The following is a 112,879-nucleotide window of genomic DNA, read 5'->3' on the forward strand; positions in this document are numbered from 1 at the left end:
GATTACCTGCGCATCCTGGTCGCCGACACCGGCCGCGGCATGGCCCCGGAGACGCTGGCGCGGGCGATGGAACCGTTCTTCACCACCAAGGAAGCCGGGCGCGGCAGCGGCCTGGGCCTGAGCATGGTCTACGGCTTCGCCAAACAGAGCGGCGGCGACCTGCGCATCGACAGCGCGTTGGGCTACGGCACCCGGGTGGAACTGTTCCTGCCGGCCGCGCGCGCGCCCGCGGCCGCGCCGGCGCCGCCGGGCGGCGCGCACGCGCCGGGCCGCGGCGAGACCGTGCTGGTGGTCGAGGACGACGCGGCGGTGCGGGCGATCGCGCTGGCGTTCCTGCGCGCCTCGGGCTATCGCGCCGCCGCGGTGGCCAGCGCCGGCGAAGCCCTGCGCTATCTGGCCGGCGACGGCGAAGCGGCGGCGATGTTCAGCGACGTCATGCTCGGCGAGGGCATGAACGGCAAGGACCTGGCGGCCGCGGCGCGGCGTTTGCGGCCGGGCCTGCCGGTGGTGCTGACCTCGGGTTACGAGACCGAAACCGCGAACGCCGGCGAAGCGTTCGACTTGCTGCGCAAGCCGTACCGGCGCGAGCAGGTGGCCGCGGCGATCGCGCGCGCGATCGGGCCGCGGCGCGAGGGCGGCTGATGCATGCCGCTACGAAGGCGCGTGATTGTGGGGCGGCCTTCAGTCCGACGCCTTCGGCTCCGGCGCGACTCGGCCGCATTGCGATCTGATCGAAAAGCGTTGGGGCTGAAGCCCCTGCAGAAAACCGAACCCACGGTCCTGTCGCGTCAGTGCACCCGGCCGCCGACAGCGAGCAACTCGCTGAGCGCGGCGCGGTCGCGCAGAACGATTTCGCGGCCCGCCACTTCGATCAGCCCGCGTGCTTGCAGGCGCGACAACGAGCGCGTCACCGTTTCCAACGTCAGCGACAGGAAATTGCCGAGTTCGGCGCGGGTCATGCGCAACTGCAGGCGTTCGCCGCTGAAGCCGAGCGCGTGCAGGCGCGCGGCCAGGTCGAACAGGAAGGTCACCACGCGCTGGTCGGCGCCGAGCGTGCCCAGCGCCAGCATCCAGGTCCAGTCGCGGCGGATCTCGCCCGCGAGCAACGCGGTGATGCGCTCCTGGAACTGCGGCAGCTCGTGGCGCAAGCGCGCGAACGGCACTTCCCACAGCTCGCCGGTGTCCAGCGCGACCGCGTCGCAGGCGTAGGCGCTCATGTCCAGCGCGTCCAGGCCGAGCAGGTCGCCGCGCAGGCGGAAGCCGGTGATCTTCTCGCGTCCGTCTTCGCTGACCAGCGCGGTCTTGAAGCAGCCGGCGTGGACCAGATACAGCGCCGTGCGCGGCTGCCCGGCGCGGAACACATGCTGCTTGGCGCGCACCCGCCGGCGTTGCAGCGGCCAGCCGCGGCGCAGCAGCTCGCGTTGCAGCCACGACTCCAGGCCGTCGTCTCCGGCTTGCGCCGCGTCGGCGCAGGCGGCAGCGGAGTCGGGTTCGGCATAAGCGGCGTGTTCGAGCAACATGGCGGCGGTTCCGGTTCGGCGTTTTGGCTGGGCACAGGCTAGACGCGCGGCTGCGCGCGCCGATTCGGCGGCGGTAACCAGCGGTAACGGTTTGTAACGCGCCCGCGGCGCCGCCGATGCGCGCGCACGGACTTGATCCCGATCAAGAAAGCCGCGCGCCGCGCGGGCAAAGTGGAACGCCTGCGGGTGCGGCCCGCGTCCGCCGGAAGCCCCGTGACCCGCCTGACCCGATTCACCGATGCGCATGCCGTCGACCTGTGGGACCGGCGCTTCCGCTGGCGCAGCGGCGAGCGCCTGCGCGACCGCACGGTCGACGCGACCTGGCAGCGGGTCGCCGCGGCGCTCGGCGGCGGCGGCGGCGACGCCGGCTATTGGCGCAGCCGTTATGCCGCCGCGTTCGGCGCCTGGCAGATCCTGCCCGACCCGCGCCTGCTGCGCCGCGCCGGCACCGAGCGCGCGGTGCCGCCGCTGCGCGCGCCGCGCGCGGCGCTCAACGCCGGCGCGTTCGTGCTCGAACCCGGCGGCGCGCGCGCGCGTTTCGATTTCGAACGGTTCGCCGCGGTCGCGGCGCTGGCGGTGCGCCTGCTCGACGACGCGGCCGAAGCGTTCGGCGCGGACGCCACGGCGCCGTTGCGCCTGGAAGTGGGCCTGATCGGGCTCGCCGACGCGTTCGCGCTGATGGGCGTGGATTATCTCGGCGAACGCGCGCCGCCGCTGGCGCAGTCGGTCGCGCGGTCGTTGGCCCTGGGCGCCCTGCAAGGCGCGGCGCGCCTGGCACGCGAGCGCGGCGAGCGCGGCGACGGCGCGCCGCTGGCGCGGCTGTGGGCCTCGCGCGAGGCGCCGGCGGTGTTGCTGGATGCGGCTGCGAACAACCGCCGCCATGCGCGCCTGACCCGGTTGCGGCCGCAGCCGTCGCTGGCGCGGTTGGCGAACGGCGCCAGCGACGGGATCGAGCCGGCGTGCGCGCGGGTCGGCGCGGGCGAGGGCGCCACGACGCACGCCTTGCGTACGGCGCGGGCCGCCATCGCCGCAGCGATGCAGCCGTGGATCGACGCGCCGCTGCGAACGCGGCCGTAGCGGCGGTCGCCCCCTGTAGGAGCGGCGCGAGCCGCGACCGCGAAACCGCGACTACGACGAAACCGACGCGATCCCGCGTCTGCTCAACGGCGAGCCGCGGCTCGCGCCGTAAGCGCGGTTTCGCGGTCGCGGCTCGCGCCGCTCCTACAAGGGGGAGCAGGCGTAGCGTCCTCAGTGCCCGAAGAACACCGGCAACTGCGCCGATTGCAGCAACTCCCGGGTGACGCCGCCGAGCACCCATTCGCGCAGCCGCGAATGCCCGTAACCGCCGGCGACCAGCAACTGCACGCCGCTGCGTTCGGCGTAGTCCAGCAGCGCGACGGCGACGTCGCGGTCGCCGCCGCGCAGGCTGACCAGATCGGTCGGAATGCTGTGGCGGACCAGGTGCGCGACCATGCGCCGTGCCGAATCCAGCGCCGGATCGTCGTCGCCCTGACCGATCACCACCAGTTCCACCAGCCCGGCTTCGGCCAGCAGCGGCAGCGCGTCGTGCACCGCGCGGGTGGTCTGGCGCGTGGGCTGCCAGGCGATCATCGCGCGCCGCAGCGGCAGGGTCGGGCCACTGTTCGGCGGCACCACCAGCAGCGGCCGGCCGGATTCGAGCAGCAGCGCGGTGAACCACGCATGCAGCGCGGCGACGCCGTGGGCGCGGCCGCCGATGCCGGCGAGCACGCAGACATCGGCGTCGAAGGCTTCGCGCGCGACCGTATGCGGCGCATCGGCGTACAGCGCTTCGACCACGCGCGCGTCCCAACTCACGGTTTCGTCGTCGAGGCGGTTCTTCAAGTCGGCCAGGCGCTGCTGCCCGTGCTCGCGCAATTCCTCGTAGACCGCACCGCAGGTCGGATCCGGAACCAGATCCCAGGCGTGGCCGATCGGCACCGGCAGATCGACGCTTTCCAGCACCGCCAGACGCGCGCTGTGGCGCGCGGCCAGCTTCACCGCCAGACGCAGCGCATCGGCATCGCCGGCGTCGCCGGTCATCGCAATCATCAGGTCCTTGTACATCGGCGTTCTCCGCGGCCGCGGCCGGCCCTTGCCCGCAGTACAGCCGGCTGCGCGCGCGAGGGATTGACCCGGATCAAGCCGCGGCGGTGACCGGCAGCAGCGTTCGCCGCGCGCGGGCGGCATCGGAGGCGGGCGGAGCGGTCGCCGTGCATGGCGACGCGGGTCGTGGCGCCGGCCAAAGCGACCGCCGCGCGCATGGCGGCGGCCGGATCGGTGGGCGGCTTGACCTGGATCAACACGCCGCCGGCCCTGTTGGCTTGCAATGCTCGCAGATTCCCCGGGAGCCGGCCGTGAAAACTCCGCCAGCGCAGCTCGATGAACGCGGCCTCCGCGGCGCCGCCAGGCCGCGCTGGAGCGCGGCGCTGCTGCGCCGCATCGCGCTGACTATCGCCGCCAAGCTGGCGTTGCTGACCGCGCTGTATCTGCTGTTCTTCTCGCCCTCGCACCGCCCGCCGGTCGACGCCGGCGCGGTCGACCGGCTCCTCCTGCACTCAAGGTGATCCCATGCCGGACCTGTACGTCGTCGATCTGTCGCGCCTGCAATTCGCGCTGACTGCGCTCTACCACTTCCTGTTCGTGCCGTTGACCATCGGCCTGGCGCTGATCCTGGCGATCATGGAAAGCGTCTACGTGATGAGCGGGCGCGTCATCTGGAAACAGATGACCCGGTTCTGGGGCGTGCTGTTCGGCATCAACTTCGCCATGGGCGTGGCGACCGGCATCACCATGGAATTCCAGTTCGGCACCAACTGGGCCTATTACTCGCACTACGTCGGCGACATCTTCGGCGCGCCGCTGGCGATCGAAGGGCTGATGGCGTTCTTCCTGGAGAGCACCTTCGTCGGCTTGTTCTTCTTCGGCTGGGACCGGCTCAGCAAGCTGCAGCACCTCACTGTGACCTGGCTGACCGCGCTCGGCGCGAACCTGTCGGCGCTGTGGATCCTGATCGCCAACGGCTGGATGCAGAACCCGGTCGGCGCCGAATTCAACTTCCACACCATGCGCATGGAGATCACCGACTTCGCCGCGGTGGTGTTCAACCCGGTCGCGCAGGCCAAGTTCGTCCACACCGTCAGCGCCGGCTACGTCACCGGCGCGATGTTCGTGCTGTCGATCAGCGCCTGGTACCTGCTGCGCGGGCGCAACGTCGAGATCGCCAAGCGTTCGATGGTGGTGGCGGCGAGCTTCGGTCTCGCCTCGGCGCTGTCGGTGGCGGTGCTCGGCGACGAGAGCGGCTACACCGCCTCGGAAAACCAGAAGATGAAGGTCGCCGCGATCGAAGCCGAGTGGCGCACCCATCCGGCGCCGGCCGCGTTCACCCTGTTCGGCCTGCCGAACATGCAAACGCGCGAGACCGAATACGCCGTGCGCATTCCCTGGGCGATGGGCCTGATCGCCACGCGTTCGCTCGACAAGGAGGTGCCCGGCATCCACGACCTGGTCGAGGAGAATCGCGAACGCATCCGCCGCGGCATCGTCGCCTATCAGGCGCTGCGCGAACTGCGCGCCGACCGCGACAACCCCGACAAGCAAGCTGCGTTCCTGGCCGTGCGCGAGGACCTGGGCTTCGGCCTGCTGACCTTGCGCTACACCCTGGATCCGGCCACCGCCAGCGAAGCGGTCATCGACCGCGCCGCGTGGAGCACGGTGCCGAACGTGCCGGTGCTGTTCTGGTCGTTCCGGATCATGGTCGGCTTGGGCTTCTTCTTCATCGTCCTGTTCGCCGCGGCGTTCTATCTGGCCGCGCGCAACCAGCTGGAAAAACGCTGGTTCCTGCGGCTGGCGCTGTGCAGCCTGCCGCTGCCGTGGGTCGCGGCGGAACTGGGCTGGATCGTCGCCGAATACGGCCGCCAGCCCTGGGCCATCGACGGCGTGCTGCCGACCTTCCTCGGCGTGTCGGCGACCAATTCGACGCAAGTGATCGTTAGCCTGATCGGCTTCGTCGTGCTCTACACCGGGCTGGCCGTGGTCGACGCGGTGCTGATGCTGCGCGCGATCCGCTCCGGGCCCGACCGGCTGAAGTTCTGGCCCGCCACCCGCCAAGCCCACGCCGCGCACACCGTCTGAGGCCCCGTCATGATCGATTACGAACTGTTGCGCGAACTGTGGTGGCTGTTGCTCGGTGTGTTGCTGATCGGCTTCGCCGTCACCGACGGCTACGACCTGGGCCTGGGCGCGATCCTGCGCCTGATCGGCCGCGACGATGTCGAGCGGCGCATGGCGCTGGAAGCGATCGAGCCGAACTGGGAAGGCAACCAGGTCTGGTTCATCCTCGGCGGCGGCGCGGTGTTCGCGGCCTGGCCGCTGCTGTACGCGGCCTCGTTCTCGGCGTTCTACTTCGCCATGTTCCTGCTGCTGGTGGCGCTGATCCTGCGTCCGGTCGGCTTCGCGTTCCGCAACCGCCTGCCGCATGCGCGCTGGCGCGGCGCCTGGGACTGGGCGCTGACCATCGCCGGCGCGGTGCCGTCGCTGGTGTTCGGCGTGGCCTTCGGCAATCTGTTCCTCGGCGTGCCGTTCCACTTCACCGACGAACTGCTGCCGGTGTTCGACGGCAGCTTCCTCGGCCTGTTCCATCCGTTCGCGCTGCTGGCCGGCGCGGTCAGCCTGTCGATGCTGGTCATGCACGGCGCCAGCTATGCCGCGATGCGGGTCGAGGACCCGGTCGGCGCGCGCGCGCGGCGCATCGCCCGCATCGCCGCGTTGGCGGCCGCGGCTGCGTTCGCCGCGGGCGGCGTGTGGCTGCGCACGCTGCCGGGTTCGGCCATCGTAGGCGCCTGGAGCACTGGCGCGCCGTCGGATCCGCTGGCCAAGCAGGCGATCGCGGTCGACGGCGGCTGGTTGGCGAACTATGCCCTGCAGCCGTGGCTGATCGCGCTGCCGGCGCTGGCGTTCGCGGCCTTGCTGGCGGTGGCGCTGCTGGGTTCGCGCAAGTGGAGCTTCATCGCCAGCGGCACGGCGGTGGCCTGCATCATCCTCACCGCGGGCGCGTCGCTGTTTCCGTTCCTGCTGCCCTCGGCCACCGATCCCGCGCACGGCCTGACCGTGTGGGACGCCTCGTCGAGCCAGCGCACGCTGGGCATCATGCTGGTCGCCGCGGCGATCTTCCTGCCGCTGATCCTGGCCTACAGCGCGTGGGCGTTCCGGGTCATGCGCGGCACCGTCACCCGCGCCCACGTGCAGGCGCAGGGCGAACACGAAGGAGGTTACTGATGTGGTACTTCGCCTGGATCCTGGGGCTGGCGCTGGCGTGCAGCTTCGGCGTGCTCAACGCTATGTGGTTCGAGATGCGCGAGGACGAAGAACAAGCGCGCGGCGAAGCGCAGCGGGGACGCTGATGGACGCGGCAGCGTCCGGCGGCTGGGCGCGCGCGCTGTCGCTGCTGCTGGCGGCGGCGCTGTCGCTGGCCTTGCTGTTGCTGCCGGCGATGCGCGGCGCCGGGCTGAGCCCCGGCGCGCACGGCCTGTTGACGCCGCTGGTGATGGCGATCTGCGCCGGCTTCGTCCACGGCGTCGGCTTCCGACCGCGCCGCGGCTGGGCGCGGGCGCTGCTGCATCCGCTGTTGTTGTGGCCGCTGATGCTGGGATTGGCGGCGCTGTGGACGCGCAGCCTGCTGTGACCGCCGCGGCCGGCGCTCAGCGCTGCGCGGTGGCGAGCTTGACGGCGAGCCCGGCGAACACGGTCGCAGCGACGCGGTTCATCCAGCGCTGCGCGCGTTCGGAACGGACCAGATGCCGGCCGATCGCGCCCGCGCTCAGCGCGAGCGCGCCGAACACCAACGCGGTGGCGACGATGAAGGTCGCGCCCAGCGCCAGCATCTGCAAGGTCACCGGGCCGGCCTGCTGGTCGACGAACTGCGGCAGGAAGGCGAGGAAGAAGATCGACACCTTGGGGTTGGCGACGTTCATGACGATGCCGCGCAGGTACAGCTTGCCGGCGCCGCCGCGCGCGCCTTCGCCGTCCCCGACCCGCATCGCCGGCGCGCGCAGCGACTGCCAGGCCAGATACAGCAGATAGGCAGCGCCGGCGTACTTGAGCAGCTCGTAGGCCACGCGCGAGCGTTCGAACAGCGCGGCGACGCCCAGCGCCACTGCGGCGGTATGGACCAGTAGGCCGGTGCACAACCCCAGCACCACCCACAGGCCAGCGCGCTTGCCGCGCAGCGCGGACTGGGTCAGCACGAACACGTTGTCCGGGCCCGGCACGACGGCGAGGAACAGCGCGGTGGCGAAGAAAGCGGTGAGGGTCTGCGGGTCCACGATGGGCTCCGGTGCGGGGATAGCCCATTGGAGGCGAGCGCGCCGCCGCGCGCAAGCGGCGCCTCGCCGCCGTACCGGTTCAGACCATGACCCGCCCGCCGGCCACGTCGAGCACCGTGCCGGTGATCCAGGCCGAGGCGTCGCTGAGCAGGAACAGCGAGGCCATCGCCACGTCGGCCGGTTCGCCGAGGCGGCCGAGCGGGAACGCCGCCAGCATCTGCGCCTGCCGTTGCGGCGGCAGGTTCGCGCGGGTGCGTTCGGTCAGCACCGCCGACGGCGACAGGCAGTTGGCGCGCAGGCCGCGCGGCCCGAGTTCGTGGGCGAGCTGTCGGGTCAGCGCGATCACCCCGGCCTTGGCCGCGGCGTAACCCGCCGGTGCGCCGGCGACGACGCGCGCGCCGGCCGAGGCCATCGTCAACAGCGCGCCGCTGCCGCGCGCGAGCATGCCGGGCAGAAAACACTTCACCGTGAAAAACGTCGCGGTGAGGTTGTGGTCGAGGCTGGAGCGCCACTCGCGTTCGTCGATCTCGTGCACCGGCATCGGCCGGCCGCTGCCGCCGCCGGCGAAGGCGAGGACGAAATCGGGCGCGCCGAACCGCGCCAGCACGGCGTCGCGCATCGCTTCGACCTGGGCCAGTTCGGCGCAGTCGGCGGCGAAGGTATCGGCCTCGCCGCCGGCCTCGCGCAGCGCCGCGGCGCTCGCCGCGAGCGCGTCCGGGTCGCGGCCGTTGAGCGCCACGCGCACGCCGTTGCGCGCCAGCGCCAGCGCGGTGGCGGCGCCGAGCCCGCGCGAGCCGCCGGTGACCAATGCGGTCTTGCCGCGCAGATCGGCGAAGGCGGGAATCGCGGCGGACGGCGCGGGATGCTCAGACGCGGCATTCATGGGTGCGCACTTCCAGGTTGTGGCGGTCGGGATCGAAGAAGTACAGCGACTCGGCCACGCCCATCGCGCCGGCCTGCGGCCCGCTGCGTCCGTCGCGCTGGAACGGCCCGGCGCCGTAAGCGATGCGTTGCGCGAACAGGCGCTCGCGCACGCGCTCGAACCCGCTGCGATCCAGGCGGAAGGCGAGATGGACGCTGTCGCGCGGCGGCTCCTGCAGCAAAGCCAGGGTGGTGCCGGCATCGACCCGCAGCACCCGCAACACCGCGCCGGCGTGCTCGTCGTGCAGGCCGAGGATGTCGCGATAGAAGCGCGCCGATGCTTCGGCGTCGGCGACGCGCAGAATCATGTGGTCCAGGTGCATCGCAACGCTCCGGAGGGGGACGGCGAGGGCGGGATGCGGCGGCGCGACGCTTGTTGCGCGGCCGGCGCGGATGGCAGTCTAGGCGCCGCCGCGGCCGCGGCCCACCGACGCGCGGGCATGGCCGCCATTCGCGAACGCATCGCGCAAACCGGAACGACGACGATGGATTGGGACGACCTCAAGATCGCCTTGGCGATCGCGCGCCACGGCAGCCTCAGCGCGGCGGCGCGCGCGCTCGGCAGCACCCAGCCCACGGTCGGCCGGCGCCTGGACGCGCTCGAGCAGGGCCTGGGCGCGAAACTGTTCGAACGCGAAGCCGGCGGCATGCGCGCCAACGCGCTCGGCCGCAGCCTGCTGGAAGGCCTGGAGCAGATGGACGCCGGCGCGCTGGCGGTGCAGCGGCGCATCGCCGCGCGCGATACCGGGCTCGACGGCGCGTTGACGGTGACCAGCCTGGATTGGCTCGGCGACGAAGTGGTCGCGCCGATGCTGGCGCGCTTCGGCGCCTTGCATCCGGGCGTGGATCTGGAACTGGTCAACGACGTGCGGGTGTTCAATCTGGCCCGGCGCGAAGCCGATCTGGCGTTCCGCTTCGGCCCGTTCGCGCAGGAGAATCTGATCGAGCGCCGGATCGGCGAAGTCGCTTACGCGTTGTACGCGAGCCAGGCCTATCTCGACCGCCACGGCCGGCCCGATCCGGCCGACGGCTGCGACGGCCACGCCCTGGTGCTGATGGATCGCGCCGCCGGCGCGGTCGCGCACGAAGCCTGGCTGCCGCCGCTGGCGCCGCGCGCGCGGGTGGCGCTGCGCGCCAACGGCCTGCGCGCGCATCTGTCCGCGGTGCGCGAAGGCGCGGCGATGGCGGTGCTGCCGTGCTGGCTCGGCGAACGCGAGCCGGACCTGCGGCGCCTGGATCTGGCCCCGCAGCCGGTGGTGCGCGCGGTGCGGGTCGGCTTCCATTCGGACATGCGGCAAACCCCGCGCCTGCGCGCGCTGGTGGATTTCGCCGTCGCCGAATTCGAACGCGAGGCCGACCGCCTGTGCCCACCCGCCCTGCGTCCGCAGACGCGCCCCCTGTAGGAGCGGCGCAAGCCGCGACAACGCACCTGCGGTGCCACCGCGAGCACACAACGAAAACGAGGCGTTAACGTAATCTCGACCACGCTGAAGCGCGCCTGCACGCGCCTGCGCATCGTCACCGCGAAACAACTTCGCCTGCGCGAGGATCGATCCACGAGCTCGGGTTCCCCGATGCGCCACATGCCGCAGGAGGTTTCGCATGCTGCACTATGCCGTCGTATTCTTCGTCATCGCCCTGATCGCCGCCGTGCTGGGCTTCACCGGCATCGCCGGCGCCGCCAGCAACATCGCCTGGATCCTGTTCGTGGTGTTCGTGGTGCTGGCGGTGATCTCGTTGCTGCGCGGCCGCCGTCCGGTGGCGTAAACCGCAGCGTAAGCCGGGCATTCGCCCTTCGCGGCGCGCCGCTCAAGCGCCGCATGCAGCCGGGCCGGTTCGCCGGCCCGGCTTCGTTTTGCGGCGCTCAGCCGCGCAGTCCCATCGCGGCGCACGCCAAGGCCGCCAACGAACTCAGGCTGCGCACGTGGTTCCAGCGCATCCAACGCGAGAGATAGCCGGCCCAACGCGCCGCGGCGTCGGCGCCGTCCGTATCGACCCGGGCCAAAGCATCGTTCATCGGCACATTGCGCACGACGGTGACGGCGAAAGTCCCGGCGCAGTACAGCAGGCTCGCCGCCGCCGCCCATAGCGCCGGCCGCAACGGCCACGCCGCGAACGCCAGTGCGGCGGTCAACAGCGACAGCGGCGCAAGGCCCACGAATACCGGCAGAAACAGGCGGTTCAGCACGACCCGGTTGATCGCCTGCATCGCCGCGACCGCCTGCGCCGGCGGTCGCTGCGCCAGCGCGTCCATCACGCAGATCGAGAACGCGTAGAAGAAGCCGGCCATCAGGCCGAGCAGCAGGGTCTCGACGAAGGCCAGGGCGTGCACCACGGCGGCGAGGTCCATGACGCGCTCCGCAAACGCCGCGACGGCGCGGCGCGGGCGATGGTAGCGCCGCGCTCGGCGCCGCCGGCTACCGTCCGGCGGGCGATGACAAAGCTCAGCGGCGCGTCGTCTTGGGTCTCGCGCGCGTGGCCGGCGCCAAGGCCGCGCGGAAGTGCGGGGCCTGGGCGCGCAGGTACGTCCACAGCCGTTCGGCCACCGGCCCGTGCGCGCGGTCGGCGCGGCGCGCGGCGACCACGCGCTCGCTGCGCCCCGGCAGGTAGCGGCCGGCGATCGACAGCAGCCGCCCGTCGCGCAATTCCTCCTCGACCAGAAACCCCGGCATATGGCCCCAGGCCAGGCCGTGCGCGATCAGATCCTTCTTCATCAACTGATCGGCCACCGTGCATTGCGGCGCGCCGTCGATGGTGAAGTAGTCCACCGGCGGCGAATGCCGCGCGCTGTCGCGCATGACGCATTGGGTGAGGCCGCGCAACTGGTCGGGGCGAATCGTGCGGTCGATGGGGAAGGGCAGGAAGCCGGGCGCGACCACCGGCACCATCGTCGCTTCGCCGAGCGCGATCGCGTCCACGCGCGCGTCGCCGGCGTCGATGCGGTGCACGATCAGGTCGGCGCTGCCGTCGAGCAAACGCTCGCGCGGCCCGCTGACCGATTCGAAGTGCAGGTGCAGGCGCGTATTCGAACACTGCGCGAAGAAGCGGCCGAGCACCGCCAGCGCCTGCGGGCGCGGGCACAGGTCGCCGAGCACGATATGCAGCTCGCTTTCCTCGCCCATCGCGAGGTGCTCGGCATGCGCGCGCAGTTGTTGCAGTTCGCCGAGCAGGCCTTGCGCGCGGCGCTGGAACGAGCGTCCGGCCGCGGTCGGCGCGACCCGGTAGCCGCTGCGGTCGAGCAGTTCCAGGCCGAGCTGGCGTTCCAGCCGCGCGACCGCGGCGAACACCGCCGGGTGCGAACGGTGCAGCGCCGCCGCGGCGGCCTGGAAGCCGCCGGCCCGGACCACCGCGTCGAAGCATTGCAGGTCGTGCAGGGTGAATCCGGACATGTCCGCTTTATCTACAAGGATATTGCGATCTTTGTAATATCAATCCGGGCGCCCGGCAACCAGGATGCACGGCATGCGGCGGCATCGTCCCGCGATGCCCGAGCCGCGATACCGATCTTTCCAGGAGTCCGTCCGTGTCCACTTCCGCCAGCGTTTCCTCGCACATCCTCACCGGCGACGGCGTCCGCATCGCCTACCGCTTCGACGGCGATCCCGGCCTGCCGGTGCTGCTGCTGTCGAACTCGATCGCCACCGACCTGCATATGTGGGACGCGCAGATCCCGGCGTTGAGCCGGCGCTTTCGCGTGCTGCGCTACGACGCGCGCGGCCACGGCGCGTCCGATGCGCCGGCCGGCGCCTATTCGCTCGACCGGCTCGGCCGCGACGTGCTGGAACTGCTCGACGCGCTGCGCCTGGACAGGGTGCACTTCCTCGGCCTGTCGCTCGGCGGCTTCGTCGGCCAGTGGCTGGCGGTGCGCGCGCCCGAGCGCATCGACCGGCTGGTGCTGAGCAACACCTCGGCCCATCTCGGCCCGGCGGCGGTATTCGACGAGCGCATCCGCGAGGCCGAGGCGGCGACCGACATGCGCGCCATCGCCGAGCAGTTTCTGCGCAACTGGTTTCCCGAGGCGATGCTGGAAGCGCGCGACCCGCGGGTGGAACCGTTCCGCAGCGCGCTGCTGAAGCAAAGCGCGACCGGCCTGGCCGGCAGCTTCGCCGCGGTGCGCGACGCGGACCTGCGCCGCACGCTCGGCCTGATCGCCGCGCCGACCTTGGTCATCGCCGGCGAGTTCGATCCGGTGGCCTTGCCCGAACACGGCCGCGCCATCGCCGCGGTGGTGCCCTGCGCGCGCCTGATTACGCTGCCGGTGGTGCATATGGCCAACGTAGAAAGCGCCGATGCGTTCGAGCAGGCCGTAGTCGATTTCCTGACCGCGGCTTGAACCTCGGTTTGCGCGACCGCCGGCGCGGTCGCGTCGCCGGCTTTGGAGTATCGTCGGTCGGTCCTTCCGCCCGCAGCGCGCTCATGACCGACCAACGCGAACGCCGCAAGGCCGATGCCAGACTGGTAAGCCCGGTGGGTCTGCGCGCCGGCCTCAACCGCGCTCAGCTCGACGCCTTGGCGACGCTGGAACAACTCGGCTGGGAGCTGCGTTTCGTGCGCCGGCCGATGTTCCTGGATCCGATCCCGGTGGTGTTCCAGCGCGACGGCGAGCGTTTCGTGGTGGTCGAGGCCGACGGCTCGTTGAACGAGAATCCGGGCTTCCGCATCCGCCGCTGAGCGCGGCGCTGAACGCCGGCCCAGCGCCGCGGCGCGCTTACGCAAAAGATACCCGCGCTTCGCGCGCGGCTTACGATTGAAATTCTTTAATCCTTCCGCCAGCACCACGACAGCCCGGCGGACTGAGGATCACAGGCACGCGTCCGGCAGCCGCGATCGTCGCTGACATCCCGTCAGCCTCCTCAGAAGGAGTCCGAAGCATGTTCGCCTTGTCCTGTCATCGTCCGTCCCATCGCCGTCGCCTCGCCGCCGCGGCGCTGGCGCTCGTCTTGCCGGTTGCGGCCCTGTCCGCGAATGCGTTCGAACGCCACGGCGGCGCGTTCGAGCCGCAGCGCGCGCCGCACGGCTACCAGCGCATGGAGCCGCCGCGCGGCGTCGAGCTGCGCCCGCACCAGTTCGACCGCGGCTACTTCGCCCACAACTTCCAGGCCCGGCGCGGCTACCGCATCGGCCCCTGGCGCGCGCCGCCGGGCTTCGTCTACCGGCGCTGGAGCTACGGCGAATTCCTGCCGCGCGCGTACTGGGGGCCGGAGTTCGTGCTCGCCGATTTCTGGCTGTTCGGCCTGGACATCCCGCCGGTCGGCTACGAATGGGTGCGCTACGGGCCCGACGCGCTGCTGATCGATCTGCGCAGCGGCGAAGTGGTGCAGACCGTGTACGACAACTTCCTGTGAGCGCGCGCCGGAGCCGCGGCTCCGGCGCGGCCGCCTCGCGATCCCTCCCTGTCCGATTTCCCGCAACGGAGCCGCTCCGATGAATCCCCGTCTCGCTGTGTTCGCGGCGGTCGCCGCATTCGCGTTGTCCGTCCTGCCGGCGTTCGCCGCCCCGCCCAAACCGGCGCCGCAACCCGCTGCCTTGCCGAGCTACGAATCGCTCGACAGCAACGGCGACGGCGTGGTGACCTTGCCCGAGGTGACGGTGCGCGCGCCGGAACTGGCCAAGCGCATCGTCCATTGCGATGCCGACCGCGACCGCCGGCTCAGCCGCGAGGAATACGCGGCCTGCAAACCGGCGCCGCCGCCGCCGCACGCCGGCTGAGCCGGCGCGCTGCGCACCGGCGCACCGTTCGCCGCCGCGCGCGGACGCTTGCATGCGCGATGCATGTTTTCGCCGTATTCCTGCGGCCGCGGCGCGGTGGTAGCCTGCCGGCTCGGCGCGTAGCTGCGCCGGTTATCGGCAGGCCCGCGCAGCGGCGGGCATTCGGGAGTCGCGCATCAAAGTCCTCGTCCTCGGCAGCGGCGTGATCGGAACCACCGCGGCCTATTACCTCGCCAAGGCCGGCCATCAAGTCGACGTGATCGATCGCCGCGGCGCGCCGGCGATGGAGACCAGTTACGCCAACGCCGGCGAAGTCTCGCCGGGTTACTCGGCGCCGTGGGCGGGGCCGGGCGTGCCGTTGAAGGCGATCAAATGGCTGGCGATGCGGCACCGCCCGCTGGTGATCCGGCCCGGCCTGGATCCGGCGCTGTGGCGCTGGTGCCTGGCGATGCTGCGCAACTGCACCCAGGCGCGTTACCGCATCAACAAGGGGCGGATGGTGCGGCTGGCCGAGTACAGCCGCGACTGTCTGCGCGAACTGCGCGAGGCGACCGGCATCGAGTACGACGCGCGCCAGCGCGGCACGCTGCAATTGTTCCGCAGCCAGCATCAGCTCGACGACACCGGCAAGGACATCGAGATCCTGCGCGAGTCCGGCGTGGAGTATCAGCTGCTCGACCGCGACGGCTGCGTCGGGCACGAGCCGGCGCTGGCGCGGGTGCGCGACAAGTTCGCCGGCGGTCTGCGCCTGCCCGGCGACGAGACCGGCGATTGCTTCAAGTTCAGCCAGAATCTCGCGCAGATGGCGCAGGCGCTCGGCGCGCGTTTCCATTTCGGCGTCGAACTCGCCGGTTTGGAGGCGCAAGGCGGGCAGTGGCGGCGCGCGCGCACCAATGCCGGGACGTTCGAGGCCGATGCTTGCCTGCTTGCCTTGGGCAGCTATTCGCCGCGCTGGCTGGCGCCGCTGGGACTGCGCATCCCGGTGTATCCGGTGAAGGGTTATTCGCTGACCTTGCCGATCGTCGATGCGGCCCGCGCGCCGGAGTCGACGGTGATGGACGAGACCCACAAGGTCGCGCTGACCCGGCTCGGCGACCGCATCCGCGTCGGCGGCACCGCCGAGCTGGCGGGCTACGACCTGCGTCTGCACGATGCGCGGCGACGCACGCTCGAGCATGTGGTCGGCGATCTGTTCCCCGGCGGCGGCGACGCCGCGCGCGCCGAGTTCTGGTGCGGCCTGCGGCCGATGACGCCGGACGGCACGCCGCTGCTCGGCGCCACCGCGGTGCGCGGCCTGTATCTGGCGACCGGGCACGGCACCTTGGGCTGGACGATGGCGGCGGGCACCGGCCGGGTGCTGGCCGATCTGATCGACGGGCGTACGCCGCAGATCGATATGGAAGGCTTGGGGACCGAGCGCTACGCGCGCTGAGGCGCGCGCGGCCGGGCTCGGAGGCGTCGCGGAGAAGTCGTGGCCGCGCGGTCGCGCAACCCACCTGTCGTCATGCCCGCGAAGGCGGGCATCCAGGGCTTCACCGCGACGCTTCCTCCCGCTCGGCGGTCGCATTGCGCAACCCACCTACCGTCATGCCCGCGAAGGCGGGCATCCAGGGCTACACCGCGACGATTCTTCCCGCCGGTCATTCCGGCGTACGCCGCAACCCATTCGATTTTTGCCTGCATCCGCGAAGGCGAAATACAAAGACATCGCAACAGCGTCGCAATGAAGCCCTGGATGCCCGCCTTCGCGGGCATGACGGCAAGCAGGTTGCGCGGCGAAACTCCCGGCCGTCGTTGCGGCGACCGGCGCAGTCCACGCGCCGTCGCGCTACGCGCTCACTTCAACATCGGCCCCAACTTGCTCCAGACATGATCGCGCAGCTTCGGCTGCGCCGCCGCGGTCGGATGCAGATTGTCGTTCTGGAAATTGTTGCGGTCGGCCGCCACGGGTTCGAGCAGGAACGGCAGCAGCTGGGTCGAATACTTCTGCGCCAGCTCGCGGTAGTTGCGCTCGAAACCCTCGGTGTACTCGCGGCCGAGGTTCGGCGGCATGCGCATGCCGATCAGCAGCACCTGCGCCTTGGCCGCCTGCGCGGCCTGGATCATGCGTTCCAGGTTGGCCCGGCTCTGCGCCAGCGGCAGGCCGCGCAGGCCGTCGTTGGCGCCCAGTTCGATCGCCACCACCGCGGGCCGGTTGCGCTGCAGCTCGCCGGCGATGCGCGCGGCGCCGCCGGCGGTGGTCTCGCCGCTGATGCTGGCGTTGACCACGCCCCAGCCCGGTTTGGTCTGGGCGATGCGCTGCGCGGTCAGCGCGACCCAGCCCTGCGGCGCGGCCAGGCCGTAGCCGGCCGACAGCGAGTCGCCCATGAACAGCACCGTGCGCTGGGCCTTGGCCGCGGGCGCGGCGGCGGGCGCCGGCTTGGCCGCGGGCGCGGGCTGCGCCGCTAGCGGCGCGGCGGCGGCGAGCAGGGCCGCTGCCAGCAGCGCGCCCGCCAGCAGCGGGCGGGCCAGCAGTGGGCGAGCCAGAAGCGGGACGGCGGCCGGTCGGACCGGACTTATGGCCCATTGAAGCCGGCGCCCCGGCCCCGCATATGGTTGTTTCGCACGGCGCGAACTCTTAAAGATCATTTAATAACGTCTCCCGAAGATGCGGCGAGGCAAGCAGAAGGACGATCATGGCAGTTTCCGACCTGAGCGCAGCGATCATGGCCGACGATATCGGCGAAAACGATGAACGAGCGCAGACCGACCGCAACGGCGCCGCGGCGCCCGCGCGTCCGATCACCCTCGACGTGCGCGACCTCGGCAAGCGGGTGACGCTGCCGTCGGGCGAACTCACCATCCTCGATGGGGTCGGTTTCGCGATCGCCAAGGGCGACACGGTCGCGATCGTCGGCGCGTCGGGCTCCGGCAAGAGCACGCTGCTGTCGCTGCTGGCCGGGCTGGATTCGCCCAGCGCCGGCACGGTGACGCTCGACGGCGAAACCATTTCCGCGCTCGATGAGGACGGCCGCGCGCGCGTGCGCGGCGAGAAGGTCGGCTTCGTGTTCCAGAGCTTCCAACTGCTGCCGTCGCTGACCGCGCTGGAGAACGTGATGCTGCCGCTGGAACTGCGCGGCGACCGCGACGCGCAGGCGCCGGCGCGCGCGATCCTCGACAAGGTCGGCCTCGGCCAGCGCCTGGACCATTACCCGCGTCAGCTGTCCGGCGGCGAGCAGCAGCGCGTGGCGCTGGCGCGCGCGTTCGTGACCCGGCCGTCGCTGCTGTTCGCCGACGAGCCGACCGGCAATCTCGACACCCACACCGGGCAGGCGATCATCGAACTGTTGTTCCAGCTCAATGCCGATGCGGGCACGACCTTGATCCTGGTGACCCACGACGATCACCTCGCCGAACGTTGCCACCGCCGCATCCGCCTGGACAGCGGCCGACTGGTGCGCAGCTGAGATGGGCCGCACGATCGCGATGGCGTGGCGGCAGCTGCGCCGCGACCTGAAAGCCGGCGATGTGCGCATCCTGCTGGCCGCGCTGGTGCTGGCGGTGCTGGCGGTGACCGCGGTCGGCTTCGTCACCGACCGCGCCGAACGCGCGCTGGCGATCGAGGCCAATCGCCTGCTCGGCGGCGACGCCGTGGTTCGCGCCGACCAGCCGATCGCCGGCAAGTTGCGCGAAGCCGCCAACGCGCCGGAACTTCGCCGCGCCGAAGCCACCGAACTGCAAACCATGATCCGGGTCGGCGAGCGCCTGCAGCTCGGCGACCTGCGCGCGCTCGGCGCGGGCTTCCCGCTGCGCGGCGCGTTCCGCATCGCCGAGCGCGCCGGCGGCGCCGAGCGCGACGCGCCCGGCGTGCCCGCGCCGGGTACGGTGTGGATGAGCCAGGCCGGCGCCGACACCCTCGGCGCGAAGATCGGCCAGGAGATCGCCCTCGGCGACGCGCGCCTGCGCCTGGCCGCGCTGGTGACGCAGGAACCCGACGCGTCGCTGGATTACTTCAACATCGCGCCGAAGGTGTTCCTCAACCTCGCCGACCTGGCGGGCACCGGTTTGATCCAGCCCGGCAGCCGCATCCGCTATCGCCTGGTCGTGGCCGGCCCGGCCGCGGCGGTGGAGCGCTTCGTCGCCGCGGCCAAGCCCGCGCTCGGCCGCGGCCAGCGCCTGGAAACCATCGCCGACGCGCGCCCGGAAGTACGCTCCGCGCTCGACCGCGCCGGCCGCTTCCTCGGCCTCGCCGCGCTGGTGTCGGTGGTGCTGGCGGCGGTCGCGGTGGCGATGGCCGCGCGCCGCCACAGCGAGCGCCATCTGTCCGGCACCGCGGTGATGCGCTGCCTCGGCGCCAGCCAGCGCACCCTGGTCGGCATCCATGTCGGCGAGATGGTGCTGCTGGGCCTGCTCGCCAGCGCGATCGGCGTGGCGCTCGCGTTCGCCCTGCAATGGGCGATCGGCGGTTGGCTGGAGCAATCGCTGAAGATGTCGATTCCGCCGGCCGGATGGCTGCCGGCGCTGCAAGGTTTCGGCGTCGGCCTGGTCGTGCTGCTCGCGTTCGGCGCGCCGCCGGTGCTGGCGCTGCGCCGGGTGCCGGCGCTGCGCGTGCTGCGCCGCGACCTCGACGCCAGCGAACCCAGCGCTTGGCTGGTCGCGATCGCCGGGCTCGGCGGGCTGGCCGCCTTGCTGTGGTGGAAAGCCGGTTCGCTGATGCTCGGCGCGTACATGCTGGTCGGCATCCTGCTGACCTTCGCGGTGCTGGCCTTGCTCGCGCTGGGCCTGATCGTGCTGGTGCGGCGCCTGCGCTCGCGCCTGCGCGGCGCGCTGCGCTACGGGCTGGCCAACGTCAGCCGGCGCGCCGGAGCCAGCATCGCCCAGGTGTCGGCGCTGGGTTTGGGCCTGATGGCGCTGCTGCTGCTCACCTTCGTGCGCACCGATCTGCTCGACCGTTGGCAACTGGCCTTGGCGGCCGACGCGCCGAACCGCTTCATCATCAACGTGCAGCAGGACCAGATGGCCGATGTGCGCCGCTTCATCGGCGAACAGGGCATCGGCGCGCCGACCTTGTTCCCGATGATTCGCGCGCGGCTGGTCAGCCACAACGGCCAGCCGGTCACCGGCGACAGCTACGCCGCGCGTGGCGACCGCGCCAAGCAGCTGGCCGAGCGCGAGTTCAATCTGTCGGTGAGCGATGCGCTGCGCGACGACAACAAGATCGTCGACGGCAAGTTCTGGGCGCCGCACAAGCTGGCGCAGCCGGAGGTGTCGGTCGAGGAAGGCTTCGCCGAAACCCTGGGCTGGAAGGTCGGCGACCGGATCGGTTTCGACATCGCCGGGCAGCCGTATCAGGCGAAAATCACCAGCCTGCGCAAGGTCGATTGGGAAAGCTTCAAGCCGAACTTCTTCGTGATCGGCTCGCCCGGCTCGATGGACGGCTACGCGGCCAGCTACATCACCGCGATCAGCGTGCCGGCGGCCAATACGCGCTTCACTTCGCAATTGGTCGAGCGGTTCCCGAACCTGTCGGTGATCGACGTCGAGCAGGTGCTCAAGCAGGTGCGCAGCACCGCCGACCAGGTCTCGACCGTGGTCGAGGTGGTGTTCTACTTCTCGCTGTTCGCCGGCGTGCTGGTGTTGATGGCGGCGGTCAGCGCGAGCCAGGACGAGCGCCTGCTCGAAGGCGGGGTGATGCGCGTGCTCGGCGGCAGCCGCTGGCAGCTGCGGCTGGCGCAGGCTTCGGAGTTCGCGGCGATCGGGCTATTGTCGGGGTTGGTCGCGGCGATCGCGGCCTCGGTGCTGGCCGGCGTGGTCGCGGTGCAGGTGTTCGATCTGCCGTGGTCGTTCGACTGGCGCATGGCCGCGGCCGGCGGCGCGGCGGGCATGCTCGCGGCGTTGGCGGCGGGGATGTTCGCGACGCGGCGGGTGTTGGATGCGCCGCCTTCGGTGACGTTGCGCGAACTGCAGAACTGAGGCCGCGTTGCCCTCATCCGCCCCTTCGGGGCACCTTCTCCCGCTAGCGGGAGAAGGGACAGCGAGCGACGCTTGCGCTTTGAAGCCCCTCTCCCGCTTGCGGGGTGAGGGGCCGCGCTTGCGAGCCACTGGCTCGCGCGGCGCCGAACGCCCGAACGCCATGCGTTCGGGCCGGGGTGGGGTTGGGGTGAGGGCCGCCGCTAAACGCTCAACTGCGGCTCCGCCTCGAACCTGCGCGCATACCCGCGCTCCTCGGCCACGCGTTCGATTTCGCCGTCGGCCAGTTCCGGCGCCGCATACACCGCATACGCGATCTCGCCTTCGCGCAATCCCACGTGATGCAGCCGATAACGCGCAGTGCCGCTGCCGGTGTTCGGCGGATAGTGGCGCGGCGGCGCGCCGCCTTCCAGATCGAGTTCGCTGTTGTCGACAGTGCCGCCGACGAAGAGGGCTCGCATCGCGAAACGCTCCTGTGATGGACCAGGTTTCATCCTCGCGGCGCGCGCGTTGGCTGCGGATGAAGCGGATGTTGCCGCGATGCGAAACGGCCGGCCCGGATCATTCGCCCGGCGAGAGATGCCCGGAGAACACCCGATGCTTCGGATGCAAGCGCAGCCACGCGGTCTGCGCGAGCAGCAATACGCCGATGCCGGCCGCGGTCCACGCCGCCACCGTCGCGCCCGGCAGGGCCGATGCGGATTGTTTCGCGTACACCCCGGCCAAACCCCACAGCGCCGCCAATACGAATCCGGCGCTGCCGCGCAGGCGCGCGTTCAACGCCAGCAACACCAGCGCCGCGGCCGCGAACAGGCCCAGGCTCCAGTCCAGCATCGCCTGGGTCGGCAGCAGCCGGTAGGCCACGATCACCTGCGCGGTGTTCAGGAACGCCGCCAGCGCCAGCCAGCCGGCGTGCAGCGACAGCGCGAACGTGGCCCAGCCGCGCTGGCCCGGCAGCGGCGTGGGGTCGCGCGCCAGCGCCACGGCGGCCCAGGCCAGGCAGGCCAAGGCCAGCCAGATCGTCGCCAGCGCCAGCCAGAACCACTGCTGCGAGAACAGCGGCATCCACAACGCGGTCAGGGTGAAGCCGGCCGCGGCCGCGGGACGCACCCGCTGCAAGGTGTCGTCCTCGCGCCGGCGCGACCCCAGTTGCCACACGGCGAAGGCCAGATCGAGCAGGAAAATCAGGCCCCAGATCGCGAAGGCGTAGCCGGCGGCGACCAGCAAAGTGGGGTAGCGGTCGGAGATTTCGCCGTTGTCGGGGCCGAAATAGCCTTGCTGCGAAAACCAGGCCACCGCCGGCATCAGTGCGGCCGCGATCAGCACGGGCAGGCGCACGGGCGCTCCTTGCGTCGATTGCGATGCCACACCCTAACCCGCGCCCGCGTAAAATCGGCGCGATGAACCTTTCCGCCCTTCCGGCTAGTGCCCGCCATGCGCGTTGACCGATCCGACGACGCGCTCGAGACCCTGTTCCAACCCATCGCCGACGGCGTGTTGGCCTGGCCCGGCGAGGCCTTGTTCCTGCGCGCGCGCGACGGCCTCGGCCTGCGCCAGGCGCCGCGGCCGGGGCTGGTGTGCGAGCAGGACTTCAAGCCCGCCGCCGACGCGCTGGAGCGCGGCGGCCTGGACGTGGTCGATCTGGAAGCGCTGGATCCGCAGCGCCGTTTCCCGCTGGTGCTGGTGCTGCCGCCGCGCCAGCGCGAGGAGGCGCGCGCGCTGTTCGCCCAGGCCGTGGCGCGCTGCGCGCCGGGCGGGCGGGTGCTGGCCTGCCTGCGCAACGACGAAGGCGCGCGTTCGGGCGAAGACGACCTGGCCAAGCTCGCCGGCAAGGTCGGTCACCTGTCCAAGCGCAAATGCCGCGCGTTCTGGACCGCGCCGCTGCAAGGCCCGGCCGACCCCGCGCTGGCGCGCGCCTGGGCCGCGCTGGACGCGCCGCGCGAGATCCTCGGCGGCCGTTTCCGCAGCCGCCCCGGCGTGTTCGCCTGGGACCGCATCGACCCGGCCTCGGCCCTGCTCGCCGCGCACCTGCCGGCCGATCTGTCCGGCCGCGCCGCCGACCTCGGCGCCGGTTACGGCTATCTCGCCGCCGAACTGCTGGCGCGCTGCCCGCGCATCGCCGCGCTCGACCTGTACGAAGCCCAGGCGCGCGCGGTCGCGCTGGCCCGCCACAACCTCGACGGCGCGCGGGTGCCGGTGGAAAGCTTCTGGCACGACGTCACCGCCGGACTGCCGCGCCGCTACGACGTCATCGTCAGCAACCCGCCGTTCCACGCCCAGGGCCGCGAGGAGCGCCCCGACATCGGCCGCCGCTTCATCGAAGTGGCGGCGCAGTCGCTCGAGCGCGGCGGCCGTTTCTGGATGGTCGCCAACCGCCACCTGCCGTACGAACACGCGCTCGGCGAACACTTCGGCGAAGTCCGCACCGTCGCCCAGGACGGCGGCTTCAAGGTGGTCGAAGCGCGCGGCGCGCGGGGCCGGGCATGAAGCTGGTCAAGCTGATCGCCAATCTCGGCTACGGCAGCCGCAAGGACGCCGCGGCGATGTTCCGCCAGGGCCGCGTCACCGATGCCGACGGCGAAGTGCTGTACGCCGACGATCAGGTCGATCACGCTGCGATCCGCATCGACGGCGAACCGCTCGACCCGCCGGCCGGCCTCGCGCTGATGCTGCACAAGCCGGTCGGCTACACCTGTTCGACCAAGGACCCCGGCCGCGTCGTCTACGACCTGCTGCCGCCGCGGTTCCGCCTGCGCTCGCCGTTGCTGTCGCCGGTCGGCCGGCTCGACCGCGACACCAGCGGCCTGCTGCTGATGACCGACGACGGCGCCTTGCTGCACCGGATCGTTTCGCCGAAAGCCAAGCTCGGCAAGGTCTATGAAGCTACCCTGGCCTCGGACCTGCGCGGCGACGAGGCGGCGGTGTTCGCCAGCGGCGAGCTGATGCTGGAAGCGGAAAAAACCCCGCTGGCGCCGGCCGCGATGGAAACGCTGGCGCCGCGGCAGGCGCGGCTGACCCTTACCGAAGGCCGCTACCACCAGGTGCGGCGGATGTTCGCCGCGGTCGGCAACCACGTCGACGCGCTGCACCGCGCGCGCATCGGCGGCCTGTCGCTGCAAGACCTGCCGAGCGGGCAATGGCGCACGCTCGATTCCACCGATCTCGAGACTCTGTTCCGTGGCTGACACCGCCGTAGCTTTGGATTTCGTCCCCGACGCCGTGTTGTTCGACATGGACGGGCTGATGCTCGACAGCGAGCAGGCGATGCTGGAAACCTGGCGCGAGGCGGCGATCGCCGAAAACCTCGCGGCCGAAGACGCGGTGTGGCTGGCGATGGTCGGCATGCACGACCGCGCCAGCCTCGCTCACCTCAGCGGCCACTTCGGCGACGACGCCGCGGTCCGTTTGCGCGACACCAGCTACCGCCTCTACGACGCGCGCGTCGCCGCCGGCCTGCCGCGCAAGAGCGGTTTGCTGGAATTGCTCGACCTGCTCGAAGCGCACGGCGTGCCCAAGGCCGTCGCGACCTCGACCCAGCGCCCGCGCGCGCTGGCCAAGCTGGCCGCGAGTGGGCTGATCGGCCGCTTCGACGCCATCGTCGCCGGCAGCGACGTCGAACATCCCAAGCCGGCGCCGGACATCTACCTGCTGGCCGCGCGCGAACTCGGCGTCGACGTGCGCCGCTGCGTGGTGCTGGAGGATTCCGAACCCGGCGTGCGCGCGGCGCTGGCGGCCGGGGCGACGCCGATCCAGGTGCCGGACCTGGTCGCGCCGGGCGCGGAGCTGCGCGCGTTCGGCCATCGCATCGTGGCGTCGCTGGAGCAGGCGCGCGGGTTGTTGGAGCGGGTGCTGGCGCGCGGCGCGGCGCAGGCCGGTTGAGCCTGCGCCGTGGGTGCGTTCAGCCGCTGAAATTCCAGTCCGACAGCTTGCGCCAACCGTCGGCGCCGAGCTTCTCCAGCGTCGCCAGATTGCGTTCGACGATCGCGTCGGGGTCCGGAAACGCCGCCACCGCGCGCTCCACGCTGCTTTCGCGCAGCAGGTGCAGGGTGGGGTAGGGCGAGCGATTGGTGCAGTTGCCGACGTCGTCTTCCGCGGTGCCGGCGAACTGGTACTGCGGATGGAAGCTGGCGATCTGGATTTCGCCCTCCAGGTCCAGCAGCGCCACCGCTTCGTCGGCGAGGTCGAGGAAGTCGTTGAATTCGAGAAAATCGTTCAACGCCTGCGGATGGATCAGCAAGGTGGTGTCGATCTTGTCGGCGTCGGTCTGCTCCAGCAGCACCAGTTCCGACGACAGTTCTTCCAGCAACTGCTCCGGCGTGCTCGCGTAGCTGAGCACGAAGCGTACCTGGCCCTTGGCCAGCACCGCCTTGGCGAACGGGCACAGGTTCAGCCCGATCACCGCGCGCTCCAGCCAGCGGCGGGTTTCGGCGACAGGGTCGGGTCCGTACTCGTTCACGGCAGCGGCCTGGCTCAGGTAATCAGTCGCGGAAGTTGTCGTACTGCAACGGACGCTCGAAATCGCCGGCGCGCAGCAGCGCGATCGCGGCCTGCAAGTCGTCGCGCTTCTTGCCGGTCACGCGCAGCTTGTCGCCGTTGATCTGGGTCTCGACCTTGAGCTTGGCGTCCTTGATCGCCGCGGCGATCTTCTTGGCCAGCTTCTGCTCGATGCCCTGCTGCACGGTGATCTTCTGCCGCGCGCCGGCCAAGTTGGTCTCGATGTCGCCGAACTCCAGGCAGCGCGCGTCGATCTGCCGCGCCGACAGGCGTTGGCGCAGGATCTGGGTCATCTGCTCGAGCTGGAACTCGCTCGGCGCCGACTGGCTGATCTGCTTGTCGTCGAGCACGAACTTGGCGTCCACGCCCTTGAAATCGAAGCGGGTCGACAGCTCGCGGTTGGCCTGGTCGACCGCGTTGGTGAGTTCGTGGGTATCGACTTCGGAAACCACGTCGAAAGAAGGCATGGCGCACTCGCACAGTGGGGGGAAACGCCGCACAGGGTAGCGCAAGCGCGGCGGCGATACGCAGTGTTGCAGCCGCGGGCGGCCCGGGATTGACGCCGGCGCGACGCGGCGCGCCTAGAATGGACCTCCCAGCGTCCGCCGCCTGCCGCCGCGCCCACGACCGCGGTGCGCAGGCCGATCAGGCCCTTCATGCCGCGCCAGCCGATCGGGCCGGCGCGGGCCGATCCGCCGATCAGGCCGCCGCTGCGTCCCGTCCACGCCACCTGGAATCCCCCCATGCTCAAGACCGCAGCCTACGCCGCGCAGAACGCGCATTCGTCCCTGGCCCCGTTCTCGATCGACCGCCGCGAACCCGGCCCGGACGACGTTCTGATCGACATCCTGTATTGCGGCGTTTGCCACTCCGACATCCATCAGGCCCGCGACGAATGGGGCGGCTCGATCTTCCCGATGGTGCCGGGCCACGAAATCGTCGGCCGGGTCGCCCAGGTCGGCGCCAACGTCAAGACCTTCAAGGCCGGCGACGCCGTCGGCGTCGGCTGCTTCGTCGACTCCTGCCGCGAATGCGCGCAGTGCAAGGCCGGCGAGGAGCAGTACTGCGACCAGGGCATGACCGGCACCTACAACTCGACCGAACGCGGCAACGGCGCGCCGACCTACGGCGGCTACTCGACCCGCATCACCGTCGACCAGGCCTATGTGCTGCGCATTCCCGAGTCGATCCCGCTCGACCGCGCCGCGCCGCTGCTGTGCGCCGGCATCACCACCTATTCGCCGCTGCGCCATTACGGCGTCAAGGCCGGCGACGAACTGGCCGTGGTCGGCCTCGGCGGCCTCGGCCACATGGCGGTCAAGCTGGCGGTGGCGATGGGCGCGCGGGTGACGGTGCTGAGCACGTCCGAATCCAAGCGCGAGGCCGCGCTGGCGCTCGGCGCGCACGCCTTCGCCGCGACCCGCGAGAAGGAAACCTTCAAGCGCCTGGCGCGCAGCTTCGACTTCATCATCGACACGGTCTCGGGCGAGCACGACTACAACGCCTACCTGAGCCTGCTCAAGGTCGACGGCACGATGGTGCTGCTGGGCGTGCCGGAAAAGCCCGCGGCGGTCGCCGCCGGTTCGCTGATCATGCAGCGGCGCAAGCTCGGCGGTTCGCTGATCGGCGGCATCCGCGAGACCCAGGAAATGCTCGACTTCTGCGCCGAGCACGGGGTCGCGTCGGACATCGAGCTGATCGGGATCGAGTCGATCAACGAGGCTTACGAGCGGATGCTCAAGGGCGATGTGCGCTATCGGTTCGTGATCGATATCGCCAGCCTCGACAAGATGGTCTGAGCGTAGCTGTTCGCAGGCCCCTGGCGTTTTCGCGGAAGCGGGGACGCCAGGGGCTCGCCGCGGTTGTACGCTGAAGTCTCTGGATTCCCGCTTTCGCGGGAATGACGGTTGGGACAGGAACTTCGAATTCCCATTGCCGTCATTTCCGCGAACACGGGAATCCAGGGCTCCGCCGCTAGGAGAGATTCGAGACGCCTCTCCCAGCCGCCATTCCCGCGGACGCGGGAATCCAGGGCTCCATCGTGGGAGAGGGACTTCGAATTCCCGTTGTCGTCATTTCAGCGAACACGGGAATCCAGGGCTCCGACGCTAGGAGAGATTCGAGACGCCTCTCCCAGCCGTCATTCCCGCGGACGCGGGAATCCAGGGCTCCATCGCGATTCGCCCCTGAAGTCTGCGCATCGCAACCTGCACAGCGAGCGGCACCCGCGGGCCGCTAGACTGCCCGCATGCCGCTGCTGCTCATCCCGCTCGCCGTACTGGCCCTCGCCCTGCTGTGGGCGCTGCTGATCCCGATCGGCCTGATCCAGCGTTACCGCTACGGCAAGGCGCGGCGGCGTGCGCTGGGCTGGGCGGTGAGCCTCGGCGCGGCGCTGTCGCTGCTGTCGCTGCTGCTGTTCTTCGCCGGCGCCTGGGTGTCGGGCCACTGGGTCGTCGATGCGCCGCTGTACGCCGGCGCCGGCTTGCTCATCGGTCTGCCGCTGGGCGCGCTCGGTCTGGCCGCGACCCGCTTCGAAGACGAGCCCAAAGGCCTGTACTACACCCCGAGCCGCTGGTTCGCGCTCGGACTGACCGCGCTGATCGCCGCGCGCCTGGGCTACGGACTGTGGCAGGGACTGCACGTCTGGAGCGTGCAGGCGCACGGCAGTTGGCTGCCGCAACAGGGCGGGTTATTCGCGGTCGGCGGCCTGCTGCTGGGTTACTACGTGGTCTACACCCTCGGCGTGCGCCGGCGCCTGCGGCGTCACCGCCGGCTGCGCGAACGCGCGGCGCAATCTGCTGACATCGGCTGACAGCAGCCCGATGACGCGCAGCGGCGGCCGGGTCATGATGCCGGTCCCCGATGCCGCGACCGCCATGATTACGTCGTTCTCCCACGTTTACGCCGTCCGCCCGCGCGCCCTGCGCGGCGCGCGCGCCGGCGCGGTCGCCCGCACCGGAGCGGCGCCGTGACCGCCGCGCACCCGCACGCGCGCCGCGCGGCCTTCACCATGCTCGCCGCGGTGTTGATGTTCTCGCTGATGGACGCGCTGCTGAAGCTGCTGTCCGAGCACTACCCGCCGTTCCAGGTGGCGGCCCTGCGCGGCGCCTCGTCGCTGCCGTTCGTGCTCGGCTGGGCCTTCGCCAGCGGCGGCGGGCCCAGCCTGCTGCGCGTGCGCTGGCCGCTGCACCTGCTGCGCGGCGCGCTCGGCATCGGGATGATGGCGTCGTTCGTCTACGGCGTGAACCGGCTGCCGCTGTCGACCACCTACTCGGTATTCTTCATCGCCCCGTTGCTGATCACCGCGCTGTCGGGACCGTTTCTGGGCGAACAGGTCGGGCCGCGGCGCTGGGTCGCGATCGGCATCGGCCTGCTCGGCGTGCTGGTGCTGCTGCGGCCGACCGGCGAGGGCATGTTGAGCCTGGCCGCGCTGGCCGTGCTCGCCGCCGCGCTCGGCTACGCGGTCACCGCGATCACCGTGCGCGTCATCGCGCGCACCGACACCACCCAGGCGATGATGGTCTGGCTGATGGTGCTGATGACCCTCGGCGCCGGCGCGCTGGCGTGGCCGGGCTGGGTGCCGCTGCGCGGCGAACACGTCTGGCTGATCCTCGGCCTCGGCGTGGCCGGTTCGCTCGGCCAGTACGCGGTCACCGAGGCCTTCCGGCTCGGCGAGGCTTCGCTGATCGCGCCGCTGGAATACACCGCGCTGATCTGGGGCGTGCTGCTCGACCTGGCCCTGTGGGGCGTGCTGCCCGACTCGGTCACCTGGGCCGGCGCGGCGATCATCGTCGCCAGCGGCCTGTACCTGCTGCGCCGCGAGCGGGTGCACGTCGAAGCTGAACATCCCTAGCGCAGCGCCTTCGACAAAAGGCGATTAGCGGGGCCGACTACGCGCAGCGTCCCCGCCCGAACACCCTCGTCTGAACTTCTTTGGAAGTCTTAGGATTTCCTTAGCTGAATTCCCTTAGCGGAATCCTGCGTTTCTCGCCGCAGCGCGCCATGACGGCCGCCGCGACCGGCGTTAATGTCGAGACGCAGTTCGCAGTTTTCGCCAGGGGAGCCCGCCATGACCGCACTCGTCCACGCCCCGGGGGCCCCGTGCTGGTTCGAACTGGCGACCGACGACCAGCCGGCGATCGAGGCCTTCTACCGCGATCTGTTCGGCTGGACGCTGGAGCGCACGCCGATGCCCGACGGCAGCCTCTACACCATCTTCCAGCTCGACGGCCGCGACGTCGCCGGCACCTACACCCTGGTGCCGGGCATGGCCGGCGGCGCCGACGGCATCAGCGCGCCGCACTGGGGCGTGTACTTCCGCACCGACGACTGCGACAAGGCCGCCGCGCGCGCGGTCGCGCTCGGCGGGCGCATGATCGCCGCGCCGTTCGAACTGATGGAGCACGTGCGCATGGCGGTGTGCGCGGATCCCGAAGGCGTGGTGTTCTCGCTGGCGCAGCAGCGCGCCCATCCCGGCGCCGACGCGCTCGGCGTCGACAACGCGGTGTGCTGGGCGGAGCTGGCGACCCGCGACATCGACCGCGCCGAACGCTATTACCAGCAATTGTTCGGCTGGCGCCTGCGCGGCCATCCCAGCGCGCGCAACGGCTACCGCGTGTTCGCCGACGGCGAGCGCCTGCTCGGCGGCCTGTTGCAGATGCGGCCGGAATGGCGGCACTTGCCGCCGCACTGGTCGATCTATCTGCAGGTCTCGGACGTGGAAGCCTGCGTGCAGCGCGCGCTGGACCTCGGCGGGCGGCTGGAGTCGGCGCCGTTCGAGGCCAACAGCGGCGTGCGCATCGCGCGTCTGGTCGATCCGCGCGGCGCGGCGTTCTACGTGATCCAGTTCCGCGGCGACGGGCCGGCCTGAGCGAACCATGCGCGCAAAAAAGAACGGGCTCCCGAAGGAGCCCGTCCGGTACTGCGCTTGCGTACTGCGTTGACGCTACAACGTACTGCGGCGACTGCCGTCGATCACTACGGCGCATCGCTTGCTGCCACTGCGGTGTTGCGTACTGCGGTACTGCTACTGCGCGGTTGCGCGGCTTCCGGCTATCAGAAGCGCGCGCCGATGCCGACGCCGACGGTGACCGGGTTCAGCTCGGCCTCGCCGACCTTCAGGCCGTTGAGCTTCACGTCCGACTTGCTGCCCTGCATGTAGCGCACGTCGGCGCGGGCGAACCAGGTCGGGTTGATGTTGAGGTCGACGCCGGCGGTGGCGATGCCGCCCTTGGCGTTGTCCACGCCCAGGCGCTGGCCGTTCTCGAGCTTCTCGCCGCTGTAGTTGGCCTGGTAGTAGCCCAGGCCCACGAACGGACGCACGATGCTGTCGGCGTTGCGGAAGTGGTACTGGCCGCTCAGCGCGACGGGCTGCGAATCGACGCTGCCGAGCTTGCCGGCGCTGGAGTTGATGCGGTGGCCGAACTTGTCGGCCGAACCCCACAACTCGACGGCGAAGTTGTCGTTGATGAAGTAGCTGGCGCTGAGGGTCGGAGCGCCGTCGCCGTCCAGATTGGCGCGGGTGCCGGCGATCTGCGGATTCTTGGTCGGCTGGGTCAGGGCGTAGCCGCCGACGATGGCGAAGCGCTTGCCGCTGGCGCTGTCGGTGGACGCATCCTGAGCGAAGGCGGCCGGGGCGAAGGCCAGGGCGCCGAGCATGGCAAGGGTCAAGTGACGGAAGCGGATCATGGAGTGGACTCCTGTGTTGTTGTGTGTGTTGCGTAGTGCCTTGGGGGAGGCGGGGCGCAAGTTAGCAACGCATGCATGAATCGAACTTGCTGCGCGGATGCGCGTGAAGGAACTTTTCACGTCGCGAGCGTGCTAGAGGCCTGTTTTCAAGGCAAAAATGAACGAAATGAACGGATGCGCAGCGATGCGGAATGCATCGACCGGTGCGCGAAGCGAACGCGCGGAGCGGCGCCGCCGATGCGCGGCGAAACCCTTGCGCAGCAAGCGAATGCCTTTAAAAAGCCGATTTCGCGCTGCATGGCCAAAACATGAACGTCGCGCGCGGCGGCTCGCGCAGGCGATGCGCGACGGCGCGCGAATGCGCACGCGCGCTGGCGCGAACCCGCGGCGATTGTTTGAACGGATCGGAAACGCGGCGTTTTCGGGCGCGTGCGGCGCATTGCCGCAGCGCCGGTTCGTCACTGTATTCGCGCTCGTCGAGCGCGCATGCGGGCGAACGTTCGTCGAGCGGCGCCACGCGTTTCGCCTTGTCCGACGCCTGCCCAGGCGCCAGGATCGGCACGGTCAACCGCCATGACGAAGGTCATGCCGCCGAAAGGCACGCGCCGCAGCCGTCGCGGCGCAGGCACGCTGCGCCCATCCCGCCGTTCCACTCCACCGTCCAGGACACGACGATGCCGTCTCTCACGCTTTTCCGCCTAGCCGCGGCCATCGCCACCCTCGTCGCCTGCGGCGCCGCCGGCGCCGAGGTCAGGATCGACGGACGTTGCGAGATCGACAGCCCGTACCAGCTGACCCTCAACGAGCGCAGCCTGATCCTGACCCGCCAGGACGGCGAGCCCAAGGCCTTGGTGATGCGCCAGGGCCGCTTGTTCGTCGACGACCGCTGGGTCGAACTCGGCGCGCAGGACTCGCAGCGGCTGGCCGAATTCGAACGCGGCACCCGCGCGGCCATGCCCGAGACCCAGGCCATCGCCCGCGAGGCGGCCGACATCGCCCTGGTCGCGCTCGGCGAAGTCGCGGCCAAGCTCGGCAACCACCCCGACCGCACCCAGGCCAAGGTCGCGCAGGCGCGCAAGCAGCTCGACGCCAGCCTGCGCGACGCGATCGGCCCGACCCGCTTCAGCGGCAAGCGGCTCGGCGACGGCATCGGCAAGGCGGTCGGCGAAGCGGTGCCGCTGGTGATCGGCGACGTCGGCGGCGCGGTCAGCGCTGCGCTCAGCGGCGACGTCAAGCGCTTCGAACAACTCGACAACCTCGACGCCCAGATCGAAGCCGCGGTGCAGCCGCGCGCCGACGCGCTGGAACGCCGCGGCGAGCGCCTGTGCCAGCGCATGCTCGATCTCGACGCGCTGGAGAACGCACTGTCCTACCGCTTCGACGGGCGCGCGCTGGACCTGCTCAAGGTCGAGCTCAAGCCCAAGGACGACACGCCGGGCGCAGGCAAGCGCTGAGCCGGCGGCGGCGGCGGCCGCTGCGGCCGGCAAATCCATGCGCGGCCAAGGCCGCGGCGCTCAGTACTGGGGCGTACGCAGTCGCCGCCGGCGCAGCGGCTGTGCCGCGTAGGCCTTTAGTACTGCACCGGCGGCAACGCGGTTGGCGCAACCGCCCGCACAAGACACAATAGGGTTTTCGCGCATTTGCGGAGCCCCACGAACATGGCTGATCTGAAGGAAGCACGCGTCCCCGACATCGGCGACTACGACGGCGTGCCCGTCATCGAACTGTTGGTCGCGGTCGGCGACACGGTGACCCAGGACCAGGGCCTGGTCACGCTGGAGTCGGACAAGGCCACGATGGAAGTGCCCGCGCCGTTCGCCGGCATCGTGCGCGAGCTCAAGGTCAAGATCGGCGACGAACTGGCCGAAGGCAGCGTGGTGGCCTTGATCGAACCAACCGAAGGGGAAGAAAAGCAGGCGCCCGCGCCGGCCCCCGAAGCGGCCAAACCCGCCGCCCCCGCCAAGGCCGAAGCCCCGGCCCCCGCCAAGAGCGAACCGGCTCCGGCCGCGAAGGCCGAGGCGCCCAAGCCCGAAGCCCCGGCCCCGCTCGCCGGCGCCGCCGCCGGCACCGATCCCGAAGCGCTGCCGCCGCGGACCCCGCCGGTGGCCTTCACCGCCGAAGAACTGATGCCCGACAAGGTGCCCTACGCCAGTCCGGCGGTGCGCCTGTTCGCGCGCGAGCTCGGCGTCGACCTGCTGCGCGTCAGCGGCAGCGCGCGCGGCGGCCGGATCAGCAAGGAAGACGTGCAGTCCTTCGTCAAGGGCGTCATGCAGGGCGGCGGCGGCGCGCCGGCCGCGGCCGGCGCCGCGCCGGCGCTCGGCGGCGGCCTCAACCTGCTGCCGTGGCCGAAGGTCGACTTCAGCAAGTTCGGCGAAACCGAAACCAAGCCGCTGACCCGGATCCAGAAGCTCTCCGGCGCCAACCTCGCGCGCAACTGGGCGATGATCCCGCACGTCACCCAGCACGACGACGCCGACATCACCGACCTGGAAGCGCTGCGCGTCGCGCTCAACAAGGAAAACGAGAAGGCCGGCATCAAGCTGACCATGCTCGCGTTCCTGATGAAGGCTTCGGTCAACGCGCTGCAGAAGTTCCCGAACTTCAACGCTTCGCTCGACGCCAGCGGCGAGAACCTCACGCTGAAGAAGTACTTCCACATCGGCTTCGCCGCCGACACCCCGAACGGCCTGGTCGTGCCGGTGGTGCGCGACGTCGACAAGAAGGGCGTGCTGCAGATCGCCCGCGAAACCGGCGAACTCGCGGCCAAGGCGCGCGACGGCAAGCTCGGCCCGGCCGACATGAGCGGCGGCTGCTTCTCGATCAGCTCGCTCGGCGGCATCGGCGGCACCGCGTTCACTCCGATCGTCAACGCGCCGGAAGTCGCGATCCTGGGCGTGTCCAAGTCGGCGACCAAGCCGGTCTGGGACGGCAAGCAGTTCGCGCCGCGCCTGATCCTGCCGTTGTCGCTGTCCTACGACCACCGCGTCATCGACGGCGCGGCCGCGGCGCGTTTCACCGCGTATCTGGCGCAGTTGCTCGCCGATATGCGCCGCTCGCTGCTGTAACGGCCGGGGCGGCCGCCGCGCGCGGCCGTCCGGCGCGCCGCATCGCGCGGCCGCCGCCCGGTTCGCTTTCGCCGTCCGCCACCAGGAATTCTCTTGCCGATGAGCCGTCACCCGCGTTCCGCCCGCGTCTCCCACCGTTTGGCCTGGCTCGGTCTGGCCGCCGTCCTGGCCGCGCCGCTGGCGCAGGCCGCCGACGGCTGCGTCGCGCCGCTCGGCCGCGGCTGGCCGCCGGCGACGGAAAACCACGGCTCGGCCGTGGAACAACTGCTGGCCGGCAAGGCCGAGCCGCGCCTGAGCCTGACCGTGCTGCCGACCCGCGCCACCGAGAACGGCCTGCTGCTGATCCCGGGCGCCGGCGCCGATGCCGACTGGACCCTGCGCCATGCCGTGCCCAATGAGCGTGTGCAGGTGTGGAGCCGCTCGCGCGGCGGCGGCGCGCTGGAACTGCGCGTCGATCAGGAAATCGACAGCGAAGACGCGCCGATGCCGGCCGCGCTGGCGCAGCGCCTGGTCGCGGCCTGGAAGCGCGCGCTGGAGCAGGCGGTGCCGGCCGACAAGCCGGCCGAGTACCGCGACGCCGACCAGTTGCTGTTCGTGGTCGACGGCGTGCGCGTCAGCGGCGCGCGCCCGGACTGCGGCGTCGGCGAAACCCTGATGGAGCAGGCCACGCTGCTGACCGAAGCGGCCGGCGCCAGCGCCAACAAGCGCGAGCGCCGCTGGCGCGACTTGAACGAGTCGCTCGACGAGCTCGACAAGCAACTGCAGGCCCCGCCCGCACCCTGATCGAGCCGGCGCGCGCGGCGAGTTCGCGCGCATCGGCGGTTTTCCGGCGTCCGCCGCGGCGGACGCCACGCATGGCCCGGCCGTGCGCCCCCACCGCGCGCGCCCCACGCGCGCGCCAGCGAAGCTTTTCAAGAGGATTGCCGCGTCATGGCCAACAGCATCGAAGTGAAGGTTCCCGACATCGGCGACTACGACGACGTACCGGTCATCGAGTTGCTGGTCGCGGTCGGCGACACGGTCAAGAAGGACCAGGGCCTGGTCACGCTCGAATCGGACAAGGCGACGATGGAAGTGCCGTCTTCGGCCGACGGCGTGGTCAAGTCGATCAGCGTCAAGGTCGGCGACAAGGTTTCGCAGGGCGCGGTGATCGCGATCCTGGAAGCCGAAGGCGCCGGCGAAGCCGCCCAGCCTGCGGCCGAAGCGCCCAAGCCTGCCGCTGCCGCCGCCGAGCCGGCCAAGCCGGCCGCGGCCGAAGCGCCGAAGCCTGCAGCCGCGGCCCCCGCGCCGGCCGCCGCCGCCGCGAGCGGCCGCAAGGCCGACATCGAATGCCGCATGCTCGTGCTCGGCTCCGGCCCCGGCGGCTACACCGCCGCGTTCCGCGCCGCCGACCTCGGCCTCGACACCGTGCTGGTCGAACGCTACGCCAGCCTCGGCGGCGTCTGCCTCAACGTCGGCTGCATCCCGTCCAAGGCGCTGCTGCACGCGGCCGCGGTCATCGACGAAGCGCAGCACGCCAGCGACTACGGCGTCAGCTTCGGCAAGCCGACGATCGACCTAGACGCGCTGCGCAAGTACAAGGAAAAGGTCGTCGGCCAGCTGACCAAGGGCCTGGCCGGCATGGCCAAGCAGCGCAAGGTGCGCACGGTGACCGGCACCGGCCGCTTCGTCTCGCCGAACGAACTGGAAGTGCGCGGCGAAGCCGGCACCCAGCTGATCCGCTTCGAGCAATGCATCATCGCCGCCGGCTCGCAAGCGGTGAAGCTCGGCAACTTCCCGTGGGACGACAAGCGCGTCATGGACTCGACCGACGCGCTCGAACTGGCCGACGTGCCGAAGAAATTGCTGGTCGTCGGCGGCGGCATCATCGGCCTGGAAATGGCCACCGTGTACCGCGCGCTCGGCAGCGAAGTCACCGTGGTCGAGTTCCTCGACCAGCTGATGCCGGGCGCCGATCCGGACCTGGTCAAGCCGCTCGCCGACCGCCTCAAGAAGCAGGGCGTGAGCGTGCACCTGAAGACCAAGGCCGCGGCCACCGAGGCCTTGAAGGAAGGCATCAAGGTCGGTTTCGAAAGCGCCGAGGCCGGCAAGACGCCGGCGCTGGAATCGGGCGTGTACGACCGCGTGCTGGTCGCGGTGGGCCGCGCGCCCAACGGCGCCAAGATCGGCGCCGACCAGGCCGGCGTGCAAGTGACCGAGCGCGGTTTCATCCCGGTCGACCGGCAGATGCGCACCAACGTGCCGCACATCTTCGCCATCGGCGATCTGGTCGGCAATCCGATGCTCGCGCACAAGGCCACCCACGAAGCCAAGCTCGCCGCCGAAGTGGCCGCGGGCGAGAAGAAGGAATGGGTCGCGCGGGTGATCCCGTCGGTGGCCTACACCGATCCGGAAATCGCCTGGGTCGGCGTGACCGAGGCCGAAGCCAAGGCCAAGGGCCTGAAGGTCGGCGTCGGCAAGTTCCCGTGGGCCGCCAGCGGCCGCGCGATCGGCATCGGCCGCACCGAGGGCTTCACCAAGCTGATCTTCGACGAAGCCACCCACCGCATCGTCGGCGGCGGCATCGTCGGCGTGCACGCCGGCGACCTGATTTCGGAAGTGGCGCTGGCGATCGAGATGGGCTGCGAGGTCGCCGACATCGGCCACACCATCCACCCGCATCCGACCCTGAGCGAGTCGGTTGCGATGGCCGCCGAAGTGTTCGACGGCACCATCACCGATCTGTACATCCCGAAGAAGAAGTAAGCGGCGCGACCGAGCCTTCGGCTCCGGCGCTTGCGCTGCGGATCGTCGCGATCCGCAGCGCAAGCGCTGGATTCGAAGGCTCTTTCGCTTTCCGGCCGCTCCAGGCGCGGGCGCCTGGAGCGCGTTCGGTCAGAACGAGAAGGTCACGCCGGCCATCGGCCCCTTGAAGCGCTGGTCCAGGCCGACGTCGACGTTGTTGCGGCTGCGCTTGGCGTCGATCTTGAACCAGTCGTAGCCGACGAACACGCCGACGTTCTCGGTGAAGCGGTACTCGGCCAGCGCGTTGGCGCGGCTGATGTCGCCCTTGTAGTCGCCGAAATCGCCCCAGTCGGCGTCCAGGTACTGGCCCTGCACGACGAAGCGCCAATGCTCGTTCGGCGACAGGGTCAGGCGGCTGCCGACGACCGGCGCATAACCGTCTTCGCTGCGGCCGTTGCTGTATTCGGCGGTGCCGGCCTGCGCGCGCAGCTTGCCTTCGATCTTGGCGTACTCCACGCCGATCTGCAGGCCCCAGCTGACCGTGTCGGTTTCCACCACCGCGTAGTCGTACATCGCGCTGGCCAGTTCGAACTTGGTCTTGGCGCGGGCGAAGCTGCCGGCGGGAATGGTGGTGTCGTCGAACGACACGTCCTGCGACAGGCGCGCGGTCTTGCTCTTGTCGTAGCCCCAATAGTTGAACAGCAGGCGATGACGGTCGCCGAACTTGAACAGGCCTTCCAGGCGCGGCACGGTTTCCTTGCTGCCGAAATCGTAGTCCTGGCTGAACTCGTAGGGATTGCCGCGGAACGTGGTGCCGGCGCTGAAGGTGCCGCTGGTGTCGACCGACATGGCGCCCAGGCGGATGGTGAAGCGGTCGTCCTCGGCGTGCGCGGGCAGGGCGTACGCGGCGCTGGCGGCGACCAACGCCAGCGTCAACAGCGAAATTCTGTTCGTCACAAGATCACTCCGTATGCAGGGGGAAATGCAGCACGTTCATGTACTGGTGCGTGCATGAATGCCGTCGTTCAGGTGGAGTGATCGTGAAAAAAACCGCGATGACCGATCAGGCAAAGCCGTAAGTGGCGAAGTGTGATGGCGGTCGCTCAAAAGGCGAAGCCCCGGCGGGTCGTGCCGGGGCTTCGGGGTGCCCGCCGCTGCTTTGCCATTGACGAGGAGAGAGTGGCGGCGGGCGTTCGCAGATACTGACCGGTGTGCTGCGCAAAGGTTCCGCAGTTCGTCAAAGAATTCGATCAAGTCGCCAGATGGACGTCGTCGCGGCTCGCCGCGGCCGCGGCGCGGCGGCGTTCGATGCGCTTCCACACCTTCTCGTGCAGATGGAACGCCACCGTGTTGCAGGCCGGCTCGACCAGGGCCAGCGCGCCGCCGACCCACACGCTGCCGGTCATCAGATAGCCGACCAGGAAGGCGACGGTGAAGTGGACGCCGGCGAAGCTGAGGGTCTTTTCCATGAGGTGGGCCTCAAATGAGAATGATTCTCAACATACGCCTTTGCGGGCCAAATGCAAATCGAACGATGCGACCGTTTTCATAGTTTCGGTCTATCATGACCGGCGTCGGATCGCCCGGGCTTACCTCCCAGGTAATTCAACGCAGTAGCGCTTGGCCGCATAGTCGGCGCCGTGAACGCGCAGACTTCCGCCGCCGCCGCCGCGCAACACCTCGCCTATGGCAAGGCCGTGACTGCCGCCGGTTGCCGCAAAGTCGCCCTCGTTCTATACTTTTGCGGCTCTACCGGGCGCTTTGCGCCAACCCCAGACCGACGAGACCCGCGTGCACGATCCATTGTCCGCAGGCCGCCGGCTGGCGTCGCGCGCGATTGCTTGGCAAGCCGGCGCGACGGCGCTGGTCGCGCTGGCCTTCCTCTCCCTCGGCGCCTCATCCGCGTTGGCGGCTGCGGTCGGCGGTGGCGCGGTGGTGGCCGGCAATCTCGCGGCCTCCAGGATGGCGTTGGGGGGCGGCGTGCAACCGGCCGGGTCGGCGATCGGGCGGTTGCTGCTCGGAGTCATATTCAAGTGGGTGGCGGTATTGGCGGTGCTCGGCCTGGGAATGGCCGTGTGGCGCTTGCCTCCCCTTCCAATGCTGGTGGGTCTGTCGGCGGCGACGCTGGCGTTCGTACTGGCCAATCTTTTGAAACGATAGGTGTCTTTCGTGAGTGAACAGACCGGTTCGGGCGGCCTGAACGAATACATCCAGCACCACCTCCAGCAGAACACCATCTCGCTGGGCAGTGGCGCTTTTCACATCGATACCTGGGTCGTTTCTCTGATCCTGGGCTTGATCTTCATTACCTGGTTCGGCTTCTTCGCGCGCAAGGCCACCTCCGGCGTGCCGTCGAAGGGCCAGGCCTTCGTCGAACTGATCCTGGAGTTCATCGACGGCCAGGTGAAGGACAGCTTCCACGGCGACCGCAGCTCGCTGACGCCGCTGGCGCTGACGATCTTCGTCTGGGTCGTGCTGATGAACGGCATGGACCTGCTGCCGCTCGACCTGCCGGGCTGGGTGGTCAAGACCACCGCCGGCGCCGAAGTCGCGCACCACACCTACTTCCGCTGGGTTCCCACCGCGGACCTGAACACGACGCTGGCGCTGTCGACCACCGTGTTCTTCCTGATCCTCTATCACTCGGTCAAGGCCAAGGGCGGCCTGGGCTTCGGCAAAGAACTGCTGACCTCGCCGTTCCACGCTCACGGCACCGGCGCCAAGATCGCGCTCGCTCCGGCCAACCTGGGCCTCAACGTCATCGAGTACCTGGTCAAGCCGGTCAGCCTGGCGATGCGACTGTTCGGCAACATGTACGGCGGCGAGCTGGTGTTCATGCTCATCGCCGGCCTGCTCGGCGGCGGTCTGCTGATGTTCGTGCCGGGCGTGATCTTCAACGCCGCCTGGGCGCTGTTCCACATCCTGATCGTGTTGTTGCAGGCCTTCATCTTCATGATCCTCACCGTCGTCTACATCGCCGGCGCGTACGAGAGTCATTGACCCGAGTTCCACCTTTAAGTTCTTTGCGCGTTTCACCCTTTCCTTTAGCCAAACCAACGTTTCAGTAGGAGAAAACCCATGGAATTCATCGCCAATGTGCAGGGCCTGACCGCTATCGCGATCGGCATCATGGTCGGCCTCGGCGCGATCGGCGCTTGCCTCGGCATCGCGCTGATGGGCTCGAAGTTCCTTGAGTCGGCCGCCCGTCAGCCGGAACTGGTGCCGATGCTGCAGGGCCGTATGTTCCTGCTGGCCGGTCTGATCGACGCCGCGTTCATCATCGCGCTGGCCGTCGGCTTGCTGTTCGCGTTCGGCAACCCGCTGCTGGGCGCCGTGAACGCCGCCGCCGCTGCCGCGCCGGCCGCTGCCGCCGCGCACTAAGTTGCTCGAAACGAGCCGTCCGCGCGAGCGGGCGGCTCTCCCGGGCGTCAGCGCCCGCAGCGTCCCATCGGAGCTGTCATGAATATCAACATGACCTTCTTCGGCCAGATGATCACGTTCGCGATCCTCATCTGGTTCACGATGAAGTTCATTTGGCCGCCCCTGAACAAGGCGATCGAAGAACGGCAACAAAAGATTGCCCAGGGCCTGGCGAATGCCGAAGGCGCTGAGGTGCTCATCCAGCAGGCGCGCGCGCAGGCCGATGAGATCGTGCGCGAAGCCCGCGTCAAGGCCAACGAAGTGGTCGAGCAGGCGCATTCGCGCGCCAATCAGATCGTCGACCAGGCCAAGACCGACGCGATGGTGGAAGCCACGCGCCTGAAGGCGCTGGCCGATGCCGAAATCGCCGCCGCTGCCGACCGCGCCCGCGAGGATCTGCGCAAGCAGGTGTCCGCGCTGGCCGTGACCGGCGCCGAGAAGCTGCTCAAGCGCGAAATCGACGCCAACGCCCACAAGGCGCTGCTCGACGAGCTGGCCGCGGAAATCTGACCGGAACGCCCCACGCGATGAGCCAGAACCTCACCCTCGCCCGTCCGTACGCCCGCGCCGCGTTTGCGCTGGCGCGCGAAGCCGGCCGCGCCGCCGAATGGTCGCAAGCGCTCGCCTTCTCGGCGCGCGTCGCCGCCGATCCGCAGGCGCAGTCGCTGCTCGGCCACCCGCGCCTGACCGGCGCCGATGCGGTCGCGCTGGTCGCGATCGACGGCGCGGACGAGTCCGTGCAGCGGTTCCTGACCGTGCTCGCGGACAACCGTCGCCTCGCCCTGCTGCCGGAAATCGCCGGCCTGTTCGAGGAACTGCGCGCCGACGCCGACCGCGTGGTCAAGGCCAAGGTCACCTCCGCCAGCGATCTGCCGGCGGCCGAACTCGAGTCGATCAAGGCCGCGCTGGTCAAGCGCTTCGGCCGCCAGGTCGAAATCGAAACCTCGGTCGACGAGTCGCTGATCGGCGGCGCGGTGATCGACGCCGGCGAAGTGGTTATCGACGGCTCGCTCAAGGGCAAGCTGGCGCGCCTGCAGACGGCGCTGACCGGTTGAAGCCGGGATTCGGCATTCGGGATTAAGGATTCGCAAGCCCAGGCTTGAAGCGAATTCCGAATCCCGAATCACCCATCCCGTTAAAAGAAAGCACCCGCGCGTCGCTACGTCGCGATGCAGGACCAAGGAAACGACAATGGCAAGCACCCAGCTCAACCCGTCCGAAATCAGCGAACTGATCAAGACCCGCATCGAGAAGGTCAAGCTGGCCGCCGAAGCGCGCAACGAAGGCACCGTCACCTCGGTGTCCGACGGCATCGTGCGCATCCACGGCCTGGCCGACGTGATGCAGGGCGAAATGATCGAACTGCCGAACAACACCTTCGCCCTGGCGCTGAACCTGGAGCGCGACTCGGTCGGCGCCGTGGTCCTGGGCGATTACGAGCACCTGCGCGAAGGCGACGTGGCCAAGACCACCGCCCGCATCCTGGAAGTGCCGATCGGCCGCGAGCTGCTGGGCCGCGTGGTCAACGCGCTGGGCGAGCCGATCGACGGCAAGGGCCCGATCGGCGCGACCATGACCGCTCCGGTGGAGCGCGTCGCCCCGGGCGTGCTGTGGCGCAAGTCGGTCGACCAGCCGGTGCAGACCGGCTACAAGTCGGTCGACTCGATGATCCCGATCGGCCGCGGCCAGCGCGAGCTGATCATCGGCGACCGCCAGACCGGCAAGACCGCGATGGCGATCGACGCCATCATCAACCAGAAGGGCACCGGCATTAAGTGCATCTACGTCGCGATCGGCCAGAAGGCCTCCTCGATCGCCAACGTGGTGCGCAAGCTGGAGGAGAACGGCGCGCTGGCCCACACCATCGTGGTCGCCGCGACCGCGTCCGAATCGGCCGCGATGCAGTACATCAGCGCCTACTCGGGCTGCACCATGGGCGAGTTCTTCCTCGACCGCGGCGAAGACGCGCTGATCGTGTACGACGACCTGTCCAAGCAGGCCGTGGCCTACCGCCAGATCTCGCTGCTGCTGCGCCGTCCGCCGGGCCGCGAAGCCTACCCGGGCGACGTGTTCTACCTGCACAGCCGCCTGCTCGAGCGCGCCGCGCGCGTGAACGCCGACTACGTCGAGAAGTTCACCAACGGCGAAGTGAAGGGCAAGACCGGTTCGCTGACCGCGCTGCCGATCATCGAAACCCAGGCCGGCGACGTGTCCGCGTTCGTTCCGACCAACGTGATCTCGATCACCGACGGCCAGATCTTCCTGGAAACCGACCTGTTCAACGCCGGCATCCGTCCGGCGGTCAACGCCGGCATCTCGGTGTCGCGCGTCGGCGGCTCGGCCCAGACCAAGATCATCAAGAAGCTGTCCGGCGGCATCCGCATCGCCCTGGCCCAGTACCGCGAGCTGGCGGCGTTCGCCCAGTTCGCCTCGGACCTCGACGAAGCCACCCGCAAGCAGCTCGAGCGCGGCCAGCGCGTGACCGAGCTGATGAAGCAGAAGCAGTACGCGCCGATGTCGATCGCGCTGCAGGCGCTGTCGATCTACGCGGTGGACAAGGGCTACATGGACGACGTGCCGGTGGCCAAGATCGGCGCCTTCGAAGACGCGCTGCACGGACATTTCGTCAACACCCAGGGCGCCCTGGTCGAGAAGATCAATTCGACCGGCGGCTGGGACGACGAGATCGAAGGCGCCTTCAAGAAGGGCATCGAAGAGTTCAAGCAGACCGGGACCTGGTAAGGGCTGCAAGAGCGGGATTAGGGAATCGGGGTTGGGGAACTGCGGGGTCGACGCGACCTTCGGGTCCCCCGCGAATCCCCAGTTCCCCAACCCCGCTTCTCAACCCCTAACCCCCTAAAGCGAACAAAGCGAGCGAGAGATGGCAGGCGGACGCGAAATCAAAACCAAGATCAAGAGCGTGCAGAACACCCGCAAGGTGACCCGCGCGCTGGAAATGGTCTCGGCTTCCAAGATCCGCAAGGCGCAGGATCGGATGAAGACCTCGCGCCCGTACGCGCGCGTGATCAAGCAGGTGATCGGACATCTGGCCCAGGCCAATTCCGACTACCAGCATCCGTACATGGTCGAGCGCAAGGACGTTAAGCGCGTCGGCTACGTGATCGTGTCGTCCGACCGCGGTCTGGCCGGCGGCCTCAACAACAACCTGTTCCGCAAGCTGCTCGGCGAGTTCCGCAAGTGGCAGGAGCAGGGCGTCGAGGTCGACGTGGTCACCATCGGCCAGAAGGCCTCAGTGTTCTTCCGCCGGATCAAGGTCAACATGCTCGCCTCGGTCACCCACCTGGGCGACCAGCCGCATGTGGAGCAGCTGATCGGCGTGATCAAGGTCGTGCTCGACGCGTACAGCGCCGGCTCGGTCGACCGCGTGTTCGTCTGCTACAACGACTTCGTCAACACCATGACCCAGCGCGCGGCGTTCGATCAGCTGCTGCCGCTGCCGGCGCCGGAAACCCAGGTCGCCAAGCACGACTGGGACTACATCTACGAACCCGATGCGCAGACCGTGCTCGATCACGTGCTGACCCGCTACATCGAGTCGCTGGTGTACCAGGCGGTGCTGGAGAACGTGGCGTCCGAGCATGCCGCGCGCATGGTCGCGATGAAGTCGGCGAGCGACAACGCGACCAAGCTGATCGGCACCCTGAACCTGGTCTACAACAAGGCCCGTCAGGCGGCGATCACCCAGGAAATCTCCGAAATCGTCGGCGGCGCCGCCGCGGTCTAACCCATCCGGTGGGCGCGGCCGAAGGCCTGCGACCACCCGCAGCATTTGAAAGTTACTGAGGAATCCAAGATGAGCAGCCAGGGCAGCCAGGGCAAGATCGTTCAGATCATCGGCGCGGTCGTCGACATCGAGTTTTCGCGCGACGCCGTGCCGCGCGTGTACGACGCGTTGAAGGTCGAGAACACCGCCATCACCCTCGAAGTGCAGCAGCAGCTCGGCGACGGCATCGTCCGCGCGATCGCGCTGGGCTCCACCGACGGCCTCAAGCGCAACCTGATCGCGACCAACACCGGCCGCGCCGTGGCCGTGCCGGTCGGCACCGCGACCCTGGGCCGCATCATGAACGTGCTCGGCGAGCCGATCGACGAGCGCGGTCCGGTCGAGAGCGACGTGCATTGGGAAATCCACCGCGCCGCCCCCGATTACGCCGACCAGTCCTCGGGCAACGAGCTGCTGGAAACCGGCATCAAGGTCATCGACCTGATGTGCCCGTTCGCGAAGGGCGGCAAGGTCGGCCTGTTCGGCGGCGCCGGCGTCGGCAAGACCGTGAACATGCTCGAGCTGATCAACAACATCGCGACCGAGCACGCAGGCTTGTCGGTGTTCGCCGGCGTGGGCGAGCGTACCCGCGAGGGCAACGACTTCTACCACGAGATGTCCGACGCCAACGTCATCGTGCAGGACGACCTGTCGAAGTCGAAGGTGGCGATGGTGTACGGCCAGATGAACGAGCCGCCGGGCAACCGTCTGCGCGTGGCGCTGACCGGCCTGACCATGGCCGAGTACTTCCGCGACGAGAAGGACGCCAACGGCAAGGGCCGCGACGTGCTGTTCTTCGTCGACAACATCTACCGCTACACCCTGGCCGGCACCGAAGTGTCGGCGCTGCTGGGCCGCATGCCGTCGGCGGTGGGCTACCAGCCGACCCTGGCCGAGGAAATGGGCGTGCTGCAGGAGCGCATCACCTCGACCAAGACCGGTTCGATCACCTCGATCCAGGCCGTGTACGTGCCCGCGGACGACCTGACCGATCCGTCGCCGGCGACCACCTTCGCCCACCTCGACGCCACCGTCGTGTTGAGCCGCAACATCGCCGCGCTGGGCATCTACCCGGCGGTCGATCCGCTCGACTCGACCTCGCGCCAGCTCGACCCGAACGTGGTCGGCGCCGAGCACTACGACACCGCGCGCCGCGTCCAGGCCACCTTGCAGAAGTACAAGGAGCTCAAGGACATCATCGCGATCCTGGGCATGGACGAGCTGTCGGAAGAAGACAAGACCGCCGTGGCCCGCGCGCGCAAGATCGAGCGCTTCTTCTCGCAGCCGTTCCACGTCGCCGAAGTGTTCACCGGCGCGCCGGGCAAGTACGTGTCGCTGAAGGACACCATCCGCGGCTTCAAGGGCATCTGCGACGGCGATTACGACCACCTGCCGGAGCAGGCGTTCTACATGGTCGGCGGCATCGAAGAAGCGGCCGAGAAGGCCAAGAAGATGGGCGTGGGCTGAGTGGAGCAGAAGCGGGACTAGGGATTGGGGGTTGGGGAACTGGAGTCTTTCGGTTCCGGTCGATCCCGCTCCTACGTAGCAACAGTTCCCCAATCCCGCTTCCAAGCCCCGCTTTTCCTTCCCCGCTTCACTAACCCGAACGAGAACGACATGGCCTCCACCTTCCGTTGCGACATCGTCAGCGCCGAAGAAGAGATCTTCCACGGCGAAGCGACGCTGCTGGTCGCTACCGGCGAGATCGGCGAACTCGGCATCGCGCCGCGCCATGCGCCGCTGATCACCCGGCTCAAGCCGGGCAAGGTCGTGGTGACCCTGCCCAGCGGCGAACAGCTCGACTTCGCGGTCTCCGGCGGCATTCTCGAAGTGCAGCCGCAGGTCGTGACCGTGCTGGCCGACACCGCGATCCGCGCCCAGGACATCGACGAAGCCGCGGTGCGCGCGGCCAAGGAAGAAGCCGAGCGCGCGCTGGCCAACCGCGGCCCGCAGATGGACATCGCCGAAGCCCAGGCCAAGCTGGCCGAAGCGATGGCCCAGCTGCAGGCGCTGGAGCGTCTGCGCAAGAACATGAAGCACTGATCCGGCGTCCGCGCCGCGATGCGAAAACGCCGGCCTCGCGCCGGCGTTTTTCGTTGCTGGGGCAGGAGGGGCCGGCGCGCGCCGCCGAAGCCGCGGCTCAGCGCCGATAGATCCAATAGCGCGAGGCGGTGAAGCTCAACACCGCCAGCGCCAGCTCGATCACCGGCTTGGCCAGCCATGTCCATTGCAGCCCGGCATGCGCGTTGACCGCGCTGATCGCGGCCGTGCTGAGCACGGTGGTGGCGATCCACATGGTCAGGAAGCGCGCGAACTGGCGCCGGCCCAGGGTCGACTCGGCGTCGCCGAAGGTGAAGCGCCCGTTGAGCCAGAAGCCGAGCAGCGCGCCGCTGACCCGGCCGGCCAGGTTGGCCGCTTCGACCGGCATGCCCAGGTGGCTCAGGCCGACCATCACGCCCCAGTCGACGACGTACTGGATGCCGCCGACGATCAGGAAATTGCGGCCCTGCCGGGTCAGGCTCATACGCGCTCCCGGCGGCGGCGCGAGGCGGGCGGAACGGCGGGCGGGGCGGTGGCGGGCATGCGCGCATTCTAGCCAGACGAGGCCGTGCGGAGGCTGTACCATCGCGCCATTCCGGACAGCATCGGAGCGCTATTTTGCGCAGCGCCGTATTGATTCCCTGCTACAACGAAGCACACACGGTGGCCAAGGTCGTCGCCGACTTCCGTCGCGCCCTGCCCGAGGCCGAGATCTGGGTGTTCGACAACGCCAGCACCGACGGCACCGCCGAGCTGGCGCGCGAAGCCGGCGCGCGGGTGCGGCGGGTGCCGGCCAAGGGCAAGGGCAACGTGGTGCGTGCGATGTTCCGCGAGGTCGAGGCCGACGTGTACCTGATGGTCGACGGCGACGACACCTATCCGGCCGAACACGCGCGCGCGCTGCTCGAGGACGTGATCGAAGGCCATGCCGACATGGTCGTCGGCACCCGCCTGGAGCAGCACGACAGCGGCTCGTTCCGCCGTTTTCATGGTTTCGGCAACAAGCTGGTGCGCTGGAGCATCGGCCGCTTGTTCGGCCAGCCGGTGCGCGACGTGCTGTCGGGCTATCGCGCGTTCTCGCGCCGCTTCGTCAAGTCCATGCCGGTGCTGTCGCGCGGTTTCGAGATCGAGACCGAAATGACCGTGTTCGCGATGGCCAACGCCTTCGTGCTGACCGAGCGCACCGTGCCTTACGGCGTGCGCCCGGAGGGCAGCGAGTCCAAGCTCAACACCTTCCGCGACGGTTTCCGCGTGCTGCGCACGATCGGCTTCCTGTACAAGGACCTGCGCCCGCTGCTGTTCTTCGGCACCGCCGCGCTGCTGGCCGGTCTGGCCAGCCTCGGTTTCGGCGCGGTGGTGATCCACGAATTCGGCGGCACCGGCGCCGTCACCCATCCCTCGACCGCGGTGCTGGCGGCGGCGTTGGCGCTGACCGCGTTCATCCTGCTCGCGACCGGCCTGATCCTGGACACGGTCAACCGGCGTTCGAACGAAATCCTGCGCTTGATCACCGATCAGGTCGTGCATCGCGGCGACTAGCGCTCAGGCGCGCGGTTCAGCTCGCCGCTTCGTCGGTTTCGAACGGCCACGCCGGCAGCGCTTCGCGGCGTTCCAGCCATTGCGCCGGAATGCCCTGCGCGCCGACGAAGCAGGCGACCACGCCGCCGACGATCGCGCCGAGCGTGTCGCGGTCGCCGCCGGCGGCGACCGCCAGCCACAGCGCGGCCGGGTAATCCTCCAGCGCTTGCGCGCAACACCACAGCGCGTAGGGCACGGTGTCCTGGGCCGAGATCAGCGTGCCGTTGCCGAGCAGCGCGACGACATGGTCGAGCGAAGACGTCCGTTCCAGCGCCTGCGCGCGCACCAGCTTCGAGCGCACTTCGCTGGCCGGCAGGGATTCGATCGTCGCGGCGAGGAACCGGGCGTGCGACGGCCGCACACCGGCCGCGCGGAAGCGGCAAGCATGGGCCGCGGCCAGAGTCACGGCGACCGCGCCGGCGATTCCTTCCGGATGCAGATGGGTGACCTTGGCCGAGCGGGTCGCCTGTTCGATGGCGGCATCGAGATCGTCGCAGAAGTAAGCGCCGACCGGCGCGGCGCGCATCGCGGCGCCATTGCCGTAGGAACCGGCGCCGCCGAAGGACGAGCCGGCGACTTCGCGCCAGTGCTCGCCCGCGGCGATGCGGGCGAGGACCCGGTGCATCGACGGTCCGTAGGCACGGTCGTAGTCGTAGTGTCGGGCCAGCGACCGCGCCAGCGCATCGCACTCGATGCCGGCGTCGGCGGCGAGCGCTTGCAGCACCGACAGCGACATCTGAGTGTCGTCGGTGTAAGGCCACGGGCCCGGCGGCGCGAGTCGCTGCGACAGCCACGGATCGGAGCGTTCGGCCGGTTGGAAGAAGCACTGGCCGAACGCGTCGCCGACCGACAGGCCGTCCAGCGCTTCGCGGGCGCGCTGCAGCGCGAAGTTGCGGCTCATGGCGAGGGCTTGTCGCAAATCGGCGCGAACGGCGCGCGCGCCAGCGGACACAGCTCGAGGTCGCCCATGTTGTTGTCGAGCAAGCGGCACGCGCCGGAGACGCTGAGCCCGTACAGCGCGATGCGGCCGTTGGCGGGTTCGTCGGGCGTCGCCGGGCGCAGCAGCCACAGCGGGCCGGGCGGATGCGCGACGGTGCGTTCGACCCGTTGCTGCAGGCGAGTGCAGCGCATCGGGTCCATGAAGTTGTTGCGCACCGCCATCGCCGGCACGTCGCGCGGCAGGAACGCCACCGCGTAGGCGACCGGGTGCTCGGTGCTGGTCAGCACCACGCTGCCGGACGGCAGCGGCGGGAACTTCACCGCGATCATCGGCGTGCGGTACGGGTCGCGGCCCCAGTTCGGGTGCTTGGTCGGCACCACCACCAGCACCATCGCGGCCAGCATCGCCAGCACCGGGCGCTTGTGCGCGAACAGCATCGACACCACGCCGAGGATCAACAGCGAGCAGATCACTTCCAGCGGCAGCAGGTAACGGTAGATGCCGTAGACCGCGGCCCAGGCGAAGTAGCTGGCGAGCACGAACACCAGCATCGGCCAGCGCAGCGCGACTGCGTTGGCGAGAGCCCGATCGCCCGAAGCGGCCGCGCCGCTGTCCGCGGCCTGCGCGCGCGCCCCCGGCCGCAGCAGCCACGCCCACGCCGCCAGCGCGCACAGGCCCAGCAGCAGGCGCGGATCGGCCAGCAGCGGCTCGGAATAGTCGCGGCTGCGGCGCAACAGGCGCAGCGGCGGGTCGAAAACGTCGATCAGGCTGCGCGGCACGTAGCGCGCGTCGCGCCACGAGTCGGCGATCGAATCCGGCGACAGGAACCACTGGTTGAAATACGGGAACAGCGGGTTGGCGTGCAGCTTCCACACATACCAGCCCCACGGCCCCCAGCACACCGCGACCGCGACGCCGCCGCCGAGCGCCAGCGCGGCGATGCGCGCCGGCAGCTGGCGCACGGGCCCGGCGACCAGGGCCGCGGCGATGAAGCCCAGGCAATAGGTCACCCCGGTCAGCTTGAACCCGGCCGCGGCGCCGGCCAGCAGGCCGACCGGCAGCCAGGTCGCGAACGGCCCGCGCCGGCCCTGCGACTGCGCCCACCACAGCAGCGCGCCGAGCACGAACATGCCGACGATGTGGTCGTTGAAGATCGCCGCCGTGCCCGGGTACATGGCCGCGCCGGTCATGATCACGAAGCCGGCGATCCAGGTGCGCGCGCGGCTGCGCTGGGCCGGCATCAGCGTATCGAGCAGGCGCAGGGCGAAATACAGCGCCAGCAGGCTCGGAATGGCCAGCCACAGGGTAATCGGCAGGCCGCCGACGCCGGCGCGCACCATCAGCGCGAACGGGAGGTCGACGGTGGGGTTGTGCCAGGTCTGCAGCTGGGCCGGGGCGATGTCCTGGGTCAGCCGTCCGTCCAGCCACGCCAGCGGCGTGTACAGGTGATAGTTGCGCAGGTCCCAGTTCGCGTCCTGGCGCAGTGCGATCACCGCCACGGCGATGAAGAATAGCGATACCAGGGCGGCGGTACGCCAGGGAGCGCGCTCAGCGGTCATGCAGGGTCCTTGCACGGGCAGTTGCTAAGATTCCGGTCCGACGGGGGGCCCACGTCAAGCACCGAACAGGTCAGGAAGGTTTCGTACATGGCTCATGAGTCGATGAACCAGTTGCACATCGTGATTCTCGCCGCCGGCGAGGGCAAGCGGATGAAGTCGGCGACCGCCAAGGTCCTGCAGAAGATCGCCGGGCGGCCGATGCTGGCCCACGTGATCGAGACCGCGCGCGCGCTGCGCCCGGCCGGCATCCATCTGGTCTACGGCCATGGCGGCGAGCAGGTCCGCGCGGCCTTCGCCGGCCAGGACGACCTGCGCTGGGCCGAGCAGGAACAACGCCTGGGCACCGGCCATGCCGTGCAGCAGGCGATGCCGGGGGTGCCGCAGGATGCGCGGGTGCTGATCCTGTACGGCGACGTGCCGCTGATCGCGGCCGACACCTTGCAGCGCCTGCTCGACGCGCCCGGGCGGCTGGCGGTGCTCGTCGCCGATCTCGACGACCCCACCGGCTACGGCCGCATCGTGCGCGATCCCGAAGGCCGGGTCGGCCGCATCGTCGAGCACAAGGACGCCGACGAGGACCAGCGCGAGATCCGCACCGTCAACACCGGCATCCTGGTCGCCGACGGCGAGCCGCTGCGGCGCTGGCTCGACCGGCTCGGCAACGACAACGCCCAGGGCGAGTACTACCTCACCGATGTGTTCGCCTCGGCCGCGGCCGAGTACAACCCGGCCGAGATGGTGCACGTGGACGACCCGATCGAGGTCGAGGGCGCCAACGATCCCTGGCAGCTGGCCCAGCTCGAGCGCGCGTTCCAGCGCCGCGCCGCGCGCGCGCTGTGCGTGCAGGGCGCGCGCCTGGCCGATCCCGCGCGCTACGACCAGCGCGGCGCGGTGACGGTGGGGCGCGATGTCGAGATCGACGTCGACGTGATCCTGGAAGGCACGGTTGAGCTCGGCGACGGCGTGCGCATCGGCCCGTTCTGCCGGCTCAAGGACGTGCGCCTGGGCGCGGGCACCGAAGTGCGCGCGCATTGCGATCTCGACGGCGTGACGGTCGAGGGCGCCGCGCAGATCGGCCCGTACTCGCGGTTGCGGCCCGGCACCGTGCTCGCCGACGGCGCGCACGTGGGCAACTTCGTCGAAACCAAGAACGCGCACCTGGGCGTGGGCAGCAAGGCCAATCACCTGGCCTACCTCGGCGACGCGGTGATCGGCGCGGCGGTCAACGTCGGCGCGGGCACCATCACCTGCAACTACGACGGCGTCAACAAGTCGGTCACCATCATCGAGGACGGCGCCTTCATCGGTTCGAACTCGTCGCTGGTGGCGCCGGTCACGATCGGCAAGGACGCGACCATCGCGGCCGGTTCGGTCATCACCCGGCCGGCGCCGGCCGGCGAGCTGACCGTGGCGCGCTCGCGCCAGTCGACGGTGGAAGGCTGGAAGCGGCCGGTGAAGAAGAAGCCGCAGTAAGCCGGCGTCCGCTCACGAATCCGGGAAGCCGTCGGGCTTCCCGGATTCGCGCACGCAGCGCCTTGCGCATCGCAGGCGCGCGACCGCGAATGCGGCCGCCGCGTCGAACGCGATCAGCGCGCGATCACGGCGCGTATTGCACCGACTCGGTCGTGCCGATCTGCGACTTGACGATCTGGGTGTAGTACTGCGCGGCCGTGGTGGTGTTGAGGAAGGCGTTCGGCGCCCAGATCATCACGCCCTGGTAGCCGCCGTTGGCGACGTTCTTGGCGATCGTTCCGGCCTGCGAGGCCGAGCTGAATTCCGGCGAGATGCCGAGGAACAGATTGCTCTTGGCCATGCCGTAGCCGACGTACGGGGTCAGGTAGCTGACGCTGCCGCCGTAGGTCATTTCATAGCCTTCGGTCAGCTGGTTGGCAGCGTTGTATGGTGCCTTGAAGTAGGCCGAGTCCGACCACAGCGCCTTGCTCAGGGTCTTGCCGGTGAAATAGGTGTTGGCGCGGATCGCCTTGAGCACCGCGTAGAACGAGCTGGCGCTGCCCGAACAGGTGGAATACTCGTCGTCGACGCTGATGCCGTCGAGACCGTACTTGACCACGTCGGCGACCATCGCATTGGCGAGCTTGGTCGCGGTCGCGGACGTCATGTTGCACGACCAGCCCGCGTTCTGGTGGTTGCCCAGGTACGAGATCTGGACCTTGATGCCCTTGTTCTGCAACTGCCGGACCGCGTCGATGTTGTTCTTCAGGATCGCGGTCATCTCCGCGTTGTAGTACAGCACCGGCGTGTTCGGCGTGCTGCCGTTGATGTTGGCGGCGAACAGCACCAGGTCGGAGAAGAACGGCTTGCCGCTGCTGGCGACCACGTAATGGCCGATGTCCTTCACGTCCTGCGGCGAAGGGTTGTTCAGGAACACGACGTTGCGCGCTGCGCATGCGCCGAAACTCGCAAGAAAAGCCATTAGACCGAAAGCCAGAAGCGTAGGTTGGCGAAGCATTGGCGGATCTCCTCTCGCATTGATTGGAAAATTCTGCGACGGCACGTTCGATTTGACGGATGCGAACGCGGTCGATCGCGCGCGTCCTGGCTAGAAACGAACTCGGAGGCGATACACCCTACGGTCCTCGCGAGGGTTTGGTGCGCGGTGCGGTGCGATGCGGTTCGCCGCGCAAGCGTGGGTCAAGCGGCGCGCGAAGAACATGCGCCCGTTCGCGAATCGCGCGAGTGTGACGTGGGCGGAGTTATCGCGTACGCGGCGGCGAAGTCCGCGGGCCGCGCGCGCGCCGGCTTAGTCGGGCAGCACCATCGACACGCACAGGCCGCCGTCTTCGCGGTTCAGCAGGGCGATGCGCCCGCCGTGCGCTTCGGCGATCTCGCGCGCCAGCGCCAGGCCCAGGCCGGTGCCGTTGCGCTTGGTCGAATAGAACGGCAGCAGCGCGTTGGCCAGCACCGCGTCGTTCATGCCGGTGCCGCGGTCGAGCACGTCGATGCGCCAGGCGTCGGGCGCGCGCCGCAGTTGCAGGCGCACTTCCTCGGGCGGCGAACCGGACTCGTGCGCGTTCTTGAGCAGGTTGATGAGGCTCTGCTCCAGCTGCGCCGCGTCGACCCGGCCGATCGCGTCGGCGGCCACGCCGTCGTAGGCGAACTCGACCTGGCTGCGCAACTGCTGGATGAAGCGCGACCACTCCACCGGCTGCAGGCGCGGCGCCGGCAGCTTGGCGAAGCGCGCGTAGTCGCGGATGAAGCCTTCCAGGTGGCGCGCGCGTTCCTCGATGGTGTTCAGCGCGATCGGCAGGCGTTCGTGCTGGCCGCGGCGCAGCAGTTCGGCGCCGGAGTGGGCGAGCGATGCGATCGGCGCCAGCGAGTTGTTGAGCTCGTGGCTGATGACCCGGATGACTTTCTTCCAGGTCTGCACTTCCTGCCGGCGCAGCTCGGCGGTGAGCTGGCGCAGCAGCACCAGTTCGTGGGCGCGGCCGTTGAGGCGGAAGATGCGCCGCGAGAGGTGGTAGATCTCCTCGTTCTCGACGTCGCCGACGCTGAACATGCCGTCGCCGCCGCGTTCGAAGGCTTCGCGCATCGGCGTCGGCGCGAGCTGCATGATCTCGGCGAAATCCTGGCCTTCCAGGCGCCGGCCTTCGCCGAGCAGCTTGCGCGCGGCCAGATTGCCGAGCACCACGTGCCGCGCCGGATCCACCAGCAGCATCGCCACCGGCGTGTTCTGCACCATCGTGTCGAGCAGCAGTTCGCGCTGGACCAGGTTCAGGCGCTGCTCGCGCAGGGTGTCTCCGAGCTTGTTGTGGCTGGCGACCAGTTCGCCGAGGTCGCCCTTGCCGTTCCAGTTGAAGCTGAAGGAGTAATCGCCGTCGCGATAGCTCGCCACCGAACCGGCGAGCGCGCGGAACAGCGAGTTCATCGGCGCGAACAGGCGCGACACGTGATACAGCAGCAACGGCGCCAGCGCCGCGACCACGATCGGCAGCGCCAGCCAGCGCGGGCGCAGATAGTCCGCGAGCCACAAGGTCGCGGCCGCGCCCGCGGCCAGGTAGGCCAGGGCGACCGCGCCGAAGGTCAGACTCAAGGGCAGGCGGCGCATGCTCGCGTCCTCAGTCGCGTTTGATGCCGAGCCGGTCCAGGCGCCGGTACAGCGCCTGTCGCGACAGTCCCAGTTCGCTGGCGGCCTGCGCCAGCACGCCGCCGGCGCGCTCGATCGCCGCTTCGATCGCGGCGCGGTCGGGCTCGTCGCCGCCGGATGGCGCGGCCGCCGCGGCCGCGGCCGCCGCCGCGGGCGGCGCCGGCAGGCCGAGGTCGGCCGCGGCGATGGTGTCGCCGCGCGCCAGCAGCGCGGCGCGCTGCAAGGTGTTGCGCAGTTCGCGCACGTTGCCGGGCCAGGCGTGCGCGAGCAACGCGCGCTCGGCGTCCTCGCCCAGGCGCTTGCCGGCGCCGAGCGCGCTGTCGGCGAGGAAATGGCGCGCCAGCGGCAGCACGTCGTCGCGGCGCTCGCCCAGCGGCGGCAGCTGGATCTGGATGGTGTTGAGGCGGTAGTACAAGTCTTCGCGGAAGCGCCCGTCGCGGATCATCGCCGACAGATCGGCGTTGGTCGCGCTGATGACCCGCACCTTGACCTGACGCTCGCGGTTCGAGCCCAGCCGTTCGAAGCGCCCGGTTTCCAGCACCCGCAGCAGCTTCATCTGCCCGGCCGGCGGCAGGTTGCCGATTTCGTCGAGGAACAAGGTGCCGCCGTCGGCGGCTTCGAACTTGCCTTCGCGCATCTTGTTGGCGCCGGTGTAGGCGCCCGCATCGGCGCCGAACAGTTCGGCTTCGATCAGCTCGGTCGGCAACGCGCCGCAGTTCAAGGTCACGAACGGGCCGGCCGCGACCGCGGAGTTGGCCTGGACGATTTCGGCGATCTTTTCCTTGCCGGCGCCGTTCGGGCCGACGATCAGCACCGGCACGTCGGCGCGGGCGACGTGGCAGGCCAGCTCCACCACCCGGGTCATCGGTTCGGACGCGAACACCAGCCCGCGCAGGTCGTAGCGCGCGTCGAGCTCGCGGCGCGCGCGCCGGCGCTGCTCGTGCAGGCGGTTGACCTCGCGCGCGCTGTCGCCGAGTTCGAGCAGGTTCTCCACGCTGGCGAGCAGCTTCTGGTCGTCCCAGGGCTTGGCCAGGTAATCGGCGGCGCCGGACTTGGCCAGGTCGACCGCGGTGTCCAGGTGGGTCCAGGCGGTCAGCAGGATGATCGGCAGGTCGGGGTGGCGCGCGCGGATCGCGCGGAACAGCGCCACGCCTTCCTGGCCCGAGGTGGTGTCGGCGGTGAAGTTCATGTCCTGCAGCACCAGGCCCACGTCTTCGCGCGACAGCGTCTCCAGGCCCTGCTCGGGAGACTGCGCGGTCAGCACGCGGATCTCGCGCAGGCCGAACAGCAGATCGAGCGCGGTGGCGACCGCGGGGTTGTCGTCGATGACCAGAACGGTGCGCATGGAAGGCCGGCAGCGGGGGGAGATGCGGAAAGCGCGGGACGGTTCGCGGTTTCCAGGTGCCGAGTATGCCAGCGCGGGTTGCGGCGGGCGTAGGGCGGGAGTCGGGGGCGGCGCGGCCGGGCGGGGAGGGCGAAGGTCGAGGCGGGGTCCGGCTTTTGCCGGAACGACGGCGGGCGGGGTGTGGCGTCGGGGGCGACGGCGGGGTCGCGTCGCTTCGGTCGGAAGCGGCGCGCGCTCGGCGGAACGCGCGCCGCGCCGGTTCACTTCGCCGCTGCGCCGCCGCCGGCCGCGACCGAGGCGATCCACTCGTCGACCCGCGCTTCCAGCTCGCTCAGCGGCAACGCGCCGCCGCCGAGCACGCGGTCGTGGAAGGCGCGCACGTCGAACTTGGCGCCGAGCTGGTCCTGCGCCCGCGCGCGCAGCTCGCGGATCTTGAGCTGGCCGACCTTGTAGGCCAGGGCCTGGCCCGGCCAGGCGATGTAGCGGTCGGCTTCGGCCTGGATGTTGGGCTCCTCCATGTCGGAGTGGTCGCGCATCCACTGCACCATCTGATCGCGGCTCCAGCGCTTGTAGTGCACGCCGGTGTCCAGGACCAGGCGGTTGGCGCGGATCAGTTCCTGCGAGAGCCGGCCGAAATCGCTGTACGGATCCTGATAGAACCCCACTTCCTTGCCGAGTTCTTCCGAGTACAGGCCCCAGCCCTCGATGAAGGCGAGCTGGCCGAGCAGGGTGCGGAACTTCGGCAGCGCCGGCAGTTCGCGGGCGATGGTCATCTGCAAGTGATGGCCGGGCACGCCTTCGTGGTAGGCCACCGCTTCGACCGTGGTCAGCAGGCGCTTTTCCGGCTCGCCGGTGTTGACCGTAATCAGGCCCGGGCGCTTGCCGTCGGGCGTGCCGGCCATGTACTGCGCCGCCGAGGCTTCCTTCTCGCGCCAGGTTTCCACCGCCTGCACCTGCACCTTGGCCTTGGGCAGGGTGCCGAACAACTGCGGCAGCTTGGTTTCCATCTGCGCAAGGTACTTGCGGTATTCCTCGAGCAGTTGCTCGCGCGAGCTGGCGTGGCGCTTGGGATCGGCGGCGACCGCGTCGCGCATCGCCTTCAGGCTGGCATAGCCCAGGCGCTGGGCGATCTCGCTTTGCGCCTTTTCGATCCGCGCCACTTCGCTGAGGCCGAGCTGGTGGATCCGCTCCGGCGACTCGGTCGTGGTGGTGTACTGCTCGATCGCGTAACGGTACAGCGCCTCGCCGTTCGGCAGCGACCACACGCCGTATTCCTTGCGGCCGTGCGGCGCGTAGTCCTTGCGCACGAAGTCGGCGAGCTTGCGCAGCGCCGGGCGCACTTCGCCGTCGACCGCGGCGACGATCTCGCGGCGCAGGCGCTCGCGTTCGGCGGCCGGCACCGAATCGGGGAATTTCTTCAGCGAGGCGGCGAAGACGTTGTCCGCGCCGGCTGCGGCGGCGAGGTTGTCGCACTGCGAGGCGACCTTCTCCAACAGATAGGACGGCTGCATCAGCCCGTCCTTCATGCCCTGGCGGGCGACGCCTTCGACCTGATCGAGCAGCTTGGGCAGGCTGTGCAGGCGCTTGAGGTAGTCGTCGTACTGGCGCGTGTCGTTGAACGGGAACGCGCTGACCAGGGCGGTGAGGTTGAGGTGCACGCCGACGAACTGGTCCAGCGGCATCTCCTGGGTCTTGAGTTCGTAGCCGCGCAGCGAGGTCTTGAGCCACTGCACCATCAGCCGCTGGTTGAGCCGGTCGGCTTCGGGAAAACCGCGGGTGTCGACCGCCTCGAACCGCGTCAGCATGGCCTGCTGGGCCTTGCGCATGCGCTCGGCGCCGGCCAGCGAGTAGTCCGACCAAGCGTCGTTGTAGCGATAGTCGCCGAAGAAGCTGGCCTGCTCGGGCAGCAGCCGCATCAACTCCTCCCATTGCTGGTCGAGCTGGGCGTTGAACGCGGCGACGCGCTTGGCGACGTCGGCCGACGGCGCTTGCGGCGCGGCGGGCGCCGCGGCGGCGAGCGCGGGCAGCGCCGGCGTCGCGGCCAGCGCGGCCGCGAGCAGGGCGACGCGCAGCGCCGGACGCAGGGTGCGCAGGGGGAAGCTCGATTTCTTCATGGACGACTCCGTGGCGGTGAGGCGGGGCGCGCGCCGGGCGCGGCGTCCCGGGCCGTCCGGCGCGGGCGCCGGACGGAGCGGTGGCAACGTGGGATGCGGATCGTCGCGAGCATGCCGCAAGCCCGCGTGCGACACCGCTGACGAATGCAAGGCTGGGCGGATGACTCGGGTCAGCCGCGTTCGCCGGCGGGTCGTAACCCCTGATACGGCGAACGCGGTTGCGGTTGCATTGTGCGTCCGTGCCGCGCGCTGCGTGCTTATGTCGCGCGCTGAGCGCTGCGTGCTTATATCGCGCGCTGCGCGCTTATGCCGCGCGCGTGGCCAGCGCCGGCGGCACCATCGCCGCGCGCCGGGCCGGGCCGTACACCGCCACCTGCCCGAGCAGCCACAGGCTCAGCGCGCCCAGCGGCAGGTACAACGCCGGCAGCCGCGGCAACTCGTAGTACTTCATCAGCAACAGGTTGATCGCGAACGCCATGACCATGCCCAGGACGATGCCGATCGCGGTCAGCAGGAAGTTCTCGGTCTGGAAATAGCGCAGGATCTGCCCGCGGGTGGCGCCGAGCGCGCGGCGCACGCCGATCTGCTTGGTGCGCTGCTGCACCCAGAAGCTGGCCAGGCCGACGATGCCGAGCGCGGTGACGATCAGCAACGCGATGCACACCGCGCCGAGCAGCCACACCATCGCGCGGTCGGTGCGGTTGAACTCCTCGGCCATCGCTTCGACGGTCTTGTTGTCCTTGCTCAGGATGCGCTGCGGACCGAGCTTGGACAGCGTCTCGCCGGCGGCCTTCAGCACTTCGTCGCGCCGCGCCGGATCGGTGACCCGCAGCAGGTAGATGCCGTTGTTGTAGTCGGCGCGGGTCGGGTAGATCACCGAATAATCCGCCGAGGCCGGGCCGTTGAACTCGTTCGGCCGCAACAGGTGCTCGACCACGCCGATCACCCGCCGGCCATCGCTGTCGCCGGTATAGAACGGACGGCCGAGCGGATCCTGGCCCGGGAACAGCTTGTCGGCCAGGGCCTTGCTGATGATCGCCACCGGGACCGGCGCCGCGCCGGGCTTGAGCCGCTCCGACAGCGGCACGATTTCGTCCTCGCGGAAGTTGCGCCCGGCGATCAGCTTCAGGCCCAGGCTTTCCAGCAACTGGGTCTCGCCGTAGTTGACGCCGACGCTGGCGGTTTCCAACTGCTGGTTCGGCTTCGGGCCGACGCCGGAATTCCACGCCGAATCGCCGTAGCGCACCTGGTTGGAGATCGTGGCCGAGCGCACGCCCGGCAGCGCACGCAGCGCGGCCAGGTCGCTGCGGGTCAGCGCATCGGCGTCCTTGTTGGTGCTGATGTCGCTGATGCGCAGCGCCACCAGTTCGTTTTCGACCATGCCGCTGGGCCGTTGCAGGCGCGCGACCCGGTTCTGGATCAGGAACAGCGCGTTGCAGATGATCGCGCAGGTCAGCGCGACTTCGAACACGATCAATGCGGCGGCGGTCTTGTGGCGGCGCAAGGTGGTCAGGATCGGACGGATGTCCATGGTGGCCTCACTGGCTCTTGAGCTGGATGGCGGGCGTCACCTGGCAGGCGCGCCAGGCCGGCAACAGGCCGGCCAGCACGCTGGCGGCGACGGCCAGGGCGAAGGTGGTGGCGAGCATGGCCGGGTCCAGCCGCGCCAGCGCGGCGTAGCCGACCGACTGCTGGCGCACCGCCCACAGGCCGAACTGCGCCAGCAGCAGGCCGAGCAAACCGCCGGCCAGGCCGATGCTGCCGGCTTCGACCAGGCACTGGGCGAAGATCGCGCGCTTGGTCGCGCCGAGCGCGCGGCGCACGCCGATCTCGCCGGAGCGGCGCAGGAACTTGGCCAGCAACAGGCCGACGGTGTTGAGCAGGCACACGGCGAGGAAGCCGAACGCCAGCCACATCTGCAGGCGCACGTCGGCCGGCACCACCCGCTTGTAGTCCAGCCATTCCATCACGCTGTCGAGCTTGGGCGAGGTCGGGCGCACATAGACCCCGGCGCTGCGCTGCTGGGCGACGTAGTTGTCCAGATACTGGCGGTATGCGGCGGCTTTCTGCGGCGTGTTCAACTCCACCCAGTACTGCATCCAGATGCACTTGGCGTTCGCGTCGCGGGTGCCCTCGGGCAGGCTGCTGCTGTCGTCCCAGCAGCTGATGCTGCCCTGCGGGCTCATGCGCATGTCGCGCGAGCTGCTGAACGGCACGAACAGCTGCTCGGGTTCGCCGAAGCCGCGGTCCACGGTGAGGTCGTAGAAATTCGGCTGCGGATGCCAGTCCTCGATCACGCCGATGACCCGCAGCTCGTAGTTGTCGGCCCAGATCGTCTTGCCGACGCTGTCGGCGCCGCCGAACAGACGCTCGTTGAGCTTCTTGCCGAGCACCGCCACGCGCGCGCGGCCGGCGTCTTCCTTGGCGGTCCACGGCGCGCCGTACTGGAACGGCACCTGGAACATCGGGAAGAAATCGGCCGAGGTGAAGCGCGAGTTCTGGCGGAACGCCGGCAGGTTGTCGCGGCGCGGCTCGACCGCGACGTTGCCGCTGGTCATCAGCGCCTGGCGGTCGGCGCGGGCGTCGCGCAGCAGCGCTTCGGCGTCGAAGCGCGACATGTTGTCCGGCGGTTCGTCGCCGGGGACGTAGCCGGTCATCGAACGCGGATCCAGGCGCGGCTGGAACAGGGTCTGGCTCTTGCCCGGCAAAGGATCGCCGGACAGCACGTAGAACACGGTCAGGGTGGTCATCGCCGCGCCGATGCCGAGCGCGATGGCGAGCACCATCAGCGCGGTCAGCACCCGGTTGCGCTTGAAGCTGCGCATGGCGAGCTGCAGGTAATAGGCGAACTGGCTGTTGCCGGACATGGGCGCGGCCTCAGGCGACGGTGGCGTCGGCCGCGGCGGTCGCGATGCCGGCGGAGGGGCGGATCAGGCTCGCTTCGGCGCGCAGGTCGGTGGCCATGCCGTCGACGATGTGCACGTTGCGCTGCGCGCGCGCGGCCAGTTCCGGATCGTGGGTGACCATGACGATGGTGGTGCCCTGGCCGTTGATCTCCTCCAGCAGCTCCATGACCCCGCGCGCCATCTGCGAATCCAGGTTGCCGGTCGGTTCGTCGGCCAGCAGCAGGCGCGGCGAACCGGCCAGCGCGCGCGCGATCGCCGCGCGCTGCTGCTGGCCGCCGGACAGTTCGGTCGGGTAGTGGCGCATGCGCGAGCCCAGGCCCACTTGCGTCAGCGCCTGTTCGATGCGCTGGCGGCGCTCGGCCGCGGGCATGCGCCGGTAGCGCAGCGGCACGTCGCAGTTGTCGAACAGGTTGAGGTCGGGAATCAGGTTGAAGCTCTGGAAGATGAAGCCGATCTTCTGGTTGCGCAGGCGCGAGCGCGCGTCGTCGGACAGGTCGCGCACGTCTTCGCCGTCGAGCTTGTATTCGCCGCCGGTGAAGGTCTCCAGCAGGCCGGCGATGTTGAGGAAGGTGGTCTTGCCCGAGCCCGAGGGGCCGGTCACGGCGACGAACTCGCCGTCGCGCACGTGCAGATCCAGCGAACGCAGCGCGTGCGTCTCGACGAGTTCGGTGCGGTAGACCTTGGTGACCTGGCGCATCAGCAGCATGGCGGTGTCCTTGGAGCGGGGATTGGGGATTCGGGATTGGAGATTGGAGATTCGCAGCGCGGGTCGGCCGGAGCGGCGCGTCTATCCGGACGTCATCCCCGCGCAGGCGGGGATCCAGGGCTTCATCGCGACATGACGCTGAAGTCTCTGGATCCCCGCCTGCGCGGGGATGACGTCCGTGTGGGTGCGCGGCATCGCGATGCGCCTCAACGCACCGAGAACAGCGGCAGCGCGATCGCGCTGGCGAAGCGCAGGCGCGAGGAACGCTTCGGCGCGTGGCTGGCGGCGTTGGCGCTGCCGGCGCGCTCGCCGGCGTCGGCGAAGTCGATCAGCTGGTGCAGGCGCAGCGGCACCGCGTCGGTCAGTTCCTGGGCGTTCCAGTGCGGGGCGAAGTCGTAGGCGTTGGCGGCGTTGAAGGCGTTCATGGGTTCATTCTCCGGAGATGCGGACGGTTTCGGCGTTGGCGAACTGGTCGGCGCCGGAGACCACGATGCGGTCTCCCGGCTGCAAACCCTCGAGGATTTCGACTTGACTCAGGCTGCTCGCGCCGGCGCGGATGACGCGGCGGGTGGCGACGCCGGCGGACACGACGTAGGCGCTGTGGCCGCCGTCCTGTTCCAGGAACGGGCCGCGCTCGACGATCAGCGCGTTGCGGCGGGTGTCGAGCACGATGCGCGCGCTCAGGCGCTGGTTCTGGCGCAGCGCCGGCGGCTGCTTGCCGTCGAAACGCAGGCGGCTGGCGACTTCGCCGGACACCACTTCCGGCGACACCGCCGAGATCTTGGCCGCGTAGCTCTGGCCGTCGTTGCCGGCGATCTGCGCCGGCATGCCGATGGCGAGGTCGCGGGCGAAGCTTTCCGGCACCTTGATCTCGACCTCGAACACGCCCAGGTCGACCACGCTGAGCACCGGGTCGTTGATCGCGACGTTGGCGCGCTGCGCCACCTGCACCTGACCGACCTGGCCGTCGAACGGCGCGCGCAGGGTCAGCGCGTCGACCTGGCGCTGGGCCTCGGCGACGATCGCGGCCTGGCGCTGCGCCAGCAGGCGCTTGTTGCGCGCGTCCAGGCTGGCGCTGCGGTCCTGGCGGCCGATGCCTTCGCGCGCATGGCTCAGGCCGATATCGGCCTTCTTCAATTCGTCCTCGGCCTTGGCCACGTCGACCTTGGCCACCGCGCCGCCGGCGAAGGCGCGGTTGTAGCGCTCCAGGTCGCGCTCGGCGGCGGTGCGGTCGATCCGGGCCTGGTCGAGTTCCTTGCGCGCGGTGGAGCGCGCCAGTTCGCCGTCGAGCTCGGCGCGGCTGGCTTCGGCTTCCAGGCCGGCGAGGGTGGACTGTTCCTGGGCCAGCTTGCTGCGCAGCTCGGGGCTGTCGATCTCGGCCAGCACCTGGCCCTTGCGCACCGCGTCGCCGGCGACGACCTTGAGGTCGACCGAACCGCCGGCGATGGCGTACAGCACCGGGCTGTTGGCGGCGATCACGCGGCCGTCGGCGGCGATGTCGCGGACCAGGTCGCCGCGCTTCACTTCGGCGATGCGCAGGCGCTCGGCCGACACCGAAGAACCGCTCGCGGCCCAGCCCGAGGCGACCCAGGCGCCGGCGCCGAGCACCGCCGCGCCGACGGCCACGGCCAGCGCCCACTGCCGGCGGCGGCGGTTGTGGCCCGCGGCGGGGGCGACGCGGTGGTCCTGGGCGGAGGTGTCGCGGATGCTCATCGGGCTGCTCGGTTGGGTCTCTGCCCAAATACCAAGCACATCCCGTGCCAACTTTAACTGATTGATTTTAAAAGGTGGACAGGCCTGTCAGGGCGTCCGTCCGTCCGGACGCGGTGTCCGCGCGGACGCCGTCACGGCCGTCCCGGCCGCGCCGCCCTTAGAATGCGGTCACATTTTCTCGGACGCTCCCCGCATGTGTGGAATCGTAGGCGCGATCGCCGATCGCGATGTGGTGCCGGTCCTGATCGAAGGCTTGAAACGATTGGAGTACCGCGGTTACGACTCGGCCGGCATCGCCGTGTTCGACGGACAGTCGCTGCGCCGGGTGCGGCGCACCGGGCGCGTGGCGGAGATGGAATCGGCGGCGCAGTCGGAACGCTTCAGCGCCCAGGTCGGCATCGGCCACACCCGCTGGGCCACGCACGGCGGCGTGACCGAAGCCAATGCGCATCCGCACATCAGCTTCGGCGAACTGGCGGTGGTGCACAACGGCATCATCGAGAACCACGACGAGCAGCGCGAGCGTCTGCGCGCAGCCGGGTACGCGTTCGAATCGCAGACCGACACCGAAGTCATCGCCCACCTGATCCATTCGTATCTCCAGCAGGGCCACGACCTGCTGGCCGCGGTGCAGGCGGCGGTGCGCGAGCTGGTCGGCGCGTACGCGATCGCGGTGGTGAGCCTGAAGGAGCCCGGCCGCTTGATCGCCGCGCGCATGGGCTGCCCGCTGCTGGTCGGCCTCGGCGAGGGCGAGAACTTCGTCGCCAGCGACGTGTCGGCGATCGTGCAGGCCACGCGCCGGGTGATCTTCCTGGAAGAAGGCGACACCGCCGAAGTCACCCGCGCCGCGGTGCGGGTGTTCGACGCGCACGGCGCGGCGATCGAGCGCGAGGTGCATCTGTCGGACGTGTCGCTGGCGTCGCTGGAACTCGGCCCGTACCGGCACTTCATGCAGAAGGAAATCCACGAGCAGCCGCGCGCGATCGCCGACACGATCGAGGCGGTGATGGACAACAACGGCTTCAGCGCCGAATTGTTCGGCGCCGATGCGGCAGCGGTGCTGGCCGACGTCGAAGGCGTGCAGATCCTGGCCTGCGGCACCAGCTATTACGCCGGCCTGACCGCGCGCTACTGGATCGAAGCCATCGCCGGGCTGCCGTGCCAGGTCGAGATCGCCAGCGAATACCGCTACCGCGCGGCGGTGGCGAACCCGAAGCAGCTGATCGTGACGATTTCGCAGTCGGGCGAAACCCTCGACACGATGGAGGCGCTGAAGTACGCCAAGTCGCTCGGCCACGACAAGATCCTGTCGATCTGCAACGTGCCCGAGAGCGCGATCCCGCGCGCGAGCAAGCTGGTGTACTACACCCGCGCCGGCGCCGAGATCGGCGTGGCCTCGACCAAGGCCTTCACGACGCAATTGGTGGCGCTGTTCACCCTGACCGCGACCCTGGCGAAGCTGCGCGGCGCGCTGAGCGCGGAGCAAGAGGCCGAGTACGTCGACGCGCTGCGCCACCTGCCGGGCAGCGTGCAGCACGCGCTGAACCTGGAGCCGCAAGTGGCCGGCTGGGCCGAGCGCTTCGCGCCGAAGCACCACGCGCTGTTCCTGGGCCGCGGCGTGCATTACCCGATCGCGCTGGAAGGCGCGCTCAAGCTCAAGGAAATCTCCTACATCCACGCCGAAGCGTATCCGGCCGGCGAGCTCAAGCACGGCCCGCTGGCGCTGGTCGACGCGGCGATGCCGGTGGTGGTGATCGCGCCGAACGACAAGCTGCTGGAGAAGGTGAAGTCGAACATCCAGGAAGTGCGCGCGCGCGGCGGCGAGATGTTCGTGTTCGCCGACCTGGACAGCCATTTCGGCGAATCCGAGCAGGTGCACGTGATCCGCACGCCGCGCCACGTCGGCGTGCTGTCGCCGGTGGTGCATGCGATTCCGGTGCAGCTGCTGGCGTATCACGCGGCGTTGGCGCGCGGGACGGATGTCGACAAGCCGCGCAATCTGGCCAAGGCGGTAACGGTGGAGTAAGCGGCGGCGCGAGCCGATCGGGACGCGCCGAATGAGCCGGTTCGGCTGCATTCGGCGTGTTGCGTAGGGACGACGGGCAACCAGGGGCGGCAAGGACGATGCAGGCAAGCACACGCAAGCGCGGCGGCGCGATTCTGGCCGCAGCGTCGCTGTTGGTCGCCGCGGGATTGGCGGCCGGGTGGATGTGGGGCCGCGAACGGCCCGGCGCGCAGGCCGACCGGCAGGGCGCGCCGGCGCAAGCGCCCGATGCGTCCGCGCCCGGCGCCGCGCCGACGGCCTCGTCTTCGCCGCGGCCGTTGCCCGCGGGCCGCTTCCAGGACATCCGCGGCGCGCTGGAAGTCCGCGCGCGCGCCGGCGATGCGCAAGCCGCCTACCGCTTGGGCGAAGTGCTGGGCCGCTGCCCGGGCTATGAGCCGATGCCCGGCGGCGCGTTCACCGACCTGCTCGCGCGCACGATCGCCAAGAGCGGCACTACGATGCTGCGCATCGGCGACCGCAAGTTGGACGATCCGGACGTTTTGGACATGATGCTCTACGCCAAGGATCGGGCCGACGCGATCTGCGGCGGCGTCGGCGATCTGGCCGGTTCGGTGCGCAAGGGCGAGGCGCGCGAGTGGATGGAACTCGCGGCCGAGCGCGGGCACACCCAGGCGATGGTCGACTACGGAAACTTCGCCTTCGAGGACCTGCCCTCCGACGGCGACTTGCTCGACCATGCCGAGGAAGTGGCGCAGCGGCGCGAGCGCGCACGCGGCTATCTGCGCCGCGCGTTCGAAGCCGGCGATGCCGACGCGATGCTGGCGCTGGCCGCCGCGCACGGCAACAAACCGTACCTGGGGCGCGACACCACCCAGTCGCTGGCTTACTTCAAGGCCTATCGGCGCACCGCTGCGGCGCGCAAGCTGCCGCGCGGGGTGATCAATATGATCGAACAGCAACTGACCCAGAACGCGAGCGCGCAGGAACTGCGCGATTCCGAGCAGCGCTCCGCGCAGATCCTGCAGGCGTTCCAGCAGCGCAGGGCGCCGCGATGAAACGCCTGATCGGGTGGGGCGCGCTGTTGTTGCTGCTGGCAGGATCGGCGTTGTGGGTTTTCCGCGGCCGCAGCGCTTCCGCCCCGGCCGCGTCCGCCGCGCAGGTCGCCTACAGCGGCCCGGACCCGGCCCGGCGCGGCGCGGCCGCGAGCGCGCAGGATCCGGCGACGACGCTGCGCCAGCGCTTGGCGACGCCGCTGGACGCAGAGCCGCTCGACCGCGATTGGGCGCGACGCATCCATGCCGACATCCTCGCGCGCGATCCCTCGCAGCGATGGTGGCTGCTGCCGTTCGCCGAGGTCTACGCCGAACTGCGCGCTGCGGCGGAAAAAGGCGATGCGCGGGCGCAGTACGCGCTCGGCCGCCGCTCCGCGGATTGCCTGGCCACGATGCGCGACGACACGCCCGCGAATCTGCTGAGCCGGTTGGATCAGGAGACGGAATTCGCCAAGGACGGCCCCTATGCGCAACGGCGCATGGCCAATATCCGCCAGCAGACCCGCGACGCCCTGGCGCGCTTCGATGCCTGTTCCGGGCTTGATCGCCCCTGGGCGGACGAGTCCCTGGCGTGGCTCGAACGCGCCGGCCGCGGCGGCGCCGAAGGCGCCAGGCTCGGCTACGTCAGCGCCTGGGCCAGGCAGCTCGGCGGCGATCGCGACGCCTTGATCGCCGGGATCGAGCGCGTCGCGGCGCAACGCGCGTTGGCGCGCGAGTGGCTGGAGCAGGGCCGCGCCGCGGGCGACGACAGCGCGCTGGATCTCTACATCGACGCCTATTCCGGCGCCAACGGTCTGTATCCGCGCGACCGGGTGCAGGAGTTGGCGTATCGCTATGCGCGCGATCTGGTCCAAGGCCGGCGCAATTCGCAGTTCGATTCGCTGTGGGCCAAGGGGCCGATGCGCTACGGCCAGGACCTGAGCGCGCAGCAGTGGGATGCGGCGGAAGCGCAGGGGCGCGAGATCTTCAAGGCCTATTACGAAGCGCGTCCGGTGTGGCGCAACGGCAAGCCGCCGTCTTTGCCGCCGCCGCCGTCGCTGCCGCCGACATCGACGCCGCCGCAGGTCGAGGGATGACCGGAGCGGCGTTCTCGCCTGCGGCGCTTTGCGTTGCAAACGAGAATCGTTCTCACATATAGTGCGTGCGTCCCGTCGCACGCAGCAGTCCCCATGTCCGCTCGATCCTGCCTCGCCCTGTCCCTGGCGGCGATGCTCGCGCCTGCCCAGGCGCAGAACGTCCCGCAACCTCAGGCTACGGATCGGGCCGCCGCTTCGGGTTCCGACGCGGGCGCTGCCGCGGCACCCGCGCCGACCTCGGTCACCGACCTCGACTCGGTCCAGGTCATCGGCCGCGCCCAGCGCCTGTACAAGGCCGACCAGGCCGCGGTCGGCACCCGCACCGGCACGCCGCTGGAACGCGTGCCGCAATCGGTGCAGGTGCTGCCGCGCGAACTCATCGACGACCAGGCCGCGCGCCAGGTCACCGACCTGTACCGCAGCATCAGCGGCATCAGCTACTTCAGCTACGCCGGCGTCACCCTGCGCGGATTCCGCCAGGAAAACGTGCTGTACGACGGCCTGCGCGGCGATCCGTACTCGGGCTTCTCGGTGCCGCAGCTGTTCAACATCGAACGCATCGAAGTGCTCAAGGGCCCGGCCGGCGCGTTGTACGGCGGCGGCGATCCGGGCGGCGTCATCAACTACGTCAGTAAGAAACCCAAGCGCGAGAGCGAACGCAGCATCGAACTGCAGGCCGGCAATTACGGCTTCCGCGCCGCTTCGGTCGAACTGACCGGCCCGCTCGCGAACAACGAGCGTATCCGCTACCGCGTCGGCGCCTACGCCGACGACGAGAATCCCTTTCGCCGCAACACCGATGCGCAGAGCGTCATCGGCGATTTCGGCCTCGCCTTCGACATCGGCGACACCGGCGAACTGAGCCTGCAATACACCGATGTCACCCAGAACCTCGGCGGCAACCGCCTGCGCGGCGTGCCGGTCGACGACAACGGCCGCTTCCTGACCTCGACCCGCTGGAACCACAACGAGCCGACCGACTACCTGGACATGCGCGCCAAGGTCGCCTCGGCGCGTTTCTCCGCTAAGCCCAGCGACAGCCTCGACATCGACGTGTCCGCGCGCTGGTTCGAGAACCAGGAAGCGCAGCAGTACCACGAGCCGATGGGCCTGATCGACCGCGACCGCGACGGCGTGCGCGAATGGATGACCCGCCAGTTCCGGGACCAGTTGCGCGACAACCGGGCGGTCGCGGTCAACGCCAATCTGGTCAAGCGTTTCGAATTCGCCGGCATGCCGCATCAAGTGCTGTTCGGCGCCGACGCCTATCGCGCCGACAGCGACTTCAAGGGCCGCACCGCCAATTCCGACACGGCGCGCGGGCCGGTGCCGGGCATCGACCTGTTCCGTCCGGTCTACGGCCTGACCTCGGCCGCGAGCTATCGTCTGGAGCGCTTCGCCTGGAGCGGCACCAGCACGCGCGGCAACCGCTACGGCGCTTACCTTCAGGACGAGATCGGCCTGTCCGAGCGCTGGTTCCTGCTCGCGGGCCTGCGCTGGGACGGTTTCAAGGACGAGAACCGGCTCAACGGCAGCAGCGTGGACGGCGACGACCTGAGCTGGCGCCTCGGCGCGACCTTCGCCGCGACCCGCGCCACCAATCTCTACGCCAGCCTCGCCAGCGGCTTCCTGCCGCAGAGCACCAACAACCAGAATCCCAACGCCGGCGGGCCGTTCGATCCCGAGCGCAGCCGGCAGTGGGAGATCGGCGCCAAGTCGAGCCTGTTCGACGGGCGGGCGACGTTGAACGCGGCGCTGTACCGGATCGAGCGGCGCAACATCCTGCAGGCCGACGGCCGCGTGGTGAACGGCGTCAGCCAGCTCGCGCCGTTGGGCCTGGTGCGCAGCGAAGGCCTGGAGATCGACCTGCTCGCCGACCTGACCTCGCGCTGGGTGCTCAACGTCGCCTACGCCTACAACGACGCGCGCGTGCTCGAAGCCGGCCGCAACGGCATCGTCAATTCCAGCGGCGGGCGCTTCGCCAACGCGCCGCGCAACAAGCTCGGGGTGTGGACGCGCTACGACATTCCAGCGTTGCGTTCGGCGCTCGGCTTCGGCCTGGACTACGTCGACGAACGCGTCAGCCTCGACGGCCAGCGGGTCAAACCCTACACCGTGTTCGACGCCAGCTGGCAGACCCAGTGGCGCGACTGGAAATTCCAGGCCAACCTCAAGAACCTGTTCGACAAGGTCTACGCCGCCAGCGGCTTCATCGAGCGCAACGGCCATTTCCCCGGCGAACCGCGGCGTTTGTACCTGCAGGCGCAGTACAGCTTCTGACCGCCGCGCTGTGAACGCCGCCACGCCAGCCGCCCAGGCCAGCCAGAAATCCGCGACGCGGCGGCTGTGGTTCGACCTCCACAGCTGGCTCGGGCTCAAGCTCAGCATTTTCATGAGCTTCGTCTTGCTCACCGGCACGTTGGCGGTGCTGGCGCACGAAATCGACTGGCTGCTCAATCCGCCGATGCGGGTCCAGCCCGACCCCGCGCGCCGCGCGAGCTGGGGCGAGATGGTCGACGCGGTGCGGCGCGCGCATCCGTACTGGACTGTGGAAACGCTGCAAGCGCCGCAGGCTTCGCGCTTCGCCGCGCAGGCCACGGTACGCACCGAACGAGGGCGGCCGCGCTTCGTCTGGGTCGACCCGTACCGCGGCGTGGTCACCGGCGACACCGGCTGGTTCAATGCGCACCGTTTGCTGCGCAACACCCATCGCCATCTGATGATGCCGACCGCGATCGGCGTGCCGATCGTCGCTGCGCTGTCGGTGCCGCTGCTGTTGTCGGGGCTGAGCAGCCTGTACATCTACAAGCGCTGGTGGCGCGGCTTCGCCGCATGGCCGCGGCGCGAGCGGCCGCGGCGGTTCTGGGGCGACCTGCACCGTTTGCTCGGCGTGTGGAGCCTGGCTTTCGTGCTGCTGATCGGCGCGACCGGCCTGTGGTATCTGGTCGAATCGCTCGGCGGCGACGCGCGCGTGGTCAAGCCGCCGGCGGCGAAACACGCGCAGGCGCTCGCGGCCGATGGCGCGACCGTCGACCGCGCGGTGGCCGAAGCCAAAAAACGCTGGCCGCAGTTCGAAGTCGAAGGCGTCGCGCCCGGCGGCAAAGACGGCACCTTGCTGCTGACCGGGCAGGCCGACGCGGTGCTGGTGCGTCCGCGCGCCAACGCCATGGCGTTCGACGCCGCCGACGGCCGCTGGCTCGGCGCGCGCGACGGCCAGGACTTGAACCTGCACCAGCGCATTTCCGAAATGGCCGATCCGCTGCATTTCGGCGACTTCGGCGGGTTCTGGCTCAAACTGGTGTGGTTCGGGTTCGGCGCCATGCTCAGCGCGTTGAGCTTGTCCGGGGTGTATCTCTATGGCCTGCGCATCGCCGACGGCTGGCGATCGGCGCAGCGCAAGCGCGAGCGCGGCGCATGAGCGTCTGGCGCGCGATCTGGCTCGGCATGGGCCGCTGGAAATGGCTGTGGCTGGCGCTGCTGCTGGTCTGGATGGCGCTGATGCCGGCCGAGATCGCGCGCTGAGCGCGGCGTTCACGCGCGCGCGACGATCTTTTCACTTCGCCGTGGCGGCCGGCTTACCGCGTCGCGCCTAGGCTGCCTGCATCGTTTGGATAGAGGCAGCGACGTGCATATCGTGCTTGGCGGAACCGGACATGTCGGCTCGTACCTGGCCCGCGAACTGATCGCGCGCGGCGAGCCGGTGACGGTGGTGACGCACAACCCGGAGCATCGCGACGAATGGCTCGCGCGCGGCGCGCAAGTCGCGCTGATCGACGTGCACGACACCGCCGGCCTGCGCAAGCTGTTCCGTCGGGGCCGGCGCCTGTTCCTGTTGAATCCGCCGGCGGCGCCGTCCACCGATACCGATGCCGCGGAAAAGGCCAGCCTGTACTCGATCCTGGCCGCGCTGGAGGATTCGGGCCTGGAGAAGATCGTCGCCGAATCCACGTACGGCGCGCAGCCGCTCGAACGCGCCGGCGATCTGGGCATCCTGTACGAGATGGAGCGCGGGCTGCGCAAGCTGGGGATCGCGTACAGCGTGATCCGCGCCGCCTACTACATGAGCAACTGGGACGCGTCGCTGGACGACGCGCGCGAGCGCGGCATCGTGCGCAGCTTCCTGCCGGCCGAGTTCCGCCTGCCGATGGTGGCGCCGCACGATCTCGGCGTGGCCGCGGCCGAGCTGATGACCGCGCCGGCCGACGAACAGGTGTTGCGTTACGTCGAAGGCCCGCGCCGCTATTCGCCCGCCGATGTGGCCGCGTGCTTCGCCAGCGCGCTGGGGCGCGCGGTGACGGTGGAAGAAGTGCCGCGCGACCGCTGGGTCGAAGGTTTCCGCGAACTCGGATTCTCGCAGCCGGCGGCCGAGTCGTATGCGGCGATGACGGCGGCGACGGTCGACGGGCTGGAACTGGCCGACGATCCGGTGCGCGGCGCGACCACCCTGCGCGAGTACATCGACGCGCTCGCCGGCGCGGCCTGAGCGCGGCCGCAGGCCGGCGGGCGGGTCCGGACCGGCTTGCGCCGGCGCCGGCCCGCCCGCCGATGTTTCATTTTTGAAATGTCCTGAGCGCCGCGGCGGCGGCGTTTGATTCGGGGTGATCGGCGCGTCTCGCGCAATCGATCCAGACCACATGGAACCGGACGCGGCGCAGACAGCGCCGCGATGGCGAAGCTTTGCGCCGATAGGGAGAGATACATGCCGCTGGGACGCCTGCTCAACCTCAACCAGATCGTCGCCGGCATCCGCCCGGCGCCGGCCGCACCCGCGCCCGCGGCGGCGCCGACGCCGGCGCCGGCGCCGCTCGCCGCGGCCGGCCTGCGCATCCGGGTGCCCGGCGGCGTCATCGCCGCGCCGCCGGCCGTGCACGCGGCCACGCCGGTCGCCGCGCCGGCCGTGCACGAGGCCACTGCGCCCGCGCTCGCGCCGGCCTTCATTCCCGGCGCGGCGCTGCGGGTGAATCCGGCGGTGCTGCGCGCGCAGCCGGCGATCATCGCCCAGTTGGAAGGCCGCACCCTGCGCCCGCGCCTGGACGCGCTGCGGCCGGGCCTGCTGCCGAACGCCGGCGGCGGCTTCACCCGCGCCGAGTCGGCGTACCCGATCAGCCCGAACGCCGCACCCGACGACCGCTGCATTTTCGAAGACGCCAAGAATCCGCAGCAGCGTTACTGGCTGCCGCGCTTCCGCCTGCGCAGCGGCAACGGCCGTTACGAGATCGGCGTGGCCGAAAACCAGGGCGCCGACGGCCTGTACGCGGTGAGCCTGGCGCTGGAGACCTACGCCGCGCCGGAAATCGCCGAAGCCGCGCGCACGATGGTCATGATGGGGATCAACCGCAGCGCGGTGATCGCTTATCGCGCGCCGGGCACTTCGATCGAACAGCGTCTGCCGGTCGCCGAACTGCTCGACGATCCGCGCGGCGGCTGCGTGGCGATGCTGCACCTGAGCCTGCCCGAACGCGACAACCTGCTGCGCGCCTTCATGTCGGCCGACACCCAATGCCGGCTGATCGTGTCGCGCGGCTACGCGGTGGCGGTGCCGCGCGCGCCCGCGGCGCCGGCGGACGCGCCGAAGCGCCAGCTGATGATGGTCAAGGGCCAGATGCAGCTGCTGCGCGCGCCGGTCGCGGAGATGATGCTCAAGCCAGACCTCGCCGCTGCGGCCGTGGTCGCATCGCCGTCGGACGTGTCCGCCGCGAGGATCGCGCCGCCGCGCGGCATCGCCGCGGCGAAACTGCGGCCGGACGTTGGCGCTTCGATCATCGCCGGCGACGAGGTGTGGCAGCGCAAGCCGCTGCAACCGCGCCCGCGTCCGTTCCCGTTCCCGCAACCGCGCCCGCAGCCCGAGCCGCAGCCGCAGCCCGAACCGGAACAACGCTACGACCTGTCCAACCAATTGCAGGACTGCAGCATCGCGCTGCTGTTCGAACCGGCGCTGCACCCGTACATCTACCCGGCCGGCAGCGCCAGCGGCCCGCGCGCGCCGCGCTGGGCCGTGCACTCGCTGCGCTATCCGGCCGACAGCGGCCGCGTCCACGCCTATTTCCAGGACCAGAACGACCCGTCGCGGATCTACTACCTGCCCGATTCGTTCAAGCTCGCCCGCCGCGGCGACGCGCCGCACGCGCCGGCGCTGGTGTTCCGCGTCGACCAGGGCGACCAGGCCGAGCAGGCGATGGTCGATCTGACCTGCGAAGTGCGCCCGGTCACCGACGGCGAACGCCTGCTGGCCGCGCGCGCCGCGCTCGCCGACAAGGTGCCGCGCAGCGCCGCCAACCCCAATGCCGAGTTCGAGCTGCGCCTGCTGCGCGCCAGTTCGACCCTGCAGATGGCGCTGCTGCGCAACGGCGCGGTGCGTTCGGAAACGGTGCCGGCGATCATCGACTGGGACAACGGCTTCACCGTCAACGAGCGCTTCAAGTTCGACGACTTCCAGGACGTGTTCGGCGTGCTGATGGCCGCCGGCGGCGGCTCCAACCTGCTGCAAGGCAGCGTGGTGGTGGCCAGCGGCGTCAACGAGAACGTCACCGTGCCGGTCAAGCTCAACTTCGCCGACATGGAAGGCGAGCTGTTCCGCTCGATCGAGACGCCCGACAACGCCACCGGCGCGGTCGAGGTCGAGCTGCTCAACGCCATCGAGAGCACCTTGCGCATCACCCGGCTGCCGGTGTGGGTGACCCGCGGCGAAGGCCTGGTGGAGGCGCGCACCGATCGTCTCGACCTGAGCCAGCCGGTCGACATCGCGCCCGGCGCCAGCGTCCGCTTCGGCGTGCTGCCGGCCAGCGTGCCGACCGGGCCGCTGCCGGCCGACGCGATCTTCAACACCGCCTCGGTGCGCGCGATTCCCGACGGCGAAGCCATCCTCAAGTACTGCCTGGACGACAGCATCGACCAGGAAACCGTGCGCACGGTGACGGTGATGACGGTGCCCGACGTGCTCGCCAACACCGGGGGCGCGGGCGGCGAAATCGCCAGCATCCTGGTCGAATTCCGCGGCAACCGCCGGGTGATGCTCAACGCGGCCGCGGCCAGCGCCGACGTCGAGGTGCCGGTGCCGTTGATGGACATCCTGCTGCGCAAGGACAGCGAAGGCCGCTACGAATACCGCAAGACCGTGGTGTACAAGTCCGGGCAGAAGGAGCCGACCACGCCGTGGACCGCCGACGACACCGGCGTGCTGGTCGTGGGGCTGGGCTGACATGTCGCTCTCCGCCCGCCCCGACTGGCGTTCGCCGCTGCCGATCGCGCAGCGCCGCGCGTACGCCGCCTACGATCAGCCCGGCCGCTTCCTGCTGCCGCCGCAGGCGCTGGCCGCGCACGCCGCCGACGGCGAATCGCCGCTGCGCCTGGACATCGTCCAGCAGAACCGCGGCGATGCGCTAGCGCGCTATTCGATCCTGTCGCTGGCCTTCGCCGCCGACTTCGGCCTCGACGCCGCGCGCCAGGCCGCGTTCGAACTCGGCCAGCGCGTGCAACTGGCGCCGCTGCCGGTCGAAGGCGGTTGGCTGCGGCTCAACGCGGTGCAGGCGCTGGACTTGCCGCCGGCGCTGGGCGAACTGCTGTCGCTCGACGCCGCCAGCCTCGGCGCGCTGAATCTGGCGGTGCGCCTGGACAGCGCCGGTACCGACCTGTTCGTGGCCGCGTTGCAGCGCGGCCTGCTCGCCGTCGGCGCCAGCGCGTGGCTGCGCGTGCGCGGCGTGGCCGAGCGGGTGCCGCTGACGCTGAGCTTCGATCCCGCCGCCGTGCTCGCCGCGGTGCGCGCGCTGGCCGGCGGCGGCAACGCCATCGACGCGGCGCTGCTGCGCCAGCGCCTGATCGACGCGCCGCATCTGCTCGGCCTCGGCCTGCCCGAGCGTTCGGGCGATATCCCCAAGGAAACTCTCGCCGACGCGGTGCTCGACCGCATCGCCGCGCGCTTCGCCGCGCCGGCGCCGTCGCCGGCCGACGCGCCCGTCGGCGTGCGGCTGGTGTTCGACCCAGCGGCGATGGCCGCCGGACGCGTGCAATGGAATCTGGCCGACGCGCTGCTGGCGCCGCGCTTGCTGGTGCTGGAAGCCGATCCGCTCGGCCCGCTGCGCACGCTCGCCGCCGGCGAGCTGCACGACCGGGTGGTGCGCCGCTTCGACGCGCGCGCGCTGGCCAGCGGCTGGCGCAGCCTCACGGTGCGCGCGAACCTGCCCGATCGCCGGGTCGGCGTGGCGACGGCGCAAGTGGAACTGCAAGTGCCGGCCAAGCCGCCGGCGCGCATGTTCACGCTCAAGGCGAGCGCGCTGCTGGCGACGTCGGACAAGCCGGTGTCGCTGGATTTGCGCCTGTCGCCGAGCGAGCCGCTGGCGTATCAGTGGCAGGCCAATGCGGTGTTGCAGAACGAAGGCCGGGTGGAAACCGTCAAGGGACCGCTGCGCAGCGGCGACCGCGAGCATCTGCTGGTCGGCGCCGACGACTTCGGCCTGCGCTGGCTGCCGGTGGAAGCCGAGCCGGCGTTCCTGCAGCAGGCCGATATCGAGGTCGAATGCTACGGCCTGCGCAAGGGCAAGCCGTGGAGCGCGCGCGCCACGCTCGATGCGGCGCGACCGGATCTGGCGTTCGCCGTGCCGTTCGACGTCGACGACGCGGCGATCCGCGCGGTCGCGCGCGCGCGCGGCGACGGCGCGCAGCGGACGATGGCGCCGCTGCCGGCCGACAGCCTGCGCCTGGACGCCTTCAGCTTCGACGGCAGCGGTTCGCGCGAACTGGCGCTGGACTGCGAATTCGACGACGACGCGCGCCAATGCGCGATCGAGATCGCGCCGGAAGACGGCATCGACGACCCGCAGCGGCGCAAGCGCATGAGCTTCACCCGCGCGCGGCCGCAGCAAAGCTGGGGCTGGCTGGCGCTATCGCCGTTCCGTAGCGGCTACCGCTGGCGCTGGAACGCGCAGGCGCCGTGGTCGCCGGTGCTGCAACCCGACGCGCCGCTGCGCCTGCGCAGCAGTCAGGCCGCGCTGGCGGCCGCGACCAACTGATTCGAACGGGACAAGGACGGAGAAGCGACGCATGAATGCGGACAAGGACGACAGCGCCGCCGGCGACGGCGGCTACGAAGAAATAAACGGCGTGCTGGTCGCGCAGGACGCGGACGGCAACTGGCGCTATCGCCCGCGCGCGCCGGGCCTGGCCCGCGGCCACGACGGCCGCGCCCAGTTCACCCTGATCGGGGCCGGTGCGGTGACGATGCTGGCGCTGACCGCCAGCTGGGGCGTGCCGGCGGCGACGCTGGACGCGCTGCGCGCCGAACTGGCTGCGCGCGCGCAGCTGCCGGCGGCGCAGTTGAGCCTGTCGCCGGAAGCGGTCGAAGTGGGGACGGTGCGGCTGATGCTCGGCGACGGCGCCGGCCGGTTCGAGGAACTGGCCAAGGCGCAGTCGTCCGGCGCGCCGCCGTACCACACCGCGTTCAATGTGATGCTGAGCGCGGAGCAGGCGGCGAAGGTGCGCAAGGCATTGAGCGGCGAACGCGGCTGGCTGGAGCTGCGTTACGAAGCCAGCGACGCGCCGCGCGCGCGCCGCGCGAGCAGCGCGCACACGCAGGAGACCCTGCGCGTGGACGCGGCGCTGCGCGACGCGCAAGGCGAAGCCGGCCTGAGCGCCGAGTTGGGTTACAGCGAGCGGGTCGAGACCGACGACGGCCCGCACGAGCCGCGTACGCGATCGTACTCGGCCGATGCCGCGGACTGGGGATTGCCGACGCAGTAAACGATCCGCCGCGCGGTGCGGCGGACGCAGCGGTTGGATCGGTAGGCGACTGCGCATCGGCTGAGCGAACGCCGACGCAGCCGCGACCGGGTCCGAACGGCGCGAACGTGCGCCGGCGGCGATGGCCGCGACACAGACGAACGTCACCCGCGCGCGGCCGGCGCTGTCCGGCCCGCCACGGATCCGCTCGTGCGTTAGTTGCGGCGCGCGCTTCGAAGGCGCGCGCCGACGGGATTCTTCGCGCCCGAAAAGTCGCGAGAAACACCGGAATTTCACGTGTTTTTCTGTGTCCGGTGAGAACTGTGATCGGCGTTGGATGATTCGAGCCGGCATCGCATCGCAGCCGCGAGCGAGTACGGAACAGCAAACAAAACGCGGCGCAACGGAAGGCGCGCCAGGAACGCAACGTTTCGGGACAGCCAACGTCCCAGGACCATTGGATAAGGAGCAAGTCCATGCTTAAGATCGACAACGTCGACACTTTGTTCGACCACGTGGTGTACGGCGACGACGCCAACGATTTCACCTACTACATCATGCCAAACGCGCCGACCTTCGCGAAGATGGCCAGCGGCGGCCTGGCCATGCGCTTCGTCGAATACGGCCAGATCCGCGAGGACGGCGGCAAGAAGTTCGGCGGCTTCATCGCCTTCGACACCGAGCTGTCGGTGCCGGCGGACGTGCAGAAGAAGATCAGCGACGAGCTGCAGAAGAAGCTGGCCGAGAAGTACAAGGGCAAGACCGTGCCCAAGGTCGCGATCGCGCCGGTGGTGTGGACCGACGGCACCGTCGAACTGCTGCTGACCGAAGGCGGCGCGCTGGTCGAGAAGATCCGCGGCGCCGGCAAGCCCTCGATCTACGGCAAGAACATCGCCTCGTTCATGGTCGAGCTGTCCGAGCTCGGCACGGCGATCTTCAAGGAAACCCTCAGCACCGGCTCGGCCTCGGCGGTGCAGGTGGTCTACAAGATGAACTGCTACATGCGCCTGCCGGAAATGAAGGCCTGGGGCACCTGGAACGCTTCGGAGTTCTACAGCTTCTTCCAGGACATCAACACCGAGGACAACTTCTGGAGCGAGGACAGCTACACCGAGGTCGTCAACTCCAGCCGCTACAAGAACGACGTCACCAAGACCCACTTCGACTTCGTCCAGGCGCCGAACCTCAGCGCCGAGGACAACGCCAAGCTCGAGTCCGACATCCGCGCGATCATCAACAAGCAGCTGGAAGCCGCGGTCCAGCGCAACATGCTCAAGGAGATCGCCGAAGTCGATCCCAACACCAAGGAGCTGCGCGAAGGTTCGGGCATCGAGGACATCCGCCGCACCATCAACAAGTCGCAGATCGCCAACGTGCGGGTGGAGTGGAGCGAGGCCAAGGCGGTCATCGTCAACCGCAACCCGCAGGGCATGCTGCCGACGATCACCTCGCTCAAGGACGACAAGAACAAGCCGCTGAAGTGGGAGGACTACTACTCCAAGATCAACCTGGACGAGTTCCTCAAGACCGTGCAGGTGGTGATGCGGGTCAACGCCGACTTCGCCAACCTGCCGATCCACAGCGTCGAGGTCAAGATCCGCTATCCGTACGGGCCGAACAAGAAGGTCCAGGAGTTCGTGTTCACCAAGCCCGACGACGTGGCCAAGTTCGAGGCCTTCGTGCACGAGGGCAAGCGCGACTTCACCTACCAGGTGACGGTGAACTACAAGGGCGCGACGTTCAAGCAGGTGTCGGAGGAGATCAAGACCGACGACACCAACCTGACCATCAACGTCGACGACCTCGGCGTGCTGGCGCTCGACATCGGCCCCGGCGACCTCGACTTCGCCCAGGTGCCGCGCACCCAGATCACGGTGCGCTACAAGCACGGCAAGCAGCCGGTCGAAGCCAAGTTCAACATGACCAAGGACACGCCGACCTTCCAGTTGCGCAAGATCATCGGCAAGCCGCGCACCGAAGATATCGACCTGGAGTTCCTGTACACCCTGGCCGACGGCCGCCAGATCAAGAAGACCGACAAGCAACAGGCCAAGGAGCTGTACGTCGACGATCCGTTCTCCTCGACCAAGACCGTCAGCTTCCGCGCCGCCGGCAACCTGTCGGAGGAGATCGCCTCGATCACGGTCGACGCCAGCTACACCGACACGGCCAACAAGTACAACCAGAAGACCATCGTCACCCTGTCCAGCGAGATGACCTCGTTCGACTGGACCTTCCCGGTGGTCGACGAGACCCTCGGCGAGGTCAAGTACTCGGTGACCACGCTGTTCGCCGACGGCACCAGCAAGGAAGAAGCCGAGAAGGTCGCCGCGCGTTCGACCGTGCTGGTCGGCAAGAAGCTCGATCAGCTCGAAGTCTCGGTGGTGCCGGACCTGTTGAACTGGGACGAGCTGAAGCTGGTCAGCGTGTCGCTGGCGCACGGGACCAAGCGCATCGACCTGCGCTTCAAGCCGGGCGACGAGGAAAAGAGCTGGAAGCTGCCGCTGACCAACGGCGAGGCGCCGGACTACAAGGCCACCGTCACTTATTTCCTGACCGACGGCAGCCGCAAGGTGGTCGGGCCGGAGACCAAGGACGACATGACCTTGTTCCTGGAACTGCCGGCCGCCTGAGCCGGACGCGCTCCGGTGCGCGGCGATCGTTCGCCGCGCACCGCACTCTCTTGTCCCGCTCGCCTATTTCGTTTGATTCGGAAGGAGTCCGATCATGCTTCTCCTCGACAGCCGCAGCCGCGAGATCAACGGCATCTCGGTCTTCCCCGACCACGCCGATCCCGAGCAGTGGTACTACATGCCGCTGAACCCGCACCTGACCACCGTGCGCGACAACGCGCTGGGCCTGGACGTGCCGCAATTCCTGTTGCTGGGCTTCCGCGGCGACGCGGGCACCGGCGGCTTCCTCAATTTCGACTGCAACCTCGGCGCCAGCCAGAAGCAGATCGACGACCTCGCGCGCGAGATCGCCAACGCCGAGAACCTGCGCAACAAGCCGCGCATCGCGCCGGTGCCGCTGGAAGACGGCGGGGTCAAACTGATGATGCTCGGCAAGGCCAGCGGCGACACCGCGGCCACGCCCGGCGGCGGCCCGCAGTTCGTGCTCAAGATCGACCACAACGCCAAGCCGGCGCTGTACGGCAGCAACCAGGCGGCTTTCTCGGTGCGTTTGGACCAGGACGGCTACACCGTGATGGAGCAATGCCTCAACGGCGAGATCCTGCCGGTGGCGGTGGTCTATTCGCTGGATTTCCTCGGCCTGCGCCCGGCCTACAACATCCGCCTCAGCATCGACTGGGACCGGGTGCAGAAGCACATGGACGAGAGCTTCTCCGGCGGCAACATCTTCTTCTCCACCGAAATCGGCAAGGCCGTGGACGAGCTGGTCGACAGCCGCGCGATCGTGCTGGAGTCGGACACCTTCGTCGCCGAGAGCGAGGACACCAAGGGCATCATCGACCGCCGCGACGCCGCCCTGGCGCAGGTGCGCAACATGGTCACCGACGCGTTCTTCCAGCCCAGCCTGCCGCCGTGGTCGCCGGAAAAGAAGTCCGACTTCGAGAACGGCCTCGACGCGCTCGGCAAGTTCGCCTCGCGTTCGGCGGCGATGGCCGCCGGCGGGCCGATCGGCGCGCTGCTGCCGAGCTTTTCCTACAAGCGCATGGACTACAAGCGCGTCGACAAGAAGAAGCTCAACGTCAATTTCTCCGAGCGCGTGGCGATCAAGCGCTCGATCTATCCGCAGGGCCACCTGGCGGCGCTGTTCAAGACCATCCGCGAAGGCGGCGTGTCGCGCGACCGGCTGGTCAAGCAGGTCGGCCTGGACAACGATTTCTTCAAGAAGCGCCGGGTCAAGGTGATCTCGCGCGCCGACCTGGCCGCCGACGACATCGGCAGCATCAATGTGCGGGTGCGCTACGGCGACAAGGCGCAGAACGCGCTGCTCGGCGCGAACCTCGGCGAGGCCAGCTTCGAGTGGCTGAGCCAGCTCGACAAGGGCCAGATGAAGCGCGACGTGCAGGTCGAGTACGAAGTCAGCTTCAAGGGCGTGGACGCGGCCGAGCGGCCGACCAAGCTCAAGTCCAAGCCGCAGGCTTTCGATGTGGAGAACATCGAAATCATCCCGCGCGACCTGTACGCGATCAACACCGTGCCGGTGCTGGCCGAGAACTTCCCGTGGGAGCGCTACAGCTCGGTCGACGTGTTCCTGCGCTATCGCGACCCGGCCAACAAGATCAACCAGAACGATCTGGTGCGGCTGACCAAGGACGCGCCGTCGGGCGTGTGGAAGATGTTCATGATGGACCCGGCCAAGACCGGCTACGAGGTCCGCATCGTCTACCACGGCATGAGCGGCGGCGACACCGTGCGCGACTGGTCGCCGCTGGACGAGCCGCAAGTGAGCGTGCGCAACCCGTTCCCGACCCGGCGCGTGGTCCAGGTGGTGCCGAACTTCAACTGGAACGACGTGCAGGAAGTGTTCGTCGACCTGCGCTACTCGGACAAGGCCAACAACGTCCAGGAGGAGATGCAGATGTCGTTCCAGGAAGGCGCGGCCTCGCAGGTGTTCGCGGTGGATCTGCGCAATCCGGAAGTCAAGGGCGTCTATTACAGCGTCAGCATCCTGTACAAGGACGGGCGCGACGTCGAGGAGATTCCCGAGTCGGTCACCAACAGCAATCGAATCATGCTGAAGGCCGGCATGAAAGGAAGGCGCATCGTCACCGTCAAGCCGCCTCTGGATTTCGCCAAGCGCAAGATGCGCCGGGTCAAGGTTTCCTTGCGCTTCGAAGACTTCGCCGGCGGCCTGTCGTTCGCCGAGGACTTCGACTTCGACAACGCCCAGGCCAGCGGCGAGTTCGAGTACGACTACCTGGACCCGGCGCGCATGCGCTACGAGTACAAGGCCAGCTATCTGCTCGAGAACGGCACCAACAAGAGCGTCAACTGGGCGCCGAACGATACGACCGATCTGGTGTTGAAGATGCCCTGATCGGGGCGCGCAACAAGGAACGCAACGGCCGGTCGCCGCGCCCCGACAAGCACGTCATCCCCGCGAAAGCGGGGATCCAGAGACTTCAGAGCCATGCCTCGATGAAGCCCTGGATTCCCGCATTCGCGGGAATGACGAGCCGCAAGGGCGCGAACCCCGCCACCGCAAGAACAAGGACCGGCCGCGCCCCGCGCGCCCACCGCAGAGCCATCGGAGTTCGTCATGCTCAGCCTGGAAAAACCCATCACCATCGACGGCATCACCGTCTTCCGCGACCACGCCGACAAGAGCCAGTTCTGGTATCTGCCGGGCCCGGTCGACCTGGCCAAGCGCCAGGCCGACGGACGCAAGGAATTCAACTTCCTCAAGTACCGCGTCGCCGACGCGTCGGCCGCGGACAAGGGCGGCGGTTTCGTCACCTTCGTGACCACCTTGCAGCTGCCCTCGTCGATGGAGTCGAAGATCATCGGCCGGCTCAACGCCGAACCCGGCGTGGTGTTGCCGGTGCGCCTGACCTGCGCGACGTTCGAGGAAGGCACGGTGCAGTGCATCGCGCTCAACGCCCAGGGCGGCGGCGGCACCTCGGCGCAGCCGGCCGCGCCGGGCACGTTCAACGCGGTCGAGCACATCCTCGGCGCCACGGTGCCGTCGATGGACGCGGCCAACCGCGCGGCTTTCAGCCTGAGCCTGTCGGCGGAAGGCGCGACGATCCTGGAGCAGGCGCTCAGCGACGGCATGACCCCGATCGGGGTGATCTACGACTTCAAGTACCTGGCCATGCGCCCGGCGCTGCGGGTCACCATCACCGCCGACTTCGAACGCATCTTCAACCACTTCAGCGCGAGCCTGGAAGGGCAGTACGCGTGGTTCAAGGCCGGCATCGACGCGGCGTTCGAATCGCTGGTGCAGAACGGCGTGATCGACATCCAGGTCGAGGCCTTCACCGATGCCGAGGACCGGCGCGACCAGGAGAAGTGGGCGCTGGATTTCTTCAAGGAAGACCTGTTGTCGAAGTGGTTCGAACCGACCTTGGTGCCGGGCAAGCTGGCGACCGATCCGGCCAACGCCGGCGGTGGGCAGAGCGGCGGGCAGGGCGGCGGTACTGGCGGCAGCAGCGGCGGTTCCAGCGGCGGCAGCTCGGGCGGCAGCAGCGGCGGTTCGAGTGGCGGCAGCTCGGGCGGCAGCAGCGGCGGTTCGAGCGGCGGCAGTTCGGGCGGCAGCAGCGGCGGTTCGAGTGGCGGCAGTTCGGGCGGCAGCAGCGGCGGTTCGAGTGGCGGCAGCTCGGGCGGCAGCAGCGGCGGTTCCAGTGGCGGCAGCTCGGGCGGCAGCAGCGGCGGTTCCAGTGGCGGCAGCTCGGGCGGCAGCAGCGGCGGTTCCAGTGGCGGCAGTTCGGGCGGCAGCAGCGGTGGATCGAGCGGCGGCAGTTCGGGCGGCAGCAGCGGCGGTTCCAGCGGCGGCAGTTCGGGCAGCAGCGGCGGCGGTTTCTCCGGCGGCACGAGCGGCGGCACGAGCGGTGGCAGCAGCGGCAGTAGTGGCGGCAGCAGCGGCGGAACTTCGGGCGGAACGTCCGGCGGCACCACGCCGCCCGCGCCGCAAATCCAGCCCGCCGCGCTCACGGTCGATTCGACCGAGCCTTCGCCGTTGCCGGCCGGCCTCACGGTCACCCACACGCCGGCCGCGAGCGGCCTGCAGGAAACCATCACCGTCAGCGGCGCCGGCGCGGTGGTCAAAGTCGACGATCAAGTCGTCGCCGCCGACGCGCAGGGCCGGGTCAACATCACCGTCGCCGCGGATTCGTCCAAGCGCATCGACGTGGAATGGCCGGCCAGCACGCAAGACCAGACCTTCGGCCTGTTCTTCGATTTCGACAAACCCGCCGAAGCCGGCTGGGCGACCAATCCGCCGTCGACGCAGTACCGCGCCTATGTCGACAACACCACCACCGACCCGCGCTATCGCGACGCCTCGGGCACGCTGCGTATCGAAGGCGACGGCAACTGGAGCGGCAGCGAGCGCGGCGCGGAGCGCCTGATGGCGTGGATCCGCAGCCTGCCGGCGCCGCGCAACCTCAACTTCCAGGCCTATGCCAGCCACGAGCACGTCAGCGGCGCCAGCGAAACCGAACGAGAGCGCTACAACAAACGCTTGTCGCAGCGGCGCCTGGACGTCGCGCTCGCGGTCGCACGCCGCGCCGGCGTGCCGATCACCGTTTCGACCCAGGCCGCCAACGGCGACGTGCCCGCGAGCAGCCGGCCCGGTACGCATTCGGCGATGGGCGGCGATCCCGACAACCGCGTCGTCCACGTCACCGGCCGCGCCGCCGGCACCACGCCGAACCGCTGGCACGGGCGCCTGCGTCGTCCCGCGTCGGTGACGCCGCCGGTGGTGCCGCCGGTCGTTCCGCCCGTGGTTCCGCCGGTGACGCCGCCGGTGACACCGCCCGTCACGCCTCCGGTGACGCCGCCGACCCTGCCGACGCCGCCGACCGCGGTCAGCCTCTCGCTGAAGCTCAAGTTCGTGCGCCAGGAAGAACGCAAGAAGCTGACCCTGCGCTACAACCGCGCCGAAGCGGTGCGCCGCACCTACGCGCCGCAGGGCTTCTTCGGCCTGATGCTCGGCGACCTGCGCGACAAGTCGAAGTACTTCAAGGAAATCGATCTCGACGATCCGTTCTTCCGCCAGTTCGCGGTCGAGGCCAGCATGCCGATCGCGTTCGAGCCGATCGACCTGAAGTCGGCGCAGATCGCGCTGGACTACGGCGACAAGAAGAAGCCGCGCGACCACAAGCACGCCGACTTCGTGTTCGCGCCCGGCGAGAGCGGGGTCAAGCGCTTCGAAGTGTTCATGAACGAGACCCGCGACATCGATTACGAAGCCGCGTACCAGTACCACTTCGATCCGCAGTCCGATTGGGCGGCCGACCGCACCTCGTACACGATCCCGGCCGAGCGCACCGAAGACCGCACGCTGTTCGTCAATCCGTACGAACACGTGGAGTTCCGCCAGATCACCGCGACCCCGGGCGATATCGACTGGGACGTGGTCGAGTCGATCGACGTCAAGCTGCAGGCGCGCGGCTACGCCACGCCCGAGCCGAAGACCACGCTGACGCTCACCGCGAGCTCCGGCCCGAAGACCTGGCGGCTGCGCGGCGCCAAGCCGGCGCCGGCCAATCGCGGCGTGACCTACCAGATCGTGCAGCGGCGCAAAGGCGCGGCGCAGCCCGATCCGGCCGCGCCGCCGGTCGAAGTCGACGTGCCCGAGCTGGTGATCCACGACAGCTTCGAGGACGCGCTGCAACTGGAGTTCATCCCGGTGTTCGACCCGGCCATGGTCAAGCGCGTCTACATCGACGTGAAGTACGAGGACGGCGCGTACAAGCGCAACGAACGCATCGAGATGGCCGGCACCCAGGCCGATCCGGTCAAGCTGCGCATCGCCTTGAAGAACGGCGACAAGCGCAAGTTCCGCCGGCGCTTCACCTTCGTCGGCATGCAGGGCCAGTTCGACCAGCGCGCCTGGGTCGAGGACAGCGAAGAACTGGTCGCGGTGCAATAAGGGGAGACGGAGCATGGATGCGAACATCGCCATGGACGGCCGAGCCACGGACGGCTGCGAGGCCAGGAGGTCGGGAATGAGCGACGCCTTGCCGCATCCGACGAGCGGCGCGGATCTGCCCGCGCCGGTCGCCGCGACTCTGCAACGCCTGCGCGCGGTCCTGCCCGCGCAGGCCGACGCGGCCGGCGCGTTGCTGACGCGCGCGCTGGCGCCGCTGGCCGCATCGCGCTGGCCGGACGTGGCCTGGAGTTTCAGCTCGCTGACCAACACCGGCCTGCCGGTGGAGTTCGCCTGGACCTCGCGCGAAGCCGCGGTGCGCTGGACCGCCGAAGTCGCCGAGCCCGAAGCCGGCGACGCCAGCCGCCTGCAACGCGCGGCGGCGCTGCTGGATTGGCAAGACGATTTGCAGCCGTGGCTGCAGCACCAACGCGGCGCGCGCTTGAAGTTCGGCGCCTGGGCTTCGGCGCGGCACGGAGACGAGTTCGCCGCCAAGCTCTACGCCGACCTGCCCGCGGGGCGGTTGCCGCCGCACTGGCGCGGCCGCCATCGTCTGTTCGATTCGAACCTGCTGTTCTGGCGCATGTGCGGGGTCAATCCCGACGGCAGCGTCGAGTGCTACGCGCGCGCCGACGAGCTCGATCTGGCCGCGCTGCGCGCGTTCGCGCGCGCAGCGCTCGGCGACGAGACGGCCTTGCTGCAACGTTTGCTGCAGGTGCTGCCGGCCGACGACCTGCCGCGTCCGTCCGGCATCAGCCTGGCCTTGTCGGCGCAAGGGCAGGTGCGCGCGCTGACCTGGTTCACCTTCGCCAAGGCGATGTTCCGCGACGATGCCGAAGTCGAGCGCCGCTTGCGCGATCAGGGCCAAGGCCTGTCCGCACAGGTCTACGCCGCGCTCGCCGCCGGCCCGGCCGACGGCCGCTGGCGTCACGGCATGATCGGCGTCGGCGCCGACATCGCCGGCAACGCCTGGGTGCAATGCGGCGTGCGGCCGACGTGAACGCCGCGCTGCGCCCGCATTTTTCCGCCGACCACGACGCCATCGACGCGTCGCCGCACTTCATCCTTAGCGAAGTCTCGCTCGGCGGCCAGCGCTTGCCCGACCGCAACGGCTTCGTCACCGCGCTCGGCGTGCGCGCACTGCGCCGGCGCGGCCTGCCGGTGCCGGCGGCATTGCTCGACGCGCTCGAGCGCTGCCGCTCCGCGCGCGGCGGTTACCGTTTCTGGCCCTTGGACGCGCGTCCGCACTGGGCGCCGGACCTGCCCGACGATGCCGACGACACCGCGATCATGCTGCTGGAGCTGCTGCACGCGGGCCGGGTGGATCGCGCCGAAGCGCGCCGCGTCGCCTGCCTGACCATCGCCCGCCGCCGGGTCGCGACGTTTCCGCTGCTGCGCCCGCCGTGGCTGCGCCCCGGCGTGTTCGCGACCTGGAGCCGCGACGGCGTGCGCCGCGATCTGGTCGACTGCACCGCCACCACCAACATGCTCGCGCTGTTCGCGACGCTGGAACTGTCGCACCTGCCCGGCGTGCGCGAAGCCGGCGACATGCTCGCCGCCGCCGTGCGCTGGGCCGGCGACGACGCGCTGCGCGCGGCGAGCCTGTCGCCGTTCTATCCCGATCCGGTCGAGTTCGTGCTCGCGCTCGACCACGCCGCCGAGTGCGGCGCGCGCGGGCTGGCGGCGTTGCATCGCCAAGCCGCGGCGACGCCGTGGGGACGCGATGCGGCGCTGCGCAGCGCGCAGCGCGACCACGCGGTCTGCGGCAGCCCCTACGGCGTCGCCGTCTGGCGTTCCCCCGAACTCGCCCGCTTGCGCGCGAAAGCCGCGACGTAGCCCCCCTGTAGGAGCGGCGCGAGCCGCGACCGCGACACCTCGCTCACGACGAACGTTTCGACGCGATCGGCGCCCCCGCAGTCGCGGCTCGCGCCCCTCCGACAGGGTCTTCGGAAACGACGAAGCCCGGCCGGAGCCGGGCTTCGTGTTCTTCGCTCACACGGCAGTCGCCCGCCGATGAACCCTTACGGCTTCGGCGCGTAACGCAAAGTCAGGAACCACTCGCGGCCCGGCTGGTTGTAGTACGACACGGTCTCGTACTCGCGGTCGAACACATTGGCCACGCGCGCCTGCAGGCTCAGCGCATCGTTGAACGCATACTCCGCGCGCAGGTCCAGGGTGCCGTAGCCGCCGACCCGGGTCAGGTTGGCGACATCGTCGTAACGCGAGCCGTAACCCACCGCCGTGGCGCCGACGCGGAACTTGCCGAAGGCGCGGTCCAGGTCGATGCGCGCGCTGTGCTTGGCGCGGCGCGGCAGGTCGTTGCCGCGGTTGAAGCCGACCCGGTTCTCGGTGTCGAGCCAGCTCGCGCTCGCCGCCAGCGTCCACTCGGCGAAGGTGGTGTCGATGCCGATCTCGGCGCCGCGCATGCGCGCGCGTTCGATGTTGTTGGGCAGGTTGATCGCCGAGTCGAAGGTGATCAGCTGGTCCACGCGGGTGTCGAAGCCGTCGATGCGCGCGTTGAAGTTCTCGCCGCGGTAGGCCAGGCCCAGTTCCCAGGTCTTGGACTCCTCCGGCTTGAGGTTGTGGTTGCCGAAGAACGGGTAGTACAGCTCGTTGAAGGTCGGCGCCTTGAACGCGGTGCCGTAGCCGACGGTGACGCGCCAGTTCTCGGCGAAGTTCAGGCCCCACGCGGCGCCGCCGGTGGTGTGGCCGCCGAACTGTTCGTTGTCGTCGCGGCGCACGCTGGCTTCGAACGACTGGTTGCCGAAACGGCCCTGGTACTGGACGAAGCCGGCCTTGTTGTCGCGCGCGCGCTCGTCGTAGATCGTGTCGCTGCGGACTTCGTCGCGCAGCCAATCGAAGCCGGCGGTCAACACGTGGCCTTCGAAAAGGCTGAAATCGGCCTGCAACGTCGCACTGTCGCGGTTGGTGCTGAAATACCCCATCGGCACCGCACCCAGGAAATTGTCCGAACTGTCGACATTGCGCCCGCCGGTCAGCTGCACATGCACGCGCTCGCTCGGCCGCCAGTCGATCTTGCCGCCGACCACCTGCTGCACGGTCTCGGAGTAATTGACGAAGCTGCCGTCGTAATCGTTCTGGCCCTCGGCGCGCAGCGCCTGGCCTTCGACGCTCCACTGCTCGTTGATCTCGACGCCGCCGCGCAGCGACAGCGCGTGGCTCTCGTAGCCGTCGCGGTCGGGTTCGTCGGTGAAGCAGCCGGCGAACACCGGGAAGCCGGCGCCGCGGCAGGCGTTGATGCCCTGGGTCTTGCGGAAGCTGTAGTCGGCGCCGAACCAGCCGCGGCCGCTGCGGCCGCCGAAACCGGTACCGAATTCGACCGTGCCGTTGCTGCCGCCGCCGGCATGCACGCGTGGGGCGAAGCCCTGGCGCTCGCGGCGGGTGAACACCTGGATCACGCCGCCGATGGCGTCGGCGCCGTACAGGCTCGAACGCGGGCCGCGCACGATCTCGATGCGGTCGATCAGCTCCAGCGGCAGGTCCTGCAGCGAGGCCAGGCCCGAAGTCGGCGAGCCGATGCGGATGCCGTCGACCAGCACCAGCACGTGGTCGGATTCGCTGCCGCGCAGGAACAGCGTGGTCAGCTTGCCGGCGCCGCCCTGGTTGGCGAGGGTGATGCCGGCGCGGCCGCGCAGCAGGTCGTTGAGGTCGCGCGCCTGGCTGCGCTCGATCTCGCTGCGGTCGAGCACTTCGACCGGGGTCAGCAGGTCGTTGACGCTGACCGCGGTGCGGTTGGCGGTGACCACGACCTGGTCGAGATCGGTGGCCTCGCCGGCGGGCGCGGCGACGGCGGCGGCCGGCAGCGCGAGCGCTGCGGCGATGGCGAGGGACAGCAACTGGTAACGACGCATTGAAGCACTCCTGCGCGCGCGATCCTGCGCGCACGACGAACGGCGAAGGGCGGCGGCGGGGGAGGGCGAACGCAGGCGAGCCGGCGCGAAGGCGCGGCGACCGCCGCGATGCCCTCCGCATCGCAACCTGTGGGAGCTTCGGGGCCGGTCTCCGGACTTGCGGGCCGAACCGGCGGACCGGTTCCGGCGCGGCGCCTTCCCATGCCGATGGCGCGAGGCCGGTGGCACAGTGGCGTTTGCCGCGCTTTGGCGCGCTTACCGTTGCGGGGGCAGTGCCGGACTGGCCGTGGCGGGATCGTCGATCCGCGCCTTCAGGCGTCACCGGCTTCCCGTTTCAACCCGGCGGCCTGGCCGCGGGGTCACCTCGAAGCGGGCGCAGTGTACGCGAACTGGGTCCGGGCTGCCCGAAAGCCCCGGTCGCCCCTGTGGGAGCGGCGCGAGCCGCGATTGCGGGGTGTCCGCAGGCGGCGTCAATGGCGTCGTAGTTGAAGTGTCGCGGTCGCGGCTCGCGCCGCTCCTACAGGCGGCGCAGCCACGCGGCGGCGGGAATCAATCCCGCGCGCTGTCCTCGTCGCGACCGCCCTGGCGATCGTCGTCGCCGTCGTGGTCGCGGTCTTCCTCGCTGCGTTCTTCCCCGTGCGGATCTTCCGCGCGCGGCTCGTCGCGCCCGCCACCGAACCCGCCGAACCCACCACCGGCGTCTTCGTGGCGGTCTTCGTTATGCACGGTAGTGCGCACCGGCGCGGCCGCCGGCTTGTTGCGCGGCGCCGGCAACAGCGCGGTCGCGGCCTCGGCGGCGAGGATCAGTTCCTGCCGGCGCTCGTCCGGAATCTCCTGCCAGTGGCAGTCCAGCAGCGCGCCCTCGATCGCATAGAGCAGGTTCAAGGTCGGCTTGAAGCCGGCGCGCTTGACCCGCATGAACGCCTCGACCGTGCCGATCGCGGCGATGTCCTGGTGCGTGCGCAGCCCCACCTGGCGCAGCCACGCCGCGCTCTTGGGGCCGATGTTGCGCAGCTTCGCTCCGCTCATGCCAGCGACTCCACATAGACCTGCGCCAAGGCTTCCAGACCGGCCTGATCGTCGGCGTCGAAACGGTCCGGCACCGGGCTGTCCAGGTCGAACACGCCGATCAGTTCGGCGCCGCGGGTCAGCGGCACCACCACTTCCGAACGCGAGGCCGCGTCGCAGGCGATATGGCCCGGGAATTCGTGCACGTCGGCCACGCGCTGGGTCTGGCGGCTGCTCGCGGCCGCGCCGCATACGCCCTTGTCGAGCGGAATGCGCACGCAGGCCGGCAGGCCCTGGAACGGGCCGACCACCAGTTCGGTGCCGTCGAAGAAATAGAACCCGACCCAGTTGAGCTGCGGCAAGGCCTGGTTGACCAGCGCCGACAGATTGGCGGCGTTGGCGACGCGGTCGCGCTCGCCGTCCAGCAGGCCGCGCGCCTGCTCGACCAATTGGGCGTATTGCTCGGACTTTTGGCCCGAAAGTGTGGAGGCAGTAAACATCTTCGGAGTGTAACAGCGGCATCCGCTGCGACTACCATGCCGGTTGGGCCTCGCCGGGAAAGCGCGAGATCAGTCACAGGCGCCGGCCCGCCCCGATCCGCGCGCCGTCGCGCCGCGCCGGCTGCGGCGGCGCCCCCAGTCGCGAGAATCCGCATGAACCCACCGCGCCGGCTTTCCGGCCTGTTCGTCACCGGCACCGACACCGGCATCGGCAAGTCCGTCGCCAGCGCCGCCCTGTTGCACGCCCTGCGCGCCGGCGGCGCGCGCGCGGTCGGCATGAAGCCGGTCGCCAGCGGCTGCGAGCCCGGCCCGGACGGCTGGCGCAACGAGGACGCCTTGCTGCTGCAGGCCGCCAGCCAGCCGCGGCCGCGCTACGAAGACGTAAATCCGTACGCCCTGCCGCAGCCGCTGGCGCCGGAAATCGCCGCGGCCGAGGCCGGCGTCGAAATCGCGCTGGAACCGATCCTGGCCGCGCACGCGCGTCTGGCCGCGCAGGCCGACACGGTCGTGGTCGAAGGCGTCGGCGGCTGGGCCGCGCCGGTCAGCGCCCGGCTCGACCAGATCGACCTGGTGCGCGCGCTGAAACTGCCGGTGGTGCTGGTGGTCGGACTGCGCCTGGGCGCGATCAACCACGCGCGGCTCAGCGCGCGCGCGATCCAGGCCGACGGCGCCGAACTGATCGGCTGGATCGCCAACGGCATCGACCCGCAGATGGCGCGCGCCGACGAAAACTTCGAGATCCTGCGCCGGCGCCTGCCGGTGCCGTGCTGGGGCCGGCTGCCGCACGCCGCGCAGCCCGATCCCGAGACGTTGGCGGCGGCCCTGCAGCCGATCTACTGAAGCCGCGCATCTCCCTGTAGGAGCGACGCAAGTCGCGACCGCGGGGCATCCGCTCGCGCCGTCGCTGCCGGCGTAGTTGCGCCGCCAGGGTCGTACCGTTCCGCAGGAATGCTTCGAAACCGCGTCGCAGCGGTTGTTGGTACCGATTCGCGCCGCCGCTGCCGGCGCAGTCGCATTGGCGCGGTCGCGGCTCGCGCCGCTCCTACAGGATGAGTGTTCCGAACCCTCACGGACCCAAGACCGCACAAACGAAAAAACCCGGCAGCTCGCGCTGCCGGGTTTTTTCCTGGATCGGACCGCCGGGAGAGAGTCGGCGGCCGCGATGCCTTACTTGGCGGCCGGAGCAGCGGCCTTGGCCGCGGCCTTGGTGGCCTTCTCGACGTTGGCCTGGGTGGCCTTCGCGGCGTTCTCGACCTGCGACTTGGCCAGCTCGGCGATCGCTTCGTTGGTCTTCACGGTGCGGCCGAAGGCTTCCTGGCCGGTGCTGACGGCGCGCTCGACGTTCTCGCGGGCAACCTGCACGCCCTTCGGGAACAGGGTCTTGAGGGCGTCGAAATCGCGGGCCTCGGCGGCTTCGCCGAAGAACGCGAAGGTGGCGTTGACGCGGTCCTCGATCGCGGCGATCTGCAGGCCGAACACGGCTTCGGCGTTGTCGAGGGCCAGGCGGTTGACCTGAGCGGCCGTGTCCGCGAACTGGCGCGTGGCGGCGGCGAACTGTTCGTTGAACTGCTGGTACATGGCTGAGCTCCTTGGATAAGGGTCCAGCCGATGAGCGACTGGATTGTGCGGTGCAGCATAGGCGGCTGTTTGTTGCGATGCAACATGATGCCGACGAGCGGTGCTGAACCGTTCAGAAAGCCTGTCCGCTCAGTCAGTTACGGGGCTGCAAGCTGAATAGGCAAAGCGCCCTGCGCGCGTACGCGGTGCGGGCGCGCGCAGTCGCGGCCCCGCGAGGCTGCGGGGCGCAGATGTCGGAACGGTGGCGCGGACATGACGCAGCCCGGAACCGGGGTCTGTGGCCGATCGCGTCGCAGGAGCCGGCGCGCGGCGCCGGCGCGGACTTACTCGCCGCGGTAGCGGCTGCCGGCGGTGCAGGTCTCGTGCACGACGATTTCGCTCAGCAGCGGCAGCGCCGGCTTGAGCTGCTCCCAGATCCACACCGCCAGACGTTCGCTGGTCGGGTTGTCGAGGCCGTCGATGTCGTTGAGATAGTGGTGATCGAGCCGGTCGTAGATCGGCTGGAACGCCTTCTTGACGTCGGCGTAGTCCATCAGCCAGCCGCTGTGCTCGCCGATGTCGCCGCGCAGATGCACTTCGACGCGGAACGAATGGCCGTGCAGGCGCGCGCACTTATGCCCTTCCGGCACGTTCGGCAGGCGGTGCGCGGCTTCCAGGGTGAAGACCTTGAAGATATCGATGGCGGGCATGGCGGCGTGCGGGTGCGGAGCCGGCGGCGCCGGCGCGTGGAGGCGATGATCGCGCAGCGCGGGCGCCGGTGCGAACGGCGGGGCGCGGCCTGCGGAGCGCGGATACGAAAAAGCCCGCTGCGCTGGCGGGCCCGGGCGGTGTTGCGGCGCGTTGTCTTGCTTATGGTGGCTATGGGTGGACTCGAACCACCGACCCCAGCATTATGAGTGCTGTGCTCTAACCGGCTGAGCTACATAGCCACGGTGAGCCGCGCATTCTTCATGTCCGGGCCGGTCTTGTCAATCCTTTCGCCCGGTTTTGCCCGGCTTGTCCTCTGGCCGGGCGCGTGGCAGAGTCGGACACAGTGCAATTCTGGAGTCCGCATCGTGATCGATCCGGACGGCTACAGACCCAATGTCGGCATCGTGCTGATGCATACCGACGGCCGCCTGTTCTGGGCGCGCCGGGTGCATCGCGACGGCTGGCAGTTCCCGCAGGGCGGGATGAACTCCGACGAGACGCCGCTCGAGGCCATGTACCGCGAGCTGCACGAGGAGACCGGCCTGCATCCCCATCACGTCGAAGTGCTCGGCGCCACTCCGGGCTGGCTGCGCTATCGCCTGCCGCGGCGGGCGGTGCGGCGCAACGACCGGCTGGTGTGCATCGGCCAGAAGCAGGTCTGGTTCCTGCTGCGGCTGACCGGCGAGGAGTCGGACCTGCGCCTGGACGCGACCGAGAAGCCCGAGTTCGACCACTGGCGCTGGGTCGACTTCTGGTACCCGCTGGAGCATGTGGTGATGTTCAAGCGCGGCGTCTACGCCAGCGCCCTGCGCCATCTGGCCCCGTTCGCCCGCCATGTCGCCGGCGCCCAGGCGGTGCCGCTGCCGTGCCCGGTCGCCGATCCGCGCTGCGAGGGCGGCCTCGGCGGGCGCCAGCATCAGCGGCCGCGGGCCCGTTCTGGCGGCCATTCGGCTTGCGGCGGCGGTTCCGAGCCCGGGGCCTGAGCCGGCGGCCAAGCCGGCCGCTCCGGCCGGCGGCGACGCCGTTAACGGATTGGGTCGCCGTTAATTGACAATCATTCGCATCCGTGGCGGAATGGTTCCCGCAGCCAGCCGGCTGCCAACCGAAGACCAGCGCCGTGTACGTCTGCATCTGCAACGGAGTCACCGACCGCGATATCCGCCAGGCCGCCGAAGCCGGTTGCCGCAGCGTGCCCGAGCTGACCATGCGCACCGGCGCCGGCGCCAATTGCGGCAGCTGCCTGGACCTGGCCGGCTCGCTGCTGGAACAGGCGCGCAACGTGCGCGAACTGCCGCTGTCGGTGCTGCAACACGCCGCCTGACCCCGCCGGCTTCCGCCGCGCCCCGCGTCATCCCGAACGGCCGCCTCGAGCGGCCGTTTTCGCATCCGCCTGCGAGCGGTTCCCGACTCCCGTTGCGCACGATTCGCGTTTCGTCATGGCCTGCGCGAAAGGGCTAGAGTGCCGCCCATCGCAACGCAGGAGACCGGCCGTGAAGGGCGATCCGAAAGTCATCGAGTACCTCAACAAAGCGCTCTACAACGAGCTGACCGCGATCAACCAGTACTTCCTGCACGCCAAGATGCTGAAGAACTGGGGCCTGAAGGAACTGGCCGATCACGAGTACCACGAGTCGATCGACGAGATGAAGCACGCCGACAAGCTGTCGGACCGCATCCTCTTTCTCGACGGCCTGCCGAATTTCCAGGCCCTGGGCAAGCTGCGCATCGGCGAGAATCCGCGCGAGTTGCTCGAGTGCGATCTGGCGCTGGAACTCGAAGCGATCCCGCTGCTGCGCGAAGCGATCAAGTACTGCGAGACCGTCAGCGACTACGTCAGCCGCAAGCTGTTCGCCGACATCCTGGATTCGGAAGAAGAACACGTCGACTGGATCGAAACCCAGCTGGCGCTGATCGAGCGCCTGGGCGAGCAGAACTACCTGCTGACCAAGATCGAAGACGAGTAAGCGCGGGAGCCTCGCGCTCCTTCGCCGCGGCGCGATCCACGAGCCAGCCGACGCCAGCCAGACGGATCGATACGCCGCACCGCCGCTTACGCGGCGACCTTCTCCAGCCAGCTTCGGCGATGCATCGCATCGCCGCGCCAGCCAGACGAAACCCGAGCCGCCGGCCCAGTGCCGGCGGTTTTTTTATGCCCGTTCGCAGCGCGGCGGCGTTGGCTCCCTGTAGGAGCGGCGCGAGCCGCGACCGCGGGGTTTCCGTTCGCGGCGAAACTTTCGGCGCAGTTGCGTTGCCGCGGTCGCGGCTCGCGCCGCTCCTACAGGGGGCCATTGCGACAAAAAAGCCGCCGGATTTCGCCGGCGGCTTGGATAAAAGAATTCGCGCGCCGCTCACCCCGCCTGCAACGGCCTGGGCTCGCGCTTGCGCCGCCGGAACAACAGCCGCCACAGCCACCACAGCATCAGCGCCAGGACCACGGTGATCGTCGCCACGATGCCCAGGCTCAGCCAGGGGTGGGCGAAGGCCAGCGCCAGCACGCCGAGCACGGCGGCGTCTTCGGTCACCGAGGCGGTCCAGTTGCTGACCGGTTCGGGCGAGGTGTTGAGCAGGGCGCGCGAGCCGGACTTGAGCAGGTGGCTGGTCAGGGCGACGCCGGCGCCGGCGGCGAGCGCGCCGGCGCCGAGCTGGCCGTCCGGCGACATCGTCGCCGCGGCCAGGAACGCGCCGACCGGCACCCGCAGCAGGGTGTGCAGCAGGTCCCAGCCCGAGTCCACGCCGGGGATCTTGTCGGCGAAGAACTCGCCGACCGTCAACAGGCCGCAGACCCCGAGCACCCACGGCGACTGGGTCGCCTGCAGGGCCGGGGGCAGGTCCAGCCAGCCGAGCATGCCGGCCAGGCCGACCCCGAACACGGTCAGATAGACCCGCACGCCCGACAGCCAGGCCAGAACTACGCCAACTGCGAACAGGTGCGCTTCGGACATCGCGGCGTTCCCGTTAAGATTGAAGGTTGAGTATAGGTAAAGCGGCGGCTTCGGGCCGTCGAAGTCCCCGTATGAGCAAAACTCCGCCGCCGCGCTTCGTCATCGTCCAGCAGCAGCCGGACAAGCGACCTTATATCTGGTCGGCGGTCGGCGTGGCGTGGGCGGCATCGCTGGCGCTGGCCTGGTGGTGGTCGCAGTCGCTGGCCGCGCCGCAGCTGCCCGAGCTCAAGTCCGAGCTGGCCCAGACCCAGCGCGAGCTGCGCCAGCGCCAGGGCGAGCTGGACAAGCTGGCCCAGCGCGAGGCCAACCTGCAGCGCTCCGACCAGATCAGCCGCGCCGCCAACAAGCAAGTGCAAAGCTCGCTGGCCCAGCGCGAGGAGGAAATCTCCGACCTGCGCGCCGACGTGGCCTTCTACGAACGCCTGGTCGGCGCCACCGCGCCGGCCAAGGGGCTGAACGTGCACTCGGTGGAGTTCCACCCCGAGGCCGGCGGCACCTGGCGGTACCAGATCGTCCTGACCCAAAACCTGAACCGCGGTGCGGTGAGCAGCGGGGGGCTGCAGTTCCAGGTCGAGGGGGTGCGCGGCGGCAAGCTCGCCAGCATCGGTTGGGACGAGTTGCACCAAAAGTCCAAGGCGCCCGCCCAGGACTACTCCTTCCGCTACTTCCAGACCCTCGACGGCAGCGTGATGCTGCCGGCCGGGTTCACTCCGCAACGCATCCGCGTTTCGTTGCGCGGAGAGAACGCCTCGATCGAGCAGCGCTTCGCCTGGAAGAGCGGCGTCACCGTAACGACTGGGGAAACCTGAAAGATGTTCAAGACCAACAGCAAACCGGCCCCGCTGCGCGAAGGCCAGGTCGACACCATGATCGGATCGCAGGTGGTGATCCGCGGCGACCTGCAATTCAGCGGCGGCCTGTATATCGAGGGCCGCATCATCGGCAAGCTGATCGCCGCCGACGGCCAGCCGGCCAGCCTGACCCTGGCCGAGAACGGCAGCATCGAGGGCGAGGTGCGCGCGCCGGTGGTGGTCATCAACGGCACCCTGCACGGCGACGTGTACGCCAGCGAGCGGGTCGAGCTGGCGTCCAAGGCCCGGGTCGAGGGCAACGTGCACTACAAGGTGGTCGAGATGACCGCCGGTTCGCAGCTGACCGGCCGCCTGATCCACGCCGACGCCACCGCCGCGCTGCCGCCGCCTGAAGCCGCGATTACCGCCGGCGCCCTGGTGGATTGAGCGCGGCCGCCGCCGCCCTCACGCTGGGGCGGATGAGCGAGGAAACCCGTCAAACCCGTCCCGCGCCCGCCGCCTCCGCGGCGGGCGCCGCGCACCCGTCGCAGCGCTGGCGTCTGCCGGCGATGGGGCTGCTGGCCGCGGCCCTGGCGTTCGGCGCCTGGGGGCTGTGGCGTTCGTTCAGCGGCCAGGGCCAGGACGCCCCGCCGCCGGCCCCGGCCGCGGCGCAGAGCCCGCGCCAGATGCAGGTCGAGCTGGAGCAACTGCGCCAGCGCGTGGCGACCCTCGGCCGCTCCGACGCGATCAGCCGTCAGGCCAACCGCGACCTGCAAAGCGCGCTGGCCGAGCGCGACGAGGAAATCTCCGGCCTGCGCGCCGACGTGGCCTTCTACGAGCGCCTGGTCGGCGCCACCGGCCAGCGCCGCGGCCTGACCGTACATGCGCTGAAGATGCAGCCGCAGAACGGCGCGCCCTCGGCCTGGCACTTCACCACGACCCTGACCCAGAACCTCAACCGCGGCGCGGTCAGCGCCGGCCGGCTGAGCCTGGCCCTGGAAGGCACCCGCAACGGCAAGCTCGAGAAGCTGGCCTGGAGCGACCTGCGCCAGCAGGCCGACGCGCCGGGCACCGGGTATTCGTTCAAGTATTTCGAGCAGGTCGAAGGCGACGTGTTCGTCCCGGCCGGGCTGACCCCGGTGCGGGTGACGGTGCGGCTGACCCCGCAATCCGGCGCCGCGGTCGAGCAGTCCTTCAGCTGGGCCGACGCGACCCGCGACGCGGTCGCGGCGCCGGCGGCGGCCGAGGCCGGCCGTCCGGGCACCTGATCGGCGCGGGCCCGCGTCCGCGCGGAGGCGGCGACCGGCCCTGGATCGCGCCGTCGCCCGGGCCGCACCCCATCCACCGCCGGATCGCGCCTTGGCGCGATCCGCTGTGTTCGCCTGGCGCGCTTGAATGCGCGGCATGCGGCCTTATCCTTAGCGCATGGAAATCGCCACGCTCAACGCCGCGCCGGGCTATCAGTCGCTGGAGCGCCCGCTGCAATTCACCTCCTCGGCCGCGCGCAAGGTGCGCGAGCTGATCGCCGAGGAAGGCAACGACGCGCTCAAGCTGCGCGTCTACATCCAGGGCGGCGGCTGCTCGGGCTTCCAGTACGGGTTCGAATTCGACGAACAGCAGGGCGAGGACGATCTGGCGGTGCAGACCGACGGCGTCGTCCTGCTGGTCGATCCGCTGAGCCTGCAATACCTGATGGGCGCGGAAGTCGACTACACCGAGAGCCTGCACGGTTCGCAGTTCGTGATCCGCAATCCGAACGCGAAGACCACCTGCGGCTGCGGTTCCTCGTTCGGCGTTTGAACACTCCGCGAGTGAGCACCGCCGAAGCCGCGCTGACCCAGGCCGCGCGTCCGTTCGCCTTCGTCGAGGCCGATGCCGCGTGGCGCGCCGCGCTGGATCGCGCCGACCACCTGCGCGAGCAGCCCGAAACCTTGATCGAACTGTGGCCGCGGGCGCGGGTGATCGTGCTCGACGCCAGCGGCAACGCCCTGGCCGACGACGACGGCGCCTTGCGCGCGCCGTTCGGGAGCGAACTCAGCGAAGGCCCCGGCGGCCCGGGCGCGGCGATCTTCCTCGGCCTGGACGGCGAGGGCGGCGCCTGGTTCGCGGTCGACGCCGAACTGATCGCCTTCGACGCGCCGCGCCGGGTCGACCTGCGCGCCGCTGCGGCGCAGTGGTCGCTGCTGCACGCCAGCGTGTTCGCGCAGGCGCGCGCGCTGCAGTTCTGGCGCAGCCGCAACCGGTTTTGCGGCGTCTGCGGCGGCACGGTCGGATTCGAGCGCGCCGGCTGGGCCGGACGCTGCGGGCAATGCGGCGTCGAACACTATCCGCGCACCGATCCGGCGGTGATCGTCGCCGTCAGCGACGGCGAGCGCTTGCTGCTCGGCCGCCAGGCGGCGTGGCCGCCGCGCCGGTTCTCGGTGATCGCCGGCTTCGTCGAGCCCGGCGAATCGCTGGAGCAGACCGTCGCGCGCGAAGTGCTGGAAGAAACCGGCGTGCGCGTGCGCAGCTGCCGTTACCTGGGTTCGCAGCCGTGGCCGTTCCCCGGCGCGCTGATGCTCGGCTTCGCCGCCGAAGCCGGCGCCGACGAGCCGCAGAGCAGCGCCGAACTCGAAGAAGTGCGTTGGTTCACCCTCGACGAGATCCGCGCGGCGATCGCCCGCGGCGAAGGCGGCGCGGACGACGGCGAGGGCTATCTGCTGTCGCCGAGCATTTCGATTTCGCGCTGGCTGATCGAGCAGTGGCGGTTGGCCGCCGAACAACGCGCGCGGCGTTGACCGAGTTGAGTCGCGCTGCATCGCAGCTCGAGCATCGGGCCTGAAGGTCCGCCCGCGGGAGCCGGTGGAAGGCCTGCCGCAAGAACGCCTTAAAGTCTTCCGCGCCGGCCGGTCGTAGAACCTCGCGCAACAGCGGCTTCGCGGCGCGCGGCTGTCGCGGCGGGGCGACAGGTCCGAGGCTTTTGTGCCCGCCGCAGCGCTATGCCGCAACGCGACCGCGCCTGCACGCGGTCGCGTTAGAATCCGGGCCAGATTCGCCACGCCAGGAGCGTCGCCCCGATGTCCGTCACCTTGATCGCCGCCGTCGTCGCTCTGGTGCTCGGCCATCTCGCCCAATCCCTGGCCGCGGGCGTGCGCCACTTCGGTTGGTTCGACGATTGGCTGCGCTGGATCGACAGCCGCTTTCCCGAAGGCAGCTTCTGGCGCAGCCGCTGGGGCCTGCTGATCGCGCTGGTGCCGCCGCTGCTGGCGGTGAGCCTGTTCCAGCTGGCACTGGCCGAACCGCTGATCGGGCTCGGCGGCCTGGTGTTCGCGATCTTCATCCTGTTCTACGCCTGGGGCCCGCGCGATCTGGATCTGGATGTCGAAGCGCTGGCCTCCGCGCGCGACGCCGGCGCCCGCCGCGAGGCCGCCGCGCGGCTGTGGCCGGACGGCGCGACGCCGGCGCTGGACGGCGGCTCGCTGGTCGAGGCGGTGTTCCGCAGCGCGTTGCGGCGCTGGTTCGGCGTGCTGTTCTGGTTCCTGCTGCTCGGCCCGGTCGGCGCGCTCGGTTATCGCCTGACGGCGTTGGCGGCCGAAGGCGAGGCCTCGCGCCGCTTGTCCGGCGAAACCCTGGCCGGCGCGCGCACCCTGCTGGCGCTGCTGGATTGGCCGGTGGCGCAGTTGCTGACCCTGGCGATGGCCCTGGTCGGCAATTTCGACACCGTGCTCGGCGCCTGGCGCGAAGCCGGCGGCGCCCGCTTCAGCCTGGACAACCGCTTCCTCGGCGCGGTCGCGCGCGCCAGCGTCAAGTGCGAGCTGGCCGAGGAGGCCGCCGACTACGTCAACGAGTCCGGCGTGCCCGGCCAAAGCGTGGCCGTGCTGACCGGCGAAGTGCCCGAGCTGCGCGACGCGATGAGCCTGGTCTGGCGCAGCCTGCTGGTGTGGCTGGCGGTGCTGGCGCTGTTCGTGATCGCCGGTTTCGTGGCCTGAACCGCCGCGCCGGCGCCCGCCGCCGGTCCGCCGCCCGCTTCCGTCCGTCCGGGCCTGCCGCGCTTTAGCCGCGATTTCGCCGCATTTCACGCGCGTTCCGCACGCTGCCGCACGGCCGCGGGTAGGGGGGCGCGCGCCGCCGCGCGTTTGTACATTCGGGTTCGGCGTAAAGCGCGAGCCGCGCGAGTCCGAGCCGTCGGCCACCCCGGCGTCTCGAGACGGTCCTGCCGAGGGGGCTGGACGGTCCGCGCGCCGCGGCGAAAGCCGGACCCGGGCGGCGTCTTCGGGCGCCGGCCGCGACAGCAGCCGGATCGGCGACAGCGACGATGGAACGCGCTTTACGAGTGCACGGGAGCCCGGCGCGAAGATCGGGCCCCGTGTGCCGCGTAGGCTCGCGATGTGCGTCTTGCGCCGGTCATCACGCTTGTGGAGGAGTCGGATTTGGCGAATCGCTTCACCTCGGTGCTTCAGGTCGGTTTGAATCAGGTCGGTTTGAATCAGCCCGGCTTGAATCAAGTCGGCATGAACCAGGCCGGCATGGGCCCGATCGGATTGGCGCCGGCAGCCGCGCAGGATCGGTCGGGCTTCGACTCCGGCTTCGTTAGCCCCTCCGCGGAGGCTGGGCTAGTATCGAAGCGGATAACCGGGACGTGGGCGAAGGTGGACGTGGGCGAGGAGTCATCGGCGGCGAACCAGCCCGCGACGGCGCAGCAGGAAGATCCGGGCTTCGTTGCGTTCCTGCGCGACAACCGCGAGGCGCTGATCGCGTTCCTGCGCAAGTCGGCGGCGTCGCACGAGGACGCGCAGGACATCGCCCAGGAAACGATGATGCGCATGCTGCGCTATCGCGACCAGCCTGCCGACGCCTTGAAGATCCTGATGTACCGCATCGCGATCAACGCGCTGAACGATCGCGGACGCCGGCAGAAGACCCGCCATGCGCCCGAGCACGTGAGTCTGGACGAGGACTACCACGCGCTGCCGTCGCAGGAACCCAGCCACGACCAACGCGTGGCGACCGAACAGGAACTGGCGCTGGTGCGCACGGCGATCATGCAGTTGCCGGTGCGCAGCCGGCAGATCTACCTGCTCAACCGCATCAACGGAATGAGTTACACGCAGATCGCGAAACACTGCGGCATTTCTGTAAAGGCGGTGGAGAAGAATATCGGCCGCGCGCTCGCGCTGTTGCGCGCGCGCATGAAGGAAAGCGGCTACGAGACCTTGCAAGAGCCATGAACACGACACTGCCCACATCGACGAATGCCAACGCGCCCGCCGCCGCGACCGGTCCGGACGACGGCCGCGCGGAAGCCTGGGTGGCGCGCCTGGAATCGCCCGAATGCACGGCGCAGGACCGCGCCGAGTTCGAGCGCTGGCTCGACGCCTCGCCGGCCCACGTGACCGACTACGTCGCCGCCGAGCGCGCCCATCAGGCCGCCGCGCAACTGGCCGGCGACGAGATGCTGCAGGCCGCCGCGCGCATCGCCTGGCGCCAGAGCGGACGCGAACGCGCGCGTTCGCGCTGGCGGGCGCCGACCGCGATGGCCGCTTCGTTCCTGCTCGCCGCCGCGATCGGCGTGGGCTGGATGCGCGCGCCGGCGCCGGTCGACGACCTGCGCTACGCCACCCAGCTCGGCGAGCAGCGTTCGCTCAAGCTCGGCGACGGCACCCAGGTGATGCTCGACACCGATACCCGGATCGTCGCGCGCTTCAGCGACGAGCGCCGCGAGATCGAAGTCGAGCACGGCCGCGTCCAGTTCCAGGTCGCCGCCGATCCGGCGCGGCCGTTCTCGGTCAAGGCCGGCACCGGCACCATCCGCGACATCGGCACCACGTTCCAGGTGGCCAAGAACGGCAGCGAGGTCAACGTCGGCCTGATCGAAGGCGAGGTGATGGTGTCGAACGGGCTGGCCCAGGCCGGCAGCACCCTGCGCCCGGGCCAGCAGCTCAGCTACGACCACAGCGGCCGGATGACGCCGCCGGAACCGCTCGACGTCGGCGCCGCCGAGTCGTGGCCGAGCGGCGACCTGGTGTTCAAGAACCGCCGCCTGGACGCCTTGCTGACCGAGATGAACCGCTATTCGGCGACCAAGCTGCGTCTGGCCGATCCGGACCTGGGCAAGATCACCGTCAGCGGCGTGTTCCACATCGGCGACCAGGCCGCCTTGCTGGAAGCCCTGGAACAGGGCTGGTCGTTGAAGGCCGAGCGCGCTGCGGACGACGAAATTGTGCTGCATCGCAATCCGGGTTGAGCCCCCTGGCCGCCGCGGCGGTGATATGGTTGGGCAGCGCCAACGACAGGGGGCGCTCCGGTTCAGCTGTAGCCCGATCGATGCGGTTGGTGGATGGCCAAGATTGCCCATGCGTTCATCGTTTCCATCGCGCTGACGTTTCCGCCTTTGGCTTTGGCCTTGCCGGCCTCGCAAGGCGATATTCCAGCCGATGGCTACACCATTTCTCCAGGCGCGTTGGACGACGCGCTGATCGCGTTCGCCACCCGTAACCGTTTGCAGCTGATCTATTCGCCGGCCCTGGTGGCGCGGCGGCGCACCGCCGGTCTGCGCGGCGAGCCGCCGGTGCGCGAGAGCCTGGCCCGCTTGCTGGACGGCACGGGCCTCACCGCGGTAGCCGTAAAAGCCAATGTCTACTTGCTGCAGCCGGCGCCGCGTCCGCGTCCGCAGCGGGTGCCGATCGCCGTGCCGGCCCCGGCCGCGGCGTCGCGCGGGCCGACCACGACCGAGTTGGACACCGTCCACGTCACCGGCTCGCGCATCGGCCGGGCCGCGTTCGAAAGCTCGCTGCCGCTGACCCTGATCACCAACGAACAGATCCGCGCCAGCGGCCACCAGACCCTGTTCGACGTGCTGCGGCTGATGCCGGGCATGAGCGGCCATCACCCGCGCAACGTCGCGACCGAGAACGGCGCCAGCCAGGTGCCGTCGGCGGCCGCGGCCTCGGCCAGCCTGTACTCGCTCGGCCCGCGCGCGACCCTGTTCCTGGTCGACGGCCGGCGCATGGCCAACTACGGTTTGGTCTCGACCGACTACGGCGCGCTGACCGACCTCAACGGCATTCCGTTGAGCATGGTCGACCACATCGAGATCGCCCACGGCGGCGCATCGGCGATCTACGGCGCCGACGCGATGGCCGGCGTGGTCAACATCATCCTCAAGAAGGATTACCGCGGCGCCGAAGTCGGCGCCAGCTACGGCGTGTCGCAGCGCGGCGACGCCGAGCAGCAGCGCCAATACGCGAGCTTCGGCGAGCAGACGCCCGGCGGCGGCAGCGTGTTCGTCAGCGTCGACCGCTTCACCCGCAACCCGCTGATCGGCAGCCAGCGCGCGTGGGCGACGATGGACCAGCGCCGCAACGGCGGCGCCGACGGGCGCTACAAGGCCGGTTATGGCCTGGGCTACGCCTATTGGATATTCGAGGCCACCAAGAACTGCGAAGACCGCGACGAGCAGACCAACCCGCGCTTCGACATCGATTGCCGGCTCGACCTGCCGCGTTACGTGAGCCTGCAGCCGGGCATCGACAGCAGCGCGCTGTACACCTACTTCCGCCAGCCGTTCGGCGAGAACAAGGAGTTCTACGCCGACCTGCGCGCGACCCGGGTCAAGCTGGACGTGCAGACCGCGCCGTTCAACGCGGCGCTGGCGTTGCCGGCCGAACACCCCGACGGGATCGTCGGCACGCGCTTGAATTATTGGTTCACCGACGTCGGCCCGATCCGCAGCCGCACCGTCACCACCACCCGCGATTTCACCGTCGGCGTCAAAGGCGAGCACGACCGCTGGGACTGGGACCTGAGCCTGGCGCAGCGCCGCAACAAGGTCGACAACCGCATCCGCGGCCTGATCAGCCTGCCGGTGGTGGAAGCCGAGGTTAAGACCCAGACCCTGCATTTCAACAAGTCCGAGACCAATACGCCCGACGTGCTGCAGCGGATTTCGCCGGCCACCACGCTCGGCGGCGAGATGGTGCTCGATACGCTGTCCGGCAGCCTCGAAGGGCCGCTGCTGGAATTGCCCGGCGGCGAGGCCAGCCTGGCCGTCGGCTTCGAAGCGCGGCGCGAAGTGCTGACCAACCGGCCCGACGACGCGTTCCTCAAGGGCGATGTGGCCCTGGCGCAGGAGTTCGACCTGCGCCGCGCCAGCCGCAACACCTCGGCGGTGTATGCCGAAGTCAACGTGCCGCTGCACGAAAACCTGTGGGTGGACGCGGCCTGGCGGGTGGACCGCAGCTCCGGCTACGGCAATCAGGTCTCGCCGATGTTCGGCCTGCGCTGGCAGCCGTTGAAGTCGCTGATCCTGCGCGCGTCGGCCAGCGAGGGCTACCGCGCGCCGACCTTGGCCGAGCTGCGCCGGCCGCTCTCGTTCGGCCAGACCCGCGACTACGTCGCCGCCAAGGACGTGGCGCTGCCGTGCGCGGTGCCGGTGTGGACCGAGCCGGACCAGACCGGCGAGGAGTACTGCTGGGTCGACGTGACCTCGAAGGTCAATACGCAACTGCGCCCGGAAACCTCGACCAGCCGCAACTTCGGCGCGGTGTGGTCGCCGAGCGAGAGCTTCACCCTGAGCCTGGACCGTTACCGCATCCATCGCAGCCACGAGATCCTGCCGGTCGAACCGATCGAATATCCCAAGCTGTTCCAGCAGTCGTTCGTCGGCGACGAATACGGCTATCTGGTCGGCGCGCAGCGCTATCTGAGCAACTACGGCAGCACCCGGGTCAGCGGTTGGGAACTCAGCGCCGACTACCGCCATCCGACCCGCAACTGGGGCGAGTTCGGCTTCCGCCTGACCGGCCATTACATGGACCGGCTGATGCGCCGCGTGCATCCGCAGGCGCCCGAGCTGGACTACGCCGGCTTCGGCGCGCCCGACACCACCGTGCTCGGCAGCGTGCGCTGGAGCTATCGCGACTGGATCACCACGCTCAACGTCCACTACATGGGTTCGGTCGAGGTGGCGCGCGATCGCCCGGGCTCGTCCTGCGCGACGTTTCTCGACGCGCCGCTGCGCTGCCGCACGCCGAGCGCGACCTTGCTCGATCTGGACCTGGCCTACGGCGGCTTCGACAAATGGCTGATCGGGCTCAACATCAGCAACCTCAACGACCGCCGCCCGGTCAACTACGACTACAACAGCGGCGGCTACAGCCTGGTCGACGACGACCCGGTCGGGCGCTATTACCTGTTGAGCGCGATGTACCGCTTCTGAGCGTTTCGCGTTCGCGCCGCGCGCGTGCGCTGCGTGGGCGGGTCAGCCCGGCGCCAGCCATGAGAACGGCGGCCACGGCAGATTGCGCAGCACCCAGAACCCGCCGATCAGCGGCAGCCAGAACCTGGCGCTGAGCAGCGTCGCCAGCGCGCGCCGCGGCAGCGGCAATCGGTAGCCCAGGCTGTGCAGCACCAGCAGCGGCAAGGTCAGCGCCAGCACCGGCAGCAAAGGATTCATCGCCGCGGCCTGGGCGAGATCGCCGTGGACCAGCGCGTGCAGCGCGCGGGTCATGCCGCAGCCCGGGCAGTACAGCCCGGTCAGGTGATAGAACACGCAGCCCGGCAGCGGGCTGCCGGCGGCGTTGGGGTCCACGCGTTGCAGCACCCACGCGCCGGCCGCCGCGGCCGCGCCGGCGGCGGCGACGGTCGCGGCGAGCGCGTAATGGCGGGCGGGCGCTTGCACGGCGCGGGCGGGCTCAGCGGCCCTGCGCGTGCTGGAGCTGCTGCAGGAATTCCTGCGACATGAACGACATGCCGTTGATGAAGAACGACAGGATCGTCCACAACACGCCGACCGCGACCAGCGCGGTGCCGATCCAGCACCACAGCTTGGCCTGCTCGGACGCGCGGCGCGCGCCGGCGTCGTCGCCGGCGGCGAACTTGCTGCTGACCTGGCTGCCGAACACGATCGCCACCACGCCCGGCGCGGCGCCGATCAGGCAGCAGAAGCAGGCGCCCAGCACGGTGACGATGATCGACCAGACCAGATAGTTCGGATACGGCGGCGTGGCGGCGACGGGCTGGTTCATAGCGACTCTCCCCTGAGTCTTCGATCCGCGCCGGAGCGGCGGCGGTTGCCGGCATCCTAACAGCGCCGGCGCCGCCCGGGCACGCCGAATGCGCCGGAGCGGCGCAGCACGGCGCCGGCCTTACGCGCGGTCGCCGCGCAGCGCCCGCACCTGCGCTTCCAGGATTTCCGCGGTCAGTCCGTGCGGATCGCGCGGCGGATCGGCGACCACCTCGACCTCGGCGCGGAACCGGCGCGGCACGCGCATGCGGCGCAGGCGCGAATCGCGCTTGCTCCACATGCTGCTCCACATGCCGCGCAGCGCCATCGGCACCACCGGGACCGGGGTCGTCTCCAGAATCCGCTCCACGCCCGACTTGAACGGCGCGATCTCGCCGTCCTTGGTCAGCGCGCCCTCGGGGAAGATGCCGACCAGCTCGCCGTCGGCCAGCGCCGCCTCGATTTCCTCCATCGCGCGGCGCAGCACCTCCGGGTCTTCCCTCGCGCCGGCGATCGGAATGGTCTTGGCGGTGCGGAAGATCCAGTTCATCACCGGGATGTTGAAGATCTTATAGTACATGACGAAGCGCATCGGCCGCGACACGCTCGCGCTGAGGATCAATGGGTCCATGTAGCTGACGTGGTTGCACACCACCAGCGCCGCGCCTTCGTCGGGAATGCGCTCGGTGCCCGATACGCGCAGCCGGTACAGGCCGCGCACCAGCACCCAGCTGAGGAAGCGCATCAGGAACTCGGGCACGATGGTGAAGATGTAGATCGCGACCATCGCGTTGAGGATGCCCAGCGCCAGGAACACCTGCGGAATGGTCCAGTGGAAGAAGCGCTGCACGATCACGCCGAGCGCCGCGGCCAGCACGATGAAGCCGGCGTTCTGGATGTTCATGCCGGCGATCACGCGCGACAGCTCGTTCTTCGGCGAGCGGTTCTGGATCAGCGCGAACAGCGGCACCACGAAGAAGCCGGCGAACACGCCGATGCCGACCAGGTCCATCATGACCCGCCACGCGCCCGCGCTGTGGACGAAGCCGCTCACGTCCAGGCCCTTGGCCGTGGCCATGCCGGGGTGGGCGAAATACAGGTCGACCATGAAGGCGGTCATGCCGAACGCGCCCAACGGCACCAGGCCGATTTCGACCGTGCGCGCGGAGAGTTTTTCGCACAGCATCGAACCCACGCCGGTGCCGATCGAGAACAGCGCCAGGGCGAAGATGTACAGCGTCGGCCCGCCGCCGAGGTTGTCCTCGGCATAGCCCGGCAGCTGCGAGGTCAGCACCGTGCCGACGAACCAGAACCACGACACGCCGAGGATCGAATTGCGCACCGCCGGCTGGCGCCGGGTCATGCGCATGATCTTCACCGACTCGGGAATCGGGTTCCAGTTGATCTTGAGGTCCGGCTCGCCGGCGTCGGCGCGCGGGATCAGGCGGCTGACGATGTTGCCGGTGACCGCCAGCGCGATGATCGCCACCGCCGCGACGATCGGGCCGTGCGCGCCGGCCAGGGTGAAGATCAGGCCGCCGAAGATCATGCCGGCGAGGATCGAGATCGAAGTGCCCATCTCGACCAGGCCGTTGCCGCCGGTGAGTTCCTCGGGCTTGAGCACCGACGGCAGGATCGAATACTTGACCGGCCCGAACAGGGTCGACTGCAAGCCGGTGCAGAACAGCGCGACCAGCAGCACGCTCATGTTCTGGGTCAAAAAGCCGACCGCCGCCAGCGACATGATGACGATTTCCATCGTCGTGGTGATGCGGATGAGCTTGTGCTTCTCCAGCTTCTCGGCGATCTGCCCCGCGGTGGCCGAGAACAGGAAGTACGGCAGGATGAACAAGGCCGGCGCGAGGTTGGTGTAGAGCGTGCGTTGATCGTCGCTGACGCCCAGATAGAACAGCAGGCCGATGATCGCCTGCCGGTACACGTTGTCGTTGAAGGCGCCGAACGCCTGGGTGAGGAAGAACGGCAGGAAGCGCCGTTGGGTGAGCAACGCGAACTGGTTGTGCGCCATGCCGTCCTGCTGTCCGGTCGGGTCCGCACGTCGATGTGCGGCTCATGCGAAGGATTCGCGCTGGGAGCCTAGCAAAAGGGGCTGACGCGGGTGTAGCGGGGTCGGGCGGGTAGCTTGAAAGTAGCCTGGGCAGGCTGCGGGCTTAGACCGCGAGCCTGCGCTCAGGCCGTGGGCGGGCGGTTAGGACGGGGCTGGGCCTTGGCCGGGCGATGGCAAGCTCCGGGGAACGGGCAGGGCGGGCCGCCTCGGCGCAGGCTGCCGGTTGCTCTGCGCTCGTTTGTGGCCCTTCGATGCGGCGCGGCGACGGTTGCCGGTGGACGCCGGTTTGTATCCCACTGTATCGCCGCGCCCGCCGCCGACGCTGGCATACAAAACCGCGGTGGCGCCGACACCTTGGCGATACCCCGCGCAGGCGAAATGGCTCCACCCAACGCCACGCCGCCGGAGCCCGCCATGACCGCCACCCCGACCGACCGCCCCCTCGACGCGCAGCGCCGCAGCCTGCTCGGCGGCGCCGCCCTGGCCCTGCTGGCCGGCCCGCTCGGCGCCGTCGCGCCCGCTTTCGCCGCCGCCGCGCCGCGCGCCGCCGCCGCGCCGGCTGCGTCAGCGCCCGCCGCCTGGGGCCCGCTCAAGCAGATCGACGCCGGCGTACTGCGGGTGAGCTACGCCGAACTCGGCCCGCGCCACGGCACCCCGGTGCTGCTGCTGCACGGCTGGCCTTACGACATCCACACCTACGCCGAAGTCGCGCCGATCCTGGCCAAGCAGGGTTACCGCGTCATCGTCCCGTACCTGCGCGGCTACGGCGCGACCGCGTTCCTGTCCGCCGACACCGCGCGCAACGGCCAGCAAGCCGCGCTCGCCGTCGACGCCATCGCCCTGCTCGACGCGCTCGGCATCGAATCGGCGATCTTCGGCGGCTGCGACTGGGGCGCGCGCACGGTCGGCATCATGGCCGCGCTGTGGCCGCAGCGCTGCAAAGGGCTGGTGTCGGTCAGCGGCTACCTGATCGGCAACCAGCGCGCCGGCGAAGCGCCGCTGGCGCCGAAGGCCGAGCTGCAATGGTGGTACCAGTTCTACTTCGCCACCGAGCGCGGCGAACGCGGCTACGCCCAGAACCGCGGCGAATTCGCCCGCCTGATCTGGGAGCTGGCTTCGCCGCAATGGCGTTTCGACGATGCGACGTTCGCGCGCAGCGCGGCGGCGTTCGACAATCCCGATCATGTCGCGATCGTCATCCACAACTACCGTTGGCGGTTGGGGCTGGTGCAGGGCGAAGCGCGCTTCGACGAACTGGAAGCGCGGCTGGCCAAAGCGCCGAACATCGTGGTACCGACGATCACGCTGGAAGGCGACGCCAACGGCGCGCCGCACCCGCCGGCCGAAGCGTATGCGCGCAAGTTCGCCGGCAAGTACCAGCACCGCGAGATCAAGGGCGGGATCGGCCACAACCTGCCGCAAGAGGCGCCGCAGGCATTTGCGCAGGCCATCGTCGACGTGACCAGACTCTGACGAATGCGTGGCTGACTCCCTGTAGGAGCGGCGCGAGCCGCGACCGCGAACTTTCGCGCTCGCGGCGCAACCATCGTCGTAGCTGAGGATTCGCGGTCGCGACTCGCGTCGCTCCTACAGGGAGATCGCGCGGCCTACGCTCACCGTCCGCCCGCGTCTTGCCACTCCGCGCCTTCGGCGGTCCTTTGCTCGCGCACCACCCGGCTCCACTCCGGCTCATGCCGCCAGCGCCGCGTCGTGCGCTGGAAAAACTGGCTGTTCGGCACCTGCAACACCGTGTCGTCGCCGTTGGCGTGGGTTTCCTGCAGCGTCGTGTAAACGAAATTGATGTCGACCACGCGCCCCTTCAACCCCGGCTTGTCGCCGTTCTCCAACACCTCGATGTAGTCGTACAGGCGGAACGGCCGCGTGGTGAGGATCAGGAACGCGCAGAAGATGTTCGACAACACGCTCCACGCCGCGAAGAACGCCACCGCGCCGACCGCGACGAACCCGGTCAGCGTGGTCCACACCACCGACCCTGAAATCCCGACCCGGTTGAGGAACATCAGCAAGGCAGTGATGTAGATCACCGTGCTGAGCCCGCGCCGCAGCCCCAGCGCGAACGCCGGCGCGATGTCGTAACGCGTCGACATCCGCTTCAGCAACTGGCGCAGCAGCGTGGTCAGCAGCCAGGCGACGGCCAGGATCGCGAAGGCCTCGCCGATTTTCGTGGCGATGTAGGTGGCCTGGGCGAGCATGGGGGACATTGCGGGGTTTGCCTTTTGAGAGGACGGGCCGGGGCGGCAGTGTAAGGGGGAGCGGGTTAGTGCGGCGTTCCCGGGGCGGGTTCGATATCCGGGAACGGCCCGATCCAGACCGTGTCTGGCTTCAAGGGCGCTCTGGCGGGCAGACCTGCGTTCAATGACAATTGCGGTTCAACGACCTATAGGGGGTAGGCGTGGACCTGAGCAATGTCACTTTCAACAAGAACCACAAACTCGAAGCAGCCGCGAAGGATGCGATCACGGGACTGCGCTTGCTGGTGTTCGCTTTCCTGGCGAGCATCCTCGCGACGGGGCTGGTGATCGTAGCCGCGGATGCCCAGGACCCGGGTGCGCTGGGCTGGGTGGGGTCGGCGCTGACGGTCGCCGCCTTCGTGGCCGGCGCGTACGGCAGTTATCTGGCGGCGAGCGCGCTGGGCTGGTCGGGCGCCATCACCGGCGTGATCGTGGTGTCGACGATCATTCCGTACCTGCGGTTGATCTGCATCGTGGTACTGCTGTTCTTCTCGGTCAGCCTGATCCGCAAGGCGGGATATCGGATTTCCTTGTTCGGTCCGTTGTACAAGCGGCCAGAGGCTTGAGCATGCGCCGGCCGGAAGCGTTCGCTTCTTGGCCGTCGGCTAGCGAGCACGATCGGTAATGGGCAACCAACGCCAAATCCGCCAAGTATCCCCACGCGACGGCGTCGGCGTCGTCATCGCCGTGCGCGCCGGTGGCCGCGGCGAGGTGCTGCGGGTCCTGGGCGACACCTCGGTGCGCCACTTCTACACGTTCTTTTCCCCGGCGGGCGAGCGGATCGCGTTTCCGAATCTCGACGGGCCCGATGTGGACCTGGACCCGCAGGACCGGGATGCCGTCATCATCCAGAGTGGCGGCAAGATGTGGTGCGGTTATGAGGCCTTCGTGCAGAACCTGCACGAGCTGGCGCCGTTCCTGGAGGATGCGAAGTTCTACGTCGCCGACGAGGACTGGCACGTCGACGAGGCCGACCTGCGAGATGGCGCGCTGCACTTCCGCCGCGTCGGCGAAGGCTATGTCACCGTGACGTCCTTCCTCGAAGATCGCCGCGCCAACGCTGCTGACGAGGCGTCGCCATCCGGGTCATGAGCCGCGGCGCGGTCCGTTACGCCGCCACCCGCCGCTCCGCCAGCGCCACCGCATCCGCCCCAGCCGGATAACCCAGTCGCTGCGAACCATCGTTCGCCGCCAGCCACACCGCCTCAGCCACGTCGTTCTCGTGCGTCACCGCGGCGATGTCTCCCAGCCCCGCGAACACGCGCTGCGCGAACGGCGCGTACGCATCGGGAATCAATCCCTGCATCCGCTGCTGCCCGTTGGCGGTGAAGCGCGTGCTCGGGCCGTAGCCGGGCTGGACCAGTTTGACCCGCACGCCGAACGCGTCGAGTTCGTGCGAGAGCGAGGCGGTGAAGCCTTCGATCGCGGTCTTGCTGGCGGTGTAGGCGGCCACCAGCGGGAACGGGGCGAGCACGGCGCTGGAGGTGACGTTGACCAGGACGCCGGCGCCGCGGGCGCGGAACTGCGGGACGACCGCCTGGCACAGGGCCATGACGCCGAAGGTGTTGGTGTCGAAGATCTCGCGCACGGTCGTCATCGGCGTGGCTTCGAACGCGCCGAACAGGCCCAGGCCGGCGTTGTTGACGACGACGTCGACGGGGCCGGCGGCGTCGACGGCGGCGGCGATGCTGTCTTCGCAGGTGACGTCGAGGGCGACGACGCGCAGGCGCTCGTCGGTCGGCAGCAGATCGTGACGGGGGCGGCGCATGCCGGCGACGACCTTCCAGCCCTGGGCGTGGAAGTGGCGAGCGGTGGCCAGGCCGTAGCCGGACGAGCAGCCGGTGATCAGGACGGTGTTCATGGGCGGACTCCTTGGTGGGTGGGTGTGGCGCCACCTTAGGCCGCATGCGGCGGATGATCGATAACATATAGTTCAGGTTTCTTTAGTCAGAGTCCGGAAATGAGCGATCCCTTGTCCGAGGTGGTCCAGCTGCTGCGTCCGCGCGCGGTGTTCGCCAACCTCATCAGCGGCCGCGGCGCCTGGGCCGTGCGCTACGCCGAGTACGGCCAGCCCGGGTTCTGCATCGTGCTGGAGGGCCATTGCCGGCTGGCGGTCGACGGCCACCCGCCGATCAAGATCCGCGCCGGCGATTTCGTCCTGCTGCCGACCAC

The 112,879-nt window shown here is 69.7% G+C and carries 107 protein-coding genes, 1 tRNA gene, 1 pseudogene and 1 riboswitch (2 of these 110 cut by a window edge); of the genes and pseudogenes, 69 read left to right on the top strand and 40 right to left on the bottom strand.

The window, feature by feature from the left end:
- Window positions 1-642 carry the 3' end of a PAS domain S-box protein gene (locus tag JHW38_RS19825; RefSeq protein WP_207523038.1) on the top strand. Its footprint begins 1,362 nt before the window's first position, so 642 of the gene's 2,004 nt are visible here — the last part of the coding sequence; its start codon lies off the left edge, out of view; the stop codon is at window positions 640-642.
- A 146-nt stretch (window positions 643-788) separates the two neighbouring features.
- Here the strand turns inward: JHW38_RS19825 and JHW38_RS19830 are convergent, their stop codons facing one another.
- Entirely contained in the window at window positions 789-1,520 is a 732-nt protein-coding gene (locus JHW38_RS19830) for a helix-turn-helix domain-containing protein (protein ID WP_207523039.1), read from the bottom strand.
- Between the two features lie 213 nt (window positions 1,521-1,733).
- On the opposite strand from JHW38_RS19830, the gene JHW38_RS19835 reads away from it, so the two are divergent.
- Window positions 1,734-2,597 carry a hypothetical protein gene (locus JHW38_RS19835; RefSeq protein ID WP_207523040.1) on the top strand — a complete coding sequence of 288 codons (864 nt, stop codon included), beginning with the start codon at window positions 1,734-1,736 and terminating at the stop codon, window positions 2,595-2,597.
- Between the two features lie 171 nt (window positions 2,598-2,768).
- Here JHW38_RS19835 and JHW38_RS19840 read toward each other — a convergent pair whose 3' ends face one another.
- Complete coding sequence (locus tag JHW38_RS19840) at window positions 2,769-3,605, bottom strand: universal stress protein (RefSeq protein ID WP_207523041.1); 837 nt, start codon at window positions 3,603-3,605, stop codon at window positions 2,769-2,771.
- An 86-nt stretch (window positions 3,606-3,691) separates the two neighbouring features.
- Between JHW38_RS19840 and cydP the strand changes: the two genes are divergently transcribed.
- Genes cydP through JHW38_RS19865 form a run of 5 tightly spaced genes read left to right on the top strand, consistent with a single transcriptional unit; the run spans window position 3,692 to window position 7,221 of the window.
- Window positions 3,692-4,105, top strand: coding sequence for a cytochrome oxidase putative small subunit CydP (cydP, locus tag JHW38_RS19845; RefSeq protein WP_207523042.1), 414 nt, complete (start codon window positions 3,692-3,694; stop codon window positions 4,103-4,105).
- Window positions 4,106-4,109: 4 nt separating this feature from the next.
- Window positions 4,110-5,672, top strand: coding sequence for a cytochrome ubiquinol oxidase subunit I (locus tag JHW38_RS19850; RefSeq protein WP_207523043.1), 1,563 nt, complete (start codon window positions 4,110-4,112; stop codon window positions 5,670-5,672).
- 9 nt (window positions 5,673-5,681) lie between these two features.
- Window positions 5,682-6,815, top strand: a complete 1,134-nt coding sequence (cydB, locus tag JHW38_RS19855) for a cytochrome d ubiquinol oxidase subunit II (RefSeq protein ID WP_207523044.1) — start codon at window positions 5,682-5,684, stop codon at window positions 6,813-6,815.
- Complete coding sequence (gene cydX, locus JHW38_RS19860; protein WP_207523045.1) at window positions 6,815-6,940, top strand: cytochrome bd-I oxidase subunit CydX; 126 nt, start codon at window positions 6,815-6,817, stop codon at window positions 6,938-6,940. Before cydB ends, cydX begins: the two co-directional genes overlap by 1 nt.
- Window positions 6,940-7,221 carry a cyd operon YbgE family protein gene (locus tag JHW38_RS19865; RefSeq protein WP_207523046.1) on the top strand — a complete coding sequence of 94 codons (282 nt, stop codon included), beginning with the start codon at window positions 6,940-6,942 and terminating at the stop codon, window positions 7,219-7,221. Before cydX ends, JHW38_RS19865 begins: the two co-directional genes overlap by 1 nt.
- A 16-nt stretch (window positions 7,222-7,237) precedes the next feature.
- Here the strand turns inward: JHW38_RS19865 and JHW38_RS19870 are convergent, their stop codons facing one another.
- The 3 genes from JHW38_RS19870 to JHW38_RS19880 form a co-directional block, all read right to left on the bottom strand.
- A complete protein-coding gene (locus JHW38_RS19870; RefSeq protein WP_207523047.1) occupies window positions 7,238-7,861 on the bottom strand; it encodes a LysE family translocator in 624 nt (207 codons plus the stop codon).
- A 79-nt stretch (window positions 7,862-7,940) separates the two neighbouring features.
- Window positions 7,941-8,744 carry an SDR family NAD(P)-dependent oxidoreductase gene (locus tag JHW38_RS19875; RefSeq protein ID WP_207523048.1) on the bottom strand — a complete coding sequence of 268 codons (804 nt, stop codon included), beginning with the start codon at window positions 8,742-8,744 and terminating at the stop codon, window positions 7,941-7,943.
- A complete protein-coding gene (locus JHW38_RS19880) occupies window positions 8,728-9,105 on the bottom strand; it encodes a VOC family protein (RefSeq protein WP_207523049.1) in 378 nt (125 codons plus the stop codon). The genes JHW38_RS19875 and JHW38_RS19880 overlap by 17 nt, the downstream gene beginning before the upstream one ends.
- Window positions 9,106-9,222: 117 nt before the next feature.
- Between JHW38_RS19880 and JHW38_RS19885 the strand changes: the two genes are divergently transcribed.
- Entirely contained in the window at window positions 9,223-10,185 is a 963-nt protein-coding gene (locus JHW38_RS19885; protein ID WP_207523050.1) for a LysR family transcriptional regulator, read from the top strand.
- A 199-nt stretch (window positions 10,186-10,384) separates the two neighbouring features.
- Window positions 10,385-10,549, top strand: coding sequence for a DUF1328 domain-containing protein (locus tag JHW38_RS19890; protein ID WP_207523051.1), 165 nt, complete (start codon window positions 10,385-10,387; stop codon window positions 10,547-10,549).
- A gap of 97 nt (window positions 10,550-10,646) precedes the next feature.
- On the opposite strand, the gene JHW38_RS19895 is transcribed toward JHW38_RS19890, so the two are convergent.
- Both JHW38_RS19895 and JHW38_RS19900 read right to left on the bottom strand, forming a co-directional pair.
- Complete coding sequence (locus JHW38_RS19895; RefSeq protein ID WP_207523052.1) at window positions 10,647-11,132, bottom strand: DUF1772 domain-containing protein; 486 nt, start codon at window positions 11,130-11,132, stop codon at window positions 10,647-10,649.
- Between the two features lie 94 nt (window positions 11,133-11,226).
- On the bottom strand, window positions 11,227-12,171 hold the full coding sequence (locus JHW38_RS19900; RefSeq protein ID WP_207523053.1) for a LysR family transcriptional regulator: 945 nt from the start codon (window positions 12,169-12,171) through the stop codon (window positions 11,227-11,229).
- Between the two features lie 134 nt (window positions 12,172-12,305).
- Between JHW38_RS19900 and pcaD the strand changes: the two genes are divergently transcribed.
- From pcaD to JHW38_RS19925, 5 genes are all read left to right on the top strand, one after another.
- Window positions 12,306-13,115 (top strand): 3-oxoadipate enol-lactonase, encoded by an 810-nt coding sequence (pcaD, locus tag JHW38_RS19905; RefSeq protein ID WP_207523054.1) that lies wholly within the window; start codon window positions 12,306-12,308, stop codon window positions 13,113-13,115.
- 83 nt (window positions 13,116-13,198) lie between these two features.
- Entirely contained in the window at window positions 13,199-13,453 is a 255-nt protein-coding gene (locus JHW38_RS19910; protein ID WP_207523055.1) for a hypothetical protein, read from the top strand.
- A 200-nt stretch (window positions 13,454-13,653) separates the two neighbouring features.
- Window positions 13,654-14,127, top strand: coding sequence for an RcnB family protein (locus tag JHW38_RS19915; protein WP_207523056.1), 474 nt, complete (start codon window positions 13,654-13,656; stop codon window positions 14,125-14,127).
- Between the two features lie 79 nt (window positions 14,128-14,206).
- The gene (locus JHW38_RS19920) at window positions 14,207-14,491 is read left to right on the top strand and encodes a hypothetical protein (RefSeq protein ID WP_207523057.1); all 285 of its coding nucleotides are present in this window, start codon (window positions 14,207-14,209) and stop codon (window positions 14,489-14,491) included.
- A 175-nt stretch (window positions 14,492-14,666) separates the two neighbouring features.
- Entirely contained in the window at window positions 14,667-15,923 is a 1,257-nt protein-coding gene (locus tag JHW38_RS19925) for a D-amino acid dehydrogenase (protein ID WP_207526435.1), read from the top strand.
- Window positions 15,924-16,327: 404 nt separating this feature from the next.
- Here JHW38_RS19925 and JHW38_RS19930 read toward each other — a convergent pair whose 3' ends face one another.
- Window positions 16,328-16,858: an arylesterase gene (locus tag JHW38_RS19930; protein ID WP_242690995.1), complete on the bottom strand. Its 531-nt coding sequence runs from the start codon at window positions 16,856-16,858 to the stop codon at window positions 16,328-16,330.
- Window positions 16,859-17,166: 308 nt separating this feature from the next.
- On the opposite strand from JHW38_RS19930, the gene JHW38_RS19935 reads away from it, so the two are divergent.
- Together JHW38_RS19935 and JHW38_RS19940 are read left to right on the top strand one after the other, a co-directional pair.
- Window positions 17,167-17,937 carry an ABC transporter ATP-binding protein gene (locus tag JHW38_RS19935; RefSeq protein ID WP_242690997.1) on the top strand — a complete coding sequence of 257 codons (771 nt, stop codon included), beginning with the start codon at window positions 17,167-17,169 and terminating at the stop codon, window positions 17,935-17,937.
- 1 nt (window position 17,938) lies between these two features.
- Entirely contained in the window at window positions 17,939-20,443 is a 2,505-nt protein-coding gene (locus JHW38_RS19940) for an ABC transporter permease (RefSeq protein WP_207523059.1), read from the top strand.
- Window positions 20,444-20,643: 200 nt separating this feature from the next.
- On the opposite strand, the gene JHW38_RS19945 is transcribed toward JHW38_RS19940, so the two are convergent.
- Both JHW38_RS19945 and JHW38_RS19950 read right to left on the bottom strand, forming a co-directional pair.
- Complete coding sequence (locus JHW38_RS19945; protein ID WP_207523060.1) at window positions 20,644-20,901, bottom strand: hypothetical protein; 258 nt, start codon at window positions 20,899-20,901, stop codon at window positions 20,644-20,646.
- 100 nt (window positions 20,902-21,001) lie between these two features.
- The gene (locus JHW38_RS19950; protein ID WP_207523061.1) at window positions 21,002-21,778 is read right to left on the bottom strand and encodes a hypothetical protein; all 777 of its coding nucleotides are present in this window, start codon (window positions 21,776-21,778) and stop codon (window positions 21,002-21,004) included.
- A 96-nt stretch (window positions 21,779-21,874) separates the two neighbouring features.
- On the opposite strand from JHW38_RS19950, the gene JHW38_RS19955 reads away from it, so the two are divergent.
- Genes JHW38_RS19955 through JHW38_RS19965 form a run of 3 tightly spaced genes read left to right on the top strand, consistent with a single transcriptional unit; the run spans window position 21,875 to window position 24,319 of the window.
- Window positions 21,875-22,927, top strand: coding sequence for a class I SAM-dependent methyltransferase (locus JHW38_RS19955; RefSeq protein ID WP_207523062.1), 1,053 nt, complete (start codon window positions 21,875-21,877; stop codon window positions 22,925-22,927).
- Window positions 22,924-23,625: a pseudouridine synthase gene (locus tag JHW38_RS19960; protein ID WP_207523063.1), complete on the top strand. Its 702-nt coding sequence runs from the start codon at window positions 22,924-22,926 to the stop codon at window positions 23,623-23,625. Before JHW38_RS19955 ends, JHW38_RS19960 begins: the two co-directional genes overlap by 4 nt.
- Window positions 23,618-24,319, top strand: a complete 702-nt coding sequence (locus tag JHW38_RS19965) for an HAD family hydrolase (protein WP_278249800.1) — start codon at window positions 23,618-23,620, stop codon at window positions 24,317-24,319. Before JHW38_RS19960 ends, JHW38_RS19965 begins: the two co-directional genes overlap by 8 nt.
- A 19-nt stretch (window positions 24,320-24,338) precedes the next feature.
- Here the strand turns inward: JHW38_RS19965 and JHW38_RS19970 are convergent, their stop codons facing one another.
- Window positions 24,339-24,896 carry a DUF1415 domain-containing protein gene (locus tag JHW38_RS19970; protein WP_207523064.1) on the bottom strand — a complete coding sequence of 186 codons (558 nt, stop codon included), beginning with the start codon at window positions 24,894-24,896 and terminating at the stop codon, window positions 24,339-24,341.
- A gap of 22 nt (window positions 24,897-24,918) precedes the next feature.
- Complete coding sequence (locus tag JHW38_RS19975; RefSeq protein WP_207523065.1) at window positions 24,919-25,401, bottom strand: YajQ family cyclic di-GMP-binding protein; 483 nt, start codon at window positions 25,399-25,401, stop codon at window positions 24,919-24,921.
- A gap of 276 nt (window positions 25,402-25,677) precedes the next feature.
- Here JHW38_RS19975 and JHW38_RS19980 point away from each other — a divergent pair, with 276 nt between their 5' ends.
- The 4 genes from JHW38_RS19980 (at window position 25,678) to JHW38_RS19995 (ending at window position 29,804) form a co-directional block, all read left to right on the top strand.
- Window positions 25,678-26,733 carry an NAD(P)-dependent alcohol dehydrogenase gene (locus tag JHW38_RS19980; RefSeq protein ID WP_207523066.1) on the top strand — a complete coding sequence of 352 codons (1,056 nt, stop codon included), beginning with the start codon at window positions 25,678-25,680 and terminating at the stop codon, window positions 26,731-26,733.
- A 449-nt stretch (window positions 26,734-27,182) separates the two neighbouring features.
- The gene (locus JHW38_RS19985; protein ID WP_207523067.1) at window positions 27,183-27,746 is read left to right on the top strand and encodes a DUF1453 domain-containing protein; all 564 of its coding nucleotides are present in this window, start codon (window positions 27,183-27,185) and stop codon (window positions 27,744-27,746) included.
- Between the two features lie 198 nt (window positions 27,747-27,944).
- On the top strand, window positions 27,945-28,787 hold the full coding sequence (locus JHW38_RS19990) for a DMT family transporter (protein ID WP_207526438.1): 843 nt from the start codon (window positions 27,945-27,947) through the stop codon (window positions 28,785-28,787).
- A gap of 216 nt (window positions 28,788-29,003) precedes the next feature.
- A complete protein-coding gene (locus tag JHW38_RS19995; RefSeq protein WP_207523068.1) occupies window positions 29,004-29,804 on the top strand; it encodes a VOC family protein in 801 nt (266 codons plus the stop codon).
- Window positions 29,805-29,989: 185 nt separating this feature from the next.
- On the opposite strand, the gene JHW38_RS20000 is transcribed toward JHW38_RS19995, so the two are convergent.
- Both JHW38_RS20000 and JHW38_RS20005 read right to left on the bottom strand, forming a co-directional pair.
- On the bottom strand, window positions 29,990-30,622 hold the full coding sequence (locus JHW38_RS20000) for an OmpW/AlkL family protein (RefSeq protein ID WP_207523069.1): 633 nt from the start codon (window positions 30,620-30,622) through the stop codon (window positions 29,990-29,992).
- Window positions 30,623-30,896: 274 nt separating this feature from the next.
- Window positions 30,897-31,184 (bottom strand): hypothetical protein, encoded by a 288-nt coding sequence (locus JHW38_RS20005; RefSeq protein ID WP_207523070.1) that lies wholly within the window; start codon window positions 31,182-31,184, stop codon window positions 30,897-30,899.
- A 112-nt stretch (window positions 31,185-31,296) separates the two neighbouring features.
- Between JHW38_RS20005 and JHW38_RS20010 the strand changes: the two genes are divergently transcribed.
- The 4 genes from JHW38_RS20010 (at window position 31,297) to lpdA (ending at window position 36,432) form a co-directional block, all read left to right on the top strand.
- Complete coding sequence (locus JHW38_RS20010; protein ID WP_207523071.1) at window positions 31,297-32,076, top strand: DUF2884 family protein; 780 nt, start codon at window positions 31,297-31,299, stop codon at window positions 32,074-32,076.
- 204 nt (window positions 32,077-32,280) lie between these two features.
- Window positions 32,281-33,687: a dihydrolipoyllysine-residue acetyltransferase gene (gene aceF / locus JHW38_RS20015; RefSeq protein WP_242690999.1), complete on the top strand. Its 1,407-nt coding sequence runs from the start codon at window positions 32,281-32,283 to the stop codon at window positions 33,685-33,687.
- Between the two features lie 99 nt (window positions 33,688-33,786).
- A complete protein-coding gene (locus tag JHW38_RS20020) occupies window positions 33,787-34,470 on the top strand; it encodes a hypothetical protein (protein WP_207523073.1) in 684 nt (227 codons plus the stop codon).
- Between the two features lie 147 nt (window positions 34,471-34,617).
- The gene (gene lpdA, locus JHW38_RS20025) at window positions 34,618-36,432 is read left to right on the top strand and encodes a dihydrolipoyl dehydrogenase (protein ID WP_207523074.1); all 1,815 of its coding nucleotides are present in this window, start codon (window positions 34,618-34,620) and stop codon (window positions 36,430-36,432) included.
- 129 nt (window positions 36,433-36,561) lie between these two features.
- On the opposite strand, the gene JHW38_RS20030 is transcribed toward lpdA, so the two are convergent.
- On the bottom strand, window positions 36,562-37,368 hold the full coding sequence (locus JHW38_RS20030; RefSeq protein ID WP_207523075.1) for a hypothetical protein: 807 nt from the start codon (window positions 37,366-37,368) through the stop codon (window positions 36,562-36,564).
- A 293-nt stretch (window positions 37,369-37,661) separates the two neighbouring features.
- A complete protein-coding gene (locus JHW38_RS20035; protein ID WP_207523076.1) occupies window positions 37,662-37,880 on the bottom strand; it encodes a DUF2061 domain-containing protein in 219 nt (72 codons plus the stop codon).
- 322 nt (window positions 37,881-38,202) lie between these two features.
- Between JHW38_RS20035 and JHW38_RS20040 the strand changes: the two genes are divergently transcribed.
- From JHW38_RS20040 to JHW38_RS20080, 9 genes are all read left to right on the top strand, one after another.
- Window positions 38,203-38,571 carry a hypothetical protein gene (locus JHW38_RS20040; RefSeq protein ID WP_242691000.1) on the top strand — a complete coding sequence of 123 codons (369 nt, stop codon included), beginning with the start codon at window positions 38,203-38,205 and terminating at the stop codon, window positions 38,569-38,571.
- A gap of 9 nt (window positions 38,572-38,580) precedes the next feature.
- Complete coding sequence (atpB, locus tag JHW38_RS20045) at window positions 38,581-39,411, top strand: F0F1 ATP synthase subunit A (protein WP_207523077.1); 831 nt, start codon at window positions 38,581-38,583, stop codon at window positions 39,409-39,411.
- Between the two features lie 78 nt (window positions 39,412-39,489).
- The gene (atpE, locus tag JHW38_RS20050) at window positions 39,490-39,792 is read left to right on the top strand and encodes a F0F1 ATP synthase subunit C (protein ID WP_207523078.1); all 303 of its coding nucleotides are present in this window, start codon (window positions 39,490-39,492) and stop codon (window positions 39,790-39,792) included.
- 78 nt (window positions 39,793-39,870) lie between these two features.
- The gene (locus tag JHW38_RS20055) at window positions 39,871-40,341 is read left to right on the top strand and encodes a F0F1 ATP synthase subunit B (protein ID WP_207523079.1); all 471 of its coding nucleotides are present in this window, start codon (window positions 39,871-39,873) and stop codon (window positions 40,339-40,341) included.
- Between the two features lie 17 nt (window positions 40,342-40,358).
- A complete protein-coding gene (locus JHW38_RS20060) occupies window positions 40,359-40,886 on the top strand; it encodes a F0F1 ATP synthase subunit delta (protein WP_207523080.1) in 528 nt (175 codons plus the stop codon).
- A gap of 136 nt (window positions 40,887-41,022) precedes the next feature.
- Window positions 41,023-42,573 carry a F0F1 ATP synthase subunit alpha gene (atpA, locus tag JHW38_RS20065; RefSeq protein WP_207523081.1) on the top strand — a complete coding sequence of 517 codons (1,551 nt, stop codon included), beginning with the start codon at window positions 41,023-41,025 and terminating at the stop codon, window positions 42,571-42,573.
- 139 nt (window positions 42,574-42,712) lie between these two features.
- Window positions 42,713-43,576, top strand: coding sequence for a F0F1 ATP synthase subunit gamma (gene atpG, locus JHW38_RS20070; protein WP_207523082.1), 864 nt, complete (start codon window positions 42,713-42,715; stop codon window positions 43,574-43,576).
- A 69-nt stretch (window positions 43,577-43,645) separates the two neighbouring features.
- Window positions 43,646-45,082, top strand: coding sequence for a F0F1 ATP synthase subunit beta (atpD, locus tag JHW38_RS20075; protein WP_207523083.1), 1,437 nt, complete (start codon window positions 43,646-43,648; stop codon window positions 45,080-45,082).
- A gap of 150 nt (window positions 45,083-45,232) precedes the next feature.
- Window positions 45,233-45,658, top strand: coding sequence for a F0F1 ATP synthase subunit epsilon (locus tag JHW38_RS20080; RefSeq protein ID WP_074873519.1), 426 nt, complete (start codon window positions 45,233-45,235; stop codon window positions 45,656-45,658).
- A gap of 97 nt (window positions 45,659-45,755) precedes the next feature.
- Here JHW38_RS20080 and JHW38_RS20085 read toward each other — a convergent pair whose 3' ends face one another.
- The gene (locus tag JHW38_RS20085) at window positions 45,756-46,139 is read right to left on the bottom strand and encodes a GtrA family protein (RefSeq protein WP_207523084.1); all 384 of its coding nucleotides are present in this window, start codon (window positions 46,137-46,139) and stop codon (window positions 45,756-45,758) included.
- Window positions 46,140-46,273: 134 nt separating this feature from the next.
- Here JHW38_RS20085 and JHW38_RS20090 point away from each other — a divergent pair, with 134 nt between their 5' ends.
- Window positions 46,274-47,194 carry a glycosyltransferase gene (locus JHW38_RS20090; protein WP_242691001.1) on the top strand — a complete coding sequence of 307 codons (921 nt, stop codon included), beginning with the start codon at window positions 46,274-46,276 and terminating at the stop codon, window positions 47,192-47,194.
- Between the two features lie 16 nt (window positions 47,195-47,210).
- On the opposite strand, the gene JHW38_RS20095 is transcribed toward JHW38_RS20090, so the two are convergent.
- Window positions 47,211-48,134 (bottom strand): ADP-ribosylglycohydrolase family protein, encoded by a 924-nt coding sequence (locus JHW38_RS20095; protein WP_207523085.1) that lies wholly within the window; start codon window positions 48,132-48,134, stop codon window positions 47,211-47,213.
- A complete protein-coding gene (locus JHW38_RS20100) occupies window positions 48,131-49,732 on the bottom strand; it encodes a hypothetical protein (protein ID WP_207523086.1) in 1,602 nt (533 codons plus the stop codon). Before JHW38_RS20100 ends, JHW38_RS20095 begins: the two co-directional genes overlap by 4 nt.
- Window positions 49,733-49,834: 102 nt before the next feature.
- On the opposite strand from JHW38_RS20100, the gene glmU reads away from it, so the two are divergent.
- On the top strand, window positions 49,835-51,205 hold the full coding sequence (gene glmU, locus JHW38_RS20105) for a bifunctional UDP-N-acetylglucosamine diphosphorylase/glucosamine-1-phosphate N-acetyltransferase GlmU (RefSeq protein WP_207523087.1): 1,371 nt from the start codon (window positions 49,835-49,837) through the stop codon (window positions 51,203-51,205).
- A gap of 124 nt (window positions 51,206-51,329) precedes the next feature.
- On the opposite strand, the gene JHW38_RS20110 is transcribed toward glmU, so the two are convergent.
- The 9 genes from JHW38_RS20110 to JHW38_RS20150 form a co-directional block, all read right to left on the bottom strand.
- A complete protein-coding gene (locus JHW38_RS20110) occupies window positions 51,330-52,121 on the bottom strand; it encodes a glycosyl hydrolase family 18 protein (protein ID WP_207523088.1) in 792 nt (263 codons plus the stop codon).
- Window positions 52,122-52,493: 372 nt separating this feature from the next.
- On the bottom strand, window positions 52,494-53,798 hold the full coding sequence (locus JHW38_RS20115; protein WP_207523089.1) for a sensor histidine kinase: 1,305 nt from the start codon (window positions 53,796-53,798) through the stop codon (window positions 52,494-52,496).
- A gap of 10 nt (window positions 53,799-53,808) precedes the next feature.
- Entirely contained in the window at window positions 53,809-55,182 is a 1,374-nt protein-coding gene (locus tag JHW38_RS20120) for a sigma-54-dependent transcriptional regulator (protein ID WP_207523090.1), read from the bottom strand.
- A gap of 260 nt (window positions 55,183-55,442) precedes the next feature.
- Window positions 55,443-57,275 carry a DUF885 domain-containing protein gene (locus JHW38_RS20125; protein ID WP_207526441.1) on the bottom strand — a complete coding sequence of 611 codons (1,833 nt, stop codon included), beginning with the start codon at window positions 57,273-57,275 and terminating at the stop codon, window positions 55,443-55,445.
- Between the two features lie 325 nt (window positions 57,276-57,600).
- A complete protein-coding gene (locus tag JHW38_RS20130) occupies window positions 57,601-58,827 on the bottom strand; it encodes an ABC transporter permease (RefSeq protein WP_207523091.1) in 1,227 nt (408 codons plus the stop codon).
- A gap of 7 nt (window positions 58,828-58,834) precedes the next feature.
- The gene (locus JHW38_RS20135) at window positions 58,835-60,163 is read right to left on the bottom strand and encodes an ABC transporter permease (protein ID WP_207523092.1); all 1,329 of its coding nucleotides are present in this window, start codon (window positions 60,161-60,163) and stop codon (window positions 58,835-58,837) included.
- A gap of 10 nt (window positions 60,164-60,173) precedes the next feature.
- Window positions 60,174-60,908: an ABC transporter ATP-binding protein gene (locus tag JHW38_RS20140; protein WP_207523093.1), complete on the bottom strand. Its 735-nt coding sequence runs from the start codon at window positions 60,906-60,908 to the stop codon at window positions 60,174-60,176.
- Between the two features lie 206 nt (window positions 60,909-61,114).
- Window positions 61,115-61,333: a hypothetical protein gene (locus tag JHW38_RS20145; protein WP_207523094.1), complete on the bottom strand. Its 219-nt coding sequence runs from the start codon at window positions 61,331-61,333 to the stop codon at window positions 61,115-61,117.
- Between the two features lie 4 nt (window positions 61,334-61,337).
- Window positions 61,338-62,621, bottom strand: coding sequence for an efflux RND transporter periplasmic adaptor subunit (locus JHW38_RS20150; RefSeq protein ID WP_207523095.1), 1,284 nt, complete (start codon window positions 62,619-62,621; stop codon window positions 61,338-61,340).
- A gap of 193 nt (window positions 62,622-62,814) precedes the next feature.
- Here JHW38_RS20150 and glmS point away from each other — a divergent pair, with 193 nt between their 5' ends.
- The 14 genes from glmS (at window position 62,815) to JHW38_RS20220 (ending at window position 86,863) form a co-directional block, all read left to right on the top strand.
- Window positions 62,815-64,647 (top strand): glutamine--fructose-6-phosphate transaminase (isomerizing), encoded by a 1,833-nt coding sequence (gene glmS, locus JHW38_RS20155; RefSeq protein WP_207523096.1) that lies wholly within the window; start codon window positions 62,815-62,817, stop codon window positions 64,645-64,647.
- Between the two features lie 98 nt (window positions 64,648-64,745).
- A complete protein-coding gene (locus tag JHW38_RS20160; RefSeq protein ID WP_207523097.1) occupies window positions 64,746-65,681 on the top strand; it encodes a hypothetical protein in 936 nt (311 codons plus the stop codon).
- Window positions 65,678-66,754 (top strand): hypothetical protein, encoded by a 1,077-nt coding sequence (locus JHW38_RS20165; protein ID WP_207523098.1) that lies wholly within the window; start codon window positions 65,678-65,680, stop codon window positions 66,752-66,754. The genes JHW38_RS20160 and JHW38_RS20165 overlap by 4 nt, the downstream gene beginning before the upstream one ends.
- Window positions 66,755-66,847: 93 nt before the next feature.
- Window positions 66,848-69,034, top strand: a complete 2,187-nt coding sequence (locus tag JHW38_RS20170; protein WP_242691003.1) for a TonB-dependent siderophore receptor — start codon at window positions 66,848-66,850, stop codon at window positions 69,032-69,034.
- Window positions 69,035-69,044: 10 nt separating this feature from the next.
- Entirely contained in the window at window positions 69,045-70,172 is a 1,128-nt protein-coding gene (locus tag JHW38_RS20175; protein ID WP_242691004.1) for a PepSY-associated TM helix domain-containing protein, read from the top strand.
- A 207-nt stretch (window positions 70,173-70,379) separates the two neighbouring features.
- Window positions 70,380-71,237 (top strand): NmrA family NAD(P)-binding protein, encoded by an 858-nt coding sequence (locus tag JHW38_RS20180; RefSeq protein WP_207523099.1) that lies wholly within the window; start codon window positions 70,380-70,382, stop codon window positions 71,235-71,237.
- Window positions 71,238-71,453: 216 nt separating this feature from the next.
- Window positions 71,454-73,952: a hypothetical protein gene (locus JHW38_RS20185; protein WP_207523100.1), complete on the top strand. Its 2,499-nt coding sequence runs from the start codon at window positions 71,454-71,456 to the stop codon at window positions 73,950-73,952.
- 1 nt (window position 73,953) lies between these two features.
- Window positions 73,954-75,759: a hypothetical protein gene (locus JHW38_RS20190; RefSeq protein ID WP_207523101.1), complete on the top strand. Its 1,806-nt coding sequence runs from the start codon at window positions 73,954-73,956 to the stop codon at window positions 75,757-75,759.
- Between the two features lie 31 nt (window positions 75,760-75,790).
- Window positions 75,791-76,486 carry a hypothetical protein gene (locus tag JHW38_RS20195; protein ID WP_207523102.1) on the top strand — a complete coding sequence of 232 codons (696 nt, stop codon included), beginning with the start codon at window positions 75,791-75,793 and terminating at the stop codon, window positions 76,484-76,486.
- A gap of 455 nt (window positions 76,487-76,941) precedes the next feature.
- The gene (locus tag JHW38_RS20200) at window positions 76,942-79,098 is read left to right on the top strand and encodes a hypothetical protein (protein WP_207523103.1); all 2,157 of its coding nucleotides are present in this window, start codon (window positions 76,942-76,944) and stop codon (window positions 79,096-79,098) included.
- A gap of 94 nt (window positions 79,099-79,192) precedes the next feature.
- Window positions 79,193-81,472 (top strand): hypothetical protein, encoded by a 2,280-nt coding sequence (locus JHW38_RS20205; RefSeq protein WP_207523104.1) that lies wholly within the window; start codon window positions 79,193-79,195, stop codon window positions 81,470-81,472.
- Window positions 81,473-81,694: 222 nt separating this feature from the next.
- Window positions 81,695-85,030 (top strand): hypothetical protein, encoded by a 3,336-nt coding sequence (locus JHW38_RS20210; protein WP_207523105.1) that lies wholly within the window; start codon window positions 81,695-81,697, stop codon window positions 85,028-85,030.
- A gap of 76 nt (window positions 85,031-85,106) precedes the next feature.
- Window positions 85,107-86,027 carry a hypothetical protein gene (locus tag JHW38_RS20215; protein WP_207523106.1) on the top strand — a complete coding sequence of 307 codons (921 nt, stop codon included), beginning with the start codon at window positions 85,107-85,109 and terminating at the stop codon, window positions 86,025-86,027.
- Window positions 86,024-86,863, top strand: a complete 840-nt coding sequence (locus JHW38_RS20220; RefSeq protein WP_207523107.1) for a hypothetical protein — start codon at window positions 86,024-86,026, stop codon at window positions 86,861-86,863. The genes JHW38_RS20215 and JHW38_RS20220 overlap by 4 nt, the downstream gene beginning before the upstream one ends.
- Before the next feature lie 185 nt (window positions 86,864-87,048).
- Here the strand turns inward: JHW38_RS20220 and btuB are convergent, their stop codons facing one another.
- The 3 genes and pseudogenes from btuB to JHW38_RS20235 all read right to left on the bottom strand — a co-directional run bounded on the left by btuB (window position 87,049) and on the right by JHW38_RS20235 (window position 90,407).
- Window positions 87,049-88,899: a TonB-dependent vitamin B12 receptor gene (gene btuB / locus JHW38_RS20225; RefSeq protein WP_207523108.1), complete on the bottom strand. Its 1,851-nt coding sequence runs from the start codon at window positions 88,897-88,899 to the stop codon at window positions 87,049-87,051.
- Window positions 88,900-89,024: 125 nt separating this feature from the next.
- Window positions 89,025-89,281: riboswitch (cobalamin riboswitch) on the bottom strand.
- A gap of 314 nt (window positions 89,282-89,595) precedes the next feature.
- Window positions 89,596-89,928, bottom strand: a pseudogene (locus JHW38_RS25785) (TfoX/Sxy family protein); the annotation flags it as partial.
- The gene (locus JHW38_RS20235) at window positions 89,925-90,407 is read right to left on the bottom strand and encodes a GAF domain-containing protein (RefSeq protein ID WP_207523110.1); all 483 of its coding nucleotides are present in this window, start codon (window positions 90,405-90,407) and stop codon (window positions 89,925-89,927) included. The gene JHW38_RS20235 and the pseudogene JHW38_RS25785, both read right to left, overlap by 4 nt.
- Before the next feature lie 153 nt (window positions 90,408-90,560).
- On the opposite strand from JHW38_RS20235, the gene bioD reads away from it, so the two are divergent.
- Window positions 90,561-91,247, top strand: coding sequence for a dethiobiotin synthase (gene bioD / locus JHW38_RS20240; protein ID WP_207523111.1), 687 nt, complete (start codon window positions 90,561-90,563; stop codon window positions 91,245-91,247).
- A 327-nt stretch (window positions 91,248-91,574) separates the two neighbouring features.
- Here bioD and JHW38_RS20245 read toward each other — a convergent pair whose 3' ends face one another.
- From JHW38_RS20245 to JHW38_RS20255, 3 genes are all read right to left on the bottom strand, one after another.
- On the bottom strand, window positions 91,575-91,985 hold the full coding sequence (locus JHW38_RS20245) for a phasin family protein (RefSeq protein ID WP_207523112.1): 411 nt from the start codon (window positions 91,983-91,985) through the stop codon (window positions 91,575-91,577).
- A gap of 323 nt (window positions 91,986-92,308) precedes the next feature.
- On the bottom strand, window positions 92,309-92,665 hold the full coding sequence (gene queD / locus JHW38_RS20250; RefSeq protein ID WP_207526444.1) for a 6-carboxytetrahydropterin synthase QueD: 357 nt from the start codon (window positions 92,663-92,665) through the stop codon (window positions 92,309-92,311).
- Window positions 92,666-92,837: 172 nt separating this feature from the next.
- Window positions 92,838-92,914, bottom strand: a tRNA-Met gene (locus JHW38_RS20255).
- 126 nt (window positions 92,915-93,040) lie between these two features.
- Here JHW38_RS20255 and JHW38_RS20260 point away from each other — a divergent pair.
- The 3 genes from JHW38_RS20260 to bfr all read left to right on the top strand — a co-directional run bounded on the left by JHW38_RS20260 (window position 93,041) and on the right by bfr (window position 94,639).
- On the top strand, window positions 93,041-93,658 hold the full coding sequence (locus JHW38_RS20260) for an RNA pyrophosphohydrolase (protein ID WP_207523113.1): 618 nt from the start codon (window positions 93,041-93,043) through the stop codon (window positions 93,656-93,658).
- Window positions 93,659-93,792: 134 nt separating this feature from the next.
- Window positions 93,793-93,996: a (2Fe-2S)-binding protein gene (locus JHW38_RS20265; RefSeq protein WP_207526445.1), complete on the top strand. Its 204-nt coding sequence runs from the start codon at window positions 93,793-93,795 to the stop codon at window positions 93,994-93,996.
- Window positions 93,997-94,165: 169 nt separating this feature from the next.
- On the top strand, window positions 94,166-94,639 hold the full coding sequence (gene bfr, locus JHW38_RS20270; protein ID WP_207523114.1) for a bacterioferritin: 474 nt from the start codon (window positions 94,166-94,168) through the stop codon (window positions 94,637-94,639).
- 384 nt (window positions 94,640-95,023) lie between these two features.
- Here the strand turns inward: bfr and JHW38_RS20275 are convergent, their stop codons facing one another.
- Window positions 95,024-95,617: a DUF4126 domain-containing protein gene (locus JHW38_RS20275; protein ID WP_207523115.1), complete on the bottom strand. Its 594-nt coding sequence runs from the start codon at window positions 95,615-95,617 to the stop codon at window positions 95,024-95,026.
- Between the two features lie 71 nt (window positions 95,618-95,688).
- Between JHW38_RS20275 and JHW38_RS20280 the strand changes: the two genes are divergently transcribed.
- From JHW38_RS20280 to JHW38_RS20320, 9 genes are all read left to right on the top strand, one after another.
- Window positions 95,689-96,426: a DUF6776 family protein gene (locus JHW38_RS20280; protein WP_207523116.1), complete on the top strand. Its 738-nt coding sequence runs from the start codon at window positions 95,689-95,691 to the stop codon at window positions 96,424-96,426.
- Between the two features lie 3 nt (window positions 96,427-96,429).
- A complete protein-coding gene (locus JHW38_RS20285) occupies window positions 96,430-96,855 on the top strand; it encodes a bactofilin family protein (RefSeq protein WP_207523117.1) in 426 nt (141 codons plus the stop codon).
- A gap of 32 nt (window positions 96,856-96,887) precedes the next feature.
- On the top strand, window positions 96,888-97,676 hold the full coding sequence (locus JHW38_RS20290; RefSeq protein ID WP_242691006.1) for a DUF6776 family protein: 789 nt from the start codon (window positions 96,888-96,890) through the stop codon (window positions 97,674-97,676).
- A 157-nt stretch (window positions 97,677-97,833) separates the two neighbouring features.
- Window positions 97,834-98,208 (top strand): iron-sulfur cluster insertion protein ErpA, encoded by a 375-nt coding sequence (gene erpA / locus JHW38_RS20295; RefSeq protein WP_207523118.1) that lies wholly within the window; start codon window positions 97,834-97,836, stop codon window positions 98,206-98,208.
- 32 nt (window positions 98,209-98,240) lie between these two features.
- A complete protein-coding gene (gene nudC / locus JHW38_RS20300) occupies window positions 98,241-99,185 on the top strand; it encodes an NAD(+) diphosphatase (protein ID WP_207526447.1) in 945 nt (314 codons plus the stop codon).
- A 279-nt stretch (window positions 99,186-99,464) separates the two neighbouring features.
- Window positions 99,465-100,376 (top strand): hypothetical protein, encoded by a 912-nt coding sequence (locus JHW38_RS20305; RefSeq protein ID WP_207523119.1) that lies wholly within the window; start codon window positions 99,465-99,467, stop codon window positions 100,374-100,376.
- A gap of 441 nt (window positions 100,377-100,817) precedes the next feature.
- On the top strand, window positions 100,818-101,615 hold the full coding sequence (locus JHW38_RS25790; RefSeq protein WP_343225432.1) for an RNA polymerase sigma factor: 798 nt from the start codon (window positions 100,818-100,820) through the stop codon (window positions 101,613-101,615).
- Window positions 101,612-102,631 (top strand): FecR family protein, encoded by a 1,020-nt coding sequence (locus JHW38_RS20315; protein WP_207523120.1) that lies wholly within the window; start codon window positions 101,612-101,614, stop codon window positions 102,629-102,631. Before JHW38_RS25790 ends, JHW38_RS20315 begins: the two co-directional genes overlap by 4 nt.
- A gap of 93 nt (window positions 102,632-102,724) precedes the next feature.
- Window positions 102,725-105,604 carry a TonB-dependent receptor gene (locus tag JHW38_RS20320; protein WP_207523121.1) on the top strand — a complete coding sequence of 960 codons (2,880 nt, stop codon included), beginning with the start codon at window positions 102,725-102,727 and terminating at the stop codon, window positions 105,602-105,604.
- Between the two features lie 42 nt (window positions 105,605-105,646).
- On the opposite strand, the gene JHW38_RS20325 is transcribed toward JHW38_RS20320, so the two are convergent.
- From JHW38_RS20325 to JHW38_RS20335, 3 genes are all read right to left on the bottom strand, one after another.
- A complete protein-coding gene (locus JHW38_RS20325; RefSeq protein WP_207523122.1) occupies window positions 105,647-106,066 on the bottom strand; it encodes a DUF2752 domain-containing protein in 420 nt (139 codons plus the stop codon).
- A gap of 13 nt (window positions 106,067-106,079) precedes the next feature.
- The gene (locus tag JHW38_RS20330) at window positions 106,080-106,412 is read right to left on the bottom strand and encodes a CD225/dispanin family protein (protein WP_207523123.1); all 333 of its coding nucleotides are present in this window, start codon (window positions 106,410-106,412) and stop codon (window positions 106,080-106,082) included.
- Window positions 106,413-106,532: 120 nt separating this feature from the next.
- A complete protein-coding gene (locus tag JHW38_RS20335) occupies window positions 106,533-108,416 on the bottom strand; it encodes an MFS transporter (RefSeq protein ID WP_207523124.1) in 1,884 nt (627 codons plus the stop codon).
- A 453-nt stretch (window positions 108,417-108,869) separates the two neighbouring features.
- Between JHW38_RS20335 and JHW38_RS20340 the strand changes: the two genes are divergently transcribed.
- Window positions 108,870-109,928 carry an alpha/beta fold hydrolase gene (locus JHW38_RS20340; protein WP_207523125.1) on the top strand — a complete coding sequence of 353 codons (1,059 nt, stop codon included), beginning with the start codon at window positions 108,870-108,872 and terminating at the stop codon, window positions 109,926-109,928.
- Window positions 109,929-110,068: 140 nt separating this feature from the next.
- Here the strand turns inward: JHW38_RS20340 and JHW38_RS20345 are convergent, their stop codons facing one another.
- Window positions 110,069-110,677 carry a mechanosensitive ion channel family protein gene (locus JHW38_RS20345; protein ID WP_207523126.1) on the bottom strand — a complete coding sequence of 203 codons (609 nt, stop codon included), beginning with the start codon at window positions 110,675-110,677 and terminating at the stop codon, window positions 110,069-110,071.
- 191 nt (window positions 110,678-110,868) lie between these two features.
- On the opposite strand from JHW38_RS20345, the gene JHW38_RS20350 reads away from it, so the two are divergent.
- Both JHW38_RS20350 and JHW38_RS20355 read left to right on the top strand, forming a co-directional pair.
- Window positions 110,869-111,273 (top strand): hypothetical protein, encoded by a 405-nt coding sequence (locus tag JHW38_RS20350; RefSeq protein WP_207523127.1) that lies wholly within the window; start codon window positions 110,869-110,871, stop codon window positions 111,271-111,273.
- A gap of 58 nt (window positions 111,274-111,331) precedes the next feature.
- On the top strand, window positions 111,332-111,799 hold the full coding sequence (locus JHW38_RS20355) for a hypothetical protein (RefSeq protein WP_207523128.1): 468 nt from the start codon (window positions 111,332-111,334) through the stop codon (window positions 111,797-111,799).
- 16 nt (window positions 111,800-111,815) lie between these two features.
- Here the strand turns inward: JHW38_RS20355 and JHW38_RS20360 are convergent, their stop codons facing one another.
- Complete coding sequence (locus JHW38_RS20360; protein ID WP_207523129.1) at window positions 111,816-112,568, bottom strand: SDR family oxidoreductase; 753 nt, start codon at window positions 112,566-112,568, stop codon at window positions 111,816-111,818.
- Window positions 112,569-112,667: 99 nt separating this feature from the next.
- Between JHW38_RS20360 and JHW38_RS20365 the strand changes: the two genes are divergently transcribed.
- Window positions 112,668-112,879, top strand: partial view of an AraC family transcriptional regulator gene (locus JHW38_RS20365; protein WP_207523130.1) — the 5' portion only. 694 nt of this gene lie beyond the right edge of the window; the window shows 212 of its 906 coding nt (coding positions 1-212); its start codon is at window positions 112,668-112,670; its stop codon lies off the right edge, out of view.

Origin of the sequence: Lysobacter enzymogenes (assembly GCF_017355525.1) — a bacterium.
GTDB lineage: Bacteria > Pseudomonadota > Gammaproteobacteria > Xanthomonadales > Xanthomonadaceae > Lysobacter > Lysobacter enzymogenes_C.

Coding starts and splice junctions, on each gene's coding strand:
- JHW38_RS19830 (WP_207523039.1), bottom strand. CDS start 1,520: ATGTTGCTCGAACACGCCGCTTATGCCGAACCCGACTCCGCTGCCGCC.
- JHW38_RS20200 (WP_207523103.1), top strand. CDS start 76,942: ATGCTTAAGATCGACAACGTCGACACTTTGTTCGACCACGTGGTGTAC.
- JHW38_RS20215 (WP_207523106.1), top strand. CDS start 85,107: ATGAGCGACGCCTTGCCGCATCCGACGAGCGGCGCGGATCTGCCCGCG.
- JHW38_RS20195 (WP_207523102.1), top strand. CDS start 75,791: ATGAATGCGGACAAGGACGACAGCGCCGCCGGCGACGGCGGCTACGAA.
- JHW38_RS20205 (WP_207523104.1), top strand. CDS start 79,193: ATGCTTCTCCTCGACAGCCGCAGCCGCGAGATCAACGGCATCTCGGTC.
- JHW38_RS19985 (WP_207523067.1), top strand. CDS start 27,183: ATGCCGCTGCTGCTCATCCCGCTCGCCGTACTGGCCCTCGCCCTGCTG.
- JHW38_RS19975 (WP_207523065.1), bottom strand. CDS start 25,401: ATGCCTTCTTTCGACGTGGTTTCCGAAGTCGATACCCACGAACTCACC.
- JHW38_RS20185 (WP_207523100.1), top strand. CDS start 71,454: ATGCCGCTGGGACGCCTGCTCAACCTCAACCAGATCGTCGCCGGCATC.
- JHW38_RS19955 (WP_207523062.1), top strand. CDS start 21,875: ATGCGCGTTGACCGATCCGACGACGCGCTCGAGACCCTGTTCCAACCC.
- JHW38_RS20280 (WP_207523116.1), top strand. CDS start 95,689: ATGAGCAAAACTCCGCCGCCGCGCTTCGTCATCGTCCAGCAGCAGCCG.
- JHW38_RS20275 (WP_207523115.1), bottom strand. CDS start 95,617: ATGTCCGAAGCGCACCTGTTCGCAGTTGGCGTAGTTCTGGCCTGGCTG.
- JHW38_RS20355 (WP_207523128.1), top strand. CDS start 111,332: ATGGGCAACCAACGCCAAATCCGCCAAGTATCCCCACGCGACGGCGTC.
- erpA (WP_207523118.1), top strand. CDS start 97,834: ATGGAAATCGCCACGCTCAACGCCGCGCCGGGCTATCAGTCGCTGGAG.
- JHW38_RS19875 (WP_207523048.1), bottom strand. CDS start 8,744: ATGAATGCCGCGTCTGAGCATCCCGCGCCGTCCGCCGCGATTCCCGCC.
- JHW38_RS20080 (WP_074873519.1), top strand. CDS start 45,233: ATGGCCTCCACCTTCCGTTGCGACATCGTCAGCGCCGAAGAAGAGATC.
- JHW38_RS19880 (WP_207523049.1), bottom strand. CDS start 9,105: ATGCACCTGGACCACATGATTCTGCGCGTCGCCGACGCCGAAGCATCG.
- JHW38_RS20140 (WP_207523093.1), bottom strand. CDS start 60,908: ATGCTGCTGATGCGCCAGGTCACCAAGGTCTACCGCACCGAACTCGTC.
- JHW38_RS20245 (WP_207523112.1), bottom strand. CDS start 91,985: ATGTACCAGCAGTTCAACGAACAGTTCGCCGCCGCCACGCGCCAGTTC.
- glmS (WP_207523096.1), top strand. CDS start 62,815: ATGTGTGGAATCGTAGGCGCGATCGCCGATCGCGATGTGGTGCCGGTC.
- JHW38_RS20145 (WP_207523094.1), bottom strand. CDS start 61,333: ATGAACGCCTTCAACGCCGCCAACGCCTACGACTTCGCCCCGCACTGG.
- JHW38_RS20360 (WP_207523129.1), bottom strand. CDS start 112,568: ATGAACACCGTCCTGATCACCGGCTGCTCGTCCGGCTACGGCCTGGCC.
- atpA (WP_207523081.1), top strand. CDS start 41,023: ATGGCAAGCACCCAGCTCAACCCGTCCGAAATCAGCGAACTGATCAAG.
- bioD (WP_207523111.1), top strand. CDS start 90,561: ATGAACCCACCGCGCCGGCTTTCCGGCCTGTTCGTCACCGGCACCGAC.
- JHW38_RS19935 (WP_242690997.1), top strand. CDS start 17,167: ATGGCAGTTTCCGACCTGAGCGCAGCGATCATGGCCGACGATATCGGC.
- JHW38_RS19940 (WP_207523059.1), top strand. CDS start 17,939: ATGGGCCGCACGATCGCGATGGCGTGGCGGCAGCTGCGCCGCGACCTG.
- glmU (WP_207523087.1), top strand. CDS start 49,835: ATGAACCAGTTGCACATCGTGATTCTCGCCGCCGGCGAGGGCAAGCGG.
- atpG (WP_207523082.1), top strand. CDS start 42,713: ATGGCAGGCGGACGCGAAATCAAAACCAAGATCAAGAGCGTGCAGAAC.
- JHW38_RS19890 (WP_207523051.1), top strand. CDS start 10,385: ATGCTGCACTATGCCGTCGTATTCTTCGTCATCGCCCTGATCGCCGCC.
- JHW38_RS19895 (WP_207523052.1), bottom strand. CDS start 11,132: ATGGACCTCGCCGCCGTGGTGCACGCCCTGGCCTTCGTCGAGACCCTG.
- atpE (WP_207523078.1), top strand. CDS start 39,490: ATGGAATTCATCGCCAATGTGCAGGGCCTGACCGCTATCGCGATCGGC.
- JHW38_RS20210 (WP_207523105.1), top strand. CDS start 81,695: ATGCTCAGCCTGGAAAAACCCATCACCATCGACGGCATCACCGTCTTC.
- cydX (WP_207523045.1), top strand. CDS start 6,815: ATGTGGTACTTCGCCTGGATCCTGGGGCTGGCGCTGGCGTGCAGCTTC.
- JHW38_RS20170 (WP_242691003.1), top strand. CDS start 66,848: ATGTCCGCTCGATCCTGCCTCGCCCTGTCCCTGGCGGCGATGCTCGCG.
- JHW38_RS20055 (WP_207523079.1), top strand. CDS start 39,871: ATGAATATCAACATGACCTTCTTCGGCCAGATGATCACGTTCGCGATC.
- JHW38_RS20135 (WP_207523092.1), bottom strand. CDS start 60,163: ATGTCCGGCAACAGCCAGTTCGCCTATTACCTGCAGCTCGCCATGCGC.
- JHW38_RS19990 (WP_207526438.1), top strand. CDS start 27,945: ATGCTCGCCGCGGTGTTGATGTTCTCGCTGATGGACGCGCTGCTGAAG.
- JHW38_RS20290 (WP_242691006.1), top strand. CDS start 96,888: ATGAGCGAGGAAACCCGTCAAACCCGTCCCGCGCCCGCCGCCTCCGCG.
- JHW38_RS19930 (WP_242690995.1), bottom strand. CDS start 16,858: ATGGGCGACTCGCTGTCGGCCGGCTACGGCCTGGCCGCGCCGCAGGGC.
- lpdA (WP_207523074.1), top strand. CDS start 34,618: ATGGCCAACAGCATCGAAGTGAAGGTTCCCGACATCGGCGACTACGAC.
- JHW38_RS20150 (WP_207523095.1), bottom strand. CDS start 62,621: ATGAGCATCCGCGACACCTCCGCCCAGGACCACCGCGTCGCCCCCGCC.
- JHW38_RS20000 (WP_207523069.1), bottom strand. CDS start 30,622: ATGATCCGCTTCCGTCACTTGACCCTTGCCATGCTCGGCGCCCTGGCC.
- JHW38_RS20345 (WP_207523126.1), bottom strand. CDS start 110,677: ATGTCCCCCATGCTCGCCCAGGCCACCTACATCGCCACGAAAATCGGC.
- JHW38_RS20335 (WP_207523124.1), bottom strand. CDS start 108,416: ATGGCGCACAACCAGTTCGCGTTGCTCACCCAACGGCGCTTCCTGCCG.
- btuB (WP_207523108.1), bottom strand. CDS start 88,899: ATGCGTCGTTACCAGTTGCTGTCCCTCGCCATCGCCGCAGCGCTCGCG.
- JHW38_RS20010 (WP_207523071.1), top strand. CDS start 31,297: ATGCCGTCTCTCACGCTTTTCCGCCTAGCCGCGGCCATCGCCACCCTC.
- JHW38_RS19910 (WP_207523055.1), top strand. CDS start 13,199: ATGACCGACCAACGCGAACGCCGCAAGGCCGATGCCAGACTGGTAAGC.
- JHW38_RS20130 (WP_207523091.1), bottom strand. CDS start 58,827: ATGGACATCCGTCCGATCCTGACCACCTTGCGCCGCCACAAGACCGCC.
- JHW38_RS20305 (WP_207523119.1), top strand. CDS start 99,465: ATGTCCGTCACCTTGATCGCCGCCGTCGTCGCTCTGGTGCTCGGCCAT.
- atpD (WP_207523083.1), top strand. CDS start 43,646: ATGAGCAGCCAGGGCAGCCAGGGCAAGATCGTTCAGATCATCGGCGCG.
- JHW38_RS19915 (WP_207523056.1), top strand. CDS start 13,654: ATGTTCGCCTTGTCCTGTCATCGTCCGTCCCATCGCCGTCGCCTCGCC.
- JHW38_RS19885 (WP_207523050.1), top strand. CDS start 9,223: ATGGCCGCCATTCGCGAACGCATCGCGCAAACCGGAACGACGACGATG.
- JHW38_RS20285 (WP_207523117.1), top strand. CDS start 96,430: ATGTTCAAGACCAACAGCAAACCGGCCCCGCTGCGCGAAGGCCAGGTC.
- JHW38_RS20085 (WP_207523084.1), bottom strand. CDS start 46,139: ATGAGCCTGACCCGGCAGGGCCGCAATTTCCTGATCGTCGGCGGCATC.
- JHW38_RS20035 (WP_207523076.1), bottom strand. CDS start 37,880: ATGGAAAAGACCCTCAGCTTCGCCGGCGTCCACTTCACCGTCGCCTTC.
- JHW38_RS20315 (WP_207523120.1), top strand. CDS start 101,612: ATGAACACGACACTGCCCACATCGACGAATGCCAACGCGCCCGCCGCC.
- aceF (WP_242690999.1), top strand. CDS start 32,281: ATGGCTGATCTGAAGGAAGCACGCGTCCCCGACATCGGCGACTACGAC.
- JHW38_RS19920 (WP_207523057.1), top strand. CDS start 14,207: ATGAATCCCCGTCTCGCTGTGTTCGCGGCGGTCGCCGCATTCGCGTTG.
- JHW38_RS19995 (WP_207523068.1), top strand. CDS start 29,004: ATGACCGCACTCGTCCACGCCCCGGGGGCCCCGTGCTGGTTCGAACTG.
- JHW38_RS19945 (WP_207523060.1), bottom strand. CDS start 20,901: ATGCGAGCCCTCTTCGTCGGCGGCACTGTCGACAACAGCGAACTCGAT.
- JHW38_RS20100 (WP_207523086.1), bottom strand. CDS start 49,732: ATGACCGCTGAGCGCGCTCCCTGGCGTACCGCCGCCCTGGTATCGCTA.
- JHW38_RS19865 (WP_207523046.1), top strand. CDS start 6,940: ATGGACGCGGCAGCGTCCGGCGGCTGGGCGCGCGCGCTGTCGCTGCTG.
- JHW38_RS20160 (WP_207523097.1), top strand. CDS start 64,746: ATGCAGGCAAGCACACGCAAGCGCGGCGGCGCGATTCTGGCCGCAGCG.
- JHW38_RS20320 (WP_207523121.1), top strand. CDS start 102,725: ATGGCCAAGATTGCCCATGCGTTCATCGTTTCCATCGCGCTGACGTTT.
- JHW38_RS19960 (WP_207523063.1), top strand. CDS start 22,924: ATGAAGCTGGTCAAGCTGATCGCCAATCTCGGCTACGGCAGCCGCAAG.
- JHW38_RS20235 (WP_207523110.1), bottom strand. CDS start 90,407: ATGTTTACTGCCTCCACACTTTCGGGCCAAAAGTCCGAGCAATACGCC.
- JHW38_RS20330 (WP_207523123.1), bottom strand. CDS start 106,412: ATGAACCAGCCCGTCGCCGCCACGCCGCCGTATCCGAACTATCTGGTC.
- JHW38_RS20120 (WP_207523090.1), bottom strand. CDS start 55,182: ATGCGCACCGTTCTGGTCATCGACGACAACCCCGCGGTCGCCACCGCG.
- JHW38_RS19980 (WP_207523066.1), top strand. CDS start 25,678: ATGCTCAAGACCGCAGCCTACGCCGCGCAGAACGCGCATTCGTCCCTG.
- cydB (WP_207523044.1), top strand. CDS start 5,682: ATGATCGATTACGAACTGTTGCGCGAACTGTGGTGGCTGTTGCTCGGT.
- JHW38_RS20165 (WP_207523098.1), top strand. CDS start 65,678: ATGAAACGCCTGATCGGGTGGGGCGCGCTGTTGTTGCTGCTGGCAGGA.
- JHW38_RS19900 (WP_207523053.1), bottom strand. CDS start 12,171: ATGTCCGGATTCACCCTGCACGACCTGCAATGCTTCGACGCGGTGGTC.
- JHW38_RS20020 (WP_207523073.1), top strand. CDS start 33,787: ATGAGCCGTCACCCGCGTTCCGCCCGCGTCTCCCACCGTTTGGCCTGG.
- JHW38_RS20190 (WP_207523101.1), top strand. CDS start 73,954: ATGTCGCTCTCCGCCCGCCCCGACTGGCGTTCGCCGCTGCCGATCGCG.
- JHW38_RS20060 (WP_207523080.1), top strand. CDS start 40,359: ATGAGCCAGAACCTCACCCTCGCCCGTCCGTACGCCCGCGCCGCGTTT.
- JHW38_RS20340 (WP_207523125.1), top strand. CDS start 108,870: ATGACCGCCACCCCGACCGACCGCCCCCTCGACGCGCAGCGCCGCAGC.
- JHW38_RS20095 (WP_207523085.1), bottom strand. CDS start 48,134: ATGAGCCGCAACTTCGCGCTGCAGCGCGCCCGCGAAGCGCTGGACGGC.
- JHW38_RS19850 (WP_207523043.1), top strand. CDS start 4,110: ATGCCGGACCTGTACGTCGTCGATCTGTCGCGCCTGCAATTCGCGCTG.
- JHW38_RS20115 (WP_207523089.1), bottom strand. CDS start 53,798: ATGCGCCGCCTGCCCTTGAGTCTGACCTTCGGCGCGGTCGCCCTGGCC.
- JHW38_RS19840 (WP_207523041.1), bottom strand. CDS start 3,605: ATGTACAAGGACCTGATGATTGCGATGACCGGCGACGCCGGCGATGCC.